Origin of the sequence: Fibrobacter sp. UWB1, assembly GCF_002210325.1 — a bacterium.
Lineage (GTDB): Bacteria > Fibrobacterota > Fibrobacteria > Fibrobacterales > Fibrobacteraceae > Fibrobacter.
In genome coordinates this window covers 1-115,343 of the sequence record NZ_MWQL01000006.1, presented here as the reverse complement: position 1 = coordinate 115,343, position 115,343 = coordinate 1, and the positions used below count along the sequence as shown (strand labels likewise).

General features: G+C 49.0%; 105 protein-coding genes, 1 tRNA gene and 1 pseudogene (1 of these 107 running past the window's edge). 43 read left to right on the top strand and 64 right to left on the bottom strand.

Going from position 1 to position 115,343, the window contains the following annotated elements; genetic code table 11:
- Both B7988_RS06705 and glf (B7988_RS06700) read right to left on the bottom strand, forming a co-directional pair.
- Nucleotides 1-740, bottom strand: the 5' portion of a protein-coding gene (locus tag B7988_RS06705) for a glycosyltransferase family 2 protein (RefSeq protein WP_170930559.1). Its footprint begins 241 nt before the window's first position; the window shows 740 of its 981 coding nt (coding positions 1-740); it begins with the start codon at nucleotides 738-740; its stop codon lies beyond the left edge, outside the window.
- Between the two features lies 1 nt (nucleotide 741).
- Nucleotides 742-1,854: a UDP-galactopyranose mutase gene (gene glf / locus B7988_RS06700; RefSeq protein WP_088657310.1), complete on the bottom strand. Its 1,113-nt coding sequence runs from the start codon at nucleotides 1,852-1,854 to the stop codon at nucleotides 742-744.
- Between the two features lie 43 nt (nucleotides 1,855-1,897).
- Here glf (B7988_RS06700) and B7988_RS06695 point away from each other — a divergent pair, with 43 nt between their 5' ends.
- Complete coding sequence (locus tag B7988_RS06695) at nucleotides 1,898-3,823, top strand: haloacid dehalogenase (protein ID WP_141225588.1); 1,926 nt, start codon at nucleotides 1,898-1,900, stop codon at nucleotides 3,821-3,823.
- 1 nt (nucleotide 3,824) lies between these two features.
- On the opposite strand, the gene B7988_RS06690 is transcribed toward B7988_RS06695, so the two are convergent.
- The 7 genes from B7988_RS06690 to B7988_RS06660 form a co-directional block, all read right to left on the bottom strand.
- Complete coding sequence (locus B7988_RS06690; RefSeq protein WP_088657308.1) at nucleotides 3,825-5,003, bottom strand: glycosyltransferase family 4 protein; 1,179 nt, start codon at nucleotides 5,001-5,003, stop codon at nucleotides 3,825-3,827.
- Nucleotides 5,004-5,016: 13 nt separating this feature from the next.
- Nucleotides 5,017-6,108: a glycoside hydrolase family 99-like domain-containing protein gene (locus tag B7988_RS06685; RefSeq protein WP_088657307.1), complete on the bottom strand. Its 1,092-nt coding sequence runs from the start codon at nucleotides 6,106-6,108 to the stop codon at nucleotides 5,017-5,019.
- Nucleotides 6,109-6,162: 54 nt separating this feature from the next.
- Entirely contained in the window at nucleotides 6,163-7,611 is a 1,449-nt protein-coding gene (locus B7988_RS06680) for a glycosyltransferase (RefSeq protein ID WP_170930558.1), read from the bottom strand.
- Entirely contained in the window at nucleotides 7,598-8,044 is a 447-nt protein-coding gene (locus B7988_RS15280) for an ATP-binding protein (RefSeq protein WP_249268884.1), read from the bottom strand. The genes B7988_RS06680 and B7988_RS15280 overlap by 14 nt, the downstream gene beginning before the upstream one ends.
- Nucleotides 7,992-8,351 carry a DUF4062 domain-containing protein gene (locus B7988_RS15275; RefSeq protein WP_249268883.1) on the bottom strand — a complete coding sequence of 120 codons (360 nt, stop codon included), beginning with the start codon at nucleotides 8,349-8,351 and terminating at the stop codon, nucleotides 7,992-7,994. Before B7988_RS15275 ends, B7988_RS15280 begins: the two co-directional genes overlap by 53 nt.
- A gap of 117 nt (nucleotides 8,352-8,468) precedes the next feature.
- Nucleotides 8,469-9,209: a hypothetical protein gene (locus B7988_RS06665; RefSeq protein WP_088657304.1), complete on the bottom strand. Its 741-nt coding sequence runs from the start codon at nucleotides 9,207-9,209 to the stop codon at nucleotides 8,469-8,471.
- Entirely contained in the window at nucleotides 9,209-10,480 is a 1,272-nt protein-coding gene (locus B7988_RS06660; RefSeq protein ID WP_212668295.1) for an ABC transporter ATP-binding protein, read from the bottom strand. Before B7988_RS06660 ends, B7988_RS06665 begins: the two co-directional genes overlap by 1 nt.
- Before the next feature lie 629 nt (nucleotides 10,481-11,109).
- On the opposite strand from B7988_RS06660, the gene B7988_RS06650 reads away from it, so the two are divergent.
- The gene (locus tag B7988_RS06650; RefSeq protein WP_073113580.1) at nucleotides 11,110-11,397 is read left to right on the top strand and encodes a hypothetical protein; all 288 of its coding nucleotides are present in this window, start codon (nucleotides 11,110-11,112) and stop codon (nucleotides 11,395-11,397) included.
- 142 nt (nucleotides 11,398-11,539) lie between these two features.
- Here the strand turns inward: B7988_RS06650 and B7988_RS06645 are convergent, their stop codons facing one another.
- The 4 genes from B7988_RS06645 to B7988_RS06630 form a co-directional block, all read right to left on the bottom strand.
- Nucleotides 11,540-12,391 (bottom strand): ABC transporter permease, encoded by an 852-nt coding sequence (locus B7988_RS06645; protein WP_088657302.1) that lies wholly within the window; start codon nucleotides 12,389-12,391, stop codon nucleotides 11,540-11,542.
- A gap of 8 nt (nucleotides 12,392-12,399) precedes the next feature.
- Nucleotides 12,400-13,320, bottom strand: a complete 921-nt coding sequence (locus B7988_RS06640; protein WP_088657301.1) for a glycosyltransferase family 2 protein — start codon at nucleotides 13,318-13,320, stop codon at nucleotides 12,400-12,402.
- The gene (locus tag B7988_RS06635; RefSeq protein WP_088657300.1) at nucleotides 13,321-14,460 is read right to left on the bottom strand and encodes a Gfo/Idh/MocA family oxidoreductase; all 1,140 of its coding nucleotides are present in this window, start codon (nucleotides 14,458-14,460) and stop codon (nucleotides 13,321-13,323) included.
- Nucleotides 14,461-14,570: 110 nt separating this feature from the next.
- Nucleotides 14,571-15,812 carry an ATP-grasp domain-containing protein gene (locus B7988_RS06630; protein ID WP_088657299.1) on the bottom strand — a complete coding sequence of 414 codons (1,242 nt, stop codon included), beginning with the start codon at nucleotides 15,810-15,812 and terminating at the stop codon, nucleotides 14,571-14,573.
- 52 nt (nucleotides 15,813-15,864) lie between these two features.
- On the opposite strand from B7988_RS06630, the gene rffA reads away from it, so the two are divergent.
- From rffA to B7988_RS14880, 6 genes and pseudogenes are all read left to right on the top strand, one after another.
- On the top strand, nucleotides 15,865-16,998 hold the full coding sequence (gene rffA / locus B7988_RS06625) for a dTDP-4-amino-4,6-dideoxygalactose transaminase (RefSeq protein WP_088657298.1): 1,134 nt from the start codon (nucleotides 15,865-15,867) through the stop codon (nucleotides 16,996-16,998).
- A gap of 502 nt (nucleotides 16,999-17,500) precedes the next feature.
- The gene (locus B7988_RS06615) at nucleotides 17,501-18,295 is read left to right on the top strand and encodes a type IV toxin-antitoxin system AbiEi family antitoxin (RefSeq protein ID WP_170930557.1); all 795 of its coding nucleotides are present in this window, start codon (nucleotides 17,501-17,503) and stop codon (nucleotides 18,293-18,295) included.
- A gap of 133 nt (nucleotides 18,296-18,428) precedes the next feature.
- Nucleotides 18,429-18,827 carry a nucleotidyl transferase AbiEii/AbiGii toxin family protein gene (locus tag B7988_RS06610; protein WP_249268882.1) on the top strand — a complete coding sequence of 133 codons (399 nt, stop codon included), beginning with the start codon at nucleotides 18,429-18,431 and terminating at the stop codon, nucleotides 18,825-18,827.
- 8 nt (nucleotides 18,828-18,835) lie between these two features.
- Nucleotides 18,836-18,937, top strand: a pseudogene (locus tag B7988_RS15445) (cell filamentation protein Fic); the annotation flags it as partial.
- A 597-nt stretch (nucleotides 18,938-19,534) separates the two neighbouring features.
- Nucleotides 19,535-20,806 carry an ATP-binding protein gene (locus B7988_RS06605; RefSeq protein WP_088657294.1) on the top strand — a complete coding sequence of 424 codons (1,272 nt, stop codon included), beginning with the start codon at nucleotides 19,535-19,537 and terminating at the stop codon, nucleotides 20,804-20,806.
- On the top strand, nucleotides 20,797-20,976 hold the full coding sequence (locus B7988_RS14880) for a glycosyltransferase (RefSeq protein ID WP_141225587.1): 180 nt from the start codon (nucleotides 20,797-20,799) through the stop codon (nucleotides 20,974-20,976). The genes B7988_RS06605 and B7988_RS14880 overlap by 10 nt, the downstream gene beginning before the upstream one ends.
- Nucleotides 20,977-21,041: 65 nt before the next feature.
- On the opposite strand, the gene B7988_RS06600 is transcribed toward B7988_RS14880, so the two are convergent.
- A complete protein-coding gene (locus tag B7988_RS06600; protein ID WP_073056928.1) occupies nucleotides 21,042-21,227 on the bottom strand; it encodes a hypothetical protein in 186 nt (61 codons plus the stop codon).
- Nucleotides 21,228-22,781, bottom strand: coding sequence for a hypothetical protein (locus B7988_RS06595; protein WP_088657293.1), 1,554 nt, complete (start codon nucleotides 22,779-22,781; stop codon nucleotides 21,228-21,230).
- 151 nt (nucleotides 22,782-22,932) lie between these two features.
- Between B7988_RS06595 and B7988_RS06590 the strand changes: the two genes are divergently transcribed.
- From B7988_RS06590 to B7988_RS06540, 11 genes are all read left to right on the top strand, one after another.
- On the top strand, nucleotides 22,933-23,256 hold the full coding sequence (locus tag B7988_RS06590; RefSeq protein WP_141225586.1) for a killer suppression protein HigA: 324 nt from the start codon (nucleotides 22,933-22,935) through the stop codon (nucleotides 23,254-23,256).
- A gap of 8 nt (nucleotides 23,257-23,264) precedes the next feature.
- A complete protein-coding gene (locus B7988_RS06585) occupies nucleotides 23,265-24,269 on the top strand; it encodes a HigA family addiction module antitoxin (protein WP_088657291.1) in 1,005 nt (334 codons plus the stop codon).
- A 142-nt stretch (nucleotides 24,270-24,411) separates the two neighbouring features.
- Nucleotides 24,412-25,212, top strand: coding sequence for a prepilin-type N-terminal cleavage/methylation domain-containing protein (locus B7988_RS06580; protein WP_088657290.1), 801 nt, complete (start codon nucleotides 24,412-24,414; stop codon nucleotides 25,210-25,212).
- 59 nt (nucleotides 25,213-25,271) lie between these two features.
- The gene (locus B7988_RS06575) at nucleotides 25,272-25,628 is read left to right on the top strand and encodes a histidine triad nucleotide-binding protein (protein WP_088657289.1); all 357 of its coding nucleotides are present in this window, start codon (nucleotides 25,272-25,274) and stop codon (nucleotides 25,626-25,628) included.
- Nucleotides 25,629-25,747: 119 nt separating this feature from the next.
- Nucleotides 25,748-26,635, top strand: coding sequence for a DNA repair protein RecO (gene recO, locus B7988_RS06570; RefSeq protein WP_088657288.1), 888 nt, complete (start codon nucleotides 25,748-25,750; stop codon nucleotides 26,633-26,635).
- Nucleotides 26,614-27,363, top strand: a complete 750-nt coding sequence (gene panB / locus B7988_RS06565) for a 3-methyl-2-oxobutanoate hydroxymethyltransferase (protein ID WP_088657287.1) — start codon at nucleotides 26,614-26,616, stop codon at nucleotides 27,361-27,363. Before recO ends, panB begins: the two co-directional genes overlap by 22 nt.
- Before the next feature lie 281 nt (nucleotides 27,364-27,644).
- Complete coding sequence (locus B7988_RS06560; RefSeq protein ID WP_088657286.1) at nucleotides 27,645-27,947, top strand: histone H1; 303 nt, start codon at nucleotides 27,645-27,647, stop codon at nucleotides 27,945-27,947.
- A gap of 90 nt (nucleotides 27,948-28,037) precedes the next feature.
- On the top strand, nucleotides 28,038-28,484 hold the full coding sequence (locus B7988_RS06555; RefSeq protein WP_212668294.1) for a hypothetical protein: 447 nt from the start codon (nucleotides 28,038-28,040) through the stop codon (nucleotides 28,482-28,484).
- The gene (locus B7988_RS06550; protein ID WP_083564595.1) at nucleotides 28,477-29,370 is read left to right on the top strand and encodes a phosphatase; all 894 of its coding nucleotides are present in this window, start codon (nucleotides 28,477-28,479) and stop codon (nucleotides 29,368-29,370) included. The genes B7988_RS06555 and B7988_RS06550 overlap by 8 nt, the downstream gene beginning before the upstream one ends.
- A gap of 88 nt (nucleotides 29,371-29,458) precedes the next feature.
- On the top strand, nucleotides 29,459-30,181 hold the full coding sequence (locus B7988_RS06545; RefSeq protein WP_073323160.1) for a pseudouridine synthase: 723 nt from the start codon (nucleotides 29,459-29,461) through the stop codon (nucleotides 30,179-30,181).
- A 104-nt stretch (nucleotides 30,182-30,285) separates the two neighbouring features.
- On the top strand, nucleotides 30,286-31,116 hold the full coding sequence (locus B7988_RS06540; RefSeq protein ID WP_088657285.1) for a metallophosphoesterase: 831 nt from the start codon (nucleotides 30,286-30,288) through the stop codon (nucleotides 31,114-31,116).
- A 98-nt stretch (nucleotides 31,117-31,214) separates the two neighbouring features.
- Here B7988_RS06540 and B7988_RS06535 read toward each other — a convergent pair whose 3' ends face one another.
- Nucleotides 31,215-31,823 carry a toxin-antitoxin system YwqK family antitoxin gene (locus tag B7988_RS06535; RefSeq protein WP_141225585.1) on the bottom strand — a complete coding sequence of 203 codons (609 nt, stop codon included), beginning with the start codon at nucleotides 31,821-31,823 and terminating at the stop codon, nucleotides 31,215-31,217.
- Nucleotides 31,824-31,940: 117 nt separating this feature from the next.
- Between B7988_RS06535 and B7988_RS06530 the strand changes: the two genes are divergently transcribed.
- Together B7988_RS06530 and B7988_RS06525 are read left to right on the top strand one after the other, a co-directional pair.
- Nucleotides 31,941-33,380, top strand: coding sequence for a radical SAM protein (locus B7988_RS06530; RefSeq protein ID WP_249268881.1), 1,440 nt, complete (start codon nucleotides 31,941-31,943; stop codon nucleotides 33,378-33,380).
- Between the two features lie 257 nt (nucleotides 33,381-33,637).
- Nucleotides 33,638-33,976, top strand: coding sequence for a GIY-YIG nuclease family protein (locus tag B7988_RS06525; protein WP_088657283.1), 339 nt, complete (start codon nucleotides 33,638-33,640; stop codon nucleotides 33,974-33,976).
- Between the two features lie 896 nt (nucleotides 33,977-34,872).
- Here B7988_RS06525 and B7988_RS06520 read toward each other — a convergent pair.
- Both B7988_RS06520 and argB read right to left on the bottom strand, forming a co-directional pair.
- Nucleotides 34,873-36,075 carry an acetylornithine/succinylornithine family transaminase gene (locus tag B7988_RS06520; protein ID WP_088657282.1) on the bottom strand — a complete coding sequence of 401 codons (1,203 nt, stop codon included), beginning with the start codon at nucleotides 36,073-36,075 and terminating at the stop codon, nucleotides 34,873-34,875.
- On the bottom strand, nucleotides 36,056-36,847 hold the full coding sequence (argB, locus tag B7988_RS06515; RefSeq protein ID WP_072812227.1) for an acetylglutamate kinase: 792 nt from the start codon (nucleotides 36,845-36,847) through the stop codon (nucleotides 36,056-36,058). The genes B7988_RS06520 and argB overlap by 20 nt, the downstream gene beginning before the upstream one ends.
- Before the next feature lie 378 nt (nucleotides 36,848-37,225).
- On the opposite strand from argB, the gene B7988_RS06510 reads away from it, so the two are divergent.
- Nucleotides 37,226-37,423: a ferredoxin gene (locus B7988_RS06510; RefSeq protein ID WP_072801269.1), complete on the top strand. Its 198-nt coding sequence runs from the start codon at nucleotides 37,226-37,228 to the stop codon at nucleotides 37,421-37,423.
- 214 nt (nucleotides 37,424-37,637) lie between these two features.
- Here B7988_RS06510 and B7988_RS06505 read toward each other — a convergent pair whose 3' ends face one another.
- Both B7988_RS06505 and B7988_RS06500 read right to left on the bottom strand, forming a co-directional pair.
- Nucleotides 37,638-39,059, bottom strand: coding sequence for a LamG domain-containing protein (locus B7988_RS06505; RefSeq protein ID WP_088657281.1), 1,422 nt, complete (start codon nucleotides 39,057-39,059; stop codon nucleotides 37,638-37,640).
- Nucleotides 39,059-39,901: a TIGR02147 family protein gene (locus tag B7988_RS06500; RefSeq protein ID WP_073055467.1), complete on the bottom strand. Its 843-nt coding sequence runs from the start codon at nucleotides 39,899-39,901 to the stop codon at nucleotides 39,059-39,061. Before B7988_RS06500 ends, B7988_RS06505 begins: the two co-directional genes overlap by 1 nt.
- Nucleotides 39,902-40,208: 307 nt before the next feature.
- Between B7988_RS06500 and B7988_RS06495 the strand changes: the two genes are divergently transcribed.
- Nucleotides 40,209-40,727: a GIY-YIG nuclease family protein gene (locus B7988_RS06495; protein ID WP_088657280.1), complete on the top strand. Its 519-nt coding sequence runs from the start codon at nucleotides 40,209-40,211 to the stop codon at nucleotides 40,725-40,727.
- A gap of 155 nt (nucleotides 40,728-40,882) precedes the next feature.
- Here the strand turns inward: B7988_RS06495 and B7988_RS06490 are convergent, their stop codons facing one another.
- A complete protein-coding gene (locus B7988_RS06490; RefSeq protein ID WP_088657279.1) occupies nucleotides 40,883-43,282 on the bottom strand; it encodes a Tex family protein in 2,400 nt (799 codons plus the stop codon).
- 180 nt (nucleotides 43,283-43,462) lie between these two features.
- Between B7988_RS06490 and queF the strand changes: the two genes are divergently transcribed.
- Both queF and B7988_RS06480 read left to right on the top strand, forming a co-directional pair.
- Nucleotides 43,463-43,939, top strand: coding sequence for a preQ(1) synthase (gene queF, locus B7988_RS06485; RefSeq protein WP_073323144.1), 477 nt, complete (start codon nucleotides 43,463-43,465; stop codon nucleotides 43,937-43,939).
- A gap of 51 nt (nucleotides 43,940-43,990) precedes the next feature.
- Complete coding sequence (locus B7988_RS06480; RefSeq protein ID WP_088657278.1) at nucleotides 43,991-44,707, top strand: queuosine precursor transporter; 717 nt, start codon at nucleotides 43,991-43,993, stop codon at nucleotides 44,705-44,707.
- Nucleotides 44,708-44,798: 91 nt separating this feature from the next.
- On the opposite strand, the gene sstT is transcribed toward B7988_RS06480, so the two are convergent.
- Entirely contained in the window at nucleotides 44,799-46,070 is a 1,272-nt protein-coding gene (gene sstT / locus B7988_RS06475) for a serine/threonine transporter SstT (RefSeq protein WP_088657277.1), read from the bottom strand.
- A 144-nt stretch (nucleotides 46,071-46,214) separates the two neighbouring features.
- On the opposite strand from sstT, the gene B7988_RS06470 reads away from it, so the two are divergent.
- From B7988_RS06470 to B7988_RS06460, 3 genes are read left to right on the top strand one after another with little or no spacing between them, the layout of a single operon-like run.
- A complete protein-coding gene (locus B7988_RS06470; protein ID WP_073323139.1) occupies nucleotides 46,215-47,348 on the top strand; it encodes a glycosyltransferase in 1,134 nt (377 codons plus the stop codon).
- A gap of 2 nt (nucleotides 47,349-47,350) precedes the next feature.
- Entirely contained in the window at nucleotides 47,351-49,879 is a 2,529-nt protein-coding gene (locus B7988_RS06465) for a DNA topoisomerase III (protein WP_088657276.1), read from the top strand.
- 29 nt (nucleotides 49,880-49,908) lie between these two features.
- Entirely contained in the window at nucleotides 49,909-51,159 is a 1,251-nt protein-coding gene (locus tag B7988_RS06460) for a glycoside hydrolase family 3 N-terminal domain-containing protein (protein ID WP_088657275.1), read from the top strand.
- Nucleotides 51,160-51,342: 183 nt separating this feature from the next.
- Here the strand turns inward: B7988_RS06460 and B7988_RS06455 are convergent, their stop codons facing one another.
- Together B7988_RS06455 and B7988_RS06450 are read right to left on the bottom strand one after the other, a co-directional pair.
- Nucleotides 51,343-51,903 (bottom strand): 3'-5' exonuclease, encoded by a 561-nt coding sequence (locus B7988_RS06455; protein ID WP_088657274.1) that lies wholly within the window; start codon nucleotides 51,901-51,903, stop codon nucleotides 51,343-51,345.
- Nucleotides 51,904-51,973: 70 nt separating this feature from the next.
- The gene (locus B7988_RS06450) at nucleotides 51,974-52,582 is read right to left on the bottom strand and encodes a hypothetical protein (RefSeq protein WP_139261156.1); all 609 of its coding nucleotides are present in this window, start codon (nucleotides 52,580-52,582) and stop codon (nucleotides 51,974-51,976) included.
- A gap of 114 nt (nucleotides 52,583-52,696) precedes the next feature.
- Between B7988_RS06450 and B7988_RS06445 the strand changes: the two genes are divergently transcribed.
- Nucleotides 52,697-54,457, top strand: coding sequence for a CotH kinase family protein (locus tag B7988_RS06445; RefSeq protein WP_088657273.1), 1,761 nt, complete (start codon nucleotides 52,697-52,699; stop codon nucleotides 54,455-54,457).
- Nucleotides 54,458-54,472: 15 nt separating this feature from the next.
- Nucleotides 54,473-55,801 carry a CotH kinase family protein gene (locus B7988_RS06440; protein ID WP_088657272.1) on the top strand — a complete coding sequence of 443 codons (1,329 nt, stop codon included), beginning with the start codon at nucleotides 54,473-54,475 and terminating at the stop codon, nucleotides 55,799-55,801.
- 55 nt (nucleotides 55,802-55,856) lie between these two features.
- On the opposite strand, the gene glf (B7988_RS06435) is transcribed toward B7988_RS06440, so the two are convergent.
- The 17 genes from glf (B7988_RS06435) to B7988_RS06355 all read right to left on the bottom strand — a co-directional run bounded on the left by glf (B7988_RS06435) (nucleotide 55,857) and on the right by B7988_RS06355 (nucleotide 74,752).
- Nucleotides 55,857-56,984, bottom strand: a complete 1,128-nt coding sequence (gene glf, locus B7988_RS06435; protein WP_088657354.1) for a UDP-galactopyranose mutase — start codon at nucleotides 56,982-56,984, stop codon at nucleotides 55,857-55,859.
- Between the two features lie 5 nt (nucleotides 56,985-56,989).
- On the bottom strand, nucleotides 56,990-58,099 hold the full coding sequence (locus B7988_RS06430) for a glycosyltransferase (protein ID WP_170930554.1): 1,110 nt from the start codon (nucleotides 58,097-58,099) through the stop codon (nucleotides 56,990-56,992).
- Nucleotides 58,096-58,761: a hypothetical protein gene (locus tag B7988_RS06425; protein ID WP_088657270.1), complete on the bottom strand. Its 666-nt coding sequence runs from the start codon at nucleotides 58,759-58,761 to the stop codon at nucleotides 58,096-58,098. Before B7988_RS06425 ends, B7988_RS06430 begins: the two co-directional genes overlap by 4 nt.
- On the bottom strand, nucleotides 58,758-59,909 hold the full coding sequence (locus tag B7988_RS06420) for a hypothetical protein (RefSeq protein WP_088657269.1): 1,152 nt from the start codon (nucleotides 59,907-59,909) through the stop codon (nucleotides 58,758-58,760). The genes B7988_RS06425 and B7988_RS06420 overlap by 4 nt, the downstream gene beginning before the upstream one ends.
- A gap of 3 nt (nucleotides 59,910-59,912) precedes the next feature.
- Nucleotides 59,913-60,932, bottom strand: coding sequence for a glycosyltransferase (locus B7988_RS06415; RefSeq protein ID WP_088657268.1), 1,020 nt, complete (start codon nucleotides 60,930-60,932; stop codon nucleotides 59,913-59,915).
- Nucleotides 60,933-60,944: 12 nt separating this feature from the next.
- Nucleotides 60,945-62,093 (bottom strand): EpsG family protein, encoded by a 1,149-nt coding sequence (locus B7988_RS06410; protein ID WP_088657267.1) that lies wholly within the window; start codon nucleotides 62,091-62,093, stop codon nucleotides 60,945-60,947.
- Nucleotides 62,094-62,174: 81 nt separating this feature from the next.
- Nucleotides 62,175-63,227: a glycosyltransferase gene (locus B7988_RS06405; protein WP_088657266.1), complete on the bottom strand. Its 1,053-nt coding sequence runs from the start codon at nucleotides 63,225-63,227 to the stop codon at nucleotides 62,175-62,177.
- Nucleotides 63,228-63,377: 150 nt separating this feature from the next.
- Nucleotides 63,378-64,160, bottom strand: coding sequence for a LicD family protein (locus B7988_RS06400; RefSeq protein ID WP_088657265.1), 783 nt, complete (start codon nucleotides 64,158-64,160; stop codon nucleotides 63,378-63,380).
- Nucleotides 64,161-64,174: 14 nt separating this feature from the next.
- Nucleotides 64,175-65,197: an NAD-dependent epimerase/dehydratase family protein gene (locus B7988_RS06395; protein WP_088657264.1), complete on the bottom strand. Its 1,023-nt coding sequence runs from the start codon at nucleotides 65,195-65,197 to the stop codon at nucleotides 64,175-64,177.
- Between the two features lie 8 nt (nucleotides 65,198-65,205).
- Nucleotides 65,206-65,934 carry an IspD/TarI family cytidylyltransferase gene (locus B7988_RS06390; protein ID WP_088657263.1) on the bottom strand — a complete coding sequence of 243 codons (729 nt, stop codon included), beginning with the start codon at nucleotides 65,932-65,934 and terminating at the stop codon, nucleotides 65,206-65,208.
- Nucleotides 65,935-65,979: 45 nt separating this feature from the next.
- Nucleotides 65,980-67,440, bottom strand: coding sequence for a hypothetical protein (locus B7988_RS06385; RefSeq protein ID WP_141225584.1), 1,461 nt, complete (start codon nucleotides 67,438-67,440; stop codon nucleotides 65,980-65,982).
- 79 nt (nucleotides 67,441-67,519) lie between these two features.
- Nucleotides 67,520-68,278, bottom strand: a complete 759-nt coding sequence (locus B7988_RS06380; protein WP_088657261.1) for a DUF4422 domain-containing protein — start codon at nucleotides 68,276-68,278, stop codon at nucleotides 67,520-67,522.
- A 5-nt stretch (nucleotides 68,279-68,283) separates the two neighbouring features.
- The gene (locus tag B7988_RS06375; protein ID WP_088657260.1) at nucleotides 68,284-69,249 is read right to left on the bottom strand and encodes an SDR family oxidoreductase; all 966 of its coding nucleotides are present in this window, start codon (nucleotides 69,247-69,249) and stop codon (nucleotides 68,284-68,286) included.
- Nucleotides 69,250-69,518: 269 nt separating this feature from the next.
- Nucleotides 69,519-71,018: an NADPH-dependent glutamate synthase gene (gene gltA, locus B7988_RS06370; RefSeq protein WP_073323109.1), complete on the bottom strand. Its 1,500-nt coding sequence runs from the start codon at nucleotides 71,016-71,018 to the stop codon at nucleotides 69,519-69,521.
- Nucleotides 71,018-71,905, bottom strand: coding sequence for a sulfide/dihydroorotate dehydrogenase-like FAD/NAD-binding protein (locus B7988_RS06365; protein WP_073113492.1), 888 nt, complete (start codon nucleotides 71,903-71,905; stop codon nucleotides 71,018-71,020). The genes gltA and B7988_RS06365 overlap by 1 nt, the downstream gene beginning before the upstream one ends.
- Before the next feature lie 103 nt (nucleotides 71,906-72,008).
- A complete protein-coding gene (locus B7988_RS06360) occupies nucleotides 72,009-73,511 on the bottom strand; it encodes a hypothetical protein (RefSeq protein WP_088657259.1) in 1,503 nt (500 codons plus the stop codon).
- A gap of 125 nt (nucleotides 73,512-73,636) precedes the next feature.
- Entirely contained in the window at nucleotides 73,637-74,752 is a 1,116-nt protein-coding gene (locus tag B7988_RS06355; protein WP_088657258.1) for an adenosylhomocysteinase, read from the bottom strand.
- Between the two features lie 110 nt (nucleotides 74,753-74,862).
- Here B7988_RS06355 and trxA point away from each other — a divergent pair, with 110 nt between their 5' ends.
- The 5 genes from trxA (at nucleotide 74,863) to B7988_RS06330 (ending at nucleotide 79,573) form a co-directional block, all read left to right on the top strand.
- A complete protein-coding gene (trxA, locus tag B7988_RS06350; protein ID WP_088657257.1) occupies nucleotides 74,863-75,174 on the top strand; it encodes a thioredoxin in 312 nt (103 codons plus the stop codon).
- Between the two features lie 74 nt (nucleotides 75,175-75,248).
- Complete coding sequence (locus B7988_RS06345; RefSeq protein WP_088657256.1) at nucleotides 75,249-75,920, top strand: Crp/Fnr family transcriptional regulator; 672 nt, start codon at nucleotides 75,249-75,251, stop codon at nucleotides 75,918-75,920.
- Between the two features lie 148 nt (nucleotides 75,921-76,068).
- Nucleotides 76,069-77,523 carry a cysteine--tRNA ligase gene (gene cysS / locus B7988_RS06340; RefSeq protein ID WP_088657255.1) on the top strand — a complete coding sequence of 485 codons (1,455 nt, stop codon included), beginning with the start codon at nucleotides 76,069-76,071 and terminating at the stop codon, nucleotides 77,521-77,523.
- 118 nt (nucleotides 77,524-77,641) lie between these two features.
- Nucleotides 77,642-78,298, top strand: a complete 657-nt coding sequence (locus B7988_RS06335; RefSeq protein ID WP_088657254.1) for an MBL fold metallo-hydrolase — start codon at nucleotides 77,642-77,644, stop codon at nucleotides 78,296-78,298.
- 78 nt (nucleotides 78,299-78,376) lie between these two features.
- Nucleotides 78,377-79,573, top strand: coding sequence for an acyltransferase (locus B7988_RS06330; RefSeq protein ID WP_088657353.1), 1,197 nt, complete (start codon nucleotides 78,377-78,379; stop codon nucleotides 79,571-79,573).
- Here the strand turns inward: B7988_RS06330 and B7988_RS06325 are convergent.
- The 8 genes from B7988_RS06325 to B7988_RS06290 all read right to left on the bottom strand — a co-directional run bounded on the left by B7988_RS06325 (nucleotide 79,570) and on the right by B7988_RS06290 (nucleotide 88,981).
- The gene (locus B7988_RS06325; RefSeq protein ID WP_141225583.1) at nucleotides 79,570-82,155 is read right to left on the bottom strand and encodes an FISUMP domain-containing protein; all 2,586 of its coding nucleotides are present in this window, start codon (nucleotides 82,153-82,155) and stop codon (nucleotides 79,570-79,572) included. The two genes, B7988_RS06330 and B7988_RS06325, sit on opposite strands and share 4 nt — an antisense overlap.
- A 49-nt stretch (nucleotides 82,156-82,204) precedes the next feature.
- A complete protein-coding gene (locus tag B7988_RS06320) occupies nucleotides 82,205-83,050 on the bottom strand; it encodes a patatin family protein (RefSeq protein ID WP_073323098.1) in 846 nt (281 codons plus the stop codon).
- Nucleotides 83,047-83,712 (bottom strand): lysophospholipid acyltransferase family protein, encoded by a 666-nt coding sequence (locus B7988_RS06315; RefSeq protein WP_088657352.1) that lies wholly within the window; start codon nucleotides 83,710-83,712, stop codon nucleotides 83,047-83,049. Before B7988_RS06315 ends, B7988_RS06320 begins: the two co-directional genes overlap by 4 nt.
- A gap of 132 nt (nucleotides 83,713-83,844) precedes the next feature.
- Nucleotides 83,845-84,291, bottom strand: a complete 447-nt coding sequence (gene fabZ / locus B7988_RS06310) for a 3-hydroxyacyl-ACP dehydratase FabZ (RefSeq protein WP_088657252.1) — start codon at nucleotides 84,289-84,291, stop codon at nucleotides 83,845-83,847.
- A complete protein-coding gene (locus B7988_RS06305; RefSeq protein ID WP_088626975.1) occupies nucleotides 84,288-85,019 on the bottom strand; it encodes a glucose 1-dehydrogenase in 732 nt (243 codons plus the stop codon). Before B7988_RS06305 ends, fabZ begins: the two co-directional genes overlap by 4 nt.
- Nucleotides 85,020-85,043: 24 nt before the next feature.
- Complete coding sequence (locus tag B7988_RS06300) at nucleotides 85,044-87,440, bottom strand: beta-ketoacyl-[acyl-carrier-protein] synthase family protein (RefSeq protein ID WP_088657251.1); 2,397 nt, start codon at nucleotides 87,438-87,440, stop codon at nucleotides 85,044-85,046.
- Nucleotides 87,441-87,531: 91 nt separating this feature from the next.
- Nucleotides 87,532-87,771: a phosphopantetheine-binding protein gene (locus B7988_RS06295; RefSeq protein ID WP_072801095.1), complete on the bottom strand. Its 240-nt coding sequence runs from the start codon at nucleotides 87,769-87,771 to the stop codon at nucleotides 87,532-87,534.
- A 136-nt stretch (nucleotides 87,772-87,907) separates the two neighbouring features.
- Entirely contained in the window at nucleotides 87,908-88,981 is a 1,074-nt protein-coding gene (locus B7988_RS06290) for a hypothetical protein (RefSeq protein ID WP_088657250.1), read from the bottom strand.
- Nucleotides 88,982-89,068: 87 nt separating this feature from the next.
- On the opposite strand from B7988_RS06290, the gene uvrB reads away from it, so the two are divergent.
- The 4 genes from uvrB to B7988_RS14875 all read left to right on the top strand — a co-directional run bounded on the left by uvrB (nucleotide 89,069) and on the right by B7988_RS14875 (nucleotide 95,529).
- Nucleotides 89,069-91,306, top strand: a complete 2,238-nt coding sequence (gene uvrB / locus B7988_RS06285; protein ID WP_088657249.1) for an excinuclease ABC subunit UvrB — start codon at nucleotides 89,069-89,071, stop codon at nucleotides 91,304-91,306.
- A gap of 143 nt (nucleotides 91,307-91,449) precedes the next feature.
- Nucleotides 91,450-92,514: a hypothetical protein gene (locus B7988_RS06280; protein ID WP_088657248.1), complete on the top strand. Its 1,065-nt coding sequence runs from the start codon at nucleotides 91,450-91,452 to the stop codon at nucleotides 92,512-92,514.
- 104 nt (nucleotides 92,515-92,618) lie between these two features.
- Nucleotides 92,619-94,253 (top strand): 2,3-bisphosphoglycerate-independent phosphoglycerate mutase, encoded by a 1,635-nt coding sequence (gene gpmI, locus B7988_RS06275; protein ID WP_088657247.1) that lies wholly within the window; start codon nucleotides 92,619-92,621, stop codon nucleotides 94,251-94,253.
- Between the two features lie 445 nt (nucleotides 94,254-94,698).
- Nucleotides 94,699-95,529 carry a hypothetical protein gene (locus B7988_RS14875; RefSeq protein WP_141225582.1) on the top strand — a complete coding sequence of 277 codons (831 nt, stop codon included), beginning with the start codon at nucleotides 94,699-94,701 and terminating at the stop codon, nucleotides 95,527-95,529.
- A 33-nt stretch (nucleotides 95,530-95,562) separates the two neighbouring features.
- Here the strand turns inward: B7988_RS14875 and B7988_RS06265 are convergent, their stop codons facing one another.
- Nucleotides 95,563-96,084: a hypothetical protein gene (locus B7988_RS06265; protein WP_141225581.1), complete on the bottom strand. Its 522-nt coding sequence runs from the start codon at nucleotides 96,082-96,084 to the stop codon at nucleotides 95,563-95,565.
- A 150-nt stretch (nucleotides 96,085-96,234) separates the two neighbouring features.
- Here B7988_RS06265 and B7988_RS06260 point away from each other — a divergent pair.
- Nucleotides 96,235-96,317, top strand: a tRNA-Leu gene (locus B7988_RS06260).
- Nucleotides 96,318-96,343: 26 nt separating this feature from the next.
- Nucleotides 96,344-96,772 (top strand): hypothetical protein, encoded by a 429-nt coding sequence (locus B7988_RS06255; RefSeq protein WP_073323078.1) that lies wholly within the window; start codon nucleotides 96,344-96,346, stop codon nucleotides 96,770-96,772.
- Nucleotides 96,773-96,798: 26 nt separating this feature from the next.
- Here B7988_RS06255 and B7988_RS06250 read toward each other — a convergent pair whose 3' ends face one another.
- The 5 genes from B7988_RS06250 to B7988_RS06230 are packed head-to-tail and all read right to left on the bottom strand — an operon-like array spanning nucleotide 96,799 to nucleotide 102,441.
- Entirely contained in the window at nucleotides 96,799-97,299 is a 501-nt protein-coding gene (locus B7988_RS06250) for a hypothetical protein (protein WP_088657244.1), read from the bottom strand.
- An 11-nt stretch (nucleotides 97,300-97,310) separates the two neighbouring features.
- On the bottom strand, nucleotides 97,311-99,107 hold the full coding sequence (recJ, locus tag B7988_RS06245) for a single-stranded-DNA-specific exonuclease RecJ (RefSeq protein WP_249268879.1): 1,797 nt from the start codon (nucleotides 99,105-99,107) through the stop codon (nucleotides 97,311-97,313).
- The gene (locus tag B7988_RS06240; protein ID WP_088657243.1) at nucleotides 99,108-100,232 is read right to left on the bottom strand and encodes an AAA family ATPase; all 1,125 of its coding nucleotides are present in this window, start codon (nucleotides 100,230-100,232) and stop codon (nucleotides 99,108-99,110) included.
- Nucleotides 100,229-101,602 (bottom strand): peptidoglycan DD-metalloendopeptidase family protein, encoded by a 1,374-nt coding sequence (locus B7988_RS06235; RefSeq protein WP_249268878.1) that lies wholly within the window; start codon nucleotides 101,600-101,602, stop codon nucleotides 100,229-100,231. Before B7988_RS06235 ends, B7988_RS06240 begins: the two co-directional genes overlap by 4 nt.
- The gene (locus tag B7988_RS06230; RefSeq protein WP_249268877.1) at nucleotides 101,599-102,441 is read right to left on the bottom strand and encodes a permease-like cell division protein FtsX; all 843 of its coding nucleotides are present in this window, start codon (nucleotides 102,439-102,441) and stop codon (nucleotides 101,599-101,601) included. The genes B7988_RS06235 and B7988_RS06230 overlap by 4 nt, the downstream gene beginning before the upstream one ends.
- A gap of 89 nt (nucleotides 102,442-102,530) precedes the next feature.
- Here B7988_RS06230 and B7988_RS06225 point away from each other — a divergent pair, with 89 nt between their 5' ends.
- Nucleotides 102,531-103,538 (top strand): hypothetical protein, encoded by a 1,008-nt coding sequence (locus tag B7988_RS06225; RefSeq protein ID WP_073323071.1) that lies wholly within the window; start codon nucleotides 102,531-102,533, stop codon nucleotides 103,536-103,538.
- Nucleotides 103,535-104,542, top strand: a complete 1,008-nt coding sequence (gene tsaD, locus B7988_RS06220) for a tRNA (adenosine(37)-N6)-threonylcarbamoyltransferase complex transferase subunit TsaD (protein ID WP_073323069.1) — start codon at nucleotides 103,535-103,537, stop codon at nucleotides 104,540-104,542. The genes B7988_RS06225 and tsaD overlap by 4 nt, the downstream gene beginning before the upstream one ends.
- A gap of 63 nt (nucleotides 104,543-104,605) precedes the next feature.
- On the opposite strand, the gene B7988_RS06215 is transcribed toward tsaD, so the two are convergent.
- The 9 genes from B7988_RS06215 to B7988_RS06175 form a co-directional block, all read right to left on the bottom strand.
- Entirely contained in the window at nucleotides 104,606-106,879 is a 2,274-nt protein-coding gene (locus tag B7988_RS06215) for a patatin-like phospholipase family protein (protein WP_170930553.1), read from the bottom strand.
- 30 nt (nucleotides 106,880-106,909) lie between these two features.
- Entirely contained in the window at nucleotides 106,910-107,908 is a 999-nt protein-coding gene (locus B7988_RS06210) for an ATPase, T2SS/T4P/T4SS family (protein ID WP_073323065.1), read from the bottom strand.
- 9 nt (nucleotides 107,909-107,917) lie between these two features.
- Nucleotides 107,918-109,555, bottom strand: coding sequence for an ATPase, T2SS/T4P/T4SS family (locus B7988_RS06205; protein ID WP_088657241.1), 1,638 nt, complete (start codon nucleotides 109,553-109,555; stop codon nucleotides 107,918-107,920).
- Nucleotides 109,552-110,355, bottom strand: a complete 804-nt coding sequence (locus B7988_RS06200; protein WP_073323187.1) for an ABC transporter permease — start codon at nucleotides 110,353-110,355, stop codon at nucleotides 109,552-109,554. The genes B7988_RS06205 and B7988_RS06200 overlap by 4 nt, the downstream gene beginning before the upstream one ends.
- Nucleotides 110,342-111,253 (bottom strand): ABC transporter ATP-binding protein, encoded by a 912-nt coding sequence (locus B7988_RS06195; protein WP_073323061.1) that lies wholly within the window; start codon nucleotides 111,251-111,253, stop codon nucleotides 110,342-110,344. Before B7988_RS06195 ends, B7988_RS06200 begins: the two co-directional genes overlap by 14 nt.
- An 11-nt stretch (nucleotides 111,254-111,264) precedes the next feature.
- A complete protein-coding gene (locus tag B7988_RS06190) occupies nucleotides 111,265-111,543 on the bottom strand; it encodes a hypothetical protein (RefSeq protein WP_073323059.1) in 279 nt (92 codons plus the stop codon).
- 154 nt (nucleotides 111,544-111,697) lie between these two features.
- The gene (locus tag B7988_RS06185) at nucleotides 111,698-112,453 is read right to left on the bottom strand and encodes a geranylgeranylglyceryl/heptaprenylglyceryl phosphate synthase (protein WP_073323057.1); all 756 of its coding nucleotides are present in this window, start codon (nucleotides 112,451-112,453) and stop codon (nucleotides 111,698-111,700) included.
- 137 nt (nucleotides 112,454-112,590) lie between these two features.
- Nucleotides 112,591-114,231 carry an FISUMP domain-containing protein gene (locus B7988_RS06180; RefSeq protein WP_088657240.1) on the bottom strand — a complete coding sequence of 547 codons (1,641 nt, stop codon included), beginning with the start codon at nucleotides 114,229-114,231 and terminating at the stop codon, nucleotides 112,591-112,593.
- Between the two features lie 14 nt (nucleotides 114,232-114,245).
- Nucleotides 114,246-115,076 carry a TIGR02147 family protein gene (locus tag B7988_RS06175; protein ID WP_088657239.1) on the bottom strand — a complete coding sequence of 277 codons (831 nt, stop codon included), beginning with the start codon at nucleotides 115,074-115,076 and terminating at the stop codon, nucleotides 114,246-114,248.
- Nucleotides 115,077-115,343: the final 267 nt, after the last annotated feature.

The following is a 115,343-nucleotide window of genomic DNA, read 5'->3' as shown; positions in this document are numbered from 1 at the left end:
GAGAAAACAGGGAAAGAATCAACCATGTTTTTGATGACTGTTGCCAAATCATTGTAATTTCTTGATATTTCCTTTGGGTCTATAGATTGACCGTCCCTAGTAAGATCGTAGTTGTATAAAACATCTTTCAAGAATATGATATAAGAGGTGCTGCTTGCGGGATAGATTAAATATTCAAAGTCGGTAAAACACACTCCTTCGGTCATTCTTAATTTAGATTTTTTTATCGTATCTAATTTGTAAATAACGGAGTGCATTATGAAATAGTTGGAATCCAGTTTCTTCCAAATTTTATCTTTGCGAATATCATATTCAACTTCATATTCTATTTTTTTCGCATAAAATGTTTTACTGTAAAAATTATAGTGCTTACGGTATGGAGTAACAATAGCGTCGGAGTTAATTTTTTCAATTTTTCTCAATATTGTTATCAATCCATCTGTATCAAACCAATCGTCGGCATCTAGAATACGGAAATACTTCCCCGTCGCAACTTTGAGAGCCGCATTCACGCAAGACCCATAGTGCCCGTTTGGCTTGTCAATGATGTTTACAATGTCGGGGCGCTTTTCTGCATATTCTTGCATGATGGCGAGAGAGCCGTCGGTGCTTCCGTCATTGACGACGATTAACTCCAAACTAGAGGGGACATCGTCGCGAGTAACGGAATCCAAGCACCTGCGCAAGTAAGCTTCCATATTGTAAGTGGGGATGACTACGGATAGAAGTTTTTCTGACATCTTAAATCCCCAATTCCCGTTTTGCGACGGCCATTGCTCGTTCAATGACATCGTCCATGTCGTAATATTTGTATTCGGCGAGTCTCCCGCCAAAAATGACCTTAGATTGCCGTTCCGCTAATGCTTTGTATTTTGCGTATAGGGCGGAATTCTTTTCGTCGTTGACTGTATAGTAACGCTCTTTGCCAAGACTCCAGGCCTGGGGATATTCGCGCGTGATAACGGTCTTTGTCTGTTGACCAAACTCAAAGTGTTTGTGCTCGATAATCCTAGTATAGGGAATATCTGCGTCAATATAGTTCACTACTGCGTTCCCTTGGAAATTGTCTTTGTCAAGAGCTTCCGTTTCAAAATGCAGGGAACGGTAGTCTAAAGTTCCAAATTGGCAATCAAAGAATTCGTCAATGGGCCCTGTGTAGATGATTTTTTCAGCAACACAGTCTAGTTCAGAGCGATGCTCAAAGAAATCCGTATTCAAGCGGACTTCGATTCCATTCAACATCTTTGCGACTAGTTGTGTGTAGCCACCACAGGGAATGCCTTGGTATAAATCGTTGAAGTAGTTGTTGTCAAATGTATAGCGAACAGGAAGGCGCTTGATGATGGACGCCGGGAGTTCGTTGCATTTGCGCCCCCACTGTTTCTCGGTGTACTCCTTGATTAACGTCTCAAAAATATCTCGACCCACAAGGCTTAGTGCCTGCTCTTCAAGGTTCTCTGGCTCGCGCCCTTTGAGTAGCTTGAGAATTTCCGCTTTTTGTTCTTCAATTTTTGCCTTTGCCGCTTCTGGTGTCGCCGTTTCCCACATTTGGTTGAATGTGTTCATATTGAAAGGCAAATTGTAATACCGCCCCTTTGACTTGGCTATAGGGGAATTTGTGTAGCGATTAAATTCAACGAAAGAATTGACAAATCTCCAGACATCCTTATTAGAGGTATGGAAAATGTGCGCTCCATACTTGTGAACATTGATATCCTCAATGGTTTCTGTGTAGCAGTTTCCTGCGATGTGCGGGCGTTTGTCAATGACGAGAACGCTTTTGCCTGCCTTCTTGGCTAAATTGGCAAAAGTTGCTCCGAAAAGGCCTGCGCCGATGATGAGGTAATCAAACATATCCTAAATATAATCTATTTTTCAAGGAGAACTAGAGGCCTTTATGAAACGAGATCATGTATCATTTGATGTTTTTGACACATGTTTAATTCGACGCTGTGGTTTGCCATATAAAATATGGGACTTAATGGCCGATAAATTATTCGACAAAGAAGATGACCGTGGTCGTTTGTCTTTTGTTGGAAATAGGTCGTTGGCGGAAAAGAAGGTTAACCAAAGGATTCTTCACCCCACATTAAGTGATATCTATGACGAATTAGATGTAACTCAATGGGGTTTTGAAAAAGAACAAGTGATGAACTTGGAAATGGAGATAGAAGAGCAAGAACTATTTCCGAATCCAGAAATGTTAAAAATAGTGAGTGAATATCGTGAGAAAGGTTTTGTCGTAGTTTTTATTTCGGATATGTATCTTCCAACGGAATTCATAAAGAAAATCCTTGTCAAGTTTAATTTTTGCAGAGACGATGAAAAAATTTTTGTTTCTGCCGATTGCAAAGCGACTAAATATAGCGGAAAATTATTTGATTTAGTTTTTGAAAAAACGGGAACTAAAGCCAAACAGTGGATTCATTATGGCGATAACGAATGTTCAGACTATCGTGTTCCGAGGTTAAAAGGGATTAAGGCTAATTTAATAAGTGATACTGATTTTACGGATGAAGAGAAATACTGGCTTGATAATGCCTGTTTTTATCCTCATAAGCATGAAATTGAATTGTGGGCGGGATTGTGCCGATTAACTCGTTTGCAAAATGAAAAAAGTTTTGCGGCAACAATGGCGGTTGATTTTATTGCAAGCGCATATGTTCCTTATGTAATATATGTTCTAAGAACTGCAAAAGCGAAGGGGATTAAGACTCTTTACTTTTTAGCACGGGATTCCCATATATTCATGAAAATTGCAAGCGCTTTAAAAAAAGAATCTGAGGGAATCAATTGTCAATATTTGAAACTTAACCGAAGAATTTTATATCCCTGCGTATTTTATGATGTAGACGACCACGAGTTTGATTTGGTTTTAAAGGACATCCATTATCATTCAGTCATAAACGCTCTAGAATATATAGGAATTGAATATGCAGAGCTGTCTGATTCAACAAAAAAAAATTATGCGCCTGATTTTTCGCTGAATGGAATAAACCGCAGAAAAAAATTTATTGATTCTTTAAAAGAAAATGATGTTGAATTAATAAAAAAAATTTCTAAGGAAAAAAGAAGACTTCTTCTACAATATCTTAGCCAAGAAGGCGTTATTCAACAAAAATCAGCATTGGTTGATTTAGGGTGGGTTGGCACTTGCAGATGTATTATCAATTATATTTTGCGGAAAGAAGGAATCGATTCTGTTCCAACATTTTATTTTGGGTATAACAGAAAATTGATTTACGGCGATCCAAATGATTTACTGTTTATATATAATAAGTGGTCTGATGTTTCAAAAAATTCTTGTGGCTATCTATTTTTTGAAGAATACGCATCGATAAATTTCAATGGTCCCGCAATAGGCCTTAAACAAGAATTTAGCAAGATTATTCCTGTAGAAGCAGACGCAAATAAATCCGCAAATTCGTTAGCACTGTTGAATGAATCAATGGTGCGGATTTTTGGAAACGAACTTGATGTAATGCCCTCTGTTTCGTCGGCTGCATTGGATGATATTTTTTGCCTTTGTGGTTTAAGTAATATGTCACGAATTCTTGCTAATCCGTCAAAAGCCTGCATAAATTTCTTCAAGAGAATCAATTTTGATAATTATGGCGTTGATGAAAAAATGGTTCGGCGATTGCCGTTAAAAGATATGCTAGCCTTATGCATATGGGGTATTCCCGCCTCCATGATATGGGTTGAAGCCGCAATTAAGATAACTTTTGGGCCGTTTGCAAGCATTTTTACCAAATTGTATAAATACACGTCACAAACAGCATTTGCGAATAGACTGCGGTTATGGTGGGAAAATAGAATGTAGATTAAACCTTGGGCTCGTCTGCAATATGTTTTACGTCTATATAGGTGTTGTAGATGCCGTCCGCATTTGTTTGGGCTTTAAATAAGCGTAGAGCTTTTTTTTTCGCTTCGGTGCTGTGTGATACTATAAGGTCTCGATTGAAATAGTAACATTGTATTTTTTCTGCTAGTGATTTGTAATTTCCAACTTCAAAATTAAGACCGCAAATATTGTCTTCAATAAGTTCAGGGCTTGCTCCTGTATTTGATGCGATAATTCCAAGTTTAGCGAACATGAATTCTGCTGTTACTAATCCGAAACCTTCACTTTTAGAGCACATTAATCCAATATGATAGTTTTTTAATAATTGCAAAACATCATTTCGAGCGCCCCAGAATCTAATGGGATTGATTAGTTCGGCCTCATTACTCAAGGATACAAGTCTCCTCCGTTCAGATTCCGTGATCCAACCGATGAAATCAAGAGAAATATGTTCTTTTATTTTTGGGGGGAGAGAGCCTATAGCTTTTATTGCAAGATATTGACCTTTGGTCGGCAAGACGCTTCCACTCATAACAATCTTAAATACTTCGTCATATTTTGATTCATCAGAAGATTCTGGAATGTTTTCGTATGCGATGCCGTCATATAACAACTTGCATTTAGATGAATCAATCCCCTTTGCAACCCAATGGTCCATTACAGCTTTTGAAACGCACAAGAACCTATTTGAAAATTTATTGTAGTATAGCTTCCAAAAGGGATTGAGTGGCTTGCAACCATAATCAATGTCCCCAAATTCTCTTATGTGTACTATATGAGGTTTATGGAAAATCTTTGACAAGAAAAATCCAACGTCAGATCGAGTTGAGTTTGTGTGAATGATATCTACGTCTTTAATGTTAATCTTCCGACGAATTATTATTATGGCAAGCATGTCTCGTATCAAATACGGCAGAAAACGTCGCGACCACCAAATTATTTTTCCGGTGCCATTACGAGTACAAGTTGTTATCATCTCATTGTGCCAAATGGGGAAATTGGTAATATCCATAGAACTCAATTCGTTGTTGAGTTCGGTTTTGTTCGCTGTACATACAATTGGTGTAACGCCTTTGTTTTTTAGAATGCTAACATAGGTTAGAAAGGCCTTAGTTGCGCCCCCGATGATTGCGGGATCTAAAATATAGAGGACTGTCATCCTAATAAAAACCTTATTGGAAAATGTTTTTTATAGCTTGTGCTAAAGCTTGAATATATCCCTTACCGTATTTTAAATCAGGTTCCATGTAGTTTCCTTCACCCCATTCGTTCCAGGACTTTAGAATGACAATTTTGTTTCTTTTTTTTAAGACCCCTTTTAGTGTGCGTTCGCAATGCTTTTCAAATTCATCTGGTGTAGACCCTACTAATATCGATGCAGCAGTCAAACTGCGGGGGGAATGATCCCAATTAGGAAATAATGTAGGAATTACATATTCTTTTGCGTCTATTTCCGGATTCCACATATACTTCATTCCCTCGGAATATGATATCAGCAAGGGTCGTTTAAAAAATAATCTATAGTAATGAGAGAACACCCGGTAAAAATAATTGTGCTTCATGTATGCCTTTTCGTAACGGCTAAAGGGCATTGTAATTACAGCGTCAAATCCGCAACACATTGTTTGATCAATTGTTGCATCTTCGCAAACCCCAACAAAATAAAATTTCTCGCCGATATTCTCTTTTTGTAGAAGTTCGTTCCATTTCCTTATGAAATGGGATATGTTGGGATGTTGATGTGGCTTGTAAATTAAAAAAACGGGTTTTCCTTCGTACCGGATGTATCGATAATCTTTAAAAGCCTTTAATAAAGAGTAAAAATGCATTTCGGTGTCTTCTGGATAAGTTTGTTCAATGAGTATTTTTCTTGAATTTACCCCATCAGAGTTCCAAATTTTGGCTTCCCAGCTTTCATTCGCCCACCCAAGGCAAAAGGGGAAATCTGGCTTACCAGAATCAACGACCTCTTTAAAAGGCCGCTCAAGAAGCTCTTTCCCGTTACCAAACCAATAGTGCCAGTAACAGAAACCGTCTACGCCAGCTTCACGTGCTAATTCTGCTTGTTGTTCTCGAACTTCCGGCACACGTAAATCATAGAAACCCAAATCTGCCGGAATTTTAGGCTGATAATGCCCTTTAAACAGGGGCTTTGCTTTAGCGACGTTGGTCCATTCTGTAAAGCCCTTGCCCCACCATTCATCATTTTCAGGAATGGGATGGTATTGAGGAAGGTAGTAGGCTATGATGAGTGGTTTATCCATTTGAACGAGCCTTTTTTGACAATCTCGGCAATAAATGGCGAAGAATGCCAAATGTCATGTTTTCAGAACTCTAGTATAAATAGAGTAAATTTTTTTGGTATACCCTTCGACAGAAAAGATCTCTTGTGCTGTTTCTTGTGCTTTTTTTGCGATAGAATGGTATGTTTCTGCTGAAAATGTAGCTGTTTTTTCCATGAAATGGAGTAACTCATTGGGCGTGTTGTATAAAAAACCTCCAGTTTGCGATAGAATTTCTTGAGTTCCGCCCGAGTTCTTTCCAATGACAATGCAACCATCGAAGCATGCTTCTGCGGTCATTCTTCCGAATCCTTCAAAATGTGATCCTACCAGCAGAGCGGTCGCTTTTTGCATATAATCAGATACGTTTGAAACAAACCCTTTAAAGATTATTGCGTCTGAGCAGTTGTGCTCGTTTGCTAATCTCTTTAAGGTCTCGATGTAGTTGTGGTTGCCATCCCCCAAGATAACAAGTTTATATTCTGGATGGTTCTTATGAAATTTTGAAAATGCTATGATTATGTCAGGGTGCCCTTTTTCTGGACTTATTCGGCTGGCACAAAGAAAATATTTTGCTTTTGGAAAAACATAGTGAATGTCGTCTTTTCCCCTGACACCGTTGTATATGACAAACGCGTTTGAATTTGTCTTTAACTTGTTGTATTCGAACAATTTTTTTGTTATTGAGATGACAAAGTCCTGATTCAGTAATTTGTGGAAATATTGTTTTGACGGAAAAATTTTTAAATCAAAATCTAAATCGCCATATTCGCGAATGTGCCATATATGGGGAATGCCATTTTTTTTTGCAGCATAGTGTCCTGTTGTTAATGGTCCTACGTTTGTGTGAATAATGTCTGGTTTAATATCTTTTATTACTTTATTGAGTCGTCGTATATTTTGAAATTCGCGGAATAACATGAAACAAGTAAGTAAGAATCTCTTTGCCCAATGTCCACACTTTTTTGAAGGATAACAATGGAAAATTAATGGAATGGTAAAAAAGGGAATGTTTTGGGACTTGAGAAAATTTACAAAATTAATGTTGTTGTTGGGGATTATAACGAATGGAGTGTCGCCTTTCTGTTTTACGAAGTCAACTAAGGTCAAAAAAGAAAGAATAGACCCGCTTATGTTGGTTTCGGAAATAAGGTATAAAATTTTCATTAGCTTCCCTCGTTTTCCAGAATTTGTATTTTGAGACCCAGCATTTGCAAAACTTGCATCACTTTGCCCAAGTGTAGGGATTGCTTGCCGTTTTCTAGCTCTGAGAAAAAGCGAAGCCCGACGCCGCAAAACGAGGCGCATTCGGCCTGCGTCAGCTTGAGGCTTTTGCGGCGTCCTTTTACGGTTTTGGATAAATCTGCGGGATTTTGAACATTCATACCATAAATATAATATTCCCGAACGGGAAAAATACAGGGCGGATTGGAGAAAATGACGAAAATATTCCCGAACGGGAATGGATTGGTTAGGAATTCTCAACCACTTCCCAGTGACCACTATAGCCGCGGCCCACAAATCTGATTTTATCGCGCATCTTGTTCATTTTGCGAGCAATAGTTTTCGAAGAAACTTGGACTTTTTGGGCGATTTCTTCACGAGACACTTTGGGGTTGGCTCTTATTGCGGCAATTATAGCATCTTCAAGGACATCTTGGGGGACAGGTCGCCAAATAATCACCTTGAAGTCGCCATCTTGCTCAAATAGGGGCTTTTTCAGGCCATGCTGTAGGCAAAGTTTTACGATTTCGCCGGTGCCTGTTCCAGCCTTTTCTATGAACCCCGAACGCAGCAGGGGTTCTGCAATCAATGGGTTGTTGGGGTGCGATTTGTGAGGTTTGTAAAGCTGTTGCGTGGTCAATTCATACGGCAACTGTCCTGGATTCCAAATCTCGAGACGGTTTTTGAACAGCATCACTTGTACGCTGGCGTTGCTTGTGTAGTTTGTGGGCGAGGTTGTATTCCTGTTCCGTTGGGGAAAGCCCAGCCTTGTTTTGGAAGCCGTATTTGTCACCAAAAATGCCAAGGTAGATACCGCTCTTTTCAACTTCTTTCAGATACACTGTTGAAGTCGAACGCCCTGTTGCAGGGTAATCTTCAAAAATGAACGGCACAAAGAATTTCGATAGTATGGGATCATCCATTAAATAGTCGAAAAGCCACTTGCGCTCTTCCGCAAACTCTTTCTGGACGCTGCTGATGAAAATTCTTTTCTTTGGCATAGCTATTCCTCACCGGAAATATACATTCTATGTGGCGGTTTAGGCAATAGGGGCGGGTTTACTTCGATTTGTGAGCGTCGGCATTCATTTTCTTGGCGATGTTGTCTTGATGCTTAATTATAAACTTGCCAAGAACTTCAAATCTTCCGAGCAAATCACTACGTAATCAGACAATCCATAATATTTATTAATGGCGTACTTAATGCCCCTGCTTTTCAGTTCTTTTTCCACTTCTGCAACGGTTTCCTGTTCGCCAATGCGGTTGCAATCGTCAATGATGATGCAGAACGTCTCAGCAAGATTGCCTTTTGCGAGTTGAGTTATTTGCGAACGAGAATAATGCTCGGAGCCAAAGGGGCCATCGACAAGGATGAAGTCAAATTTTTGGTTCTCAAATGCGGTCTTAACGCCTTGATAGGTTCTTGTTTTATAGCCGTTATAGTCGACCATTTCTAGCGGCAAAACCTTTACGTTTATCGGGTAAGCGTTGCGGGTGTCCTTGCGTGTAAATTCAATCCATTCGGTATCGTGTTCTACGGTGATTGCTGGTACATTGTGAAATGCCGCATATTGATGGACCATTCGGGATGTCTGCCCAAGTCCGAATTCTAGGAGATTCGTAAACTTGTGATGCTCAAAAATGCGGAACAATGTGAGCAAAAAGGTGTATTCGACGGCCCATCTTCCGGGGTAGAAACTTTTATATTTCAGCCATTCTGAATTTTGTACGGCGTTGGAAAAGGTTATTGCCGCAAGGGATTCCTGCGCCATTCTGTTTTGTAGGTTTTGACTTTCCAAAATTGCGCGAATTCCGCTTTTGTCGAGAAAAAAATCTCTAATTTTGTCTCTTAATCCCATTATACAACCTCAAAATTTAAGACAGTGCTTCCTTGTGAATCGGGAATGTTTACACCTGTTTTGAAAAAATCGTCAAAAACAACTTCAAAATGTCCGACATTCCGCAACCAGTCGGATACTCCAAAATTTGTAGCACAATGCAGGTTGACGTCATAGCTACCTTGGTTGAGCATCATTTGCGGAATCTTTATAACGAGTTCTTTTTTGTTGTAATCTAGAGCCTTTTGGAAAATCTTAGAACTGAGCCAAGCGACTCTATGGCTGTTTTCGTTGTTTATTCCGATATCTATATAAGATTCGGTGACGCCGTCGAGGGACTTGTTGATGTCAAATGCGATTTTGACGAAGACTTCTTGGCCGACTCGGAATGTGCTTGTGACATTTCCTGAAGAATCCGAATATTGTAATTTTTTGATTTTTAGAAGTCCATTGCCATATCGTTGGCTGCTTTGATTGAAGTCTGTTTGACCGATATTTTGGTTTTGTGTCAAATATTCATCAACAATTTCGTTAACATTCCCGGTATTGCGAATCATCCCGTTTTCAAGCAACACGCCGGTCTTACACAAATTCTTCACTGCGCCCATGTTATGGCTCACGAACAGCACGGTTCGGCCTTCGCCGCGGCTTACGTCCTGCATCTTGCCGATGGCCTTCTTCTGGAATTCGGCGTCGCCCACGGCCAGCACTTCGTCCACCACCAATATTTCGGGTTCCAGGTGTGCCGCTATGGCGAACCCGAGGCGCACCGTCATGCCACTGCTGTAGCGTTTCACGGGGGTGTCCAGGTAGCGTTCGCATCCGCTAAAGTCCACGATTTCGTCGAGCTTGCGGGTAATCTCGGCGCGGCTCATGCCCATGATGGCGCCGTTCATGTAGATGTTCTCGCGGCCGGTCATCTCTGGGTGGAATCCTGTGCCCACTTCGAGGAGGCTCGCGATGCGGCCCCGTGCGCGGATGGTGCCGGTGGTGGGGGCGGTCACGCGGCTCAGCAGCTTGAGGAGCGTGCTCTTGCCGGCGCCGTTACGCCCGATGATTCCCACGACGTCGCCCTGTTCCACCTTGAAGTTGATGTCCTTGAGGGCCCACACGTATTCGCTTGCGCCCTTGTGCGCGCGGTCGTTGACTTCCCCCACCTTGAGGTAGGGGTCCTCGCGGCGCAGCACCTTGGTCTGCCAGAACCTGTTCAGGTCGTGGCTGAGCGTCCCGGTGCTCACTAGCCCCAGGCGGTACTGCTTGCTGATGTTCTCGAACTCGATCGCGGTAGTCATTATGTAAGTAATATAGATTATCAGCGGGTCGCGGGGTGTGATGCAGGCCAAAAATGCGCGAAATTGCGGCATCCGAGGCCCGGTGAAAAAAGTCGGAAACCTATTGACAATGATGCCCTAAAAAATTATATTAGTGCTCAAGTGAGTAGTTTAGCTTGCGAAAACCGTTTGAAGACCCGCAATTTCAAGCCTGTTTGCGGGAAGGAGTGAAAGATGAAGGAAAGCGTGACCGTTGTGTCGGTCAAGAAGCCTAGAATTCCCCTTATAAGACCTGCTCAAGTCGCGGATGTAACATCATTCGCGGGGCAAAAACGATTGAATTATACTTGACGGGAATTTGTAAATTATGTATATTATAAGTATAGAGATGAAAGTGCGGTTTGATTCGGGGAAGGCTCTCGTGGTCAAGCAGAAGCATAGCATCGATATGGAATCAGTAAGGCAAGAAATCCTTGCGGGCCGATTTGTCACTAGGATGGTTAATAACCAAACAGAACATAAGGGTCAAAGAATGTTTCTTGTCCTTGTGGATGGGTATGTTCATTGCGTTCCGTTTATTGAGGAAAACGATGGAACATATTTCCTTAAGACAGCTTTCAAAAGCCGTTTGTATCAAAGGAGGTTTGAAAATGGCGAACTCGAAATTCATAGATGAGCCGATAGATGACGAAGAACGCGCTTTGATGGAAGCTGTGGAAAATGACGAAACAGTTCCGCTTTCGCACGAAGAGGAAGAACGGATTCGGGCTGACATTATGTCTGCTTCGGCGAAGAACATCACTATTCGTATGCAGCTCGATGATCTGAACGGCATCAAGAAAATGGCGAAGGCCGCGGGCATGCCTTACCAGACACTCATCAATTCCATCATCCACCGTTACGTGACGGGTGGTATCGTATTCAAGGTCGCGGTGTAGGCTAATCACCACATGCTGTCAATCAACGATGTCGGCATCCTTACTGGGGTGTCCAATAGCCCTAATGTGGTGCAAAAAGGTGCGGTCTTGTATTTGCCGATATACTTTGCGATGTTTCTTTAAAGTGGTCGAATTTGACAACTTACACCGTATCCATGAAGGTGCGCTGGATCTTGTTGAAAACGATTACGCCGAGTGCAAGGATGAAGACGGCGAAACCGGCTGTGTAGCCGAGGGCGGCCCAGCTGAATTCGCCTACGCCGAGCATGCCGAACTTGAAGGTTTCCATGATGCTGGTGAGCGGGTTTGCCTGCATCAGCATTTTGAGGCGCGGGTCTTCGATGGTGCTGAGCGGGTAAATTACCGGTGTTGCGTACATCCAAAGCTGCACAATGAATGTGAGCAAGAATGTCAGGTCGCGGTACTTGGTGGTGAGGCTGCTGAATAGCACGCCAAAGCCGAGTGCGAGCGCTGCGATGAGCACGATGAGTACGGGCGTGAGCAGCAGGTAAATGTTCGGGTGTACCGGGGCGTTAGTAAATATCAGGTAGTACGCAAACACAATCAGGAATAGTCCCATTTGGATGCTGAGTCGCACGAGGTTGCTGGTAACAGTTGCAAGTGGCACGACAAGTCGCGGAAAGTACACCTTGCCAAACATGTTCGCGTTTTCAATGAACGTTTTGCTGGTCTGGTTCAGGCATTCCGAAAAGTAGGTCCACAGGCAAATGCCCGCGAGGTAAAAGAGCGGTTGCGGGAGCCCGTCGGTGCTGATTTTGGCGATGCCGCCGAACACGACCATGAACATGATGGTGGTCATGATAGGCTGGATAAAGAACCACAGCGGTCCGAGAATGGTCTGCTTGTACCAAGTGACAATGTCGCGCTTTACGAACATACGGTACAAATCGCGGTACTGCCAAAGTTCGCCAAAGTCTACCGAGAGTAGGCTTGCTTTGGGCTTGATGACGGTGGTCCATTCGCTTGTCTGCATATAGCCGCCTAGAAAGTCCGTTCCCGCACCACGTATTGCGGCGACTGGTTGATGCTGATGTAGATGCGACCTACGTATTCGCCGATGAGCCCGAGCAGCAGCATAATCATGCCGCCAACGAACAGGAGCGTGGCGAGCATGCTGGTGTAGCCTACGGGAATTTCGGGATTGAGGAATTTCTGGTAAACAACGTAGAGGCCTGCAAGAAAACCTACGAGGGCGCAGATGACTCCGATAAAGGTCGCGGCGCGGAGTGGCTTGACGGAGAATGCGGTGAAGCCGTTGATCCAAAGCCCGATAAGACCTGCGAGTGTGTAGCCGGAGGTTCCATCGATGCGGTGACGGTGTTGTACTTCTACATTGCCGAGGTTCTTGGTGGCGCGGAAAACGAGGCCGCTAATGTAGGCGAATGGGTGGGGATAGCGCACAATTTCATCAACAATGAACTTGCGCATGATAAAGAAACTCGTGGTGCGGAGCGTCTTGGGCTGCCCAATGATGGCTTCGGCCATTTTCTTATTGACCCAGGTGCCAAAACGGCGGAACAAGTGCTGTCTTGAATGCTTGTAATAGCCGTAAACGACGTCATAGCCTTCTTCTAGTTTGTCTAAAAGTTTGAAACTCTCGCTTGCAGGGGTTTGCCCGTCGTCATCGAGGCTGATGATGTAGTCACCGGTTGCTTGACCGTAGCCTGCCATCAGGGCGCTATGCTGCCCGAAGTTCTTGGCGAGGCAGATTCCCTTGATGTGGTTGTCAGCTGTGGCGAGTTTTTTGATGACTTGCCATACGCCATCGGGGCTGCAGTCGTTCACTAGCACGATTTCGTAGTCAGTGCCGGGGCGCGTTGCCACGGTTTCGCGGATTTCTTGCACCACAGTTTCGATGGTGTTTTCGCTGCGGTAACAGGGGATTACAAAAGAGAGCTTCATTTAAAACCTTTGCTGAACGGATTCCCACTTGTTACTTTGTGCGGACTTCGCGGCGGCCTGCATCATGGCAAGGCCTTCGAGCGAGGTGTGTATGCCGCATACATATTGGCTTGTAAAGCTTCCTGTCGCGAAGTATTGACCGAGGCAGTCGGCGATGTCCTTGTAGTAGTTCGCGAATGCTTCGATGAACCCGGCGGGGTGACCTGCCTTAAAGCGGTTGTAGCGTTGCTGGTTCGCGATTTTCACATCACCGGTGCGGTCGCGCAGGCTCACATTGCCGCGCAGGTCGCAGGTCTTGAGCGTTTCGGGTTCCAGCTGGAACCATTCGGCGCTGCCTTCGCTGCCGTACACGCGAATGCGCAGACCGTTGCGGTTGCCGAGTGCGGTCTTGCTGAACCAGATTTGTGCGCGAACATTGTTGGTGTATTGCACGAGGGCGCCCACATTATCGACAATCTGCGGGAAAAGCCCGAAGGTGGTCTGGTCGGCCACGATGTGTTCGGGGCGTTCGCCGGTCAAGAAGTAAATCATGTTGTGCAGGTGGCTGCCGAGGTCCAGCGAAATTTTCGGGATTACGGTGTCCTTGAGTCGCCAGCTTTGCGGTTTGGGCGGTTCGTTGTTGGCGCCCAGGCGCATAAAGCCTTCTTGTGGCATTTCGACTTGCACCTGCTGGATTTTACCGAGCTTGCCGTCGGCGATGAACTGCTTGAGCTCGCGCACCATGGGGTAGCCGGTGTAGTTGTAGGTGGTGCAGAAGAAGCCTTTGGTGTTGGCGACGACCTTGGCGATGGCTTCGCCTTCGGCAACGCTGGTGGCGAGCGACTTTTCGCAAATTACGGGGAAGCCGGCATTCAGTGCGTCAATCACGATGTCTTTGTGGTAGTCGGTCGGCGCGAGCACTACGACGGCGTCGAGCTTGCCTTTTTCGGCTTTCAAGAGTTCGTGGTAGTCAGCATAGGTGCGTTCGTCTGCGACGCCCCAGGTACGGGCGGTCTTTTGGTTGGTTTCGGCGTGGGTGCTGAATGCGCCCGCTACAAGTTCAAAATGGCCGTCCATCTGGCTTGCTGCCTTGTGGACTTCGCCGATGGCCGAATTGATTCCGCCCCCGATAAACGCAATCTGGTAAGGTTCCTTCTTCATGAAAAGGAATATAGGATAATTTTAAACTTAACGTGCAATTTATGTTAAGAAAAATTTCTTTTTCTTCAAAAAGGGAGATCCCGGCTCTGAGGCCGGGAAGACATTTGGGCTTATTCTGCCACTATTTTCGCGAGTTTGGTCATGCGGGCGGTTTTGTCCTGCATTTCGGCGAGTGTGTCGAATTTAAAGAAGACGATGCCAGCCTTGTACAGGAGTTTGTCGTCGATTTTTTCGCCGGGTTTGTACCACAGGAATTTTTCGACGATGTTGCCCTGGATTTCGGGTGCGAAGGTGACGTCGCGGACAATGCCTTCGCAGATGTCGCCCGACACGGTCCGTTCGCCGGCTTGGCAATCGGCCATAATGCAGTGGCGCAGCCAGAAACCTTGTGTAGGTACATCGGCGATACTGGAGATGTCTTCGCCAGTTTCCGCTTGTACGATGAATTTCGGGTAATCGACGCCTGTCGCGTACTTCACGAACTTGATGTACAAATCGCCGGGAGGGCGGCGGCAGATTTCGATGATGATGGGCGTGCCGTCGGCCCTTTCGATGTACTGGATGTGCAAAATGCCGTCAACCAGGTGCAGTTCCTGCGCGATGCGCTCGCTGTATTCGCGGAGCATGGCGAGAGTCTTGTCGCTGGAGGTGCTCGGCGAATTTGCGCCCGAGACCATGTACTTGTTGATGTAGTACTGTTCGTTATCGGAGAAGGCGAATGCGACCTTGCCCTTTACTAGCATGGCGGAAAACCCGTGGTTTGAACCTTGCTCGAATTCTTCGACCACGATGTGGTCCTGGCGTGTGCGACTGCAGGCGTCTTTGTATGCTTCGCGGGCTTCATCGGCGGTTGCGGCGCGGTGAATTCCCTTGCCGCCGGTCAAGTCGACTGGTTTCACGATAATCGGGAAGGTGAGTTGCGCAATGGCGGTTTCGAAATCGGCGCAGTTTTCGGTGCGATTCGAGGTGCGGACTGTAATTGCGCGCGGTGTCGGGATGCCGAGTCGTGTAGCAAGTGCACGGTATTTGTCCTTGTGGTGGATCTTGAGGCTTGTAGCGTAGCTATCGTGGCCGGGGAGTCCCAACTTTTCGCAAACGTAAACGGTGCTGAGCAAGGCGAAATCATTACAACCTGAGCAAACTGCTTGCACGCCCTCTTTTTTCGCGAGTTCCAGCATGGCATCTTTATCGCTAAAGTCTGCAAAAACGTTCTTGTCGGCGTAAGGGTGGCCCAAACCTTCGCGGGCATTGCCCGTGGTAATCACGTACCAGCCGAGTTCGTGTGCGGCTTGGATTAGAGGAATTTCGGCGTGTCCGCCGCCGAGAAGCAACATTTTCTTATTTAAGCTCATAGTACAAACAATATATCTTTTTTATGCCTGAAAAATATATATTTTCTGCGTTATGAAGATTCCATTCAACAAGCCGCCGTTCGTGGGGCTCGAACTCGATTATGTAAAACAGGCCGTCGAAAGTGGCCGTATTTGTGGTGATGGCACTTACAACTTGATGTGCCACGATTGGCTTGAAAAGCATACCGGTGCGATAAAGGCGCTGATGACCACGAGCTGCACGCATGCGCTTGAAATGTCTGCCCGTCTTTGCGACATTCAGCCTGGCGACGAGGTGATTATGCCGTCGTTCACGTTCGTGAGTACGGCCGATGCGTTTGTGTCGCAGGGGGCCAAGTGCGTGTTTGTGGACATCCGTCCCGACACCATGAACCTGGACGAGAATTTAATCGAGGCAGCCATCACCGAGAAGACCAAGGCGATTGTGCCGGTGCACTATGCGGGCGTGGCTTGCGAGATGGACAAGATCAACGAGATTGCAAAGCGGCACAATCTGTTCGTGGTGGAAGACGCCGCGCAGGGCATGATGGCGACTTACAAGGGCAAAGCGCTCGGGACGCTCGGCGACTTTGGTTGCTACAGCTATCACGAAACCAAGAACTACAGCATGGGCGAGGGCGGTGCCTTGCTCATCAACGACAAGAAGTATTGCGACCGCGCAGAAATTATCCGCGAGAAGGGCACGAATCGCTGCCAGTTCCATCGCGGCGAAGTCGACAAGTACACTTGGGTGGAGCTCGGCTCCAGCTACTTGCCGAGTGAACTCAACGCCGCATACCTTTATGCGGAGCTGGAATGCGCCGACGAAATTAACGACAACCGCATGGCGAGCTGGAATGCTTACCGCGAACGCTTGCAGCCGCTGGCCGACAAGGGCCTGGTCGAGTTGCCGTTCATTCCTGAACATTGCAAGCACAATGCGCATATGTTTTACCTGAAGGTTGAAGACCTACAGACGCGTACGGCGCTCCTCAAGCATCTGGTATATAACGGCATTCTGGCGGTATTCCACTATGTGCCGCTGCATAGCTCGCCTGCGGGCCTGCGCTATGGCCGCTTTAGCGGCGAAGATAAATACACTACCAACGAAAGCAATCGCTTGCTGCGCCTGCCGATGTTCTTTGGCCTGAAAACCGAAGAAATAGACTTTGTCTGCGAAAAAGTGAACGAATTCTTCGGCGTGTAATTCTTGTCGGCAAAATGTCATGGTACATGGCAGCGCAAATGTCATGGCAAATGAGGGGGTAAGTGAGGGGGTGAACAAAGAACGTGCCGAGTTCCTTGAGCAGCACGCCCGTGCCTTTGAACATGTAGGCCAGGCTCACGTCCATCCGCTTGATGATCTGCTGCCACAGCACCGCGTAAATCCCCAGCACGCCCACCGTGCAGGCGAGGTACGCGATGTACCCCGGCGAGAGGAACTCCCGCTGCGACGCAAGCTTCGAGAACACCCCCGACGTGGTGTGTTTTTCCCATTTTAGGTATTGACAAATGCCTCCGGCGAATTTATATTTTATAGTGCTCAAATGAGCAAAAAGCCGTTTTGCCCCGCTTTTTTATGCCTGTAGGCGGGGAAGGAGTGAAAGATGAAGAATAGTCCTATTAATGCTTGCGCTACTCCCCAAAAGAATGTATATTTATTTAAAAAGTTGCTATACTTAACAAAAAATGTTGACTTTTGCAACAAAATGAATATATCGGAATGGATACATAGCAGGGAAATCCGTGGCAAGTCGACGTTTTCGGTTGCCGACGTAAAGGACGCTTTCGCGGAGCGCCCCTCCAAGAACATAAACACGGAACTGTCGCGTCAGGTGTCCCGAGGGCGTGTACAGTCGGTTTATCGTGGTTTCTATGTCATTGTACCGGTCCAGTATCAGTTGAAGGGGGTAATACCTCCTGCTTATTACGTTGATGGTCTTATGGAGTATGTCGGCAAGCCCTATTACTTGGGTTTGTTGTCGGCTGCGTCCATGCATGGTGCCACACACCAGCGGGCTATGAAGACGCAAGTAATGACCGTTGTGCCGCGAATTAAGGAGTCTGGCAAGAATTCCCTGCTAGATTGGAACTACCGGCAAGAAATCCCGGAAGCATTTGTGATGAAGAAGAATGCCGAGATTGGAACGCTTCGCTATTCGGGGCCGGAACTGACTGCGGTAGATCTTGTGCAGTTTGCGTCGCATGTAGGCGGTTATCAGCGTGTTGCCACGGTGTTGGCGGAACTCATGGATTCTGTGGATATGGAAAAGATGGGTGAACTTTTGCGGTTCACAACTGTCGCAACGATTCAGCGATTCGGCTATTTGCTCGAGTATGTGCTTTCTAGGCAAGATCAGGCCGACGCGCTTTTCCAGGTGTTGAAGACGCAGGGCTCCTGGAACAGTATCTTGTTGAGCAATGACCACGACCGGAGAGCGGGCGCTCCGGCAAACCGCTGGCACGTAAACGGCAACATCGACATCGAGGTGGATGACTTATGATAGATCGTGCTTCGATTATGGCTTGGGCAGAACAAGCCCCGTGGAACGATCCTGCGATGGTTGAACAAGACCGATAAAGCCTATTCTTTTTCGGCTTGAAATAAATTGCTTCGAGCATTTCAATGTTCTTGGCTTGCGCAAGAAACCGTTCAATGTGGAAAGTAATTGGTTTAGAGGCGACTGCGAAATTACGACTTATGCGTTTGAAGAATTACTTGGAACAAAACTCCGAGCTCTGTACCAGCGCAAGAAAGGCCGCGATTTGTTTGATTTACAGGTTGCACTCGATAAAGGATCTGTGGATGCGCAAAAAGTTATGGACTGCTACAATCGGTATATGGGTTTTTCTGTAGGAAAGCCGCCTAGCTACAAGCAATTCATGCAGAATATGGAATTGAAAATGCAGGATCCCGAATTTCTGGGCGATACCGAACTGCTGCTACGGCCGGATGCGGACAAGTTTGATCCGGAACGCGCCTTCCAGATGGTCCGGGAAACTTTTATTGATCGGCTTCCCGGTCGAAGACGGTGATATCTATCAAAAAAGTAGTTGTTTCCAAAATGGAAACAACTGCCGCCGATGGCTAAAACTATAATACCAATATTTACAATCTCGATGCCATTATCGCGGTAGGTTACCGAAATCGCCAAGGCGTTTGCCGAGGGCGACTTTGACAAGCTCATGGAAGCCATGGCAGAATATAAAGCGAAGAGCGTGTGGCCGCCAAACAAAACAGGATAAAATGCAACATACACCTTAAGTGGCATTGTTCAAAAGTGCTTTCGCCGCTTATTCATCCGAAACGTGTATTTCGCAATATTTAAAAAAAATAAAAAATGCGAAATAGGCCTAAACTTGTCGGTGTTATCAACAGAGGCGGCGGGCTAGAAAAAATCGAGAAAAAAGACTTGACAGAGGCAACTATAAAGAAATTCTTTATAGTTCATTTTTTCTTTAAGTATTGACAATGTCCGGTCGGCGGTGACAACCCAGTCGGTTGAACTGTAAACCGGATCAGTTGTACCGGGAAAATGGTGTAAACCAAAACAGTGAAACTGTCAACCCGGTCAGTAAAATCACCTAAAAAGTGTCAACCTTTTTCAGTGATGGTCAGAAAACCGAGATGCTATTTTATATTTTTGTCATTTACGTCAAAAATATTACGCAAATTATTGCATTCATAGGAATTTTTGTTTATATTAGTGTACATATTAGGCAATTAAGAAAAAATATTAAGCATGAAGATAAAAAGACCAAGGTACATAGAATCTCTAAAAAACCGCATGGGAAACGGGCTGGTGAAAGTTATCACGGGCATTCGTCGTTCTGGAAAGTCGTATCTACTTTTTGAACTTTTTTACGGTTACCTTTTAGAGACGGGCGTGGAGCGAGACTCCATTATTTCCATCGCGCTGGACGATGAGAAACTGTCTGAACTGCGAGACCCCTCTCGACTCCTGGAATTTATTCAACAGAAAACCCCTGACCCATCGCAAAAATACTATCTGTTTCTGGATGAGATTCAGTACGCCATCAGCGAAGATGAATTGAAACATCCGAACAAGCCGTTACGCATATACGGGGTGTTAAACGGGCTGTTACGGAACCTCAATATCGACATATATGTAACCGGTTCCAATTCCAGATTTTTGTCGACTGATGTGATGACCGAATTCAGGGGGCGCGGGGATGAAATCCACGTCCTTCCGTTTAGTTTTTCCGAATACATGCAGGCGTTTGATGGCGATATATACCATGGATGGGCCGAGTATGTTACATATGGCGGGCTGCCGCTTGTACCCTCATTGAAAACCGACGAACAAAAGTCAACTTATCTAAAGAGTCTTTTTAAAGAAACCTACATCAAGGATATTATCGATAGGAATAAAATCCGAAAGAGTGCTGAACTAGACGACCTGGTGAACATACTGGCCTCTAGCATCGGCTCGTTGACTAATCCTCATAAATTAAGCAGTTCCTTCAAAAGCATTTATCATTCGGATGTCAGCGAACAGACTATCGCCAATTACATTTCTTATTTAGAAGACGCATTTATCTTGTGCAGGGCCAACCGATACAATGTCAAAGGACGGAAATACATAGGAACCCCGAATAAGTTCTATTTCGAAGATGTCGGGTTGCGTAATGCGCGCCTGAACTTTAGACAAATGGAAGAAAACCACATTATGGAAAATGTCGTTTTTAACGAACTGCGTTATCGGGGTTTTAATGTCGATGTGGGTGTAGTTGAAAAACGTTCAGTAACTGAACGAACATACTACGAGATTGACTTTGTTGCAAACAAGGGTAGCCAACGCTACTACATCCAGTCTGCATTTGAAATGAGCGATGCAGAAAAACGGGAGCAGGAAACAAAGTCTCTCGAAAGCGTATCAGACGGATTCAAGAAGATAATCGTGGTAAAAGATGTCGTAAAGCCTTATTACGACGAAAAGGGTATTTTGACCATTGGTCTATTTGATTTTTTAATGGATTCGTCGTGGATGTAATTCCCTGCTACCGTTACGAGATTGTGCTGGTGAACGACAGCAGTCCCGACAACGTGTGGAGCGTCATCGAGAGATTAGCGCAAAAAGAGAAAAACATCTACATCAATGATTCCCCGCAGTATGTGATTAAAGAAATTAAGGGATCAATCACAAACAAGCCACAATTGTAAGCGGATTTTCCCGTGCAAAGTCGCTGTATTCGTTTAATTGTACCGGATTCGGTACAATTATTGTTTCAAAGTACAAGAATTGTTTTTATGGAAAGTTCAGTCCATTTGGCAAGCGTAGGCAAGTCAATTATTTTTGCATCTCTGCATTTTACTGCTAATTCATAACGATATTGTAATGACCCCTGGGCTTTGCCCAATGCGTGAGCCTCTTCATAGCTTAGTGTAGGGTCTATTTTTCTTTTTCGTTTCATTTATACTCTTTGTTGGCTAGCAAATTGTTGTTTCCATTTTTCATGTGCCGATTCAACTATGGTCGTATTCTGCAAGAGAATTTCCATGGCTAGAGTAAGTCCAAGACTGAAATTTTCAGAGGAATCGCCTCCGAACATATGACACATCTCATGGACATAGGTGGACAAACCGTCATAGAATTTATCCGATTCAAAAATTGTTCGCTTTAGATAGACGCATTCAATTTTATTCCTGACACAAAGGTGATGTGCATTACTCTGTTTTCGCTTGTTTTTCCTTAGGGTAGCCATTCCGTGATATGTAGCTTTGGGATTTGTTATAACCTTGTGCTGTGGCCAAGGATCCGCGATAAAAAAGCCATTAAACATTTGTTTGCAGACATCTTCAAGAATCGTGAAACAGTTACTTTCTATTCCAGGAGCAACATTTTTGTCTATGACAAGTCCTCCATTGCGCCTACACTCGTCTTCAAGAGACGGGTAGCCCAATACAGAAAAAGGTTCCCCGACTAGGGTGTATTTATCGCGGTAATTATTGTACCAACTTCTTGCTTCTTGCCGTAAATTCATTTGCAAACGATTTAGTTTAGGTTCAAGAAACAGGAGATTCGGATATTTCTGCTTGAATTCTGAGCAGCAATTGGATGAGTACAATATGTTAAGCAATAGCCGTTGTAATACGGGGCTCCAATTTTCAAAATCAAATCTTTTTGTTCTATTGGAGAGCCAAACGCGACGCATTTTTTCTAACATACGAATAGACGCAGCGGCTGTTAATTGGACGCTGATTCTTTTGAATATCGTGACAACCTCCATGTTCAACAAGTTGTCGCGTTCGCGGTCATTTTGTTCAAAATCATGCAAGCAGACGACTAAATCAAATGGGTTTGAACCCCTTAATTGATAGCCACAAAAAACAATCCCTTTTCGTCCGTAGTCGTAATTATAGGGAAGCTTTCGGTCGTATTCTACTTTACTGCGGGTATAGACAGCGCCTTCTGCGTCTTCCCAAATTTTTTCTCCTAGGAGTTCGTTTTCAGGATAGTAAAAGCTCTTTAGTACAGTCTTGAAAAGTGCAAAATCGTCCTCGGAGACCCCTTGTAAAACAAGCTCGCTTTTCTGATTAGACTCATTTGTTTCGGATATGTCGTATGCGAGCATTTTGACGCCTTGACCATCTATCGTTTGGTCTATGCAAATTACATTGAGGTTCCAGTTCCCAGAACTCATTTTAATTGCCCATTTTTTGTCGCGCAGAGCGCACAGGGATGCTATCTTAAAGCCTTCACCGAAATAGCCTGCATGTTTTTCTGTAGAGCTGGTTTTTGTTGATGCTCCGATATGCAAAAGCCATTCGTAACTGAAAGTTGTGTTCTCGATGCGCATCGCCAATGTCCCGTCGCAGAATTCGTACTGAAAGCGTTGCGACCATTGATCAACGGGAACCGAGTCGTAAAAATTCTGAACATAATCCCGTAAAATGTGGAATGAGTCCCAATGAACGGGATAGGAGTATACAATGTTTAATGGAATAATTTTGGATGTTTGGCTCATTTTGCCTCTGGTTGGCCTCCTTTTCCGGGGCCAATGATGATTAATTTCCTTTCTCCAAAATATATAAAATATTTTATAAAAATGATATACCTATTGATTTATTTAAAATTTTAATGTATATTATAAGTGTATTAAAATAATGAGGTGGTGGGTGCAAGTAGTATATGCAGATAAAGAATTGGCTCGCTGCGCAGGTGACAAGACCTATGCAGTGAGGAAAATGGGGCAACGTCGTGCGGACATCTATTTGGATAGGATAAACGACCTTCAGGGCGCCGCTGATCTGGACTCCTTAAAGAATGTTCCTGGACGATACCACGAGTTGGTAGGCAATCGCGCTGGACAATGGGCGTGCGATTTGGACCATCCGTATCGGCTTATCTTTAAGCCGGTTATGAATAGTGCTGGAAATATTGTTGGATTGATTGTCGAAACTACAATTTCTATTCTAGAAATTGTAGATTATCACAAGTAGGAGCGTTTATGCAGGTATATAGATGTGATGAATTGGCTTATGTGACTCCGCCAGGCAGAACTCTGTCGGAAAAGCTTGAAGAAATGGGCCTTGACGCCAACGATTTGGCTGCGCGTATGGGCTACACCCCCAAGGCAGTGAACGATATTTTGCAGGGCAATTGCCGTATAACGCCAGAAGTGGCGTTTTCGCTTGAGGTAATAACCGAAATTCCTGCGAGCTTCTGGTTGCGCCGTCAAATTGCGTACGATGAGTACCTTGCCCGCGAATATGTCAAAGCCTCCCTTGACAACCAGCCTCTCTGGAGAAAGTCTTTCCCCGAAGAACTAGACGTGCGCGGTTGGGTGCGGCGCGGTAAAATCGAGGGTGACGACAAATCGGGACTTTCGCTCCTCAAGTTCTTCGCCGTAGCATCTCCCCAAGCATGGGATGGCTACTACAAAAAAGCTCAGCTGAAGGTGGCGTTCCGCATTTCTTTGGCGGAGGTCAAGGACCCGTACGCTACATCTGCCTGGATTCGTCGGGGCGAGATTCTTTCGGACCGTGACCCGATGGAAAAACAGGAACAGATTCCCGTTCGCAAGCGCCTGAAGGCGGCTCTCCCTGAAATCATCGCATTTGCCGCGGCGAACAAGACTTTACCGAAGCACGAAAAGAGAATCACCTACTGGACGCCCGAAGCGGATGTCGTTGACGACTGCATGACAGGCCTACAGAAATTGTGCCGTAAAATCGGGATTCGCGTATTGTTCGTACAAAACTTCAAGAGCGCCCCTATCCATGGTATGTACCGTTGGTACAAGGACGTGCCCCTTATCCAACTTCACGATCGTTTCAAGGATCGTGCGACCATGTGGTTCACATTTTTTCACGAATTGGCACATGTGCTGTACCACGGGAAAAAGGGAATCTGCCTACAAAACATCGAAATCACACACAACCACCCCGAAAAGGAAGACGAAGCAAACTGTTTCGCGCAAAAATGCATGGTGGATGCAGGTTTTGAGATGTAGCAACTGAAAAAAAAATCCGCTTTATTAATGTTTTTACTCCAATTTGGAATAAGAAAAAAATCATATTTTTGTTACAGGTCACAGCCCCGTGTAAATTTTTGTTTTATATTTACAAGGTTGAACCTGAAGAAGGGGTAATCTTATGCTGACTAAGGTTTTAAACAAAACAACCCGAAATAGCCGAAAGGCCGGTTTTACCATCGTAGAACTGATGGTCGTGATTATCGTCATCAACTTGCTTTCGGGAGTCGCCCTCCCACAGCTCACAGACTATATCGAAAAAACAAGACAAAAAATTGACCTGATGAAGCTTTATCACCTGCGCGACGCCCTTAACAGGGCTTTATACGAAGGCGACGTACACGATATAGACGAATCGGCAACTTGCAGTAACAGAAAAACCAACAAAGATAGCTTAAGCAAATGGTTAGCCACCGATAACGGTGTAACGTTGTTCATTATGGAAATGCACGACATACTCCCGACCAATTATCAAGCAGACAACAAAAACAGAATCAAAGATGATACTCAAAACATGTGCGGTCTTCTTACAGGCGGCGGTTTTTGGGCAAGCGCTCTTAAGGACGCCGGTTTCGGAGCCATCGCCGACATTTTATACGCCAGAGATCACAACAGCAACAACATCAAATCTACCAGTACTTTCACCGCCTACAAAGTAAAGATCAACAACCAAGACTGGTGGAGAACATTCCCAACACAGCCTCTTTTTATCAGCAGGGCAATAAACGGAGACCCAGACGCAGCCAAAACCGGAGACGGCGGACAAAATAGATACAACTTTAAAGTCAGGTGGACAGGTGGAAAAGAGAACAGCCATTCTATTGAAGTCTTCATACAGAGCGTACGAGGCACTAATAAAGGAAAGCCGTTCACGACACGACTGGGAACCTGTTTTTCGACTGAAACCGCTCTCTGCTATTAATATTATGGTCGCCCCTCCAAAAGACGGGCGGCCCTTCTTTTTACTACTTTATAGTCACTATGAGTGAAAACTGTCTTTTCTGCAAAATCATCAAGGGTGAAATCCCTTCCAAGAAAATCTACGAAGACGACGACGTGTTCGCCTTCTACGACATTGCCCCGCAGGCCCCGGTACACTTTTTGGTAGTGCCGAAGCGCCATATTTCAACCATCATGGACATGCAGCCGACCGACTGCGAACTGGTGGGCAAGATGCTTTACCGCGCACAGCTTATCGCCAAGGACCTCGGCATCGAAGAATCGGGCGCACGCTTCGTATTCAACTGCAAGGCCGACGCGGGCCAGACGGTGTTCCACATTCACCTGCACGTGCTTGGTGGCCAGGTCATGGGTTGGCCTCCGTTCCCCAAGGCATAACATTCCCCACTGTCATCCCGGCGTAAGCCGGGATCTCCTCTTCTAGCTAAGAAAAATTCTTTTTTAGAAGGCATCAAAGGAGGTCCCGGGTCAAGCCCGGGAAGACATTTCTGCAACAAATGGTCAAAACTCAGGCGATAGTTCTGCACCGGTTTGCGTACAGCGACTCGAGCTTTATCGTGAAAGCGCTCACGGAAGAGTGCGGCGTGGTGAGTTTTATCATAAAGGGAGCAAAGCGCAAGGAGTCGCCCTTCAAGGGGGCGCTCGACCCACTCGCACTTTCGGAGGTGGTGTTCCGGCAGAACCCGAATACGGAGCTCCAGTTCATCAAAGAGGCGTCGATTGTCGACTGGCATGCAAGCTTGCGCCAGTCGCTCTTGTACCTGGCGGAGGCGCAAGTAATGGCGGAGATCGTGCTGCGGTATGCGCCGCAGGGCGTGCCGCTGCCGGACGAGTTCCAGCTGCTGGAAGGCTCGCTCAAGGCGTTCGACGCGGTTGCCGCTGCGACAAGCGCGGATATCGCTACGGAAAAGGCTGCCGACGCGGGCACCGCTGCAGGCGCAGAGGGCGCGCCGGATGGCAGCCAAGCTCCCGACGGCAGTTTCGAAAAAGGCCCCGGCGGAAATTCCAGCGGCATTTTTGCGCGGTGGCTGCTGGACATCTGCGACCTGTGGGGCTACCACCTGGAACTTTCGCAGTGCAGCCGCTGCGAAAGGCCCTTCACCGAAGCTCCGGCCGACTTTTTCCCGGAATCGGGCACGCTCATTTGCAAGCAATGCCTAGGCGTGCAGAGTGCCCGTGCAAAGCCAGCGACTCTCGCCGGGCTCTGGGAGCTCTACCTCGCCGAAAAAAACGGCCTCGAGGCCCCACAATATCTAAAAGGCGCCTTCTTCGTGGAGAACGCTTTGCTATCTTATCTGCGCAATCACATCGGATTCCTGAAAGAAATCCATTCCCTTTCATGGCTACAGGAGGTTCGTAAGTTATGCTCAGCCCAATCGACATAAAGAACAAGAAAGCTAAGGGCGAAAAAGTTTCGATGATTACCGCCTACGACTACGCTTTTGCCCAGATGGCAGAGGCGGCAGGCGTAGACCAGATTTTGGTAGGCGACAGTCTTGCTAACACCATGCTCGGCTACAAGAGTACCCGCGAAATCGGCATGAACGAGATGCTGATTTTTGTGGCGGCAGTTTGCCGCGGCGCCCCCAACACCCACGTGGTGGCCGACATGCCCTACCTAAGCGACAAGGACCCGCAAACGGCCTACGACAACGCACGCCGCTTTATGGACGTGGGGGCCGCTTGCGTAAAAATCGAGGGTACCCCCGCTGGCGTGCACGAATACCTGCTGAGTCACGACATTCCTATTTGCGCGCACCTCGGGCTCTTGCCGCAGACGGCCGAAAACTTCAAGCAGAAGGGCCGTACCGAAGAAGAAGCGGCCGCAATTATCGAGGCGGCCAAGTATGTAGACAGCCTAGGGTGCTTTGAGATGGTGCTGGAACACATTCCCGAAGAACTCGGCACCAAGATTACCGGCATGGTGAACGCGGTGACGATCGGCATTGGTGGCGGAAAGTTTACAGACGGCCAAGTGCTGGTGATGCACGACGCCCTAGGCATGCACCAACGCAAGCTGCCACCGTTCGCAACGAAGTTCGTCGACATGTACAGCCTGGGTGTCGAAGGATTCAAGAAGTACATCGAGAGCGTACAAGCCGCCGGGAAATAGTTGCGCAAAAAAAATCAAGCGTGACTTTGGTAACGCAATGTTCGTATCTGCTTGATATTCTTTGAGTTAGATTTTTTCTAACTCATTTTTTTGTTTGGATTTTCCGAAATTACATACAAATTAAAAATTTTATAGCAAGGTGAGAAATATCACCTTCATAATCTTTTTTTTGTAAAAAAACAACTTTTTTTTAATTTTTTTTGAAAAAGGTGTTGATTATTTGTGAAAATAAGTTATTTTATACACAGCTAATTCACAACATAACCATAAGGAAGAAAAAAATGGCTACTACAAAGACTGCAAAGAAGCCGGCTGCTAAGAAGCCCGCTGCTAAGAAACCCGCTGCCGCTAAGAAGCCGGCCGCTGCTAAGAAGCCCGCTGCTGCAAAGAAGCCGGCTGCTAAGAAGCCCGCCGCCAAGAAGCCGGCCGCTGCTAAGAAGCCTGCTGCTGCAAAGAAGCCGGCTGCTAAGAAGCCCGCCGCCAAGAAGCCCGCTGCTGCAAAGAAGCCGGCCGCTAAGAAGCCCGCTGCTAAGAAGCCGGCCGCCAAGAAGCCCGCTGCTAAGAAGCCGGCTGCTAAGAAGTAATCTTCCAGATTCTCCTTTGTTAATGAACCCTGGACCCGTTCCAGGGTTCATTTTTATATATGCATAGGCACCGTTTTCTATTTTTGGGCTATGATTTCTGAAAAAGACCTTGCTGAACTCGAAAACATTCCCTTTGAACAGCGCATCGAGCGCGTCGAAAAACTTTTAGAAGGCAAAAGCGAGCCCCGCGCCTTTGAACTCGGGCTTTTGCTCGCCTTAAAAATGGGCCAAGAGATTCGCGAGGGCAAGGAACTGGGCAGCACTTCGGGCGACCTGGTTGCCAGCTGGAGCGGAAAGCATCCGGATTCCGTAGTGGAAGAAGCCATTGCGTTTGCCAAGGAATTCTTGACGAATCCGGCAAAACTCGCGGAGAAGATTAAGTCCGGCGTTCTCTCCTCGGACAACGAGAGGAGATCCCGGGTCGAGCCCGGGATGACAGAAGGCTCGGAGGCCGGGATGACAGAAGGCTCGGAGGCCGGGATGACAGAGGGCGGTGATGCCGCGGCGAACGCAGGCAACGAGGCGCAGAATGGATAACAAGCTGATAGCGACGGTCGACATCGGAAGTCACAGCTGCATTCTCTTGATTGCGGCGTTTGAGGAGGGGGTGCTGGTGCCCAAGCTCCAGAAGGTGGAAGTCTGCCGACTGGGCGAAGACATTTACGAACACGGCGCGATTACCGAGAAGCGAATCAAGGAACTCGAAGCGATTATGACGAAGTTCCGCATGGACTTGCACGCGCTGGGCGCAAACCTCAAGGCCGCCGTGATGACCGAAGCCATGCGCAATGCCGAAAACCCGGACGAAGTGATTGCCGCCGTCGAAAAAGCCCTCTGGGTCAAACCCAGAATCATCAGCGGTGAAGAAGAAGGCAAGCTCACCTACCGCTCGGTCAAGGAATGGCACGGCGAAGGTATCGTGACGATTGACATCGGAGGCGGTTCCACGGAACTCAGCAACGGCGACAACACGTTCTCGATTCCGGTGGGCGCCCTCAAGATGTTCAAGGCCATGGGCCCGATCCCTGGCCCCGAATACAAGAAGTTCGTGAAGGAGACCTTCAAGGAAGTCAGCTTCAAGGGAATGACCAAGAAGCCGGTGTACTTGATTGGCGGCACGGGTACGGCGCTTGCCATGGTTTACCTGAACAAGCAGCAGTTCGACTACAAGGCGATCGAAGGCCTGGAACTTTCCATTAGCGACCTGGATGCCGTCACGACGCGAATCTCCAACTTGTCCAAGGAACTCCGCGCCATGCTTCCGGGCCTTGAAAACGGCCGTCACGAAGTGATTATTTGCGGGCTGTTCTGGCTGAAGTCGCTCCTGGAAAAACTCCGCGTCGAAACATTTAAGATAAGTACCGCGGGACTCCGGTTCGGACTACTTTATGAGGATAAAAAAGCTGATGCCGGAAAAAGCTGATTCCGGGTCAAGCCCAGAATGACAATCAGCCTGGATGACCTAATCACTAACCACTGCCTACTGTCTACTTCCTACTGCCAACTTTCCTATGCGTATCAACAAATACATTTCTCTTTGCGGTATCGCGAGCCGTCGCGCGGCCGACGCCTTGATTGAAGAAGGCCGCGTGCAAGTGAACGGCGACGTGATTAAGGACTTGGGCCACCAGGTCGACGAGAACGCCGACAACGTTGTTGTCGACGGCAAGCCCGCCCGACTCCCGCGCAAGACGACGACCATCATGTTCCACAAGCCGGCCGGCTGCGTTTGCACCAAGACCGACCCGCAAGGCCGCCGCACGGTGTACGACTACTTGCCGCCCGCCTACCAGAGCCTTAAGTATGTGGGCCGCCTGGACTTGCAGAGCCGCGGGCTGTTGCTGTTCACCGACGATGGCGAACTCTTGCACCGCCTCACGCACCCGAGCTACGAAATCCCGCGCAGCTACTACGTGTGGACAGACCGCCCGCTGAGCGAGCACGCCGCGCAGAAGCTGGTAGACGGCGTTGACATTCGCGAAGAAGGCGCCGAACAAGAAGAAATCGCATTCGCCACCGACATTTATTTAGAGAAAGGCTTTGCCGAACTCGTGCTGATCGAAGGCAAAAACCGCGAAATCCGCCGCATGATGCGCGCCGTAGGCTACGAGATTCGCGACCTCAAACGCGTGAGTTACTGCAAGCTGACTTTGGGCGACTTGCCCGCCGGCGAATTCCGCGAACTCACCGCCGACGAAATGAACAAGCTAAGGCAAGCGGTTCACGTAAAATAATGTGAGATGTATGATGAGGAATGTGAAATGAAAAATAGATCATATCTAATCTCACATTACACATTTCACATCACTCATTTATTAACCAGTAACGAATAACTCTTATGTCAAGGACTCTCTACATCGGTGATGTGCATGGTTGCGCGGATGAACTCGAGCGCATTGTAGACGCATTCGGTTTTGTACGCGGTAAAGACACACTATACCAGACGGGCGATATCATCAACAAGGGTCCCGACATGTTGCGGGCACTGCAGTTCGTGAAGGACAACGGAATCCTCACGGTGCGCGGCAATCACGAAGAGCACTTGATTCGTGCGCTGGAACTGCCCGAAAGCGGCTGGACCGAAAAGCAGCGCGCCCGCTTCGCCAAGCTCCCGATGGAAACCTGGCACGCCATTGCCGCCGAGGTAAGCACCTGGCCCCTGTGGCGCGACACTCCACACGCGCTGCTGGTTCACGCCGGATTGGAGCCCGGCAAGGTCAGACTAGAGGACATGGACCGGGAAGTTATTTTGTCCGTAAGATACTGGAATGATCGCCCGTGGTTTGAACAAATTAAATGGAACAAGACAGTGGTATTCGGACATTGGGCTAAAATGGGATTCGTGAACCGCCCCGGATTCATCGGGCTTGACGCGGGTTGCGTTTACGGCAAAAAACTGATGGCCTGGTGCCCCGAAGAAGACAAATTCTACGAAGTGCCCGCCGCCCGCGAATATTCGCCGGTCAAAGACAAGGCGAAAACCGCCATAGACGCCCCTTGCATTGTACCAGGCGACCACTTGCCCGAAGCCAAGCAGCCCAAGTCATTCGAAGATATTAAGGCGAAAATTGCAAGCGGCGATATCGCACTCGCCGACGACAGCGAACACGCCAAAGAAATCCGCAAAGCCTCGCCCAGCGTTGCCGCCGAGTGGGCAGGATACCCGTAGCCATCTGTCTTCCCGCACGTAGATGCGGGATCTCCTCTTGTTGTTTTGGAAAGCCGTAAAAGGAGGTGCCGGGTCAAGCCCGGCATGACATTCTTTAATTAAAAGTCGCAGTTCTTAATGCAACGGTTTTGAACAAATTCCGCTTCAAGCACTTTGACGCCCTTGTTGTAACGGCGGTACGGCCCGTGCCTTAGGCCATGTTCCAAAGTCATCTCTTCTTTGAGACCACCCAGATCATCGAAAATTTTTGCAACCCCGTGCAACTGTCCGCGCATGTACGGCAGCTTGCGGCGCAGGCGCCCCTTGTCGTCCCACTCTTCGGTCATTCCGTCGAGCAGCCCATCACGGTAAACTTCCTTGCTTTTCTTTTTCCCGTTTTCAAAGTACGTTGTCGAGATTCCCTCTTCGATACCGGCCTTGTAGCCGATAGTCTGCCACACCTTGCCGTTTTCGAAATAACTCCTGAACACCCCGTCGAGCTTGCCGTTTTTGTACGGAGCCTCGATAGCGACCTTACCGTTCGGGTGATAACTGTAGGCTATACCTTCACGAATGGAAGTCCCTTTTTGGACCGCGTAAAGGCGTGAAAGCGTACCTTCGGCGTAAAATTCTTTTATCGTATCAAGCGCCACCGCCGGCGAATTTTGCGCCAGCGCAATCGAGCACAGCCCACATAGAGAAATACACAACGAAATCAACACTTTCATCGAAACCAAATGTAGCTTTATCTCCGATAATTATGTATTTTGCCATTGCTTATGCGCATTACTTTTTTAAATCCCCCGTTTCATCCGATGTTCAGTCGCGAGTCGCGCAGTCCGTGCGTGACCAAGTCCTCTACCCTTTACTGGCCCATGTTTTTGAGCTACGCCGCCGGCACAGTCGAAGCCGACGGTAATGAGATTCAGCTCATCGATAGCCCGGCCATGGAACTCGACCTCGCGCAGACTCTGGATGGTATCAAGAAGTTTGACCCCGAGCTCGTGGTTTGCAGCACGAGTACGCCGAGTATTCTGAACGACCTGAAGGTGGTGCACGCCATTAAGGAAGCACTCCCGAAAACCAAGATTGCGATCATGGGTACGCACGCTACCGCCGAACCGCTCGAATCTATGGAAATGGAACCGAGCCTCGACTTCGTGATTATCGGCGAGGCGGACTACACCGCCAGGAATCTCGCCCGCTACCTGCGCGGCGACATCAAGGATATTTCAAGCATCGCGGGCCTTGCCTTCCGCAAGGCCGACGGCACGGTAGATTTTCAGCCCGAAGGTCCGAAGATTGAAAACCTCGACGAACTGCCCTGGGTGTCCAAAGTTTACCGCAAGTACCTGTACAGTTGCTACAAGAAGTATTTCTACGGTGCGAACCTGAACCCGCTGATTGTGATTTTGAGCGGACGCGGTTGTCCGAACCGCTGCAGCTACTGCGTGATTCCGCAGACGCTGAACGGCCACAAGTTCCGTCGCCGCTCTCCGAAAGATGTGGTGGACGAACTGCAGTATATCAAGGAAAACTTTGACGACTTGGGCGAAGTATTCTTCGAAGACGACACGTTTACCGCAAGCCACGAACACGTACGCGAAATCTGCAACCTGATTCTGGAACGCGGCCTCAAGATTACTTGGAGCTGCAACGCTCGCGCCGATGTGCCGCTCGACTTGCTCAAGCTCATGAAAAAGGCCGGCGGCCGCGAAATGTGCGTGGGTTTCGAAAGCGCTTCGCCTGTGGTTCTCGAAAACATCCACAAGGGTGTCAAGAACACCGACAAGGCAATCGAATTCACCAAGAACGCCCGCAAGGCAGGCCTCTTGGTACACGGCTGCTTTATGGTCGGCAACCCGGGCGACACGCCGGAAACGCTCCGCATGACGCTCGACTACGCCAAGAAGTTGAACCCGAATACGGCTCAGTTCTACCCCATTATGGCATACCCCGGCACCGAGGCTTACAAGGAAGCCTTGGAAAGCGGCGCGCTACAGACAAAGGATTACAACCAGTGGCTGGACAAGGACGGTTTCCACCGCACCACCATCCAGCGCGGCGAACTCACCAGCCAGGCTTTGGTCGACTTCTGCGACAAGGCCCGCCGCGAGTTCTACCTGCGTCCGAGCTATATTCTGCGCCAGGGCATCATGGCGATCAAGAACCCGCGTGAACGCTACCGCGTGATGCGTGGATTCGGCACGCTCGTGAAGCACCTGTTCCGCAAACACGGACAGCTCGCCCCTGTCGCGCGCCAAGCCCCGACTAACAAGTCGTAAAGGGAAACCCGAGGTTTCCCTCTAGACTCCTTTCCTTAGAGCATATTAAAAAGCCGCAGTTCATCACTGCGGCTTTTTCGTCATCTGTCTTCCCGCACGGCCTCGCCATCTGTCTTCCCGGCGAAGGCCGGGATCTCCTCTTGTCGCCTGCAAAAAAGAATCCACATGCCCACGAATAAAATTTTACAAGAAAAACCATATCAACTGCACTAAAAAAAGCGTGTATAGTAAGAGACACTTTAAACAGAGAGGGCAATGTGAATTACAACTTTTACGTCTACATTCTCACAAACAAATACCACACCACCTTTTACACCGGCGTCACGAACGATTTGTTCCGACGTATTATTGAACACAAAATAAAAGTCAACGAAGGATTCACAAACGATTACAACGTCAACAGATTGGTTTACTTCGAGCACTTTTTCTACATCAAAGATGCAATAGCAAGAGAAAAACAGCTAAAACGATGGAAACGTCGATGGAAAATCTTTCTTATTGAAAAGACCAACGCCGAATGGAACGACCTTGCAGAATCTATCGGTGTAACGGAAAAAATTCTTGAATCCGCAAAAGCAAGCGTTCCTTCAAACTAATACAAAGGCCCCCCCCCCGCACGGCTTTCGTCAACAGAAATGCCTCTGCCATCTGTCTTTCCGCACGTAGATGCGGAATCTCCTCTTGCTGACAGAAAAGAAACAAGCGCTCCTTCAGGCTAATACAAAGGAGATCCCGGGACGTTGCCCGGGAAGACAATCTGGAGGTTCATTCCCCAATATTCTAAAGACAAGGACGGGTAGGCGGACATCATAAAAAAGCGGCTTTTTCGTCATCTGTCTTTCCGCACGAAGATGACAATAGCCACTTGCAGCTTTGCTGCTTAGAGTACCTTGGCATAATACTAACCGAACAAAGTTCGGAGTATTATGAAGCCAAGTTACATCGGTGGCTGTGTTGTCATAATAAATTGGTAGCGGCACTAAAGTGCCGAGCCACACAGAGGATATGGTCCTCGGAACGGGGACGGAATCTCCTCTTGCTGACAGAAAAGAAACAAGCGCTCCTTCAGGCTAATACAAAGGAGATCTCCCCGTTCCGAGGATTGTGGGCACATAAGCAATAAATTGCAAGTGCCCACTAACCCGCTCAAGGCCGGGAAGACAATCCGGAGGTTCATTCCCCAATACGCCAAAGGCAGGGGCGGGTGGGCGGGTAACGCAAAAAACGGCTTTTCGCCTTCTTGTCTTTCCGCACGGCCTCGTCTTCTGTCTTCCCGGCGAAGGCCGGGATCCCCTCTTGCAGACTGAAAAAAGAATCTGCAGAAACAAGCATTTCTGCAGACTAATACAAAGGAGATCCCACCTTGGTGGCCATGCGCACTAAGCACTTCCCCAAAGAGGATAACTCTACTATGGCAACAAGTTGCCAAGTATCGTATAAAAGTGCTAAGTGCTGTCCGCCCGGGACGTTGCCCGGGAAGACATCTCAATGATTACTTCGCAGCGGCGACGAATGCCTTGCCGAGTTTCGCGAGCGCCTCTTCGCATTCCGCGGCGCTCACGTTCAGCGGCGGGAGCATACGCAGCACGTTGCCCTTGGCGCTAAGCACCATGAGTTTTTCGTTGCGGGCGGCAGCGATGATGTTACCCACCGGCATCGATTCGTCGAGAGCCACACCGAGAATCAGGCCTTCACCGCGGATTTCCTTGGCGAAGCTGTACTTTTCCACAAGGGCAGCCAAACCGGCCTTCAGCTGGGCGGAACGTTCTTCCACATTCTTCAACAGGCCCGGAATCTGCTTCACGACAGCGAGACCTGCAGCGCATGCAATCGGGTTACCGCCGAATGTGGTACCGTGGTCGCCGGCCTTGAGCTGGTCGGCAATCTTCTGGCGCAGGAGCACCGCACCCAGCGGGAGACCGCCACCGATTCCCTTGGCCAAAGAAACGAGGTCAGGGTTCAGGCCGTACTTTTCGAAACCGCAGAAGGTTCCGAGACGGCCCACACCCGCCTGCACTTCATCGACGATGACAAGGCAGCCGAATTCCTTCTGCAAGCTATTGATAGTCTGCACCATTTCGGCAGAGAGCGTCATCACGCCGCCTTCGGCCGCGAGGCTTTCGAGCATGATAGCGCAAGTGTCCTTGTTGACTTCGGCCTTAAGGGCAGCGCAGTCATTCCAAGTCACATGAACGAAGTCACCCGGCATGGAGCCGAAGCCTTCACGGATGGCCGGCTGGCCCGTCGCAGAAAGTGCGGCATACGTCCTTCCGTGGAAACTGTTCACGAACGTGATAATCTTCTGCCGGTTCTTTTCGCCCTTCCTGTCGAAATACTTACGAGCAAACTTGATAGCGCCTTCGTTGGCCTCGGTACCCGAGTTGCAGAAGAAGGCCTTGTCGAACTTGGTGATTTCCAACAGAGCCTTGCCGAGATTAATCTGCGGGTAGTTCGGGTAAAGGTTGCTGATGTGGTTGAAGTGGTTCATCTGATCCACCACCGCATCCTTGATAGCCTGGTTCTGGTGACCGAGCGCGTTCACGGCGATACCTGCCACGAAGTCCAGGTACTTGTTGCCCTGGTCATCATAGAGGTAAGAGCCCTCGCCCTTCACGAAGTTGATGTCTGCCTTGCCGTAAAGCGGCGCGATAATTTGTTTGTCCTGTTCGAGCAGGTTAGCGCAAGATTGTGCCATAGTTTAAATCTCCATTAATTTGTTTGCCAAAGTGTTCCGCGTCCTTCCAACCCACGATGTGGATGCTCTTGAGTCCTCGTCGGATCGACTTGAAACTCTCGCGGACTTTGGGAATCATACCGCCGGAGATGACGCCAGCCTCGATCAGCTTTTCGGCGTCCGCTTCGCTCAGTTCGGGAATTACATTCTTGTTTTCGTCCATCACGCCCGGCACGTCGCTCACCAGCACGAACTGGTCGGCCTCAAGCGCCACAGCCAGTTCAGATGCAGCGGTGTCTGCGTTCACGTTCCAGCTCACGCCGTTACCGTTAGCATCTGGACCGATAGAAATCGGGCTTACCACGGGAACAAACCCCGCACCCCAGAGCGCGGTCACAATGCCCGGGTTCACCTTCTTGATTTCGCCTACCAGGCCAAGGTCTACCTTGCCCTGCTTCTTGACCACCTGGAACAAGTTCGCGTCTACGCCCGAAATACCGACGGCACCACAGCCGTTGTTCAGGAGCATGCGCACAAGCTTCTTGTTCACGTGGCCAGAGAGGGTCATCTCGACCATCTTCATGATGCCGGGGGTCGTGACTCGGAGGCCGTCGATGAATGTCGGTTGTTCCTTGAGCAAGGCGATGTTTTCGTTGATGTCCTTGCCACCGCCGTGAACCACGGCCACCTGACAGCCGCTACCGGGGAGGGTAGAGACTGCCGACACAAAATCAGCCAGCTTGGCTTCGTCGATTGCCAGGCTGCCACCAATTTTTACAACCACTTTTTTCATGTTTCGATGAATTCCTGTCGGAAGGTGAAAAATGAATTTTTGCGGTAAATTTAGAAAAATACAACTCCGCTCAAATGCATGTATTCAATTTAAAAGATTAATAAACATGCGGGAGGGGCCCCAGCTCGGAGTGGACGCTATGCGTCCGTGGCTACGTTCAGTCATACAGGCAAGTAAACTTGCCTGTGCGACACTCACTTGCACACTTTTGCGAAGGCCGCACGGCCCCCTCCCTGCCCCCTCCCCTCCGTTGGCCGACGCTTTATTCTTCCTCTTCTGTTCAGTTTTTTCATTTATTTCTTATTTTCCCGTCTGTTCAGAACAAGATTTTGTTATATTGCATATATAAATTCAACCTAAGACACAAAGAGGTATATTATGGCAATCACGAAAGTTTGGCTGGACGAATCCAGTGACGAATGCGTATCTTGCGGCGCTTGCGAAGCTACTTGCGACGCAGTGTTCGAAGTTCCTGAAAAGATGAAGGTCAAGGAAGGCGTCGACTATTCCGCTTACGAAAGCGAAATCAAGGACGCTGCTGACAGCTGCCCGGCCGGCGTGATTAAGTACGAGTAATGCGTAAGGCGAGCGTCGCAGAAAAATGCAAGCATTTTTCTATGACCGAGCCGAAGCATAGACGCCGTAGTGAAACGAGGCGTCCGTAGTGCCGAGGTGAGTATCGCCTAAGTTACTTAAAAACTTTTAAAGCCTTGTCTTCGGACAAGGCTCTTTTGTTATTAGATCCTTCGACTTCGCGCCACAGCGCTCCGCTCAGGATGACACTTTCAGATTACTTCGCTAGGGCTTCGTATTCGGCTTTGACCCATTCAGCGGAGCGGGCGACCGATTCAATCTTGACTTCGTCGATGGCGCCATTCCAAGTGTCGTTCGGCACTTCGGAACCACCAATACGGAACGGCAGCGGGGCTGCAACTTCCTTGGGTGCAAACGGAACACCGGCCTTGTTGCTCACGAGCACCCCGTTGATATAGAAGTACAGTTTGCCACCTTCGTTAACGAGCACCAGCAGCGACCATTCATTCATAGGCAGCGTGCCACCACGTTCGACATTGCCCTTGGCAAGCCATGCATAGCCATAGCCCGACAAGTCCATGCCATCGCCCACGGCAACAAAGGAACTCGTCATAAATTCATACTGCAGCTGGAACCTGGACAATCCGGTCATCCAGTCTTCACGTTCTGCAAAGAGGAGCTGGTAAATGCCATCGCCACGGTAACCGCTCCACTTGGTCCATGCGCTCATGGTAAAGTCACCTGCACAGGGGTCAATATCACCCACTTCGACGAACTGACCGACCTTGAGCAGAATGCCCTTGCCCGACACACCTTCCACGTAGTTCACGGAATCGGCGACCGAGCCGTCATTGTTATAGACCTTAGCTACGCTATCGGAGCCATCCATGTGGAGGTTCAAGGATATCGCAAGTTCTTCCGTAGTATCGACAGCGGTAGTATCTTTTGCAGTGGTGTCAGGCACCACCGGTTCCGGCGTAGCGGTATCCTGCGGAACAGAAATACCATCGGGCACATTCACCATAATGCCACCGTAAGCGGCGCCACTATAGTAGTGGTAATCCGAAATCGTGAGCCAGCCCTCGTTCTTGTTTTCGAGAGACGGAATCTTGAGCGTGTCGCCCGCGACAGCCGTCATGAAGTTTAAACGGGCCTGCGACTGATCGCTTTCCACATACACCAGCGAGATTTCGCCCACGGGCATCGCATCGAATGCAAACGAACCATCGGACTTGACGGTTGCGACATCGCTACGGCCCACAATGCGCATGTAGCCGGACTTGGCCTCGGCAACACGACTTTCAAGTCTGCGCGGGTGACCCACCATCACAAGGGCGTCGCCACCTTTCTGAATGCGGGAAAGGCCGGATTCAGAACCGTTTTCGGCATAAATCACCACAGAGCGCGTGCTGTCAAACTTCAAGCTGAAAATGCCGTTGTTGTCGGCTTCCACCACCACGGAATCTTCGATAGAGGTCTTATCCCAGTTGTCGTAATAAGCCACCACGCGGGCGCGGGCCACAGGCTGGTTCGCCTCGGTCACCACAATGCCCTGTGCAACGGAGTTACCGATATCGGTCACGCCACCAGCGGTTTCGTCGCTCTTGGAACAAGAAGTCAAACCAGCCGCAAAAAGAGCTAAAGCCATACCAGAGGCATATTTGAACAAAGTATCCATTATTTTGCCTCCTTTTCAATCTTCTTACTCATCGGGAACGCCACAAGCATCATCTCGTAAACACGCTCCACATTAGGGTCGTTTGCCGCCTTCGCAATTATCTTCTTGCGGGCGTCTTCAAGAACTTCTACAGCGTAATTATAAGAACTTTCACTCATGGCCAAGGTGGTGAACGCAGCAAAACGTTCGTTCTTGGGCATGGATTCTACAGCACCGATAGCGTGCTGAATGTATTCGCGGCGAATCTGGCGCAAAGAAATCGGCGGAATTTCGGCGGCATCGAGCATTTGCGAAGTCTCTTCGTAATGGTCGCCCACCTTCTTGATCAAATTCCATTCCAGAAGTTTCTTGACAGCGTCGCGGGCCTCTTCGGTCGTGATTTGCGGCGTAAGCATGCGGGCCAACACCATGTAGTCGTCGTGCCAGTCGGCATTCACCGCCATTTCGCGAACCACCGGATAGTACCACTTGCTAAAGTAGGCCTGTTCACGAGTAGTCACGTGTGTAAATTCGATTTGTTTGCGGATTTGGACAATCTGTTCCCAGGCGTTTTCGCGCTCGTTCACCTGTTGCGCCTGGTTGTACTGCACCAGGGCCTCGAAATACGCCTTCTGCAACGGCTCGAAATCCATCGCCTTCGCAATTTTATCGATAGACTTTGGCGTGAGGTTAAAGCGCCCGCGGATGACGTTCAGGCAGTAAGACGAACTGCTGAAACCCGCCTTCGCCGCGAAGAATCGGTGCGAAAAGACGGCCCGCATTTTTTTCTGTTCCTCAAAGTAGTCTTGCAGGAACTTGCGGAAGTCGTCGTAATCAAACAGATGTTCTAGCGCAATACACATAACCCTAAAATAAATAATTTTTACACACCAGGCAATAGCCCGAGAAAATTTTTACACACCCGAAAAGCCCCTTTAGGGGCTTGTTTTGATGTTCGTCACACAACCGAGACGAATCGTGCCGCAAAGAAAATCATAAGAAAAGTTTACACAATAAAATTGGCCATGCCCATCTTCTTTGCACAGCAAACCTTTTTTTACCTAGAAAACGCTCTCAACTTAATAAAAAAAAGCGTGTATATAAAAGGTGATTCTTCTCCCGATGTCTTCCCGCACGTGGTGCGGGATCTCCTTTTCTAACCGAGGAAAAATGAATTACAACTTCTATGTTTACATTCTCACCAACAAACACCGAACTGTATTTTATACAGGTGTAACAAACAATTTATTTCGCAGAATCATAGAGCACAAAATAAAGATAAACGAAGGTTTTACAAACGATTATAACGTCAACAGACTAGTTCATTACGAACTATTCTTCAACATAAAAGATGCCATTGCTAGAGAGAAACAGCTAAAGAAATGGCGACGTTTATGGAAAATGAATTTAATCGAAAAAAATAATGCCAACTGGGATGATCTTACAGAATCTCTTGGTGTTACGGCCAAAATCCTAGATTCAGCAAAGACTTTCTTCAAAAAAACGCCTGCAATAAGAATTGCAAGCGTTTTGGAAAGCCGTAAGAGGAGATGGCGGCTTCCCCGTTCCGAGGATTGTGGGCACATAAGCAATAAATTGCAAGTGCCCACTAACCCGCCGAGGCCGGGAAGACAAGGAAAAAGGCAAGCGCCCACCAACCCGTCAGACAATAGAAAACGCCTGCAATAAGAATTGCAAGCGTTTTGGAAAGCCGTAAGAGGAGATGCCGCATCTATGTGCGGCATGACAGTTAGAGCATTACATTCCTTTGCACTGCGATGCAGTGCAAAGATTACGGCTCGGTCATGGCAGCTCATGCAAGCATGGCTGCCGCGACTCTCGCCTTACATTCCTTTCTTAAAGTTCTTAAGAAGGGCGCTCATCTTGCCGGGCATGGCAGCGGCTTTTTTCGGAGCTGCACCCGGGCGGTCCTTGCCGGCGATTTTTGCCTTAAGGTCTGCGAGGGTTGCATGGCCCTGGATGCCGCCCTGCGGGCGGGCATTGCCGCGACCATCGCGGCCGTGGCCACCGAATCCGCCGCGGTTACCGCCTGCGCGCTGGCCACGCGGGCCATTAGCGCCGGCACCTGCAACGCCGTCGGTAGATTCCTGCTTCATCGAAAGGCTAATGCGCTTCTGGCCCACATCGACTGCGACCACGCGCACCTTCACGATATCGCCCACGGTCAAAACCGTCTTGGCATCTTCCACGAACTTGTCGCTGATTTCAGAAACGTGCACGAGGCCGTCCTGGTGAACGCCAATGTCCACGAAGGCTCCGAAGTTTGCCACGTTCGTCACGACACCTTCCATCCAGCTGCCCGTAATCAGGTCCTGAATCGTGCGAATCTTGTCGTCGAATTTGGCATAGCGGAATTCCTTACGCGGGTCACGGCTCGGTTTCTGAAGTTCCTTCATGATGTCGTCCAAAGTAGCCTTACCCACTTCGTCGGAGAGGAATTCTTCGAGGTTGATCGCCTTCACGGCTTCGGCGTTACCCACCATGTCCTTCACAGAAACGCCAGCCTTTTCGGCCATCTTTTCGACAAGGGCGTAGTTTTCAGGGTGAACCGCAGAATCGTCCAGCGGGTTTTCTGCACCCGGAATGCGCATGAAGCCTGCAGCCTGTTCAAAGGCCTTCGGACCAAAGCCCTTCACATTCTTAAGGGCTTCGCGGCTAGCGTAAGCACCGTTTTCTTCGCGGTACTTCACAATCGCTTCGGACAAAGTATTGCTGAGGCCCGCCACATGAGAAAGCAGCGGAGCAGAGGCGCTGTTCACGTCGACACCGACCATGTTCACGCAGCTTTCCACCACTTCGTCCAGGCGCTTCTTGAGTTCGCGCTGGTTCACGTCGTGCTGGTACTGGCCCACGCCAATAGACTGCGGGTCCACCTTCACGAGTTCGGCCAGCGGGTCCTGCAAGCGGCGGCCAATCGAAATGGCGCCACGAGTGGTCACGTCTTCCTTCGGGAATTCCTGGATAGCAATCATGCTTGCGCTGTACACAGATGCACCTGCTTCAGAAACGATCACGCGCGGCGGAACTTTGCCCTTGAACTTCGCGGACATTTCGGCGCAGAAGGCATCGGTCTCGCGGCTTGCGGTACCGTTACCGATTGCAATCAAGTCAATCTTGTACTTGTCGATAAGGCCCATCAGGTACACGGCGGCACCGGCCTTGTCGTTCCACGGTTCATGCGGCTTAATGATGCCATGGTCCATGAACTTGCCGTTTTCGTCGAGCACGGCCACCTTGCAACCCGTACGGAAACCCGGGTCGAGAGCGAGCACAGCCTTGTGGCCGGCAGGTGCGGCGAGCAAGACGTCTTGCAGGTTCTTGCTGAACACCTTGAAGGCTTCTTCTTCGGCGGCGTCCTTGAGCATCAGGCGTACTTCACTTTCCATGCTCGGCTGGAGCAGGCGTTCCCAAGCATCCTGGCACATGGCTTCCAAGTAAGGAGTCCAAGTGGTGTTGCCCTTGATCACCTGCTGCTTGAGGTAGCCGACCATTTCTTCGTTCGGCACTTCGATCGAAAGGCGGAGCACCTTTTCCTTTTCGCCGCGACGCAGCGCCAGCATACGGTGGCTCGGAATCTTGGACACCTGTTCGCTGTAGTCGTAGTAATCCTTGAACTTGGTTTCCTGGCCTTCGAAATCCTTCTTGACCTTGGAAATCATGACACCAGTCTTTTCCATCTTGTTACGCAGGTACTGACGGAATTCGGTGTTGTCGGCGACTTCTTCGGCCAAAATGTCGGCGGCACCCTTGAGGGCGGCCTTCGGGTCGGCAAGGCCCTTTTCTTCGGACAAATAAATTAACGCAATCTGTTCTGCCGTGTTGCCGGTTTCTTCTTGCGCCCACATGAGGCGGGCCAAGGGTTCCAGACCCAGTTCCTTGGCGGCCGTGGCGCGGGTGCGCTTCTTGGGCTTGTACGGGGCATAAATATCTTCGAGGAGGGTTTTGTCCTTACAGGCTTCGATCTGTGCCTTGAGTTCGGGCGTGAGCTTGCCCTGTTCTTCGATGCTCTTGAGAATCGTTTCTTTGCGGTCTACCAGTTCTTGCAGGTAGTCGCGACGGTGACTGATGTCGCGCAGCTCGATTTCGTTCAGCGTGCCCGTTTGGTCTTTACGGTAACGGGCGATAAAGGGGATGGTACCACCCTGGTCCATCAGTTCGAGCGCCTTGGCGACGCGCCATACTTCAAGGTTAAGCTCTTCGGCAATAATTGCAGAAAAATCCATAATATTTAGTTTCCGTTTTATATTTCGGTTTGAGGGTCTTAAAGCCCTAAGTTCAACCCAGCACCGCAGTGCGAGGTACCCCGGCAATTTTCCCGAGGTAAAGGGAATATAGATAATTTTCTATCTTTGGGTCGGTCAGTTCGAAACCCATCCTGACCTTAAACAAAACTAGGAGACTTTATGCGTTCAGAAGCTGAACTCGAAGGCGTCACGTTGCTTGGCAACAACAAGACCCAGTACAAGACCACCTACAGTCCCGAAGTCCTTGAAAAGTTCCCGAACAAGCATCCGGGCAACGACTACATGGTCACCTTCAACTGCCCGGAATTCACGAGCCTGTGCCCGAAAACCGGCCAGCCGGATTTTGCCGAAATCAAGATCAACTACATTCCGGACCAGTACCTGGTGGAATCCAAGTCCCTCAAGCTTTACATGTTCAGTTTCCGTAACCACGGCGACTTTCACGAAGACTGCGTGAACATCATCATGAAGGACTTGGTCAAGCTCCTGGACCCGAAGTACATCGAAGTCGAAGGCCTCTTTATGCCCCGCGGCGGCATTTCGCTCTACCCGTTTGCCAACTACGGTAAGCCGGGCACCGAATTCGAAACGCTTGCCAAGACCCGCCTGTTTGCAGCAATTGATCGCCGCCGCTAACCCCCAAAACCTCACAACCTCAAAGGGGCTTTAGCCCCGACCTCACACCCCATGCCTCTACAAAACGAAATCATCCTTATCGCTTCCATCTTCGTGTTCTTCGGCGGGCTCGTCGGCTTTTTCCGCTTTTTCGGTAAGCAGGGCATTTTCGCCTGGACGGTGATTTGCACCATCGCCGCAAACATCGAAGTTCTGATTCTGGTGCACGCCTTCGGGCTCGACACCACGCTCGGCAACGTGATTTTCGCCTCGACATTCCTCGCCACCGATATCATGAGTGAAATTTACGGCAAGAAAGAAGCAAGCCGCTGCGTTAAAATCGGCATTCTTGCTAACGTGACCTTCATTCTGATTTCGCAGAGCTGGTTCCTGTATATTCCGGCCGAGGGCGACACCATGGCAGAACCGATTCGTACCGTGTTCGCCAACACCCCGCGCGTGATGCTTGCAAGCCTGTTTGCCTACGCTATTTGCGAAATGTTCGACGTATGGGCCTACCATGCCTGGTGGAAATGGACCGAAAGCAAGTTCGGCAGTAAGAAAAGCTTCTTGTGGTTGCGCAATAACGGCTCTACGCTGGTAAGCCAGTTGATCAACGTGGTCGTGTTCAACCTGCTTGCCTTCGCCGGAGTTTTCCCATGGAATACGATTGGCGAAATCCTGGTCTTCGGCTACGGAATCTTTATCGTGACATCGCTGATGGATACCCCGTTCGTGTACCTCGCACGACGAATCTCCGAAAAGCACCCGGAACTGCTGAAGGACTAATTCGGAGTTCAGATTTCAGAATTCGGATTTCGGAATTCAGATTTCGGAGATTAGAGTTTAGAATAAAATGAGGATGAAAATTCCTCATTTTTTATGCTTCATGTTCTTCGGTTCCGTGTTCGCGGAATAATTCCTCGGGCAAGGGTTTTCCCTGTTTTTGCCAGGCACGGTATTCGGCGGTCGCCGTAAAGATGGCGTCGGTCGAAGAATTCAAGGCCGTTTCCATACTGTCCTGAATCACTCCGATGATAAAGCCCACGGCCACCACCTGCATGGCAATGTCGGTAGAAATGCCGAAGGGGGCGCATGCCAGAGGAATCAAGAGAAGCGAACCGCCCGCAACACCGCTGGTACCGCAGGCGCCAATCGTTGCAAGCACGCACACGATTAATGCCGAAGTAAGCGTCACCGGAATACCAAGCGTATGCACCGTCGCAAGAGTCATGACCGTAATGGTAATGGCGGCCCCACTCATATTGATAGTCGCGCCCAGCGGAATAGACACAGAATAAAATTCGCGGTCGAGCCCGAGCCTTTTACAAAGTGCCATGTTTACCGGAATGTTCGCCGCGGAGCTGCGGGTAAAGAAGGCCGTAACGGCACTACTCTTGAGGCACTTGAGCACCAGCGGATACGGGTCATGCCGCAACACAAGTCCTACAAGAGCCGGCACCACAACAAGCATCACGAAAAGCATGGTTCCCACAAGAACCAGAATGAGCGAACCGTAAGTCTTGAAAATTCCGATTCCGTTCGTAGAAACCGAGGTATACATAATACCCATGATACCGAGCGGGGCCAAATTGATAATCCAGCGAACCACCATCGAAACCGCATTCGACACATCCTGCAGCACGGTAAACGTCACCGGACTTGCAATCTTCTTGATAGCAAAGCCCATAAAGGCTGCCCAAACCAGAATACCGATATAGTTCGCATCGGAAATAGACGCAAACGGATTCGACACCGCATTCACCAACAAATTATGCAGGATTTCGTAAATATCGGTCGGCACGGTCGAAACGTCTGCCGACACATTCAACTCTAGATTCTGCGGGAACATGATGCTCGACCCCACGGCGGCAAAGGACGCTAGCAGCGTACCCACCAGGTATAGGGCAACCACGCGGACAAAACGACGGTCCAAGCGGGACTTGCCATTGGCAAGGGAACAGACAATCAAAATGAACACCAGTACCGGCGCCACGGCCTTAAGCGCGCCTACAAAGAGCACGCCGAATTCGGAAATCCATTTTTGCGACGGCAGAAACACGCCCAAGAGCGCACCCACCACAATCGAAATTGCGATACGGAGCACCAAGTTTGCACTATTATATTTATTGATTACTGCGCTTACTTTCATAGCGTGCCTCCACTTTTCAGTGTGTAATATAAATATAATTTTGCCGATTTTGGGACAAAAACGAAAGGTGCGCAAAAAATCAAGGCCATTTTGGCGGGCGTCTTTTTCCAAAGTCGCCCCGATGAACTAAATTTTGCGCGGAAAATGTTTTTTACGGTGCTCACATACCTGGTCATCGGCCTTTTGGCTGTGTTCGGACTATTCTATATAGTCTTGGAGGTGCGGTTCTTCCGTGCGCTCGGTAAAGTGCGCGTGGGGAACTCCGACGTGGAGCCCGCCCCCAAGGTGAGTATCTTGATTGCCGCGCGCAATGAGGCGGCCGGCATACGCGAGACTTTGGACTCCGTGCTTGCCCAGGACTACCGCGGACAGTGGGACGTGTGGGTGGCCGATGACCGAAGTGACGACGATACGCCGGAAATTTTGGCAGAATACGCAGCCAAGAACCCGAGGTTGCATGTTTTGACGATCAAGGAGATTCCGGAAGGGGTAAGCCCCAAAAAGCATGCGCTTTCGCTGTTGATTGAGGCGTGCGAGGGCGAAATTTTGTGCCTGACCGACGCCGACTGCCTGGTAAAGCCCACCTGGGTCACGGGCATTGTGGCCGAATTCGAGCCGGGCATTGAGCTGGTGGCTGGGCATTCCTACATTCCCACAATCCCCGGTAAGTCGAGTGTGCTCATTTGCATGCAGGCCATCGAGACGCTAATCTACCGCGTCGCGGGTACCGCTGGACTCGCCATGAGACTCCCCCTCACGAGCACCGGCAACAACCTCGCCTACCGCAAGAGCTTCTTCAAGAGCGTGCACGGGTTCGACAACGTCATCAAGATCCAGAGCGGCGACGACGACCTCTTGATGCAAAAACTCGCTGCCGACCGCCCCTGGGCCATGCGCTACTGCATTGCCGAAAGCACCTTCGTGACCACCAACGGCAAAGAAACCTTGAAGGAGCTCTGGGAGCAACGTAAGCGCTGGGCGTCGAAGACTATCTATTATACACCGAAAATCGTATTTGTACTCAGCATGGTATTCCTGTTCCTGACCATGCAGTGTATAGCGGCGGTACTTTCGCCGTTCAGTTTCGAGATTTTTATCGCGACACTTATCGCGTTTGTCGCCAAATGCATTGGTGATTTGGTTTTAATACTTCGCGGGCTCAGGATATTCAGGCAGGAGCACCTGATCAAGTGGTGCATTCCTGTAGAATTTATCCACGCCCCCTTTACCGTGCTGGCCGTGCTTTTTGGCCTGTTCGGACGATTTAAATGGAAGTAGTGATGGCAACAACAAAGAAAACTGCAACAAAGACCGCAGCGACAAAGACTACCGCTGCAAAGAAAACTGCAACGAAGGCGGCAAAGGCCCCGATCGAGGGAAAGACCCTGATTATCGCCGAAAAACCGAGTGTGGCCCTGGACCTGGTCCGCGTACTCGGCCAAAAGAACTTCAAGAACGAAAAGACCCACTACGAAAGCGACACCACCATCGTGAGCCATGCCATCGGCCACCTGGTTGAAATCGCCGACCCGAAAGAAATCGACGAAAAGTACAAGAAGTGGGAAATGAGCACGCTCCCCATGCTCCCCAAGGAATTCCCGCTGGTCGCAACGCCTGCGACCAAGGGGCAGCTTTCGGCACTCTCTAAGCTCATCAAGCGTAAGGACGTGACGACCATCGTGAACGCATGCGATGCGGGCCGCGAAGGTGAACTGATTTTCTTCTATATATTACAGTATGTGCTCAAGGGCAAATTCACGGGCAAGACCATCAAGCGCCTGTGGATGCAGAGCATGACCCCGGCCGCCATCAAGGAAGCTTTCGAAAACATGCGCGACGGCTCCGAAATGGAAAACCTGAAGGCCGCCGCCCTTTGCCGTAGCGAAGCCGACTGGCTCATTGGCATGAACGGAAGCCGCGGCCTTACCGCCTACAACAGCAGCATGGGCGGATTCCAGGTGACCCCGTGCGGACGCGTACAGACGCCGACGCTTGCCATTATCGTGAACCGCGAAGAAGAACGCATGCAGTTCGTGCCACAAAAGTTCTGGACCGTGGAAGCCGAATTCGACAACGACGGCAACCACTACCAAGGCAAGTGGTTCACCGCCAACAAGGAAGACGGCAAGGACAAAATCAAGCAGATTTTTGACGAAAACCGCGTAAAAGAAATTCTCGCCAAATGCAAGGGCAAGGCCGGCACCGTCGAAGAAACGTCCGCGCCCTCGCTCCAGAAGTGCGGCCCGCTGTACGACTTGACGACACTGCAGCGCGAAGCGAACAACCGTTTTGGCTTTAGCGCGAAGACCACCCTCTCGATTGCGCAGGCTCTGTACGAACGCCACAAGGCAACCACCTACCCGCGTACCGACAGCCGCTGCCTGCCCGAGGACTACGTGGCTCCGGTGAAGGCGACCCTCGGCAAAATCGAAGGCCCGCTCGCCAAGTTTGCAGAAACCGCCCTCAAGAACAACTGGGTCGTGAAAACCCCCAAGGTGTTCGACAACTCCAAGATTTCGGACCACTTCGCCATCATCCCCACCGGCGTGATGCCCTCGGGACTCACCGAAGCCGAACAGAAGATTTTCACGATGATTTGCCAGCGATTCATCGCTGTGTTCTTCCCGCCCGCCAAGTACGAAAACACCACCCGCGTAACAACCGTGGAAGGCGAAACCTTTATTACCGAAGGCAAGGTGCTGATTGATCCGGGCTTCAAGGCCGTGTACGGCAAGGACAGCGACGAAGAATCGAACATCCCGGCACTCAAGGGCAAGTCCGCCAAAACGGTCGCCCTCGAAGAAAAGGAAGACTTTACCAAGCCGCCTGCACACTACACCGAAAGCACGCTCCTTTCGATGATGGAAAGCGCCGGTAAGTTGGTGGAAGACGAAGAACTCCGCGACGCCATGAAGGAACGCGGCCTTGGAACGCCGGCAACGCGTGCCGCCATTATCGAAAAGCTCGTCAGCGACAAGTACGTGGTCCGCGACGGCAAGGACATGATCCCGACCGCGAAGGCATTCGACCTGATCAAGGTGCTGAAGGCCATGGATATCGAAGCGCTCACCAGCCCGGAACTTACCGGCAACTGGGAATATAAAATGGAGCAGATCGAGAAGGGCAAGGAAACCCGCGAAAAGTTCATGGAAGGCATCGTTGAGATGACGAAGACCATGGTGAAAAACATCAAGAGTTTCAAGGAAGAAAGCACCACCGGCGAAGCCCCGTTTAGCCCCGTGAACGGCAAGAAGGTTTTTGAAACCGTGAGCCGCTACACCACCGAAGACGGCATCGTCATCCGCAAGATGATTGGCGGCAAGAGGCTCACACCGGAAGAAATCACCGAGCTCTTGACCAACAGAAAGATTGGTCCGCTCACCGGCTTCCGCAGCAAGCGCGGTGCCGAATTCTCGGCCGTGGTGATTATCAACGACGAAAACAAGATTGAATTTGTATTCGACGAAAAGCCCGAAGAAGTCGAAGTCGGAGCCGAGGTCGGCAAGTCTCCGGTCGATGGCGCCGCCGTGTACGAAACCATGACCGGTTACGTGAGCGATTCCTACCTGAAAAAGGAACCCAGCGGCATCACGCTCCCGAAGATTCTCTTGGGCAAAGAAATCCCGCTCGAAGAAATCAAGAAGATGCTCGCCGGCGAAAAGACGACGCTCCTGAAAGGCTTCCGCAGCAACAAGACCCACCGCACCTTTGACGCTTACTTGTATCTAGATAAAGGCGGCAAGCTCAAGTTCGACTTCCCGCCGCGAGAATTCAAACCGAGACGCTTTGGAAAGAAGAAAGCTGAGTAAATTCGGGAATTCGGATTTCGGAATTCAGAATGAAATTTAATATAGTACCAGTAATCGTTTTTCTGGCAATGTCTATTCTTGTGCAGGCGGAGGATTCTCTGCCTGACGTGAAATTTGTTCCGCTGAATTCGCTTACAGAAGCTGCGGGGAATCAAGCCGCGGAACCTGCGAGCAATTCAGCAACAAGCGCGTCGTATACAGCCGAAGCCTTACCGCAAGAAGATTCCATAAAAACGCCTTATGGCCTCCCCCGCGAACTCATGCCACTGTGGGATTCGCTGACCATTAAGCAGAAAGCAGCGCAGATGGTCATGGTTTACATGACGCCCGCATCGTTCATGCTCGAGCACGAATTCGGCGGATACCTGGTGATGAAAAATCACCTGAAGAATCTGGACAAGTTCACCGAGAACATCCGCACCGTGAACGATTCCATGCGAATCAAGCCGCTCGTGGCTGCTGACCAAGAAGGCGGCCTCGTAAACCGAATCTCGGTCGTGGCCCCGCGTTGGGAGCATACCCCCAGCGCCAAGCAAATGCGCAACATGAGCGAAGATTCCATCCGCACTCTGGCAAAAGAAATCGGCGCTGTACTCGACAGCGTAGGAATCAACCTGAATTTGGCGCCCGTGCTCGACCCCGCCAAAGACAGCCGCGGCAAGCATTCCTTTATGGAAGAATCCAAGCGTTCTTGGGGCGAAGACACCACGAATGCGACCAAGGTCCGCGCTTTCGTGCAAGGCATGCGCGAAAGCAACGTTGCCTGCGTTTCAAAACATTTCCCGGGATACGATTCTTGGACCAACAGCGACCACCAAATTGCCGTGAGTTCAACACCCAAGGCTAAAGTGGCGAAGAACGTGGAATTTTTCAAGACACTCTCCAGCGACATTCCCGTAACCATGATGAGCAGCGTGAGCTTTGTGCGCATATCAAGCCGCCCTGCCGTATTCGAACCGAAAATCGTGAAAATGGCCCGCGACATGTCCCCCGAAACAGTCATATTGACCGACGACCTGTGGGGCGTCAGCCTGCGCGCCTGGGTGAGCGGCAACGAACGCGTGCGCAGCAAGAACTATCCCGCCAAGGATTTTAGGAAACTCGTGCGTACCGCCTTGATGGCCGGCAACGACATGTTCATGATTACATATCCGCAAAAAGCGGTTGAAATGGTAAATTACCTCGCCGCACTTTCTAAACAAAGTAAATATTACAGGCAGCGCATCGAAGAATCCGCCGCAAGAATTCTGAAGATGAAATACAAAGCGGGATTGTTATAAAGCCCTCTGTCTTCCCGGCCTTGAGCCGGGAACTCCATTTACGGCTTTCCAAAGAACTTGCAATTATTATTGCAAGCGTTTTTCAAACTAATACAAAGGAGATCCCGTCCCCGTTCCGAGGATCATATCCACTAAGCAGCAAAGCTGCAAGTGGCTATTGTCATCTACGTGCGGGAAGACAAGTCAAACTACCTTCGCTTTTTTCGGCGTAGACAAATTCTTCACTTCTTTCAAAAGGCGTTCCGGCCCGACCTTGTTGTAGGCCAGCTTCAAAATCTCAGCCGCAGCCAAAGCGTCGTCCAAAGCGCGGTGATGATTGAATTCAGGCAGTTCCAGCGCCTGCGTCAACTTATGCAAGCTGTAGCTCGGAAGCCCCGGGAAAAACCGGCGCGCTATCTTGACGGTACAAAGCCTCGGCGGATCGATCTTGATGCAACAGCGCTTGAGTTCCGTACGTATGAACTTGCTGTCGAACTGCACATTGTGCGCCACAAAAATGCGGTCTTGCAAAAGTTCGGCCACCTCTTCGGCAATAGACGCGAACTGCGGCTTGCCGCGAACCATTTCGTCCGTAATGCCCGTCAGGTTCTGCACAAACGGCTGAATCGGCATGCCCGGGTCTACCAGCGCCGAATAAGTCTTGACCACTTCACAATCATCTAAAAGAACAATACCGATCTCGGTAATGCGGCCAACCTCAGCCGTTCCCCCCGTCGTTTCTAGATCTACAACTGCAAACTTCATCGTACTGAATCAAACTGGATCGCTTCGCGTTGCTCGCAATGACGTGAGAACGCACGCAATGGCATATAAATCACTTTATCGGGATATCAAACTCCAGAGTCTGACGAGCAGATTCGCTCACCACCTTCGCCTTGAGCACCTTGGACTTGGGCTTTGCATAAAGCGGCACGACCATCAAATTCGAGACCTTGCTGCTTTCGACTGTGGGTTTAGCCTCGCTATCGCGAGCCGTCTGCGAAAAAATCGGCTTCTTGCCCTTGTCGTAAATGTAATACGTCAGTTCACGAGTGTAGCCCGGCTTAATCTGCTTGGTGGGCACCTGAAAATACACCATGCCGCCCTTCGGCACCTTGCGCAAACTGTCACGGATTTCTTCTTCGGTGGCAAACTCGCCATCCATCATCATGCGAATATCTTTCTTGATTTTGTTTGCACTTTCATACTGGACCGTTATCTGGAACTTGGCGTCTTCGGGAATGGCACTCGGACGCACATCGCGAATTTTTGAATTGTTCTGGTGGTATTCCCAACGGCCGTTGTCATGCAGAATCACCGTTGAACCGTTCGAAGCCGTGGCAATCATGTCTTCAGCAAAGACCCCTGTCGCCGAAAGCAACAGAATCATCGCTACAACCCATAAAAATCCAACCGACCCACATACCCAAACGTTCAACTTCATGGGATCCTCTTACACTAAAACTCCATAGCGTAATATAAATGAATCTTAACAAAAAAGGCGGAAAATCACCAAAAAAAAGCATATTATTTTAATACTTTGCTATTTTTACACTATATGCCTCGCATAGTCGCCTTATACCTATTCTGCATGCTCGCAGAACTCATTTTGGGGGCCTGTAGCAACAGCGACTATGCCAACAATACAAGGCATAATTATGCAGAATGTCCGGTCGCCAGACAAGTCTTTAGCGACTTTCCGGAATCCGGCTTTTTCAATGATGCGTTTGCAGTCAAGTTTTCCGAAAATGATTCGCTGAGTTGCGAAACCGACGGTAAAATTCCAAACGTCCAAAGCCCGCGCGCATCAACTTTTGAAATCGATAGCACGACAACCATTCGCTGCATCGATTTTTCCGACTCCACAAAAGCCGAAATCATTCGCACCTACATCTTCGAAGAAAAGCCGACCATTGCGGCCGTATTCCTCACCGCAAATCCGAATTCACTCTTTGACCCTGACAGCGGAATCTACATGCCCGGCCCCGACGCCCAAGAAGAAATCCCGCACGAAGGCGCCAACTTCTGGCTCGACAAGGAAATTCCCGTATACGTAGAACTCGTCGAAAGCGACGAGAACGCCCCCGCCTTCGCAAAGCATGCCGGCCTAAAAATTTTCGGAAAATTCAGCCGCACGAATCCCAAAAAATCCGTCTCCATCAACTTCGACAAAAAATACGGAGACCGAAGACTCCTTTACCCGCTATTTCCGGAATACCCCGAGCTCACCGTATTCAAGAGCTTTGTCCTGCGCAACAATGGCAACAATTTTGCTAAGGACTACATTCGCGACCGCCTCGCCAGTTCACTCAGCGAGGGGCTCGGCGTCGATTACCAACGCGGGCGATTTGTAATCGTATACTACAACGGGGAATATTTCGGCATACACGACTTACGCGAACGAGCCAACGAATCATACATCGAGACACATTACGGAATCGGCAAGAACAACATCAACCTGATAAAAATGGGATTCAACCCCACAGCAGGCTCTGCCGCCAGTTACAACGCCATCTTCCAATGGCTCAAAAGCCATAGCCTAGACATTGACAGCAATTACGCCCACATCGATTCGCTCATCGACATCGATAATCTTTTGAACTACTTGCACACAGAAATATTTGCATACAACATGGATTGGCCCGCCAACAACCTCAAAAGATGGAATATTATAAACCCGCAAAGCAAATGGAAGTGGATTCTGTACGACCTGGACGCGGGCTTTGGCACGATCCCCTACGACGACACCAACATCTTTGAATACATCACCTCGCAAGTGACATTCGCTTACAATAAGAACCCGCCTATCGCCACCTTCTTAATCCGGTGCTTGCTCAAGAACAAAGACTTCGAAGCCGCATTCATCAACCGCCTGGCCGTACTCCTGCAGACAAATTTTGAACAAAGTAAAATCCTTGCGCGCATAGACAAAATGATGTCCGAAATCGAGCAAGAAATTCCGCGCGATCAAGAACGCTGGTCGCATGACAAAGCCCTCATGGACGAACACCTGGAAATCATCAAAACGTTTGCCAAGACACGAGCAGACACAGTCACCATGCAACTCCGCGACTTCTTTGATCTCGGAAACACCATACCCATTACGCTCGTCACTAGCGGCCCCGGCACCATTTTGGTGCACGGGCTCCCCCTGAACGAAAGCGAAATCACAGTTGACTTTTTCAAGAATTACCCCGTCACACTCACCGCAAAGCCGCAAAAAGGCCACAAATGGGGCGGCTGGAGCGACGGCGACACCAACAGCACGCGTACAATATTTCCCAAGAACGCCCTGACGCTAACAGCAATTTACAAATAATCTATATTTGTAAACATGCGTTATCGTGCGGTAAGACCACTCCCCCTGCTCCTAGGCATCGTTATCTGCTGCTTGGGGCTTGGATGCAGTAATAGCGAAAGAATAGATAACGAAGTCGTCGCCTTCTGGGATATAGAAGAAGACGCCACCCCTCTCTCCACAGAACTAAACTACCTCCCCATTGACGACTCGGAATACCCCTATGCGGGCATCCCGAGAATTGTGATAGAAACGGAGAACCATCGAGAAATCAAGGACCGCGAAACAGAGATCCCCGCCAAGCTGCAAGTATGGGGCGCGGACGCCCCCGAAAGCGAAGTGATGGAGCTGACTATAAGAGGAAGAGGGAATACCTCGTGGACTGACATGCCTAAAAATTCATATAAAATAGAATTTGTAAACAAACAAAACATTCTTGGAATGCCCAAAGACAGAGACTGGGCCCTTATCGCAAATTACGCTGATAAGACATTAATGAAGAATTATTTAATGTATCATCTTTCAGCAGAACTAGGCGCTTACTACGCACCACGATGTGAATTTATTGAATTATATCTTAATAAAGAATATTTGGGAGTTTATTTATTGACAGAAACAATTAAAATCTCAAAACATCGAATAAATATACCTGAAACCGACAATTCTTACATTGTGGAAGTTGATAAAAAATACAAATATTCAGAAACCATTTTTTATTCCTATGTAATTAACGATTCCACAGGGCTAAGTTTCCGCGTACATAAGCCCCAAAAAGTTTCTACAAAGGCATTAAATACAATTGAAAAGCATATTACGGATTTTGAAACATATCTAACAAACATTCATGAACAACGCGATAACAATATCGCTCAATGGCTAGACGTTGAAGAATACATAAAATATTATTGGGTAGAGGAATTCGCCAAAAATCCCGACGCGAACTTTTTTACAAGCGTATTCTTTTCTTGGGAAAAAAATAATCCTATTAAAATGGGACCTGTATGGGATTTTGATTTAGCATTCGGAGAATTCGACTATGCAAGTTTTAACACTCCAAGCGATTGGCACATCAAAACAAGTCACTGGAATAAATTTGTATTTCAAGATACTTTAATGGTTAACAAAAGAGAATCTTTTTGGATTGAAAATAAAAGTACTTTTTTTAAAACAATCAACACAATAGATTCAATCTACAAAAAAATAGAAAAAGCTGCCGCAAATAATTTTAGGAAATGGCCCATTCTGTCAAGCACAGAGAATCATTGGCATTTTTACGCATACTCATCCTATGAAGAAGCAATCATTCATTTGAAAGATTGGATAAATCAAAGATATATATGGATCAACACACACTTAGTAAACTAATATTTTTTAATTTGTAAACTTATAAAAAAGGCTGCGAAAAAGTCTCATTCATCTTTTATGTTACAGTCAGATTCAAAACCTGCTCAATAATCGGCGCCATGTCATAATACTTGTACTGTGCCAGTCGACCTCCAAAAATGACATCCGTTTCCGCTGCAGCCAACCTACGATATTCTTCAGCCAATGCATTATTGCGGTCGTCATTTACTGGATAATAGGGTTCCATTCCCTCCTTGTATTCTGTTGAATATTCTTCCGAAACGACCGTCTTTGGGCAATCGTAAACAGTCTGTCCAAACATTTCGAAATGCTTGTGTTCAATAATACGGGTGTAAGGCTGATCATGCGACGTATAATTCACGACAGCATTACCCTGATAATTCGGGGTGTTTTCGATGCGAGTCTTGAAACTCACCGTGCGCCAGTCAAGTTTTCCTAACCTGTAACCGAAATACTCATCGATAGCACCGGTGTAAACAAGTTTGTCTGCAATTTCACGCCAATCGTCCTTGTATTCGGCAAAGAAATCTACACCTGTACGGGTTTCAACACCTTCTAGTAATCCATCTATTAGCTTGTTGTACCCTCCGATAGGGATTCCTTGGTAGCGGTCATTGAAATAATTATTGTCAAAGACCATGCGCACCGGGAGCCGCTTGATAATGAACGCTGGCAATTCCTTGCAATTTCGGCCCCATTGTTTTTCGCTGTATTCCTTGATGAGCTTTTCAAAAATGTCCTTACCGACAAGCGTCAGTGCCTGTTCCTCAAGATTGGCGGGTTCGCGACCATTCAACGCAGCGACAGCTTCAGCCTTTTGTTCCTCAATTTTTTTCTGGGCATCTGCCGGTGTAGTTACGCCCCACATTTGGTAGAACGTATTCATATTGAATGGCAAGTTATAAAGCTTACCCTTATAATTTGCAACAGGACTATTCGTATATCGGTTGAATTCCACAATGGAATTCACAAAGTCCCATACCTGCTTATTGTTGGTATGAAAAATATGGGCGCCGTACTTATGGACATTAATGCCCTCGACATTTTCGCAATAAACGTTTCCACCCAATTGGGGACGCTTATCTATTACAAGACATTTTTTTCCTTCTTTAGCAGCGCAATATGCAAAAGTCGCCCCAAACAAGCCAGAACCTACGATAAGATAGTCATATTTCTTTTTCATCATTTTCAACCCTCGTATATTTTTACCAACGATTGAGTTGTATGCCTTATATCAAATCCCCTATTGAACAGCTCTTCATACGCAGCATTTCGATCAGTCTTTAAGCTCTTTATTATCATATCAACCCAATTTTGAATGGAATCTTTATTTATAGGCAAGTAATATACATTTGAAGAGAGTTTCGCAGATTTTGTGATACAGTCAGAGAAAATCACAGGCAAACCAGTTGCCTGGGCTTCAACGCCTACTATAGGCAAACCTTCAAAGTGAGACGGCAAAACAAAAACATCCATAGCCATCATCAAAGATGGAATATCGTTGCTAACACCATATAGCACAACACTGTCGGAAAGTCCCTTTTGAGAAACTTTCCTTTCAACAGTTTCTTTCAACTCACCTTCTCCAATAAGCAACAAGCGCGCTTGCGGCACACTCATTTTCAATCGTGCAAAAACATCAACTAAGTAATCATGATTCTTTTGATATGCAAAACGTCCCACATGGCCCACAACAAAAGCTTTTTCCAAGCCCATTTTTTTTCGCACATTATCTCTAATTTGATGATTAAACCGAAATCGGTCTAGATCAATCCCGTTATTAACCATTCTTATTTTTGATTTTTTCACATTAGGAAACATCCATTCAGCCGCAAGATCAGAACAAGCCAAACACTCATCCGCCAAAAATTTTAGGAAATATCGACATGACTTATGGTATATACGTTTAAGAAAGCGATTCCGGCCATCCACACCCGCTGCATGGGAATGCAAAATAATTTTTCTTATTCCAGCAATTCTACTTGCCAAAGCAGACACAAATAACTTATTTGCAACATCAGCATGTATATGCACACACGAGTATTTTTCCTTTTTTATAAGGCAAATCAACCTAAAAAACACAATAAATTGTTTCATCAATTTGCTTTTTGCAAAACCAATATAATGAACATGGCATCCTAATTTTTCTAGTGCCTTTAGGTTTTCTTCTTTTTCAAATAATTCTATTGCTGCAATGTCAATTTGCATATCAGAAGGCCTATGCGCAATCACATTCCTTACTAAAGAAAAAACCCCTCCCATACCAATATCATCTACATTTATCTCTAAAACTTTCATATTATTTTTCCCCATAACTTACGAAAAAAATGACGCTTAAGAACAAATCTCGGTTTTACACCGGCCTTTAATGCACCTAAAAAATCAGCTTTAAAAGAATCACCATAATGAATGTGCCTTCCATTAAAACAAATTATTCTCTTTTGCACTTCAGAAAACAGTTTGCCACTTCTTTTGTCACAACCCAATTCATTTGATATAAAGATCCCTTTCATTCCATCAACACCACAATTTGCAAGTATTTGTTCTATAAAAGACCCGGGGAGGTACATATCTGATATAAGAACAATCTCTTTTCCAAATTCTTTTATACCATTATACAAGGCAACAATTTCCTCACGAGGTCGACATACTTCTAATTCGGCCCTCAATTCAGCCTGCTTCAATTTTTCGCGAATATCTGCAGAATACTCAACTAAGGAATTATAAATATCATCCAAATTCACTTCTCCAGTCTGCGATTTCTTACGTGCAATATTTTCTGCCAAAATTCTCGCTGACTGGAATTTCGCTGATTCTACAGACGAATCTAACACTTGCTGTCCAGCCAAAAAGAAAACCCCCTTGGGCGTTGGAACCGTACGGAAAACCAGGGTGTCAAATATATCAAACGACACCAAATCAAAATGTTCAATTTTTTTCAATTCTCTAGAAATATTCATTTTCTTAACACATTATATATCCAAAAATACGGGAAAGGTAGCTTAAACGCAGCCTTCATAAAACCCGTTTTCCAACAACTATTACTAAACGCTACTAAAAATTCTTTCAGACGATACTGGAATATACTTTTTTGCGGAAGGAAATAAAGTTTTTCTCCGTCAACATTGTAAAAGAAAGAAAACAATTTTAACCGTTTGGATGTCGGATTCATACCAAATGCAACTAAAGGCTTCCATGATGTCTTTTTATCAGGAGGATTCTTCAAATAACGCAGTGCCCCATTTTGCAATGATTTAATATATCCTTGTATCTGCAAATCATCTTGATATTCATAACCTTTTAACACCGGCACTACGATTCCCTGCTTATTTACGTAATCATCCGTTGATCCTTCCAAACTCTGAAACAGCTTTTCAAGAAGACCTAACGCACACAACACTTTTTTCCTTTTTTCCAGATTTTCTTTACTAAAGAGAAATCCGTAAGTATTTCCCTTTATTGAATAAATAACGTTAATACCAATATAATAACCAGTAATACAAGCATCTATTCCAGATTTTTCCAGCAGCAACTCCAAATAATACTGCATAGCACCATGCCACCCAATATCAACAATAGCGACATTTCCTTGCATGCCAATCTGTTTTAAATACAAGACGATATCATGATACTGTCTTTTAGATTCTGCATTAATTTTAGCCTTATAAGCGCTATAAAATCGTTTCACTTTTTCGTTTTGCGGTAAAGCAGACTGTAAAAAATTATGTGTCCACAAAATATCAAACGATTTTTCTATAATATCTTTTTCATTTTCCTGTATTCCATAATAAGACGCTAATTCAGAAAAAGAAATAAAACGCTGATTTGACAAATACTTCAGCGATTCTTCATAGGTTCCGCAATCCCAAAGAAGCGCCCTCCTTAAGCTATTTCTAGAAAAATAAACATATTCATGCTTAATTTCTCTTTCAAGAAAACCTTGATGCAAGCAGCAAGCTTTTTGCATCATGAATCCATCTCTTGAAAAAAAGAAAACCTTCTCTGCATTTTGTTCAATAATTTTTGCGCACAACCATTCAGTAAAGGTCTTCAGAAATGGACCGAAAATTTCATACCCAAAATTTTCATATTCGTCTTTAAAAATCATACATTATCCCTTTATTAGAATCAACACACATACGGCAAAGCTAAGTCTCTTTTTCATCAAAAAAGCGAACACTCGCCATGCTTTGGGCAACCGAGAGATTGGATATGATTCCAGGCGGCTCTGTAAAACCGATTCTTTCAGCATTTTGTTTACTGACTTATATTTTTCAAAGCATGATATATTATTACGGTGCAATTCTATGGTTGATGCCATTCTGAAATAAGCCATAGCAGTTCTAGCAACACGGAGTTCAAAAGCCCTCGGATTAGAAAATCTTGATTTATACCGTTCTAATGCAGTCATCATTTTGCAAAGTTTTTCCCATCGATCGGCTCGATAGGTATGAGTCAAGCTCCCTCCATTTAGGCAATAATGATACAATTGAAATGGGACTAATTTTACACGTTTTGAAGCATCTAAAAGTTCTAAATTAAACAAAACATCTTCTGATATATATTCTCGTTCTGACAAGAATTTTATACTATTACTTCTTATCATATCCAAAGAATACAAACCTTTACATGCAGAAGGTTCATATTTCACACTTGAAGTATACTCCGGTTCAGCACCAATAAAATCTAATTTTAACGATTCAATTTCTTCATTTTGATATAATCGCTCTATATGCGGAATAACACGATAACCGGGATATTCATCCGTATTAAATTCCGAATAAACGGCATCCAAATTATTCAATTTACATTCATTATATAGAATTTCCATCATATTTAATTCTACATAATCGTCAGAATCAACAAAGGCAACATATTCACCTTCTGCAACCTCCATACCGCTATTTCGAGCAAGCCCCAAACCTCCATTTTTTTTGTGAACAGTCTTTACATTGGGATGCTTTAAAGACAATTCATCGCACAATTTAGGACAATTATCCGGAGATTCATCATCAACTAAAATAATTTCGACACCATCTAAAGTTTGGTTCAATAATGATTCAACGCACCTAGACAAGTACTTTTCAACATTATAAACCGGGACAACAATGGATACCTTATACTTTGACATATAACACCTTTTTTACATATCCCACAAGAACAAAGTCATCTGTCCACGTTCTACTAAATATTTAAACCCCATTTCGTAAGGGAAATACAGCAGGCCTAAAAACATAAATTTTTCCTGCGTTGTGTATTTGAGCTTACTAGCATTTTCCAAAACGAATGCAATCGAGAAACACCAAAAAGCCAACATTGGATCAAATACTCGTCTAAGTAATTCATAATTCCAAAAACACATATCTATTATGGATCCAATAACATAAATATTATACAAAGCCACAATTGATTTTGGAGAAGGAATTTTTTTTATTGTCTTACACCCCAAATAAAACAAACTGCAATGACCAAAGCACTCAAGAATTTTTCCACCAACGCTTCTCGTATAATCATTTTGAAACGCATCAGACGAAAAGAAACTATTGGCCCGAGTTGTGTAAATATAAAATTTCTCGCTAAAGTTCCCAAGATAAGAGAGGCTATTTTGAAAGAGCGACCAATCTATAGAATTAGATAAGACAAATGAACTCACTAAAAAAGAGGGTATTGATATAAACCATGGTATACATTTCCCCCTTAACACAATAAATATAGCTGTAATAAATACAACATTTAATGCGTTAACAGAGTGTATAGACACCGCGGCAAGTGCGCAAACAATCAATAAAAGAAAGTTACGAATTTTAGCACGTAGTTTACATTCTTCTTCATCCATATTAAAAAGGACAACCATATATATAAATATAAAGGAAAACCCCAACGCCTGACGAATGCAATATTCATCAAAGAAAATAAAAGCAAGTAAAAAAGCGGGATATAAAAACTTAGACAAAGAAACATAGCGTTTACAAAAATAAAGCCCACATAAAATAAACGGAAGTGAATAAGCACACAAAAAGGTATATTTAGTCACTCCCACCCATCTAAGAAAACGGTTAATAAACGTAAAGAGGACTTCAGTTTTGTCCTGATCGTACATAAAAGTCATCTGGAAACGCAAATAATCGTTCCCTCGCATATATCTACAACCAAGTACAATTGTAAAAACAATAGAGCACAACCAAATATATTGCCACGGATGCTTTGACTTGTCAATATTTCTACCGGCATAAACAAAAAACAAAAACATCAGCATGTTTATCAAAATGTAGTCTATGTCAAATGTATACATTTACGCTCCAATGCAATATGTTCTGTTTTATAACTATTAAATCTCTCTAGGGAACTCAAAATTCTTTTATTAGAAGCATCATCAGCATTTCAAGTTCATTAGCGCCAAATGAAATTTTTCTATAGAAAACGACAAACTTCGCTTCTGAGCAGATGTCTTCATATTCATCAAAAGTTGCCTGTTTGATGACAAAAGATTTATCGCTTTAGAGAACGATTCTACAGAAGAATTTTCACAAAATATAGCATTTTCTTCATCGCAATAATCTCTAATAGATCCAACATCACTACAAACCATTGCTAAACCCATCGCAAGAGAAGTTACAATCACATTGCTTCCAATGGTGTCTTGCATAACATTTAGCGAAATGTCCGAATGTTCCATATACAGCCTAAGTTCTGGCTCAGGAACAAAGGGGATCAGAGTCACATTGTCAAAGCCCTTAAAAATAGATTCCATATTTTCAACTCCCTGGCAAATTGTAAAGTGCACATTAGGATTAGCCCGCACAATTTCACAAAGGAGGTTCTGATTTCGCATTTGATTTCCCATAGCAATTACCTCTACCAAGGCATTATTGCGAGCACCAGTTTTGTTTAAATAATAGTCATCAACATAATGAAAAGATGTCACAACCTTGTTTTGTGGAAGGCCCCTTGAACACAGATAATCAGACAGAGAACGACCAAAGGTAAACACACGTGTGATATTTTCCATCCAACGACTAATCTCGCTGTCTTTAGAAAAACTTTTTTCCAATTTTGCAGGCACCAAATGAACAATCGCCCAAAAAATAGTATCTGGTTTAAACAATCTTATTTTGTCAACAATGTATTTCATTGGAGACAATCTTTCAAGATATTCTGTAAGAAAGACAACGTCATCTGTTTTTAGCGTAGTCAGCAATTCTTTTACAATTTTATCACTGTATCTTTTTGCTTGATATCGTGCATACCACAATTGAACTTTTCTCACGATTCTATTTTTTGATAAAATTTCATCACAGGCAAAACAAGGAACAGAATAAGCTCGATAATATTTCGGGTACATCTCTTGAAGTTTGTTGCAGAGATATTTCATACCCGCATGATTATTACTCGTATTCGACCAATCTTGAGAAATTAAATAAATCATACAATCACCATTCCTTAAGATAAAGCAAAGTTACCAAAGCCATTCAACAATTCATCTGATTTTGATTGTTAAAAAAAATCATCAAAGCAGGAGGTAAAACAAAACCGTTTAACCATAGATAAATAATGCATATAAATTTTCAATCTAGAGTTATTTCCACCAAGCCTTATAATCATGATTTGAAACTTGTTTTTCCTTCGGAGGCAACTTCATATAATCGCCATAATGTTTTTTCAAATACGCATCATAATCAGCAATCGCTTTATAGTTTTTTCCCTCAAAAGAGACTTCAACATACGTTTTAAAAACTTCTGCTGGCATATGTTCTTTTTCAGCATAGCGTCCTGTAATTGCGCCAGCATACACCGATTTTTCAAAAGGATATTGAGTGAGGAACTTTTCAAATTTTTCAACAACAACCTTTCTTGGAGGGTCTATAACCCTTTTACAAATCTCTTTCAAGCCAATCCATAAATTATGGTTAAGCCTAAAAGTACTTGTAGATCGAAAGAGCCTTGTCAGTTGATATTGATACTCTTCGATAAAAGGAATCAAAGATGTTTCCTCTGGCAAACCATCTATCGGGAAGACATCAATATACACTCCACATTCCTGAAATTTTTCTTTTAAAATCGTTCTGTCGTCATAAACCTTAGCAAATGGCTTCAAGCAGTGTTTGCAATTCTTATAATGCTGCGTTTTTATATATCCAACATCATCAAAAAGATTTAGAAATTTTTCATAATCAGGCCTAGGCATCATAATGTCAACGTCATCATCCCAAGGAATATACCCCTTATGACGAATCGCGCCAAGAAGAGTCCCTCCACCTAAAGAATACCGTATTTCATTTTGCCTACAAAACTCATCTACTTTATTCAAAATATCCAATTGAATTGTGCGCATTTCATTCAATGTGACATATTTTTTCATAACACGTCTCCAAATTAGGAATTAAAATAAAAATGTAATCTCCCGAATATTTCCTTTAACCCATATTTTGCACACCATCCAAGGCCCTGTAATTTTACCGAAGACAGTTTCAATTTTGAAACCGGAGCATATCCCATATTATCATTTAGGTCTATCAAGACATCTATTGAATTGTTTATGTTATCACGTACATACACCGCCATATCACGGGCTGATATATAAGTTTCTTCATTGGCTACATTGTATGCTTCTCCGGTCTTTCCCCGCAGCAACACAAACAGAATTCCCGACACGCTGTCCATTGTATAGCAGTATGGTCTAGCGGATTCACCTGTCGTATGTAAAACAATATCTCGTCCCATTGCTGCTAACCGAGCAAATTGTGCAATTACTCGATTGTCGTCTTTTGCAATACCTGCCCCTGTGGTTTGCGTCAACCGCGTGATTTTAACGGGGACAGCATATTGCGAGGCATATAAGCAACAAAGATTTTCTGCAGCTCGTTTCGCCATTGGATAGCTGCTACGTACCGAAAGCGGATCCAAGTATCCTTGCACATCCTCAGTCACTAAACGAGAATCGTCATTTATCTCTCCGTACACTTCAAGAGACGATAAATAAACAAACCCCTTTACTTGTTTACGGTTCGCAAAATCCAGAAGAACCTTTGTCACATCATAAATTGAAGAGAACGTTTCAACAGGGTGTTCGACAAAGAATTTGCTTGAAGTCGGTGCGGCACAATGAATAATGTAATCCACAGTTTCAAGCGAATCATAATCAAATTTTACCAAATCACATTCAACCAAGCTAATGTATTCCAATTCCCACGGATCAAATTTCTGCTTGGCTTTTTCAATATTACGGACCGGAGCAATAATCCGAACTCCAACCCGCAAAGCTAAAAGACAATGAATTAACGATGAACCTATAAGACCTGTCGCACCCGTTATCAGGAAAAACGCATTGCGGCAATCTTCCACCAAAGGAAAGTCTTTGGCGAATTCGGCAACGTCCTCTTGCAAGACTTTATTCATCGCAACCTCTAAAATCCAAAAATCTGCTGATTTTCATGGACTTGGACCATTGCCCTAAAAATAAAGAAATCTGTCGGCGTGGTAATCTTTATATTTTCCATAGGGCCGATAATAGTATTCATTACATGCCCATAGTGAGACATCATCGTACAGGAATCAATAAAATCGTGACGATTTTCAGAAATGGCTGTTCTATGAGCTTCAAGAATATCAGCCAATCTAAACGTTTGCGGAGCCCTTGCTATTAGCGAATCCTTTCTTTCTGGAATCTTAAGGGAACCATCAGGTTCATGAACGACAAATGTTTCTGTCGCAGGAATGCAAGTAATACAATTTCCTTTTTCTGAGCAAGCAACAATGTTATCCGTGATTGTTTTTTCAGTAATTAACGGACGAACACCATCATGAATCAAAACATTTGCATCTCTATTATTCTGTTTCGTCCACCGTTCAGCCGCACACAAGCCGTTATAAATGCTATCTTGTCCGGTTTCACCACCAGGGACAATCTCAACGACCTTATTGATCTCAAACTTTCTTAGCTGTTTCTCCAAGAACGGAATCCACGACTTAATGCAAACAACGCAAATCGCATCTATTTGTGGATGATTGTCAAACAGTTCCAGTGTATATATGATAACGGGTTTTCCGTTCAATTCCAGGAATTGTTTTGGTCGGGAAACAGTATTCATTCGGCTTCCTGAGCCACCAGCGAAGATCAATGCAATATTTTTCATTTTATTTCTCAGCAATCTAACAAGTAATCGTTATTAATATAAAAATCATCCCAAAAATTTACTTTTAACAAAATGTGTTATTTTTTGGCGTTCTTCTCTTTTCAAACCACCCCAATATACAACCACAGCATAAACTAGAATAAACGATATAGTATCAACCAGCAAGCGTTGAACCTCTCCTTTCAGATAAGTATTCAGAAAAAGAAGGAATGAAATACACACCATTGAAATCATAGATATTGGGAGCAACGTGTCTCTCAAATATTTTTTTATTTCAAATCCAACCATTTTTTTCACAAAAGCCAACCTTACAACCAGCAATACTATATCAACAATGCATTTTATCAAAACGACACTATATGCAGGGAACCCAAATTTTAAAGAAACATACGAAAGTATGATAACTGAAAAGATAATCGGATCTGTAACAAGATGATATTTTTTTATGCGACCAGTAGCATTTACCGCGGTCCACATAGGAGCCATTAAACTCTCTATCAACTGCCAAACTAAGAGATAAACACAGAAAACAGCGGCACCTTCAGGCACATTTTTCAACCAAATCTTCAGCAAAAAATCAATATTGAACACAATCGGACAAACGACAGCAAAAAGCAATAAATATGAATATTTTGAAGTATTTAAAATCAATTTTCTCAACGCGTCTAAATTCTCAGCAGCATAATATTTCACCAACTGAGGCCTGTAAGCCATCTGAAAATTGTTCGAAAATTGATTAACTGCAACACTCACCTGCGTTGCCACGCCCATTGCAGCATTTACAAAAACACCAAAAAATGAATTCAACAAAATATTCAGCCCCTGATTTGCGGAAATCGTCACTATAGATCCAAACAAACTCCATCCAGAAAAACCCAGTAATTTTTTAAACACAGAAATATCCCAAACACGCTTTATCCAAGTTATGTTTACAGCCACAAACTTTTTTCGGCAATATACAGCAACAATTACAAAAACAACCAAAGAAATAACCAATTGGTTTACTGCATATATTTTCAATTTGTCACAAGCAATAAACTGCAAAGAAAAAGCGTTGCCCAACTTAAGCATTACATCCGCAATACTTGCATATGCATAGAACGACATTTTTTCATGAGCAACAACTAAGGCGTCAAAAGGTGCTTTCAACAAACCAAAGACTAAAGATAATAACGAAAAATGAAACGCCCATTCTGCGGAATTTATTCGAGCAGCAGGCAGTTCCATTTTATTCTGCAAATACCACAATCCAACAATTTCTACAACTGCAACAAGAACAACCGCAAAAACGAAGTAAATATAAAAGCTCATATTAAAAACGGCTTTTAAACGATTTTGTTCGCCTTTACCAAGTTCAAAACTTAAAAAGCGTTGCGTCGCTGCATCCAATGGACCGCTAAAAAAAGTAAAGGCTACTATAAAAGAACAAACAACATTGAAAATACCGTAATCTTCTACACCAAGAGCATTAAGAACCACGCGAGACGTATACAACTGAACAAGCATGATAATCCCCATACGAAAAAACATGTATAGGGTATTCTTAGCAATGCGCTTGTTGTTTACCGAGATTGACGAGCCCATCTTATTTTTTTACGTTTTCAAATTTTCTCTTCAAAAAGTTAAAGCCCTTAACAATCCAATTTTGCTTTTCCATAAACATGCATGGAAGTTCTTTATACTTCACCTTATTTGTTTCAATCCACACATCAAGCAAGCGTTCGCTTACAAAGCCAAAAACACGGGCGTCATAAGCATTATAAGAAGAAATGTCTAATTTAGATTCCAGTTCGAACAAAATGGAAAACATCCAGTCACAATAGGACTTAAACAGGTCTCGCTTCATTATGAACATGTTAAATCGATGTCCAATTGTTCTTTTCATATATGCATCATAAGCAGGGATATAGTCCGGATATTTCTCAGCAATAATCTCACGAGTAATATCCAAATCTGCCGCATGGTGCGCATGAGCATACTGAGAATAGTTCGTCTCTATAAAATAATTTCTTGGTTTCGGCAAAACAACGTCATATTCAGAACAAAGATTTTCCAATTGATTTGACGTCAGAATTGAGTTCCACTTATCACGCTGTTTCTTTATGGCAAAATGACGACGATAATGAACCAATCCCAGATAATCAGCATCCAAATGTTTCCACGCCCAATACAATCCCGTTAATTCACAATAATGTTTATTTTTTAAACTGATATTATCGCCTTCATTATCACGAAGGTATCCTAAAGCCTCTTTTCCTTCCGCACCAACCTGGATAGGCACATAGATAGAATCAGAAGGCATTTGATAAGCCTTATGAGTTGCAACTATTATTTTTGCATCCATAATATTTACACCAATTCCTTTTCTTCGCAATCCTTATACCAATCCTTAAACGCATCTTCTAGTGTATAAGAAAGCGGATAATTCTTTGCAAGTTTCTGACCATCGATATTCGTGCTAACCATCAACTTTTTCACACGGGCCGGGCAAATACCAAGGCCAAGTCCGCCAAGTCCGCCACAAATAGTGGCTGCAGCCATCATCGGTTTATGAGGAATAAAAGGTATCCAGCGTTTCATTCTGGTCGCCTTGAGCATTGTATTAGCAATCTGTTCAATGGTAAACGAGGGATAATAGCAGCAGTTATGCAACTGAATACGATCGGCATTATCGTTTTCGGCCATAGCTAGCATCACTCGGGCAAGATCCTTGACATAGATACAAGCCTTTATGGTGTCTTTACGGCCTGCATAGGCAAACTTGTGACTTTTAAGACCTTTGTACAGGCGGGTCATATTTCCATTTTCACCTGTACCAAAAACAATTCCTGGACGAACGATAGAAAGCCTACGGGTCTTTTCTTCGGCAGCCCATTCGCGATGAATTTTCTCAGCCACAAGTTTACTAATGCCATACGGTGTATTCGGAGTCGGCAGAGTTTCTTCCGTTTTCAACTCTTCCGCAGCACCGTAAGGGGCAATGCTGCTGGTAAACACAATGTTTTCGACACCATGTTTGCGAGCAAAATCGCAGACATTTTCGGCACCGCGTATATTCGTTTCAAAATAGGCATGATCCGGATGCCCGGGAGTACGGTGAATTGCTGCAAAATTAAAAATGAGGGTATCCTTGCCAAACTCGCCCTGCATTTCAATGGGATTACGAACATCGACTCTTTGAGAATATTCAGACCCATCAGCAAGAAGATCAACAATATAAATCTTTGCATCAGGATATTTTTCGCGGAGCAAATGCGCCGTGTGAGTCCCTATAAAACCGCAACCGCCAAAGATAATGAACGATTTAAAATGCATAATTACCCAATTTAAATTCTATTCAACAATTTACATATATATGGGCTAAACAAACAAGGTTGTACACAGAAAAGTGTTGAAAATCTGTCCATTTGGAGTTTTAAACTTGGGAGCGCGGTTTAAGACAAAAAAACACCCCGGCTCTTGCGAGTCGGGGTTGTTTTAGATCCTTCTCCCCGCAAGGGGGATCATGCTCACATAAGCGCTGAAGCGCTAAGTGATCAAAGAGGCTTCGGCGTTTCACGCCTCCGCTCAGGATGACAGTTGAATTACTTCTTCAAGAACTCGTTGATACCGGCTGCAGCGCGACGACCTTCGCCCATGGCGAGGATCACGGTTGCGGCGCCGAGCACGATGTCACCACCGGCGTAGACCTTCTCCATAAAGGTCTTGTTGGCGGTTGCATCTTCGAGAAGGATGTGGCCCTTCTTGTCGACGGAGAGTTCCGGCGTGGTGTTGCTGATAAGCGGGTTGGAACCGTTACCGATAGCAACGAGCACGGTGTCGCATTCGATTTCGAAGCTTGCGCCTTCGACCTTGACCGGACGCGGACGGCCCTTTTCATCGGGTTCGCCCAGCTCGTACTTGTCGACGAGCATGCCGCGCACGTGGCCGGCTTCGTCGCCAAGAATCTTGGCCGGGTTCTGCAAGACGCAGAATTCGACACCCTCTTCCTGGGCATGGAGAACTTCTTCCTTACGGGCCGGAAGTTCGTTCATGCTGCGGCGGTAAACGATGCGAACCTTTTCGGCACCGAGACGGAGAGCCATACGGGCAGCGTCCATAGCGACGTTACCACCACCGAGAACGACCACGTTCTTGCCGGGCCACATCGGAGTATCGGCATGTTCCTTGTCGTAGGCGCGCATGAGGTTCGCGCGGGTGAGGTATTCGTTAGCGGCGAACACACCCACCAGGTTTTCACCTTCGATGTTCATGAAGAGCGGGAGGCCTGCACCGGTACCGACGAACACGGCGTCGAAGCCGTCCTTTTCAATCAGGTCCTTGAGCTTACGGGTACGACCGATGACAAAATTTGTCTCGAACTTCACGCCCATGGCAGCGAGAGATTCGATTTCGTTGTCCACAATCTTCTTGGGCAGACGGAATTCAGGAATACCGTAGCGGACCACGCCACCCAGCTTGTGGAAGGCTTCGAAGATGGTCACGTCGTGGCCTTCACGGCGCACGTCGGCGGCAACCACCAGGCCGGCAGGACCGGAACCGATCACAGCCACCTTCTTGCCGGTAGCGGGCTTCACGGCCGGCACAGAGGCGCCACCGTTGTTGCGTTCGTAGTCGGCAGCAAAGCGTTCCAGGCGGCCGATAGCCACAGCCTGGTTCACGTCCTTGTGCATCTTGCCCATGGTGCAGTTCATCTGGCACTGGCGTTCCTGCGGGCAAACACGGCCGCAGATTGCCGGGAGCAAGCTGGTTTCTTTAATCTTGGCGATAGCGGCCTTGAAGTCACCTTCGGCAATCTTTGCGATGAAGGCCGGAATGTCGATGTGCACCGGGCAGCTTTCGACGCAAGGCTGGTTCTTACAAGCGAGGCAGCGGTTAGCTTCCACGATAGCCTGAGCTTCGGTGTAACCCTGGGCCACTTCTTCCATCACGCGGGCACGGTAGCTGGGTTCCAGCTGCGGCATGGGCTGAGCCGGAATAGCAGTCTTGTCCTTCGGCTTGAGCGGCTTCGGGAGGGCGTTAATCTTTTCAAGTTCCACCTTGGCGGCGGCGTCCAACTGTTCACGAGTCAAATGTTCAGACATTACTTGCTCTCCTTGGCCTTTGCGTCAGCCATCTTATCAATGTTGCACTTGTGGCCGTCGTTGGCACCGAAGCGGTGCAAGGCTTCCTGTTCCTGGGGCTTGAAGGCGCCCATACGCTGGAGCATGTTGTTCCAGTCGACTTCGTGGCCGTCGAATTCCGGGCCATCGACGCAGACGAACTTCGTCTTGCCGCCGATAGTCACGCGGCAGCCACCGCACATGCCGGTCCCGTCCACCATGATGCTGTTGAGGCTCACGACGGTCTTCACGCCGTAGGGCTTGGTGGTGAGGGCGCAAAACTTCATCATGATCGGAGGACCGATGGCGAGCACCATGTCGGGCTTGCCCTTCGTGTCTTCGCAGAGTTCCTTCAGAGGTTCGGTCACGAGACCCTTGCGGCCGTAGGAGCCGTCGTCGGTCATGAAAATGATTTCGTCGGCGAGGGCGGTCATTTCTTCCTTCATGAGGAAGAGGCTCTCGTTACGGGCACCCATGATGATAGTGACCTTGTTGCCGGCCTTCTTCATGGCCTGGACAATCGGGTGCATCGGGGCAATGCCCACGCCACCGCACACGCAGACCACGTGGCCAAAATTCTCGATGTGGGTCGGGGAACCCAGCGGGCCCACGAGCACCGGGATATCGTCACCGACTTCGAACTTGGAAAGTTCGGTGGTGGTCTTACCGACGGTCTGGAAAATCAGGGTGATGGAGCCTTCAGTCGTGTCGGCATCGGCGATGGTGAGGGGCACGCGTTCGCCGTTGTCCTTGTTCGTCTGGAGGATGATGAACTGGCCGGCCTTACGCTCTTGGGCGATCAGCGGGGCCTCGACGCGGAATTGGAATACCGCAGGAGATAACTGTTTTTTAAAGAGAATTTTTGCCATAGTGGGCTGAAAAATAGAAAAAAGGCACCCCAAACGAGGTTACCTTTTTCATAAAAACATACTCCATTTGGACCGGTTAGGCCCGAAAAAGGACTGCTTGTCACTAGAAGTAGATAAAGCCACCGAAGCTTACGAACACGCCTTCACCGTTAAAAATAGACTTGGTATCGGTGAAGATTTTGTCACCAAAGGCAAATTCGCAAGCGGCCCAATCCTTGTACTGGTAACGGAAACCAACAGTCGCCTGGACTTTGTCGGCCACGCTTTCGAGCACCTTGTAGTCACCGGCTTCGATGTTTTCGCCCTTGGTGTAGGACACGGCCTCCCACTGGTAGGCAGCTTCACCGAAGAGCATGACCGATTCACCCAGAAGGACTTCGCCAATCACGTTCGGCGTAAGCGAAAGGCCTACGTGGGTCATGTTCTTCTTGGCGGATGCCCCGCTGGTGGTGTCGCGGACAATGTATTCATCCTGAATAACGGTAGGAACCGCCGTGTTCAAGCCGAGCATGAGTCTTGCATGTTCCGACTGGAGTGCGGGAGTACCGTAGTTGAAGAACGGAACGACACTGATATAGGAGTCGGGATTTTCGTTCTTGAGGGAACCGGCCACTTCCATCTCGTTGACGTGACGGGTAAAGTTCACACCGGCAGACCAGAAATGCTTACGGGCAGACGGGCCATCGGTAAGCACGAGGGTCGCGGTAAGGTCGCGGTAGCGTTCTTCAGTGGTCGGCGCGCGCTTTGCCTTAGGATCCGTATCGGTTTCTTGGGCAACGGTAATCCAGTCTCCGCCCAAGGTGACTACATAGCCACCGAGCATTTTAGACAAAGTAAGACCAAAGTCATTTCCGTTGTACGAAACCTTCTGTTCGACGTTGTCGTTTTCAAAACGACGCTTGCCGACACCGGCACGGATTTCGGCACCGAAGCTTCCGTTGGTGTAACCGAGGAGAGCTCGACCGACATCGCCCGAGATATCCATGGCGCCAAAGAAGTTACCGAGCGAAACGACACCGCGTTCGCCGGCGGGTTCAATGTAGAAGAACTTCTGGCCGTAAAGCTTGGTCAAGCGTCGGTCCAAGAGAAGGTCGACGTTGTCGCCTGCAGCTTCGTTCTTGACAGTATTGTAAGCGCTTCCGTGAACGACAGTAAAGGGCGTTTTAGGCGGCCCCATGCGCACGCCTTCGGGAGCACCCCGCGGACCCTGAGGGTCGGCAGAGGGGGCAGCAACCTGTTTAGGTTCTGCAGGCTTTGCAGTTTCTGCAGGGGCGGCCTCTTGAGCGGGTTGAACAACTTCAGCAGGAGCCTGGGCTGCTGCAGGTGCTTCTGCAGCCGGGGCTTCAGGATTTTCTGCAGGGGCAGCTGCAGGAGCGGCCTCTTGGGCAACAGGCTGTGCGACTTCGGCTGGAGCCTGGGCCGCTGCGGCAGGCTGAGCTTCTGCGGCAGGGGTTTTAGCGGCAGGTGTTTCTGCAGCCGGTGCATCTGCGGCAGGGGCAGGTTGTGCAGCTTCAGCAGGAGCAGCCTTTTGAGCAGGGGCAGCTTCTTGTGCCATGGCGAAAGCAGCCGACACGAGAGCCATTGCAAAAGTTTTCTTCAGATTCATACAACCTCGTTTGTTTACTTTCTTTTGCAATTATACTTTAAAAAAACCAAAAAAGCAAGAATTTATTTACAAAGGTTGAACTTTTTACATAGAATGCAAGCATACAACCCGCTTCTGCACTTCAATTAGCGCATCATGTCGCAGATTTCAGGGCCAATCGCCCCGTTCTGGATAGTCGTTACCAACAAACGTTGTTCGATTTCGCTAGGCGGATCCTGCACGCCCTTGAAGGGGCAAGCCTCTTCGGCGCATTCTTGCAGCAGGCGTTCTCCCAAGGCCGCATGCAGCGCGAGACTCGTATCGATATACTTGAGGTGCGTGGGTTCATCCAGCACAAAATTCAGGGGAGACTTTCTGTTCAGAACTCTTGTATCGGGAACAAGTTCACCGAATTCGTCTTCGACACCCATATTCGCGACCACCGCCTTGACGTTTGAAAGAATCGCCGACACGGCAGACAAGGTCAACGCATTTTTGCGTCCCGTCGCTGTCACCACAAAATCAGCGTGGGCAATCACATCAGCCACCCTATCGTCGTCCAGGTAATCCTCGATTTGCACTTCATTGTTCAACAGGACTTTGCTGAAATTCGAGTTAGAATCTTCATTACGGGTGTTGGTGATGGTGCAGACATTCATGCCGCGACGCACACCGTGCAAGGCAATGCCGCAGCCGACCTTGCCACTACCGAACACCACCAGCGATTTACCTTCAAAGTCACCAAAACCCAGCGATTCCAGCGCGCGGAAGTAACCGTCACCTGTACCGAGCACAGTTTCGATCCGCTTTACGATTCCGCTGTCAGCCACATACACCGGGTGTTCCGACTTTTCAAAAAATTGCACGCCGCTACGGGTGAGTTCTACAAAGCCCTTACGCGGGTGGCAAAAGGCAAACTGCCCGGCGCAATCCAGAATCAGGTCAAAGTCATCGGCGACTTTTCCGCTCTTGATGTCGGCATCCGTAACGACCGGGACATCTTCTTCCTGGAGCATTTCAACGATCTTTTTGTCGCAGGGCATGGTCGCCCCAGAATTACCGACAGCATACCCCACATAAAGGCTTGCCCCACCCGCCAAAAGGGCGCGGTATTCCACCAGCGTGTTCCGGAAAATGGGCGTTGCCACCAGGACCTTACAGCCCCAGAACGGTCGTATTTGCGCCCACTGGTCCGAAAGCAGGGCCAGGGCCGGATATTCACGCGGTTCGTAGTTTTCGTTGATGATTTCGGAGAAAATCATGGCGCCGAATTTAGAAAAAATTTTCGGATAATGTGACCTAGTCACAGATAAGCGGGCGCACATTAGGTAAAATATAGGTGTAAACAAGAATAAAAATAAGAGAGGTAAAAATGACCGAAATGAACATCACCAAGGAAAACTTTGAAGCTGAAGTCATGAACTCCGACAGGCCCGTTCTGATTGACTTTTGGGCACCCTGGTGCGGGCCCTGCCGCATGCTTTCGCCCACCATCTCCGAAATCGCCGAAGAGTACGGAGACAAGGTAAAGGTCTGCAAGGTAAACGTCGACGAACAAGGCGAACTGGCATCCACCTTCGGCGTCATGAGCATTCCCACGCTCGTCGTCATCAAGGAAGGAAAAGTCGTGAATTCCGTGACCGGAGTTCGTCCGAAAGACCAGGTCGTAAGCATGTTCAGCTAAACGCACATTCCACTTAACTATACTCCTTGAGGCGATGCACCTTTTTTGTATATTACAGGGAAGGTGCATCTTTTATGAGCTTAGGTCCATTCAGTCACTTCCTTCCGAATCTGCCGTTTTGGCAGAAACTTTCGCCCGAAGAAAAGGCGATGGTTTCGGACCGTTGCGTTACAAAGCGCTTCGGCAAGAACCAGATGATTCACAACAGCAAGACCTCTTGCCTCGGGATTATCTTCATTCTGAGCGGAGGGATTCGCGTGGGACTCATCTCTGACGAAGGTCGCGAAATCACCCTGTACCGCGCACACGCAAACGAGTTTTGCGTTTCGACGGCCTCTTGCGTGATTCACCAGCTAACCTTCGAGACCCAAGTCACCGCCGAGGAAGACACGACCGCATTGGTGATTCCGGCGGCTCTGTGCGCCAAGCTGATGGATACGAATATTCATGTGCGGGCTTTCATTTTTGAAAAAGAGACCGAGCGTTATTCGCAGACCATTTGGGCGATTCAGCTCATGCTGTTTAAACGGTTCGACCAGCGTCTGGCTTCTTACCTGATTTCGACTTTTGAAAGCACCGGCAAAGACGAAGTCAAGAAAACGCAGGAAGAAATCGCCCGCGACGTGAATTCTGCCCGCGAAGTGGTGGCCCGCATGCTCCAGGAATTCGCCGCCAAGGGCCTAGTCGAAATCAAGAGGGGCAGAATCCGGCTCCGCGACATCGACGGTCTGAAGAAAATCCTGTAAAATAATTCTATAATGGCACTCCTTCGGAGTGCAAGATAGGCGCCTCAGCCATGTCAAAACAAAAATTGTTTTGCCGCGGCATTCAGCTTTTACTATCTTTGGCCGCGTTGACGCAAGTTGCGCCGCATTCACTAACCGGAGGCTTAAAATGGCACTTCAATTCTACAACACTGCATCGCGTAAGAAAGAGATTTTCACACTTCCTGAAGGCGTTCCCGCCGTGCGCATGTACTGTTGTGGCCCGACGGTGTACCATTTCGCCCACATCGGCAACCTCCGCACCTACATTTTTGAAGACTTTTTGGTCCGCACGCTCAAGTACTACGGCTACAAGGTGAATCACATCGTGAACATCACCGACGTGGGCCATTTGACCAGCGACGCCGACTCCGGCGACGACAAGATGGAAAAGGGCGCCGCCCGCGAAGGCAAGTCCGTGTGGGATATCGCGAAGTTCTACACCGACGCGTTCATGGCCGACTGGCACCGCTTAAACATCCAGGAACCGACCCGCTGGACGCCGGCGACACAGCACATCCAGGAACAGATTGAACTGGTGAAAACCTTGGAAGAAAAGGGCTACACCTACCGCACGAGCGACGGCATCTACTTCGACAGCCTCAAGTTCCCGCGCTATGCCGACTTCGCGCGCCTTGACGTGGAAAACCTGCGCAAGGGTAGCCGCATCGACATGGGCGAAAAGCATAACGCCACCGACTTCGCGCTGTGGAAGTTCAGCCCGAAGGACAAAAAGCGCGCCATGGAATGGGACAGCCCGTGGGGTGTGGGATTCCCCGGCTGGCACATCGAATGCTCCGCCATGGCCATGAAGTACAACGGCCCGACGCTCGACATCCACTGCGGTGGTACGGACCACATCCGCGTGCACCACACCAACGAAATCGCCCAGAGCGAATGCGCCAACGGCGTGCCGTTTGCACGTTTCTGGATGCACGGCGAATTCCTCCGCACCGCTAGCGAAGAAAAGTTGGAAGACGGCACCACCGAGACTAAGTTCGGCAAGATGAGCAAGTCCAGCGGCGAGTTCCTGACAGTTTCCCTGTTGATGGACCGCGGCTTCAACCCGCTGGATTACCGCTTCTTCGCGATTGGCAGCCACTACCGCAACTACCTGAACTTCACGTGGGAAGCCCTGGAAGGCGCGAAGGAAGGCCTCAAGAGCTTGCACAAGAAGACGGACCCGCTGATTGGCAAGGCTACCGCGATTGAAAGCGATGCCGCCAAGGCTTTCCAGCAGGAATTCAAGGACGCTATCGGCGACGACCTGAACATGCCGCGCGCCCTCGGTATCATGAACACGATGCTCAAGAGCGATATCGATGACGGCGAGAAGGCTGCGCTCGTGGCCGACTTCGACCAGATTTTCGGTTTGAAGCTCGACCAGCCTCGTGAAGAATACGCCAAGAAGGGCGCGAACGACGGCGTGGATGTCGCAAAGATTGAAGCACTGCTTGCCGCCCGTAAGGAAGCGCGCGCCGCCAAGAACTGGGCCGAAAGTGACCGCATCCGCGACGAACTTGCCGCCATGAACGTGGTCATCAAGGACAGCAAGGAAGGCACGACCTGGGAATTGAAAGGTTAGAAATGTGTAGTGTGTAGTGTGAGATGAGACATTCCACATCACACATTGTATAGTTCATGTTCAAAGGCGAAGGTCCCGAGCGAAAAGTGTCGGGCCTTCTTTTTTATATTAAAGAGAAATGATACTAAAGGCTTTTACATTCAACCCCTTCGGCGTGAACGGTTTCGTTTTAAGCAACGAGGCCGGCGATGCGATTCTCATCGACCCGAGCGTCAGCAACGAGCGCGAAGAAGCGGCGTTGGCGAACTATATTGCCACAAATAACCTGACCGTGCGACACCTGCTGAACACGCACCTGCACCTGGACCATGTGCTGGGCAACGCGTTTGTAGCCCGCAAGTACGGCGTGCAGCCCGAAGCCCACGAAGAAGACGCTTTCATGCTGGACTTGCAAGAAGAACAGAGCAAGATGTTCGGACTCCCGCTGCGCGAACCATCGCCCGGACTCGGCAACTACCTTGCCGAGGGCGATGCCGTCGAGGTGCCCGGCATTCGCTTGCAGGTGATTCACGTGGCCGGGCACTCTCCCGGCGGCATCGCGTTTTACTGCGAAAACCCGGGCGAAGTGAACGGCCAGAAAAACGTGCCGCCGCTGCTATTCCCCGGCGATATCATGTTTGCAGGCAGCCGCGGGCGCAGCGACCTCTTCGGCGGGGATGACGATGCACTTGTAAGCGGAATCAAAAGCAAACTCCTCACGCTCCCCAAAGAAACCGTCGTGTTCCCCGGACACGGGCCCATGACGACCATTGCAGACGAGAGAAGGTGGTACTGATTCCTCGATGGGCTCTATCGACACGTCGTGTCTCCAGAGTGACAATCGAACAAGAGCAGCAGAATGAGCAGCAAGGCGATGGCAAGAATTGGGTGGATTGACGAGTTCAAGGGATTCGTGTTGTTGCTTGTGTGCCTTTATCACGTGGAGCAGGCCTTTCCGCAGGCGCAAATGGGGATGTTGCACCTGAACGCGCTCCGTATGTCGGCCTTCTTCTTCATTTCGGGAATGCTATTCAGCACGCGACGCTTCCCCGATTTCAAAAGTTACCTTGTTCACAAAACCCGCGTCTTGCTCATTCCCTACATTCTGCTTTCGCTGCTGTTCTTGGCCCTAGATCCGGTGCTGTACAATTTTGATTTATTCCCGAAAGCACCCCGCATGACGGTCATGAACATCAAGCCCGAAATTGCAGGCGTATGGGATTATATCTACTGGAACCTCGCAAAAATTTTCGTAGTAGGGAAATCTTCCATCGGGTCGGGGCCGCTGTGGTTCGTGTTTACGCTGTATTCAGTGAGCCTCATGTTTTATAGTGTGCAATGGGTTGCAATTCACTTTTTTTCGCAAACGAGAACGGAGATGCCGCATCAAGTGCGGTATGACAATAAGAAGGCCGAGAAGACAGAGAGCGTAAGCAAATTGTTTATCGCAGTCTTCGCAATCATAAGCCTCGCAGGTGGTTGGCTCCTGTACAAGAATCACGTTCGCCTGCCGTTAGGAATCGAACGCGATCTGACAGTACTATTCTTCTTTGCTTGCGGCTGGCTGAGCAAGGAACCTATTCGCAACACTCTATGCGGGAAAGGGAAAAAAGGCTTTCCTTGGAGTCTTGTGGTCGCCACTTCCATCACAACATTCATTCTCTATGCCGCATTCGAAATTCCAAATCCTGATTTCAGCATCATGAACAACACCCTCGGAAAATCACTCCCGATATTCATCGCCAGTTCCTTCTTCGGCATCGCGGGCCTTGTAGCCGCCTTCATTCTCGCCGACAAACTCCCGGATATCGCCCCCATCCGCATCATCAAGGGAATCCTGCGTAACATTTCACGCAACGCACTCGTGATTCTCGCGGTTCACTGGTACATTCTGCTTGTGATGCGGCTTTTATTCCGCGCCGAAATCAACCAGCCCGGAATCGCCTACTTATCCATCGCCATCGTAACGGCAGGAGTCATCGCCGCCATTCCGCTTTTCCGTTGCAAACTCTACAAGTTGCTCGGCAAGCAGCCTGCAAGCGTACGGGAAAGCTTGGACATCCGCAACTAATCCACTACGCAACGGACTTGGTAGGCATCCTTTTTCAAGCCATCGGTTTTGTACTGCACCTTAAACAGGGAATCTATTAACACATAGCTTGCCGTGCTATCAGAAGTACTTTCAGGAAGCCAGAAATACGAATTCTGAAGCAATTTATGTGTACCATGGCCATACGAAATATCAGTAAGAGTGTCAACATCTACATAACCGGAACGATTAAGTCTCACTCCGTATAAATTATAGCCACTATGGGGAGGATCGTTAGAGCGTTCAAGCAAGGCACGGACGCCATAGCCTGGAGTCAAATTCTCAGCAAAGTCAAACAGAGCTTGCCATTCCGCTTTAGTAGCCACATGCGAACCTGCGGGGCAAATCGTCGTCAGGTTTTCAAAGACTTCATTCCAGTTATAATAAAATTCAGTATTTTGAACTCCACCGCTATAGCTTTTTATCCGAAATCCATTGCAATTGACTGCTTGCTCCGACGCATAATGCAGCTCTCGATTTAACCATTTTTGGTTACCCAAGGTGACAATTGCGTATCGGCTATAATAATCATTGACTCGTTCATCAATCAGGCTATCCAAAAGAATCGCATCCCAGTAACAATTGTCGGCAGAAGCACACATACACCAGCTTGAATCCACGCCATTGAACGCACGCTTATACGTTACGTATTTGTCGCACTTTCCCATATAATCGAGCATGTTGCCGACTTGCCAGCTTTTTTCATTGCTGGAATTCTTTCGGCACATATAAACGGTCTTATCGTAGATTACTCCCGTGTTTAAAAGGGATGTTTTGCAGTATCCTCCCAAGGCAGAATCAAGAGCCGTCATGGCATACCAGGCTCCATTACTCTTCAGGGCCGTCGTATCGCAAACGAACTCCCTGCCATTAAAAATCTTTTTTTCGCCTTTAGCGGAATTACAAGACCCAAGGACATCACTCTGTGCCGCCTCTTTCCAAGAGCCAGAACATTTATAGAATTTTCCGGAATTTTCTACAACAACCGTGGTATCTCTGCGGCAGTATCCCAGTGTTTTTTCCAATTCCGTCGCCTTTTGCCAACCATAGCCGCGGTCAGCTTCGCAATAGTAAATCGTATCGAGGTACACCCCTTTTGCGCCCACATTTTGCGTGGTGCAGAAACCGATTTCCCTACTCATTTTGTCATGTTGTTTCCACGTATTGTTGACACACTCATACTCGTTCGTTCCAATGAGGATTTTCAAGCCTTCCTTTTCACTAGTACAATTTCCAAGGACCAGGCTGTTATCCGCCTTATGCCAATTTTCATAATAGCATTCATAATAATAATGGTCCTTGGTCTCACGTAGCGAATCCTGCAACTTCGGTGTACAAGCGCCGAATTCGTCTTCAATCGCGGTCGTTCTTCTCCACGATTTATTGTAACAGATGTAACCTAAGTTCTTGTAAGATATAATTTGGTTTGTCTTAGCCGAATCGCACTTTCCGTAATAGTCTTCCAGCTCCGCCTTTCTCCACAAAAAGTCTTCGCAAACGTAAGCGTTTGCCGAATCTATTTCGGCAAGTTTGCCTGCGACCTTCGGGCTACAAAAGCCAAGCTCTGTCGCCGGATACGTCAGTTTAACCATGCCGTTGTCGCCACAGGCGTAGCGTACATCGTTTACCACGTATTCCTCGTAGCGGTTGTCATCGTTACACCTGATATCCACATCGTCAATGGTCGTGAATTGCCAGCTACCATTCTTGCAAATGTACACGTAGCCCTTGATTAAGTACTTGTCCCCCGTCTCCTGTTCCCTGCAGGCTCTCTTGATGCTAGAAGAATACCACTTGCCACTGCTACAGTAATAATTCGAATCACGATCAACCACATAAATGTTGGCATAGTTGTTGTCACCGTCCTCTTCGCAGTCGGGCAAGTCCGCCATGCGTTCTACAATGCTCCTGTAGCGAATGCAGCGTAGCGAATAGAATTCATTGTCGCGAGCCATCTGACGTTCAAATAAGCCGGAACGGTCCATCAACACGGCATAGCCATCGCTGGCAAGGTAACGCACGGAATCACCGATACCTGTACATTCCAAGGTATCGCGTTTGGTACAAATGCCCGCGTAGTCCGTCTTCGTCAGTTCCGCCTGCAGCAAGTTTTTCCAGTCTGAAACAGTCGGCAAGGTGTAACCCGTGGGGCAAACCTTTTCGGCATTGTTCGAGAGGTACAGTCTTCCGTACGGGTTGCAATTGGAATCATCGTAGGCGTAACAGGTGTTTCTCGCCACAGAAGATTTCACATTGATGTTCTGCTCGGTCCAAGTGTAAATACCAACGCTGTGCGTCGCAAAAGTGGTTCCCGTCGCAGAGTCAACTTCGGAATCATGACTGTGTTCCGTGTTACGGACATCCTTGGCGTCAGCATCGACGACCGTCGTCGCACTCGACATCGCCCACGAACTGGAAGAGCGGTCCCTAGCCAGAGAGCCAGATTCGCTAGATTCCGTTTCGTCATCAACAGCCTTCGTAGAGCCACTGGAATCACCACCGCACGCTGTCAAACAAAAGCTAGACAGTGCACAACAAAAAATAAACTTGACAGCAGAGTTCACAGTCTCCTCCTATGAAGAATATCTACCCCGTAAATTCTACTATGTAAATTTAAATTTCTAAAAACGCCTTGAGATCGTCCATGCGGCGTTTTGCCATCTCTACGCCGTGTTCATAGGACTCATTCATCTTTTCCATATTGGTATCGAACTGGTCGCACAAATCAATAACAGGACGAATCAAAAAGAGTTTCCCCTCTTTTTCCAGTTTTTCCATGCGTACGAACATTTTTTCGTAGCGCTTCAGGCGAACCATGAGCGCACGGAACAGGTCCGGGTACTTGCGCTTGTACATGGGGTTCAGAATCGCACGGTACTTGCGGAAGTCCGTCACCGCTTCGCCTGGATAATGGGTCGAAATGGCTACCACCTTGTCGCAGCCCTTTTCAAACGCACGCTCGAACGGTATTGCGGCGGTAATGCATCCATCGGCATAATGCTTGCCGTCGAGTTCTGCCATCGGGAAAATCATAGGCAGGGCGCAGCTGGCACTGATCAAGTCCAGCAAGCGTTTCTTGTCGTTCTTTTCGCTCTTGAATTCGGCGCGGCCCGTTTCGCAACAAGTAAGTCCGATTTCGCATTCAATCTTTGAACTGCGGTAAGCTTCAAAGTCAAGCGGCATCTCGCCATCGGCAGCCAGGTAGTTCAAAGCATGGAATTCTTTCTGGATTCCGATGAACTTGCTGGCCCATTTTTTGCCTTTTTGCAAACGCGTCGGGAGCACAATGAAACGCAGGCGCCCTTGCTGACGCGTAATGAAGTTCACCGCAGCATGGGCTCCGGCAGACACTCCTGCCACGTAGTTAAAATCAATCCCTTCGTCAAGCCAGGTGTCAATCACGCCTGCGCTGAACATGGTCTGACGAGAACCGCCTTCTAACACAAGTCCAGTCTTCATGCCTGAACCTCTTCAGGAGTTTCAGATGCGACCGGGAGCGGAGCCACTTCAGACTTACCCAGCGCCTGCTGCTTGAGCCCCCAGACTTTCTGTCGGAAGTATTCGCTGCGTTCAGCCAAGTGCTTCGAAGAAGGGATTCCCTTCACGCGTTCAATCTTTTCGGGCTCGCTCACGACAATCTGTGTGCGGTGACCACGTTTATAAATACCGTCGATTCCCACAGCAAGCACTGGAGCACCGGTACTGCGGGCAAGGAACGCAAAACCCGTCTTGAATTCGTTCAACAAGCCGTCATAGCGGCACTTGCCTTCGGGGAAAATAATGACGTTATTTCCCTTTTCCAGTTCACGTTTGGCAAGCAAGGCCCATTCAGTGTCCATGTTAAAGCGGTCGCAAGGAATCACGCACTTCACGCGGGTCAGCGCCCAACTAAAATGCGGGTCTTCAATCTGGTCTTTAGCCACCACGATGCTTTTGTGATGGAAAAAGATAGCGAGCATCATGAGGGGGTCCCACATACTCGTATGGTTCGCAATAATCACCGACGGTGTCTTCAGGCGCGGAGACTTTACCGTGTTACCGACAAAAGTCACCTTCGGGCGGTACCAAACAAGCAAATAGACTCGCACGGTGTAGATGACAATCACCATGACGAGTTGCATGAAAATTTCGAACAAAAAATTTTTTTTCTTTTTATCGTTCACGATATATAAAATTCAGAGGCAGAGGAGATGTGAAATGTGGAATGTGAGATGTGAAATTATCATTAGTCATCACACATTACACACTAGCCATTACTTTCCTAAACTTTCCTTCGGGATGCTGGTGAAGGTCAGAGCGCCCTTGGCATGAACGTTGCCGTTCACTTTCACGATGCAGTCAAAACCGACCAACACGCCACCTTCTTTTGTCTTCTTCACGGAAATTTCAAGCTGGTCGCCCGGAATCACCGGTTTCACGAACTTGAATCCGTCAATCTTCAAAAGCACATAAAGATTCTTTTCCAAATCTTCGGCAGGCTTTTCGATCACGAGCGAGCAGAGCTGAGCGCAGCTTTCCACAATGAGCACGCCCGGCATAATCGGAGTTCCAGGAAAATGTCCCGTAAAGTAAGGCTCATTCACGCTCACGTTCTTGATGCCCACGGCAGATTCGTTCGGCGTAAGTTCCGTGACCTTCTCGATCATCTGGAACGGCGGGCGCTGAGCAATCTTTTCGCTGATTTCGTAAATGTTCATCATAGAGAAAGACCTCCGTCAAGCACAAACACCTGGCCGGTCACGTAGGCGAACTGATCAGAAGCGAGCGCAGATACAATATTTGCGACTTCATCGGCAGAGCCAAAGCGCTTCAGAGGAATCTTTTCGAGATAGCCCTTACGGGTTTCTTCGGGAATCGCTTCGATCATTTCGGTAGCGATAAAGCCCGGAGCCACGGCATTCACGCGAATACCGAAACCGCCCAGTTCCTTGGCAAGCGTCTGGGTCAAGGAATTCACGGCACCCTTCGTGGCGCTGTAAACAGCCTGACCTGCAAGAGCGAACTTCGAAGAAACGGAGCTCATGTTAATGATCACGCCGGACTTCTGCTTGTACATTTTCACGGCCACCTGCTGTGCGCAGTAGAAATAACCCTTCACGTTCAGGTCGAAGCACTTGTCCAAGGTTTCGGGATTCATCATCATCAAGTATTCGTCGCGCACGATGCCTGCGTTGTTCACGAGCACGTCAATGCGACCGTAAGCCTTGAAGACTTCGCGAATCATGACTTTCACCTGAGAAAGGTCGGCGACATTCGCCTTGTAAATCATGCCGTCGCCACCTTCGGCCTTAATCTGGTCCAAAGTCTGCTGGGCAGCCTCGTCGGAACTGGAGTAGTTCACCACGACAGTATAGCCATCGCGAGCAAGGCGCAAGGCACAAGCCTTGCCAATTCCCTTAGAAGCACCTGTTACCAAAGCTACTTTCATATTCAAGCTCCTTCTACCTAAACACTATTTTCCGAACACGACGGCGCTGTAAGAACCGCCCGTCGCATAAGAGATAACCAAAATTTTCTTGAGATTTGCCGATTCAGCCGTCTTTGCCGAGACAGAACCGTCTGCCGCCACAAAGTAGGCGTTGTCGTTTGCAAGTTCACCGCTCAAAAGGAGAGCGGCTTCAGCTGCGGCAAGGGCTGCAGACCCCGCACGGCCTTCGCCAGTGCGTTCCTTGACTTCGAAGAGCGGCATCGCGGCAAGCTTTTCGCCAAACACGCGCTTGAGAGCGCCCTTTTCGATGTCGTCAATTTTCTTGCAGCCGTTGGCAAAACCGCAGACCGCATCCACGTCGGCTGCCGTAATGCCGGCATCGGCCAAGGCATCGGCAATGGCCTTGTCCAAAGCTTCGTCAGAACCCGAGAGCTTACCGAACTTCACATTCTTGCGGCCATGGCCGAATCCGAGAGCGTAGCAGTAAACCTTGGCACCGCGGGCCTTGGCATATTCTTCCTCTTCGAGCAGAATCGACACGGAACCGTCACCCACCACAAAGCCTTCGGCATTTGCGTAAGGAGCGACCACGTCGTTTGCGGCCACGCCAAGTTTCTGGACAAATTCCGTAATAATCGGCAGGTTTTCGTCGGTACCGGTAGCCATCATGGCCTGTTCCTGACCGTCGTGAATCACGTTCATAGAGTAGCCGATGCTATCGAGGCCCGAAAGCGGACCGGTGGTAATGGTTACCCCGTAACCCTTGATGCCCGAACAAATAGAGAGATAACCGCCAGCCGCATTGTAAACGGTGTGCGGGAACTTGAAGGCGGAACCGCCGGCATTGCCGAGTTCTGCAATCAGTTCTTCAAAATCGTAAGTCGCGCCGAGACCGCCTTCGCTGGTACCCACGATAATGCCGATATCCATAGCATTTTCGTCAGACACTTTGAAGTTCGCATCTTGCAGCGCACGCATGCCCGAAACAGTCTGGAGCTGGCCCAAATTGTCGAGCTTGCGGTAGAAGGCCATCTTGATGCCGAGTTCCTTGTAGTCATCCAAGGCAATCGTAGAACGCACCGAGGCGGACTCGGGCTTCTTGCCAGCCTTTACGGCTTCAACGTAAGCGGTCTTGCTGTTGCCGAGAGGCGACACAATTCCCACACCCGTCACAGCAATCTTACAGTCCTTAGCGGACTGGGCAGACACGTTACCCGCTTCCTTCGAGAAGACGATTGCGGCATTCGTACCGCCGAAGGCAACGTTATTGCTCAGCACGCACTTCAAGTCCTTATGGCGGGCCTTGTTCTGCACAAAGTCCATGTCACCCACTTTTTCCTTGAGGGCGGCTGACTGTTCTTCGCTATACGGGAAGGTGGGAAGCACTGTATCGGTGGTCAGGGCCTTGATGCTGAACACGGCTTCGATCGCACCGGCAGCACCCAGGCAGTGGCCTGTAAGCACCTTGGTAGAACTAACACTCACCGTCGGGTTTTCTTCGCCAAAGTAGGCCTTGAAGGCCGTCATTTCGGCGTTATCGTTCTTGCCCGTACCCGTACCGTGGGCATTGATATAGCCGATGTCGGTCTTTGCAATGCCGGAATTCTTGACGGAGCGGTTGATGGCTTCCTTAAGGCAAAGGCCGTCTTCACGCGGGGCGGTAATATGGTTCGCATCGCTTGTAACGCCAGAGCCGAGCACTTCGCAGTACTGCTTGGCGGCACGCTTTTGGGCATGTTCGTAAGATTCGACAATGACGATACCGGCGCCTTCGCCAAGCGTAATTCCATTGCAACGATTAAACGGAGAGCATCCGTTTTCGTCAAGGGCATGCAAAGAAAGGAATCCGGAATAAGGCACCGAGGCAAAAGAATCAGCACCGCCTGCGATTACGACATCGGCCTTGCCGGCGCGAATCAAGTCGCAAGCCACCGCAATCGAAATCGTGCCCGCGGCACAAGCATTCGCCACATTCGTGACAATGCCCCCAGCACCACAAGTTTCAGCCACCTGAGACGCAATAGATGCAATCGGCATCTTGGCGATTTCAGAAGCATTGCGACCATGTTGATGATACTGTTCAATCGAAAGAACGCCACCCACGCAACTTCCGATAACCACGCTCACACGTTGGTCGTCGTTAAAGTTCTTGAGGCCTGCATCGGCCAAAGCTTCGTTTGCAGCCTTGATGCAAAGTTTCGAGACGCGGTCCTTTTCTTCGGGAGCGTCAATTTCATCGAGGGTATCGCACTTGACTTCGGCAGCCAAGTCCGCATAGCAGTTCACTGTATCAACAGAAGTGGTCTTATGAATGCCGGAAACCGATTCCAGGGCACTCTTCCAAGTTTCTTCGACATTGTTACCGACGGCACAAATGACGCCTAAACCTGTAACTACACAACGCTTGTCATTAGGGGTCATAATTATTCCAAAGATAGATGCATCCTATTGCCAAGCTCCAGGATGCAAGATAAACAAAAAAAAGCCGAGAACGGATCCCCGGCTAAATTCTTTAGGCCTTGTGAGCTTCGATGTAAGCGGCGATTGTATCGATGCTCTGGAAGTTTTCCTTGGCAACGCCCGTCATGGAAACACCAAAGTTGGAGTCCACAAAGGAAATAATTTCAAGGGAATCCACAGAATCAAGGCCAATTTCTTCGCCAAAAAGCGGAGTATCGAACTGGAGCACGTCGCCATCGACGCCGAGATCAGACATAAAGAAGGCCTTGAGTTTTTCTTTCATTTCGTTCATATTATACCTCGTAACTTTTTTGAGACAAAGATAGAAAAAAATAACAAATGGGTTGTCAAAATTATTACAAAAGCGACATATAGCCCTAAATTAGGGACGAAATGCACACATTTAGGCGTTTTCTGGCTTTTTCGCGCTAAAATGCTTGACGGACGTAGAAGGACAGGCCTAAATGGTCAAAATCGACCCAAGAAAAATCGGCTCGCGCAAACAAGTTCTGCTTTAAATTCAAGCCGAGGAGTGCACCTGCGCCAACGGAACGGTGCCAATCATTACGGACTAGCTCACTGAAATAGCGACCCGATTTTCCGCCTTCGAAAAACACATGACTCCCCAGGCGCCACCAAATAAACTGACGAACTTCGGCCTGCATGATTACCGCCTGGTTGTCACCAAAATACAGGCTTTCTACACCGCGGAATCGGCAAATGCCATCGGGGCCGGCCAGCATGTCGAAAGGCACATCGCCGTCTGCGCGCTGCCACAACATGCCAAACGCCATCGTCGTTGTTTTTGATACGCTGGAATACCCGCGCAAATCAAGCGATTCCACGTCAAACGTGTAGTCGCCCAGGCGGTCGCTATAGAACATCTGCTGCCACTGGGCCAAAAAGCCGTGACGCGTCCAGTTGATGTTGTCGCGGGTGTCAATCCCCAACAAATAGCCCGCGCCATTACGCCAGCCGGAATGGGTGTCGGGCAGATCCTTGATTTTACCGACTTCAAAATCGATTTCGGTGTATTCCGCATGGACTTCGACCCCGTACTTGAACGCCTTCGGAAGTCCGATTCTCGATTCGATTCGCGTGCCGTACTGGAATTTTTTGCGGTTAAAATTAGTGAAAATATCGATATCCGGATCGTTACCGCGACCATAGTAACCCGCCACCCAATCTTGGTACTTGAGCAACCCCCAAATACTGATTTGATCGTGGAACAGGTAGTAGTACGGTTCCAGTTGCAACTGCAACTGACCGCGCGTCGAACCATACGCTGTAAGGCCGATTTCGGGGACATTGCCCTTCGGTTCGTCGGGGCGCAAAAACAGCAGCGCCATCACGCCAATCTGGAATTCCGTCTCTTCGGTATAGCCCAAAATCGGGACCACGGAATAGCGTTGAAAATCGTCTTCGGACGCATCTTCCATTGCCGCGGCGACAAGCGTCACGAAAACAGACAAGAGCAATCCTATTTTTTTCAACAATTCCATTACAAACCAAATATAAAATTAAAATGAAACCTTTTATTTATTGTTAATTTTTCACTGTTCATTATTCATCAATTATTCTTATATCACATGGCTCGCGCACGCAAGACAATTACACCCGACCCGTATGCGAAACCGATAGCGAAACCGCTACCGCCCGAAAAGAGTTTGCCGGGTCACCTCAAGCAGTTCCAGTCGCCGACGCGCGCAAACTTTGAACTGGTGAGCCCTTACGGGGCAGCGGGCGACCAGCCGAAGGCCATCGAAGAATTAACGGAAGGATTCAAGCACGGCGAACAGTTCCAGACATTGCTTGGCGTCACGGGTTCCGGCAAGACATTCACGATGGCGAACGTCATCAAGAACGTGGGCAAGCCAACGCTGATTTTGACCCACAACAAGACGCTTGCGGCCCAGCTTTATCAGGAATTCAAGGCTTTCTTCCCGCACAACGCGGTAGAATATTTCGTGAGCTATTACGACTACTTCCAGCCCGAAGCCTATATTCCGCACACGGATACCTTTATTGAAAAAGACGCCAGCATCAACGACGAAATCGACAAGCTCCGCCTGCGCGCCACCGCGAACCTTTTGACCCGCCGCGACGTGATTATCGTCGCTTCCGTCAGCTGCATCTACGGTTTGGGCAGCCCGAGCGAATATTTTGACTTGATGGTGCGCATCAGACGAGGCGACGTGTACGACCGCGACAAGATTCTGCACGATTTGGTGCGCATTCAATACACGAGAAACGATTTCAGCCTAGAACGCGGCTCTTTCCGCGTGCATGGCGACGTGATTGAAATTCACCCGAGTTACGACGAAGAAGGCCTGCGTATCGAACTTTTCGGCGACGAAGTCGACCGACTTGTGCGTTTCAACATGGTCACCGGCGAAGTGACGCAAGAACTAGACGAGATGACGATTGCACCGGCGAAGCACTTTGTGACAAAGGAAGAAGGCCGCGCAGGCATCTTGCAGCGCATGCAGATGGAATTGACCGAGCGCCTCGCGGAACTCGACAAGGAAGGCAAGGTGCTGGAATCGGCCCGCCTCAGCAGCCGCACACGCTACGACATGGAAATGATACGCGAAACCGGCATGTGCAGCGGCATCGAAAACTACTCCCGCATTATCGAAAACCGCGCCCCGGGTACGCGCCCGTTTACGCTCATCGACTACTTCGGCGATGACTGGCTTTTGATGATTGACGAATCCCACGTGAGTATTCCGCAGGTGGGCGGCATGGCCGAGGGCGATAAGAGCCGCAAGACAACGCTGGTACAGTACGGGTTCCGCCTCCCCTGTGCCTTGGACAACCGCCCGATGAACTTTGCCGAATTCGAGTACATGTACCCGAAGCAGGTGCTCTTCGTGAGTGCCACCCCCGGCGATTACGAACTTACCAAGACGGGCGGCGTGGTTACCGAACAAATTAACAGGCCCACCGGGCTTCTGGACCCGAAAATCGAGATGTTCCCCATCAAGGGCCAGATGGACGTGCTCCTGTACCGCATCGAGGAAGTCGTCAAGAACGGCGACCGCGTGCTCGTCACGACCCTCACCAAGAAGATGGCGCAGGACCTCACCGACTTTTTCGTGGAAGCGGGTATCCGCGCGCGCTACCTGCACAGCGATATCAAGACGCTGGAACGCCACGAACTCATTCGCGGACTCCGCACCGGTGAATTCGACGTACTCGTGGGTATCAACCTGCTGCGCGAAGGTCTGGACCTGCCCGAAGTGAGCATGGTCGCGATCCTCGACGCCGACAAGGAAGGATTTCTGCGCAACTACCGCAGCTTAATCCAGACGATGGGCCGCGCGAGCCGTAACGTGAACGGCACGGTGCTTTTGTTCGCGGACAACATGACCGACAGCCTCGACAAGGCCATCACCGAAACCGCCCGCCGTCGCAGCGTTCAGGAAGAATTCAACAAGGAACATGGAATCACCCCGAAGTCCGTGACCCGCAAGCTGGAAGACGACCTGAGAATCAACGACCCGCTCGGCGATATCGGCGACGATTCCGTCGACGAGGACTGGGAAGACAATGGCAACGGCATCCGCCCCATGGAACCGCTACAGCCCTCCAGTAAGACCAAACGGAAGAAAAACTCCGGTAAGGGAACGGAGATGCCGTCCCCGTTCCGAGGATCATATCCACTAAGCAGCAAAGCTGCAAGTGGCTATTGTCATCAAGTGCGGCATGACAAGTCCGGGACAAGTTCGCTAGAAGACCTGGAACGTCAAATGAAAGAGGCCGCCGCACGCCTCGATTTCGAGGAAGCGGCGCGGCTTCGCGACATTATCCGCGGTATGGAATAGATTTTTATCACGAAAATCCGCTTTTTTGCGCAAAAAAGCGTGTTTTTCGCTTCATTTTAGCTTAAATTTACACTTTTTTGATTGCATTTTAGCCCATTTTTGTTTATTTTCAAGGGCAGAAAAACAATTAATGAGGAAAAATCATGATTTTTGCAAAGAAACTTATCCTGAGTTCCGTTTTCGCCATTGGCGCATTCGGTCTCATTGCTTGCGGAAGCGATAGCAAGTCTTCTACCGAAGCCGGACCGGACCAGCAGGGCGATAAAATTGTCGTTCCGGACAAGAAAGACCCCAACATCACCGTTACGGAATTTTCTTCTCGAGTCGCCGGTGACGAAATCAGATTCAAAGGCCAGTTCGGTCTGGATTTTGTCGGCGACCCTGACGCCCAGGACAACGTTTACAACACCGTCTTCACCGGCATCGACTATAAGGTCGGCAAGGGCACTGACGCAAGCAACATGGTCAATGTTGGCGTGACGGTCAACTCCAACCAGATTCTTTTCCCGACGCAGAACGCCATCGACCTGAATACCTTGACTTCCGCCTACGTGTCCGTCAACCTGACTGATCCGGCATTCACCGAATGCGGCACGTACAGCCTGATTGTTACCGTGACAGCTAACGACGGTGAAAAGGATTACCAGAGAACCGAACTCATTCCGTTCGAACGCGATGCAGCCGAATACTGCCGCACCGAAGACACGACTTCCCAGCAGCCCGTGAAGGTCGAAATTCCCATGACCTCTTGCCAGGTGGAACTTTCTACGAACGTGAATCCGGGTCTGAGCCTCTCCACCTGCACTGCAGTTCCGGCCGGCTCTCCTGCTGATATCACCTTCTCTAAGGCTGGCACCAGAAACGAACCTGAACTTGCTGCGACCACGGGCGCAGGCGTCTTTGTCACCCCGATTACCAACGGTGACCTTCCGCCGTACACCGACGACTACGAAGTGGATATGTGGCCCGAAGACATGAACGCAGACCGCTCTCCGGCAACCGCCTACGTGAGCGACTTCAAGTTCAAGGCTATCGAAGGCACTCAGCTGACCGGCATGATCCAGAGCGCCAACCAGATCTACGTCGCAAAGACCGCAGCCTACAATGCTGAAACGGGCGCAGGCTTCTTCGCGTTCGCTATTACCGAACCGACCGAAGGCAACAACGGCGACTACACCTTCAAGGTAAAGGTCTACAGAGTCCAGTAATCTGGTCTAAAACCAAGTTTAAGCCCTCCCCCCGTGGGAGGGCTTTTTTATTTACTCGGTAGATTTTCTAAATTTACGCCCGTAAATTCAAACACGGAGTAAATATGCTCAAGAAACTTTCCAACTTCCCCGGCATCAAGGGACCGGTCGTAACCATCGTGATGGATGGTTTTGGTATCACCGATAAAGTCGAAGGCAACGCCATCAAGGCAGCCCGCACCCCGACTCTCGACAACCTCTTCAAGATGTACCCGAACGTGCTCCTGAAGGCTCATGGCCGCGCTGTGGGTATGCCGACCAACGAAGACATGGGTAACTCCGAAGTGGGCCACAACGCTATCGGTGCCGGCCAGGTGTACAATCAGGGTGCAGCCCTCGTGCAGGACGCCATCGTCTCCGGCGACATCTTCGGCCGCGACGCTTGGAAGGAAATCGCCGGCAACGCCCGCGAAAAGAACACCGTCCTCCACTTCATCGGTCTCTTCAGCGACGGTAACGTTCACTCCAACATTTCTCACCTGAAGGCCATGGTTGCCCAGGCCAAGAAGGAAGGCCTCAAGAAGGTCCGCGTGCACATCCTCCTCGACGGTCGTGACGTGCCGGAAACTTCCGCTCTCGATTACGTTGGCCCGTTCGAAAAGTTCCTCGACGAACTCCGCTCTCCGGAATTCGACGTTTGCATTGCTAGCGGCGGTGGCCGTATGCAAATCACCATGGACCGTTACAACGCTAACTGGAAGATGGTGGAACTCGGCTGGAAGACTCACGTGCTCGGCGAAGGCCGCTACTTCGACAACGCTACGCAGGCTATCGAAACTCTCCGTGGCGAAACCAAGGCTATTGACCAGGACCTCCCGCCGTTCGTGATTGCTAAGGACGGCCAGCCGGTCGGTACCATCAACGATGGCGACTCCGTGGTGTTCTTCAACTTCCGTGGCGACCGCGCCATCGAAATCACCCGCGCCTTCGAAGAAGAATCCTTCAGCGAATTTGACCGCGTGCGCTTCCCGCATGTGTGCTACGCCGGCATGCTCCAGTACGACGGCGACCTCAAGCTCCCGAACCGCTTCCTCGTTCCGCCTCCGGCCATCAAGGAAACCAGCGGCGAATGGCTTTCCGAAACCGGCGTGAAGCAGTTTGCCTGCTCCGAAACGCAGAAATACGGCCACGTGACCTACTTCTGGAACGGTAACCGTTCCAGCAAGTTCGACGGCGAAACCTACCTGGAAATCGAATCTGACGTTGTTCCGTTCGAACAGCGCCCGTGGATGAAGGCTGCCGAAATCACCGACGCCATGATCGAAGCCTTGAAGAGCGGCAAGTACCAGACGCTCCGCTGCAACTTCCCCAACGGCGACATGGTGGGCCATACCGGCAGCTTCCGCGCTGCAACGATGGCTATCGAAGCCGTGGACATCGGCCTTGCACGCCTGCTCCCGGTGATTGACGCCCTCGGCGGTGTCGCCATCATCACGGCCGACCACGGTAACGCCGACGAAATGTACGAAATCGACAAGAAGACCGGCATGCCGAAGGTGAACAAGGACGGGACCTTCAAGGCAAAGACCAGCCACACCCTCAACAAGGTTCCGTGCATCCTTTACGATAACGTAACGGGTGGCAAGCTCGGTCTCAAGGAAGGCGACTGGGGTCTCTCCAACATCGCTGCAACGACCGCGAACCTCCTCGGTCTCGAAAAGCACGAGGCGTGGGACGATAGTATGTTAATCATCAAATAATTGATGATTAACATAAAACAAAATTAAAAATGGGCCCCATAAGGGGTCCATTTTTGCCACGCCTCCAAATCCTTGTTAAGAGCTGCGGCAGCCATAGGCTGGCGCATCTCTAAAAACAACGATTTCGTTCGACGAACGGAGGGCATAAAGCCCTCCTCCCGCACCATAGGTGCGGAGTCTCACGAGAAGCTTGGGACGAATCTATGTTAATCGTTAAATAAACGATTAACATAATTACGATTTCGGAATTCGGAGTTCAGAATTGTTTAATTTGGCGGCTACGCCGCGATTATTCAAATTCTGAAATCCGAAATCAAAATTCCGAATTAAAAAGGAACCCGCGAGGGTCCTTTTTTTTACAATTTGTCCATAATAGCTTCATAGTTAAATAGTCTGGCTTTCTTTTTATATATATATTCATAGTAAACAAACAAGGAGAACAATCATGTCTATTCGAAAATGCAAACGCAAACTAGCCCTGTGCATAGCATCCCTTTTTTGGGCGGCATGCGACAACGACTCTAGCAGCTCCGTAGCCCCTGTTCCCGATCCGGAAACGAACGCTTCTAACGAAGTTTCAAGTAGTTCAGAATCGCAGACAGAGACTCCTTCTAGCAGTTTCGAGGAACAACCGGCTAACCCAGACATTCAGGAACCGGCTTCGTCTAGCAGCGAAATACCCAGCAGTTCTTCTTATTTCAACCCCGATTACCCGTACACGTTAGGGTTGCACCCATCAGTTCATTGCAAGGACTCGACATTCTATGTTCCATCACCTTGTCAATCTTACCGACCAAGCTTAAAGACCGTCGTGTCTGAACTCGCTGATAACGAGGCTCTCTATGGAGTTCCTCCCCAAACGTGCGCCATCCCCGCCCGAGAAGATTCCATATTCAAATGCGATAACGGAATGGTTTATTTCAAAAAGATGGCGGCAGCCACAACAAAATCTTTCGATTTAGTCGGAGATACCATCGAACAGTGCGCCGGAAGTGATGCCAACAATCCGTGTCCTCCCGCAAAAGAATACTACACCAAGCAGGCAGAAGAAGCCGAAGCAAGCACGGAATATCCCCATAAATACAAGTTGGCTGATAATACAATCCTCAACTGTAAAGATGCTTACAAAACCAAGCTCGACACAGTGAAAGCCTACGGAGCGATGTACGACCATTGGATCAACGAATTCAAACTAAAATGTGATGACGGGAACGAGTATACAACCGATGAGTTGATGGACTTAGTTTCCAAACAGAATTCCGCTAAACCGGACTAGATTTCCAAAGGAACCCTTGCGGGTTCCTTTTTTTTATTTGCCCATCGTTCCGCGGGCGTACTCGTTAATGCAGGTGACGGCCTTACGCTTGCAGGGGGTGCTTTCGTCGTAAAAGACGACGCGGTCGTTGCGGAAGACCTCTCCGAAAATTTCCTTGCCGGCGGCGTTGCTCGCCTTGTTGTACTTGACATCGTAGAAGATGTCGGTGTCGCGGGTAACGACGCGGATTTCTACATCGATTTTGTAGGCGCCGTGTGAGCCCTTGAGCTTGAAGCCGTAAGGAACTTCTTCCATCTTGAGGAACTTGAACGTAGGCGCTTCGAAATCCAGCTGCATCCAGGAGCGGGCGCCACCCTTGTCGCGCAAGTTGAACCAACCTTCCAACGTACCTTCGGTGCTTTCGTTGGCAGATTCCATGGCCATGTTCAAGCATGCGATATAACCGTCACGGGCAAGCGAAAGGTCTTCCTTGAATTCATGATAAGTGTCCATGTCGCCATCATAGGCAAAAAGAGGGACAATACAAATAGCAACCAGAATTACAAAAAATCTCATACCATTAATGTAGAAAACAACAACAAAATACATTCATATTTGGATTGCTTCGTCGCCTTACAGACTCCTCGCAATGACGTTTTTTTAGCTAAATCCTAGCCACTGCCTACTATCGACTGCCGACTTTTTATATATTTGTGGCACGCCCGAGCCCGGGTGGTGGAATGGTAGACACTGGGGACTTAAAATCCCTTGAGGGCAACCTCGTGCGGGTTCAAGTCCCGCCCCGGGCATTAAAGGCTAAATCAGGGAGCTCCTTATGATCGAATTCTACCCGAACAGCATCTATTACCCGCGCGAAGCCGTCGAAGAAAAGCTCGCCAAGGGTGAACTCCAGAGAACCGAAAAGCACCTGATGGGCTGGACGGAACGCCACCGCGGCGAAATTTGGGATTGCGCCCGCGACGATTCCGACAATCCGTCCGACGAAATTTTGCTTGACAACCTGCGCGCCCTCTTGCTCTGCAAGGGGTCCTTGCAGCCTGCCGCCGAAATGGGCGACATGATTCGCGAAATCAAGAAAGAAGAATGGTACAGAAACGAATCGCACCACGAAGACCCCGAAGAGGTGGCCGAAGAATGGAAGGCCAAGTACTTGGTGAAGTGGCGCGAAGCTCGCATGTTCGAAGCCTTCATCTTGATCGAGAAGCGCACCGCCGAACTGCTCGCAATACTTAAGAGCAAATAAATTGAGTCTGCGCTCGGAATTCTAAATCAATATTCGGTTTCCCAAGCGATTGGGAACCAAACGACAAAGCGTCCGCTTTCACTACGCGGATAACGCCAATAGGTCTGGATTTGCGAAAGCACCAGGCCTTTAAAGTTGTTGTCGTGTACATTGGTAAAAAGGATTTCAGGCGAAGAAGCACCCAAGGAATCAAGGGTCAACTTGATCCCCATAATCGCATGGGGCGAATCCTTTTTCAAGTTCTTCTGGTTTGCCTTAAAGTAGGCGGCCGAGGCATAATGGAGGCCTGCGGCGCGGCCCTTCAGGAACCTTGCAAACTGCACGAGATCTCGGCCAGCCGTATTCTCCAGCACATAGATATCGTCTAGCGAAGGCATGATTACGCGCCCCGTAAAGCCTTCCTGTTCCACAGGAGCGGGCTCCGGTTCTGCCGGAAGAACCACCGGCGTGTAGATATGCACCTTCGAGAGCGCGAACAGCATTCCCGCAAAAACCAGAACCATGAAATAAATCGGCAAGTTGCGCATTTAAAGTTATCCTAGTCGTTTACGGTGTCGGGTTCAATGTAAGGCTCGATTGCCTTGACGCAAAGTTGCAAAGACTTGCGGTCGTTAAAGTAATTCCAAGTGGGCTCGAAAATCACCGACACGGGCTTGCTGAGCAAGCTCTTGAACTTGCGAAGCCCAAAGCCGATGGCTGGATACACGCGGCTACCCGCCTGCGAAATATCCATCTGCAAGTGTCCGCCCTTGAGTTCACGAAGTCTATGGATTTTCACGTTGTCGGCACGGAAAGTCGGGTACGGGAAATTCCCGCTGAAGGGTTCAAGCAGGTCGATAAAATCAAGGATCGAAATCAGTTGGCCATTGTTCGCCCCATTGCCGGAGCCGTAATCGCTCGGCGTCATGTACTGCGAAGCCTCGACAATCAATTCATTGAGCGAGATGCAAATATCATACGAACAAGGAGCCGTCTCGCCTTCGCATTCCTCGGTGCCGGTATAATTCTGGTTTGCCGCAGAAACTTCCAGGCGTTTGCGGAGTTCGTCGATTTTGTCGGCCGGAAGCGAGAAGCCAGCCGCATTGGCATGTCCTCCCCAGCGATCAAACAATTCACGCGATTCGAACAAGGCCTTATGCCAGTTGAAGCCCGGCACCGCGCGCGCACTCGCATGCGCCATGCCGTCTTGAATCGAAAGCACTGCTGTCGGGCGGTGGTATTCTTGCGCGAGCTTGGCGGCCACAATTCCGATGACGCCCACATGCCAGTCGTTGCCGGCAACTACAATCACCGTCGGGAGCTTGCCGCCATACATGGCCGCCATCTGGGCCTGCGCCATCTCAGTAATTTCGGCTTCTTTCTGTTTGCGTTTGCTGTTCCATTCGCGAAGTTCCGCCATCAGGGCATTCGCGGTCGCCATATTCGGGCTGAGCAAAAGTTTGAGTGCCGGATCCGGACGTTCCATACGGCCAGGCGCATTCAGGAGAGGCGCAAACTTGTACATGACATCGATGCCGCCCACGCTGCCGTGGCCCTTCATCAGGTTGCTGTACATTTCTTGCAAGCCAGGCCAATGGCTGCGTTCAATAGACCTGAGACCAGTCTTGGTAAAGGCGCGGTTCTCGGGCGTCATAGACACCAAGTCGGCAAGCGTTCCGAGCGCCACCAAGTCCAGGAACTTGGTCGGTTCGGGCATCGAAAGTCTGGAATACAGGGCGCATACGAATTTGTACGAAACGCCCACGCCGCAAAGTTCCGGATTCGGGTAAGTATCGCCTTCCTGGTGCGGGTCCAAAAGCACATCGCATTCCGGGAGTCCATCGCCCGAAGGCTGGTGGTGGTCAATAACCAGCACCGACATGCCATAGCTCTTGGCAAGTGCAATCTCGGCGTTCGCGGTAATGCCGGTGTCTACCGTAATCACGTAGCGGGCGCCCGCCTCGCGCATTTCTTCGACCGCCGAAGACGAAAGCCCGTAGCCATCGCCAAAGCGGTTCGGCAGTCTCCAATCCGATTCCAGGCCCAGTTCGGCCAGGGCACGCGTCATGAGCGTCACGGCCGACATGCCGTCCAAATCGTAGTCGCCAAAAACAAAAACCTTTTCGTGCTTTTCGCGAATGTCCAGCAGCCAGGCAACAGCCTCTTCCATTCCCTTCATCAAGAACGGGTCAAGCACGTCGCCCGCGTTACCACACAGCATGCGGTGCGCCTCGGACACAGAACAGACGCCACGAGACACTAAGAAGCGCGCCACCACATGGGGAATGCGCAAGTTCTTCGACATTGCCGAAGCCAAGCGTTCGTTCAGTTCAACGTCTGTCGTTTCTAGAGCCATTTACTTGTAGCCCTCGAACAGTTTAAGCGACAAGCTCTGCAAGCTCATGGTCGCCGTCACACGGCGTGACTCAATTCTAGACATCGTTTCTTGCACAGCGACAAGCGCAAGTTCAAGTGCCGTCGCATCGACCCGCGGAAATTTCGAGAGGCCGACAGAGGTCGTGGTTTCGGGCATACGCAAGTGCGCTCCCGCCTGCTCGCGCAACAAGTCGGCCAGCAAGAACGAAAGCACTTCCATGAATCGGTTCGCTTCGTAGGCATCGCTCAGCGAAGACTCGCTCAATTCCATAAACAAGTCGGTGTAGTTTCCCCGCAGGGAATGCACCACAAAATCAGCGGCCAGTTTGCACCAGACCTTCGCATGTTCGGCATAGTACAGCGCCTTGCCCGGCGAACCCACCGCAAGTCCAATGACGTCGTCCGTCAAAGAGGTTTCATCAAAATCTTCGCCCGCGACCCGCAAGACTTCCGACCGAACCTCGTCGTCGGAGAGCGGCAACAAGTGGAGCGCCAGGCAGCGGGAACGAATCGTCTGGAGCATCTTTTCGCGGGAATTCGTGGTCAAAATAAAATACGTGTTCGGCGGGACTTCTTCAAGCGTTTTGAGGAAGGCGTTCGCCGCCGATTCGTTCATGCGGTCCGCTTCGGCAATAATCACCGTGCGCACGCGGTCGCCCTTCATGGCGAAGCTCGATGTCATCATGCGCATCAAGTCCACCGAAATAAAGGCGCCAGTCGAAAACACGTCGACGCGATAGGGGTTCTTCTGGATTTCTTCGATGTAGGCTTTCTTGAAGTCTTCCACCGTCTTCGCCTTGCTGCCGGCAGACACGTCGTCGGAACTGCGGGCGTGGGCCTCGGCCGATTCCATGGGCACGACCCAGCCATCGGTGGCACCGCTGTCGTCGGCCATACGGCAGCCAAAGCAATGTCCGCAGGGGCGCATGTTCGGATCGGTACACTGGAGCGCCTTTGCGATTTCCATCGCGAGCCTTTTCTTGCCGATTCCGGCAGGGCCATCAATCAAAATCGCCTGCGGAAAGCGGTTCTCGCGGAGCGCCGACATCAAGCGGATGCGGGCGCGTTCTTGAGAGGCGGGACCATTTAACGTATATTCGATCATTTCTGCTTTAACCACTGCAAGGGGTCCACGGTCTGTGTACCCTCGCTCACTTGGAAGTACAATTTAATTCCATTTAGCGATGCAACATCGCCCACTTCGCCAATTTCTTCGCAATTTCGCACTTCTTTGCCCTCTTGCACGCGAATTGACTTGAGGTGGCCATAAACGGAGTAAGTTCCGCCATCGTGTTCGATAATCACCGAGGGACCGCGACCGTCGATTTCGCCCACCATGACGACAGAACCTGCCGCCGCGGCACGGACTGCATCGCCCCGTTTTCCGCGGATTTCGACACCCAGGTTACGAGTCATAATGTGAAGCACCGGGTGTTCTTGCAAACCGTATTGGCTGATGATGTTTCCCTTGAGCGGAGTGCACTTGGGACCCTTTACCGATTCGGCCACCGTGACCTTCGGTTTTTGCACCTTCTTTGCCGGCGCCTTCGTGTCTTTCTTTTTGCCCTTGTCGGCCTTTTCCTTTGCCTTGCGGGCGGCCTCGTCCTTCTTCGCCTGCTCGATTTCTTTCTTGCGTTTTTCTTCGAGCTTCTTGATAAGCGCAAGCATGGTCTTCTGGTTCTGTTCGAATTCCTTGAGGGCACGGCGCTGCATGTTCTGGTCATGCTTCAAGGTTTGCAGCATTTTTTCTTGTCCGCTCATCTGCGAGACAAGTCCCTTTTCTTCGGCAGCCTTCTTGGAACGCATCTGCTTAAGGTCAGAAAGGTGGTCGCTTTCCATTTGCTTTTTCTCGTCACGTTCTTGCACCAGCTGTTGCAAGGTTTCGACTTCTTGCTGGTCCTGGTTCAGAATGTGGTGCACCCAATACACCTGGCGGTCAGGGTTGCCTTGTTGAGTAAGCAGGCTATAAAGTACACGGGCTTCACTGTTGCGGCCGCTAACGTAAAGCGTGCGGATACGCTTTTTCATGGCCTCGCGCCTAGTCTCGATTTTACGGTCCAAGGAATCGATATCCGCCGTCAGTTGCACAAGCGCCCGTTCCAGCATGACCTCGCTCTTGGTAAGTTCCGAGAGGTAAGTGCGGGTCTGGTTCAAGTTCTGGTCGAGAATCGAAATCGTATTGAGCACGCCTTTTTCTTCGGTTTCGAGGAGGGCCAGTTCCTGGCGTTTTTTTGCAAGGTCCGATTCCAACTTCTTGAGGGCGTTTTTCTGTTCGCTAATCTGGGCATCCGTCTTCTTGGTCGCCGACTTGGAGGCGTTCTTCGACGAAGCCTTTACAGAAGCCTTCGTCGTTTTTTTGTTCGCCGTTTTAGCAGGCGCGCTCTTCGCGTTTTTTGCGGCAGGCTTTGCATAGGCGTTTTCAGCACCAAGCCCAAGCAGCAAGCAAAACAGCAAGACGACAAGACGCATCATCATTCCTGTTCATTGCGCTTAATCGAAAGGAATTCGCGCACCGTGCGGAAACTAAAATATCCCGAAAGGGCAGTGACTAAGACAACCACCAGGAACAACCCCGTTCCAAGTCCAGCCAAATTTGCAGCTACAATCGGGAAAGCATCTGCCACCGAGTTCAACACGATGGCCAAAAGAATCACGGCAATGCCACTGCCGACCAACCCCTGGAAGGCTCCCTGCAACACAAACGGGAACTCGATAAAGAAGTGGCTGCCGCCAGCGTACTTCATGTTTTCGACAAGAAGCCTGCGAGACAAAAGCGAAAGTCTGACGGAGTTGCATATAATAAGCGACAACGTAAACAGAAGCAAGACGCTAATGCAAATAGGCCAGAAGATCATACGAAACTTCCAGGCAGCAATCTTTTCGACCCATTCGACCGGAGCCTGGATTTCTTCGAAGATTTCTTCGCGGGCAAGGGCGTTCTTGACCTCGACAAGGGTGGAGGGGTTCTTGTTCTCTTCGTCAAGAGTCACCCTGAAAAACGGCGGGATGGGGTTCCCTTCGACCAGGTCGAGCATTTCGCCCGAAAAATGCCTGCGAAAATCGGCCAAGGCAGAATCGGCGCTCACAAAGGTCACGGAATCCACGAACTTGGTGTGTTCCAGGCGGTTCTGAATCACCTTCAGGGAATCTTCGCTGACCGATTCCGGCAAAAAGGCTTCAATGGCATACAGGTTCTTTTCCATCGAAAGAACGCGCATGACCGCCCCGAAAGCGGTAAACGAAGCAGCCAAAAGCAGCGAACACAGGAATATGGTGGCAAACGACGGTAAAATCACCGTGCGGTGCTGCCGCATTCCGCGAAAAGATTCCGATATTAAATAGCCAAGTTGTCCGAGCACGGAGTGAATTATAACTAAATTTTAGGCAGTCATTCGAGAGTTCTATGGGAAACATCGTTCTAAAAATAACCGCACTGATATTTGGCATAGCCCTCTGGTTCCTGGTGATCTCGCAAAAGGATTTCCAGCTTTCGGTGAACGTGCCTTTGAACTTTGTGAAACTCCCCGAAACCATGGCAATTGCCTCGAAACCGCCGCATAGTTTGCATATTACGGTCGAAGGCAAGTCGTGGGATTTGATCCGTTTGAACAACCTGGTAAGCGACCCCAAGCAGAATTCCATCGCCATGGTCGTAGACCTGCAGCAAGCCGAACTGGGCGCAAAGCGCATTCACCTGGACAGCAAGAACTTTGTAGCCGCCGGCTTTCCCGACATCCGCTTTGTAGAACCCGAAAACCAGCTTCTGTTTGTCGACCTTGATATCGATACCCGCATCACTAGAAACGTCCCTATCAAGTCTATCGCGACATTCACGGCGGCGCAGGGCTACCTGATTGCAGACGAGCCCACGATCACACCCGAAGAACTGCTGGTATCTGGTGCCCGCAACGCGCTCACCCGCATTATCGATATTCCGACCGATTCGTCTTTCCACGACACGCTGCGCGCAAGCCAGGAATTCACGATTCCACTGGATTTCAGCATGCTCCCGGCATTCGTTTCGCCCAGCGATTCCTCGGTCAAGATTACGGTGAACATCCAGAAGATGGCCACCCGTACATACGACAGCATACCCGTAAGCCTGATCGGATTTTTCGACAGGAGCATTTACTCTCTGGAACCCAAGACCCTTTCGGTCGAAATTACTGGCGGCGAAACCGTTCTTGATTCGATTACCTCGCACAACATTGAACTGGCGATGGAATTCAACCGATTCGCCATCGAAGACGCCGACAGCCTTTCGCCGACCGTCAAGCTTTCGCTCCCGGCCCAAATCAACCGCGAAATGTCTATCAAGGCAATCCAGTTGAAACCCGAAAAGGTAACGCTCCGCAAAAAAGAAACAAAGCCTGCCGCTCCCGCAGACTCGCTTGAAGAGGTTGCTCCATGATCTGGCTTGGAATTGAGTCCAGCTGTGACGAAACCGCCTGTGCCGTACTGCAAGACGATCCTGTAAAAGTCCTTTCGAATCCGCTCTACAGTCAAATTGACGAACACGCCCTCTATGGCGGTGTCGTTCCCGAAATTGCCGCACGCGCACACCTACAAAAGATTTCCCCGATAGCAGAAGCCGCCGTCAAGGAAGCCGGCATCGAACTCAAGGATATTGACGCTATCGCCTACACCACGGGCCCGGGCCTTATGGGACCGCTCCTGGTAGGCGCAAGCTTTGCCAAGGGTCTCGCCCGCGACTTGCAGATTCCGGCTTATGGCATGAACCACCTGGAAGGCCACCTGGCCGCTGCCTGGCTCACGCACCCCGAAATCGAGCCGCCGTTCTTGACGCTTACCGTTTCGGGCGGTCACACGGAACTTGTGCTCGAAGAGCCTGGCTTTAAGTACACAAGCATCGGCCGCACCCGCGACGATGCCGCCGGCGAAGCCTTCGACAAGTGCGGAAAACTGCTCGGCCTCAAGTACCCCGCAGGCGCAACCATCAGCCGCCTCGGCAAAGATGGCAACCGCAAGTTTGTAGATTTTCCGCGCGCGCTCCATGTGCACGACAACTGCGAATTCTCTTTTAGCGGCTTAAAGACGGCCGTACTCCGCTACACCGAAACGCACGATCCGGAATTCATCCAGAAGAACATCGGCGACATCTGTGCCTCCTTGGAAGACGCCATTGTCGATAGCCTCGTCACAAAGACGATCACCGCCCTCAAAAAGACCAAGATGAAAACACTCGTGGTCGGTGGCGGCGTAAGCGCCAACGCTTGGCTCCGCACACGCTTGCAAGATTACTGCGACAAGCACGGAATCCTATTCTGCATTCCGGAACGCAGTCTGAGTACCGATAACGGCGCCATGATTGCGGCAGCCGCTATCCGCCGCAAACTGCAAGGCAAGCTGACCTCGGTCAACGAAGTCAAGCCCTGGATGCCGCTCGCTATTTAATTCGGAGTTCGGAGTTCGGAATTCAGAGTTTAGAATTCGGAGTTTGGATTTTAAACTCCGAGATTAGAAACTGTAGTCACCAACACGGACAAAGTAATTGTATCCGCTCAGGTGAGTCAAATCACCAAATGTCCCGTAACCCACCACGCGGCTTAAGCCCGCATACAGGGTAACCGACTTGTACGCAAAGCGCAGCGCCGGCTCAAGCACGAACTTGTCCGCATCCAGATCCGCATATGGGCTATCTTCAAAGTCGTGGTAGTAAGCGCCAAAAATCCATGCACCCAGATAATCGCCATGGAACCCGCCATTCAAGCGCACCATGGCATATTCATGCGAAGAAAGTTCCGGATTGTACCATTCGGTGGACCAAGGTGTCGCCGCCGCATGCTGGCGGTACGCTACATCCAGCGGGGGTTTGTCAAAGGATTTCGGCGAGACATAGCCATGACCTTCGTCATGGTAACGTTCGATGGCACCCGCTGCCGCAGCCGTCAAAGTCACAAAGCGCACTGGCGAAATCGTGTAGCGCGCATCGGCCAAAAGCTTCCAGTAAATGGGCACCACATCGATAATGCCGTCGTCATAGCCAATCGATTCAAAGCCGCCCCAGACATTCAAGGCATAGCCGTTATTCGCAAACCAGTTGTCGTCTTCGCCATTCAAGTAGCGGTAATGCAACATCGGCGAAACCGGATACGCCTTCATTTCGCGGTTACCATAGTAGGCAGAATCCAAATCATAATACCTGGAACCGAACCTGAATTCCGCCGAAACACGCTGGCGGCTATCAACCGTATACAAAAGGTCCATCATCAAGTCGCTACGTTCTTCCGACAAAATGCGTAGCCAGCGATGAGTGTTGCCGTTAAAGCCCTTCAGCGGCACAAGCTTCAAGTAATCGTAACCGAACTGCAAATCCCAATGGCGGTTCCACAATTTCGAAATATTCAAACGCGGGCGGAACCCGTAAGAATGTTCACCCCAGAACCCGGCCATCACCAATTCAATTTCGACATGATCCACATAATGAACAGACGCCTCTCCGTACAGATTCGGACCAAACGCATTCGAACCGAATCCGCCCACGGCAAAATCGACAACCGGCTTCACCGAAGATTCCACCGTAACATGCCCGCTCGGGCGCATGTTCAAATCCAAGGAATCGTACGCCGGATTCTGCAACAGGTTCAGCGCAAAATTTTCGGGCGCCACCATTCCCGTATCCGACTCGAGCCAGTACGACTTTACCGCATTCTGCACTTCAGACGAAAGGCTGTCATACGAGGGTTCAAATTTGAACCAAGGCATCGCTCCTTTTTGGTCCGCAGAATAGGCGTGACGACGTCCATTAAGCACCTTGAAGCTGCCAAGCTGTTTCTCGAACGAAGTGAATCCGGACTGGATCCACGCCGCGCGAGCGGTATCGAGAATCGTATGTGCGCGCACAATGATTCCCGGCTGGCTTGCCAAAATCTCAGAGGCGTGCCGCTTAATCAAGCGGGTTCGTTCATCGCCCACAATCGGGGCGCGCAGCGGGTCTGCGACAACAATAATCGAAAGTTCCTGCGCATTGTCTTCAATCGGCATCGCGTAATACGGGCAAAGTTCACCCGATACATTCTCCGAGGAATCTTTCGGACTTTTCCACAGCGGAAGCGAGGCAATTACCTCTTGCGTCGAATTTCCGACAACGACAGCCTTGCCCGATTCGCAAGACTGTACTGCAAACGGAATCTGAATCCTGGAACGCTGGCGGTAAAGACTTTCTTGAAAGCGGAGCTTTGCAAGAGAGCGCACCACCTGCATGGAATCTGGCGTGAGCGATTTAGAATCGCTATGCACCGAGAACGCCGAATCCATGGTCAGCGCAAAACGCTTGCGCATCGAAGGAATTCCCGAAACCGAAATCGGAAGCTCGTAAGAATCCACCTCGCGATACCCCGCCTTGTTTGCGGGGGCCGCAAGGTCATGGCCCACGAAAGGAGCAATTGCCGAGTCCAGCATAATCTTCTGGATATCATCGAGCGGAACGCCGCGAGTCCAGAGAGCCGCCATCCAGGCGCCCCAAGAAGTCGCGACCACGGAATCTACCGGAATGCCGTATTCTTCAATCGCATAGAAAACGCCCAGCTGGAACCATGGCGACCGTTCGCCACCGCCCAGATACAGGACCGTTTTGAGCGAAGAATCCGGCTTTGCCGCAACCGCTCTTGCAACCGTATCTGCCGCCGCAATCGAATCTACCGAGGCTTTCAGCAAATCAAGCGACGGTACATTCCCAGCAGAGCCTTTCTCGGCAGAGAAAGCCCCTGTTACGCATAGCGCAATTATCACTATAAATTTGCCTAACCCATTCCGCACAAATTACCCTAAGCGAGCCGGATTTGAAACAACGCGAACGGCGTCGTCCGGAGAAACATAGCCAGCCTTTACAAGTTCTGCAAGGCAATCGTCCATAAGCATCATGCCTTCGGATGCCGAGGCCGCAATAATCGAGGGCAGCGCATAGTATTCGCCGCTACGAATCTTGGATGCCACGTTCTGCGTGCCGTAAAGGATTTCCCAAGCAGGCACAACGCCCTGGGCACCCGGCAGCAAGCGCTGCACCACCACCGCCTTCAAAACAGAGGCAAGCATGTTGCAGGCCATGTCACGGTTCTCGAGCGATTCCGACGAAAGCAGCGCATCCAGCGCGCCCACGGCGTTACCCGCCGTCACGGTAAGCACCACGAGGGCGCCCGCTTCGGCAGCGCGCAAAACTGGAATCAAGGACAGGCCTTCGAAATTGCCAAGCCAAATCAGGTCGATTCCGCTGCGAAGCGCCTGTTCCAGCTTTTCAGGAATCGTACCCGTCGAATTTTCAAGAACCAGGCTGTCGCCTTGTTTCACAGGCATTTCGGCTTCTTGGTCCAACAGGCTCACGCGCAAAATACCCGACTGGCAAAGTGCAGACACGTAAGCCGTACCCGTCGTCGTTTTTCCGCTGCAAGCAGGGCCACTGAACACGACCAATCCCGAACGCATGCCGAGCAAGTTCATCATGGATTCCGGCACGCCAAGCGCCGTAAAGTCCGGGCATTCATCGAGCACCGGGCGGAAAATTGCGGAGCTACCCAAAGCAGTACGGTTGTAGCGCACCCGCCACTTGGAACCACACCAAGGGCCACCCATGACCGTACCCGATTCGCCTTCCATGGAATTCAAGAAGTTACGAAGCGAGCCCGTTTCGACAGCAGGAGCATCGGGAATGGCACAAACCTTCCCCGCCAAGCGCACTGCAGAGGCTGCACCCTCGGTAATCACCAGTTCGGAGGCGCCCACATTCAGCGTATATTCCAGCAAAGATTCAATTTCTGTAGCCATAATATCCTCTTAGTTCTGAACCCTGTAAGCGGCGAAACGGCGACTATCGCAGGCGCGTTTCCACGCCTCGGCACCTTCAATGTAGCCCGATTCCACGCACTTCTGCAAGGAATCGTCAAGCGAAATGCCCTGATCTTTCTGGCTGCTGATCGAAGCGGACAGCTGCGAGATTTCTCCGCGGCGAAGCATGTTCGCCATCGTTGAATTCATCTTGGCGGCTTCGACAGCAAGCACCTGGCCCTGATTCTGCACAATCGGAATCAAGTGCTGCACAATGATTCCCTTGAGCTGTTCGGCCAAGGAATTCGCAAAGGCCGTGCGTTTTTCGGCAGACACCGACGAAAGCAAGCGAGAAAGCAGAGCGTGAATGTTGTTGCCCGTCGTCACCGCGAACACCAAGGCGCCCGCGTTCGAAGCACGCAACAGCATCGAAAGTTCATCCAGAGTTTCGAGATAGTCGAACAGAATCACGTCGGCACCGCTCTGCATCGCAAATTCCACGCCTTCGATACCCGAGCGCACATGCAAACCGACTTCGCGCTGGGCAATCGCGCCGCGCGGATTCTGGAGCACACGTTCTATCGGTTTTTCAATCGTCTGAATGTAAACGTCGCGGTTAGCGGCAATGGTTTCGGCGAAAGTCGAAATCGTCGTGGAGCGACCGCTTGCGGCAGGGCCTGCCACAAGCACAAGGCCACTATTGAGTTCCACAAACTGATTGCAGAACGCAGGCAAATACAGGTTTTCGAGCGTAGTCGATTCTTGGGGAATCACGCGAATCGACACACTTGGATTCGTGTCGTTCCACGTGACCGTCATACGGGCGCGGCCAACACCGGCAAGACCGATTGTCTTGCTAAAGTTCTTGCCGACTACAATCTTGTAGCCGTCCGAAAAACCCTTGGAAGCTTCGTCTAGGCGTTCGTTAATGCGCGACAAATCCAAGGCGTCGTCCGAGGCCACAAAGAGTGCGCCCGACTGGCGCATGACAACCGGGCGGTCTGCGTACAGGTAGATATCCGTCGCACCGAACTTGCGGGCAAAAGCGATAATCTGCGACAGGTTCGTCATCGGGCGAATCTTTTCGGGAGCTTCTACCGGAGCGCCCTCACCTGTCAAAATCGCAAAGCGGCTCGGCAATTTTTCGGAATCTTCGCCCGAAGTTTCTTCTTCGGCCTCGGCCTGCACTTGCACCGTGCTGATGCTAGTCGATTCCAAGCCCGCGACCGCTTCGACTTCCACATTGGAGGTCGAGACTTCGCCATACAGGCTACTGTTGCCTTCGATCTGCAAGCCTTCGGACTGCGCTGGCTGCGGTGCAGCAGGCGCAACAGACGGTGACGATGCCGGAGGCGCTTCAAAGCGCGCGGTCGACTGTTTTTGCGGAGCAGCAGGCGCGGCATTAGCGGGCGCCGTACTTGCAGGTGCTGCAGCCGGAGCAGTACCGCCTTCGGCGGCGACCTTGGCCTCTAAATTCTTGACAAAGGCGAGCACCTTGATGTACATCGGAGGCGGGAGGATTCCTGCATCCACCAGCACCTGGCCAATATCTTTCTTGTCGGTAATTTCACCCCAGTGGGCTTTAACCTGAGCTTCAGTAACGACCTTGTTATGCACAAGGACTTTTGCCATGTACTGGTTTCTCATAGGAAGTCCCTCCGGCTAAACCACCAGCTTGCAATCGCAAGGAATACGCCGATGTAGCCTAGCGCATAAATGCTATTCCAGAATACGTACATATCGGGGAGAGCCACGCCGTGCACCACGTAAGTCGTCACGTTGTAGCGGTAAAGCCCCGGGAAGATTGCGTGAATGACTTCGGCGGCCTTCTGGAACAGCATGCTCGATGTTCCGTTCAGTTCGCCCATACGGGTCGCAAAGCGCACCTGTTCCAAAAGTTGGTCGCTCAAGTGGCCCGCAAAGTAAACACCCAGCGTAAACAGCGCACTGAGCACCGTGCTGCTAAAGCTGCTGAACAAAAGCGCCACCGCAATCACCACCGCCATCTCGCAGAAAATCAGGTAGATAGCCGTAAGCAGGCTAAGTGTGGGAGCAGAACCCGTGAGGAACAGCATCACGTAGTAGATGGCCGTCAAAAGCATCAGGTGAACCGCCACCACCGCAAGCAAGCCAAAGTACTTGCCCACAATAAACGAGGCGCGGCTAATGGGCTTCGAGAGTAGCGTAAGCACCGTACGGCGCTGGATTTCCTTTTGCACCAGGCTAATGCCCACGAAAATCGAAATCAACAGGCCCGAAAGGCTCATCACCGAAAGCGTCGTCGACTTGATCACGTAAGCGCGGTCGAACACCGACCATTCGCCAAGCACAATGCTAAACAAGGTAAGCGCAATCGCCAAAAAGCCGATGTTATAGAGAATCTTGTCGCGAATGGATTCGCGGAACGTATTGAGGGCAATGATGCCGATATGCTTAAGCGTCTGCACGGGCAATCTCCTCTGTTAAAATATCTTCGAGACTCGGGCGCTTGTGGTCCATGCGCTCGACAGCAATTCCTTTTTCCAGGCAGTAACGCAACAGGCGGTCGCGGGCGGCATCGTCGGCGCACACGCATTCCTGCGGATGGCCAGCGGGACTAACACCTTCGGGCAGTTCAGCCTGCGGAATCGCTTCGCGGGTACGCACGTGGTATTCCACGCCGCAGGATTCCGTAATCTCGTCGACGGTTCCTTCGCGCACGATCTTGCCATCGACAATCATCGCGACCTTATGGCTAATGCTTTCCACGTCGCTCAGCAAGTGGCTCGAATAGAAAATCGTCACTCCCGTGCGGTTGAGTTCCATAATGGCTTCGCGCACGTCGCGGCGGCCCATCGGGTCAAGACCACTCATGGGTTCGTCCAAAATCAAAAGTTTCGGCTTGCCAAGAATCGCCTGGGCAATGCCCACGCGCTGCATCATGCCCTTGGAATATGAACGCAGGCGACGGTCAATCCAGTCCTTGTTCGCATGCAGCAGGTCCAGCGACCAGTCGATGCGCTTGTCCAGTTCGGCACCAGAAAGCCCCACAAGCTTGCCGTAAAACTGCAACAGTTCGCGGCCTGTCAAATAATCGTAGAAGTACGGCTGTTCCGGCGAATAACCGATAAACTGGCGGCTCTTCACATTGCGCGGAGAAATTCCGTTCACCAGCACCTTGCCCGAATCAAAATTCAAAAGGCCCGTCAGCACCTTGATAGTCGTAGACTTGCCCGCGCCGTTCGGCCCGATAAAGCCATACACCTGTCCCGGTTCTACGCTAAAACTCACATCCTTAAGCGCAAGCTTCGGTTTCATCAAGAAACCGCTGCGGTACGTCTTATGCAAATGTTCAATCTTAATCATAAACAACCCAATCACTTGTCCGAATCGTCGGACTTTTTACCAAAGGCACGTTCCGAGGCTTCCTCAATTTCCCTTTTGCGGCGTTCTTCCCTTTCTTGCTTCTTGATAAAGAAATGGATAATCGCACCCACGGCGTAGCATGCCACGCCGGTATAGAACAGCGGATTGATCGATTGGCCCTCGAGACCGGGGAAGATATTCAGGACAATGCTGTGTCCGAAAAGCATCAAAAGCACTAACACAAAACCCAGCGCACGGAGCACATAAGTCACAATCACGAGTTTTTTCATAGATACCTCAAAACAGCACCTTTCGGTGCCTCTTTCTTTATAAAGAAAAATACACAAATATTTGAGTAAAGGAAAAGCCGCGCCCCAAAAAAGCCTATAAAATAGGAGATGCCGGCTCGGGGGCCGGCATGACATTTAAAAAGAGCGAAGTTTTTTAGCCCTTCACGTGGATTGCGGCGGCGAATTCTGCCAGCAACTTCGGGTCTTCGACCTTTTCCCAAAGCGTGCCGGTCACGATGATGTTCGCGCCGGCAGCCACGCGAACTGCTGCAGTCTGCGGGTCCTTGATTCCACCGCCGGTAATGATGGTCATCTCGGTCGCCTTGCGGGTATAGGCGATGTGTTCCACGGGTACGGGCTCTTCGGCGCCGCTGCCCGCTTCCAGGTACACGTAACGCATGCCCATGAGTTCTGCCGCGATGGAGTTCACCATGCTGAGCTTGGGCTTGTTCGCGGGTACGGGCATGGTACCGCTGATGTATTCCACCGTCGTGCGCTTGCCGCTGTTAATCAGCTGGTATGCCGTCGGGATGGCTTCCATGTTGAGCGCACGCACGAGCGCGCCACCGCGCACCTGCTCGTCAATGAGGTAGTTCGGGTTGCGGCCGCTCACGAGGGTCATGAAGAGCATCGCGTCGAAACCGGGAACCACCTGCGAAGCGCCACCCGGGAAAAGAACCACGGGCAGGTCCACGTTGGCCTTGAGGGCCGCCACCTGCTTAGGGAGCGTGAAGTTACCCAGATAAGAACCGCCCACCAGAAGCAGGTCGGCGCCGTTCTCGGCGGCCATCGCACCCGCCTTCACGAACGCGGCCTCGTCGGATGTATCGGGGTCGAGCAGCACGGCAAAAAGCGCACCGCGTTTCTCGATTTCAGCGTTCAGGCGAAGTTCAGTCTTCCCAGGTTTCATACAATTCCTTTTCTTGCGTCTACTCCGCAAGATACCATAAAGATACATTATTTGTTTCCTCCATGCCACAAAAAAAGTAAAGAAGGCGGGCCGAAGCCCACCTTCTCGTTCTCTCGTTGTTCTCTACCCCAAATTCGCTATTCGTCCTTGATGCAGCGCACATTCAACTGGATAATTCGGTCAGACCACAGCGCACGTTGCTGTACGAGCCATTTTCCATAGCTTTCGAACATGATCATCGATGCCCGAGGGTTCGAATACGCGCTATCGGGCTTTACCGCATAATAGGTCCAAACTTCCTTGCCGCCATCTTTCGAGGTCACGTTTCCAAATCCAGCGGCAAACAAGTAGTCCGCAAGTGCATAAGCTTCAAGATCCAGCGATTCCTTGACAAAGCCAAACATTTTCTCCCAATCGTTGCCATTCGGAAGACGCCAGCCATCAGGGCAAACACCCTGATAAGTTCCAGTGGCCTTTTCAACAGAATCGATTGCGGCCATCATTCTATCGTAGTTGATGTTATTGCCCATGGCATGCAACGTATCGCAAAGTGACGGCACCTCGCTTTCTGCCAGACATTCATCAAGCGACACCATCACAATCGAGGTATCCAGCGCAAGCACTTCGGACAACGAGTAATAACCATTGGGGCTGTTGAACATCAGGTTTTCACCAAACCATGTCTGCGTTCCGTTTTCCAAGGTGTACGTCACCGTCTTGTATGTCTTTCCGTCGCGTTCGTCAGTCATAGAGCCCGCAACATAGGGAGCCTGCCTGACCGAAGTTGTCCACTTTTTCGACGTACAGACAAAGTTGAACAAGACACCCGAATTTTCAATAACGGCACCTTCTTTTTCCGCAGTACATTCTTCCAGGCCCTGCATAAGAATCGCAAAGTTCGTATTGATTTCTTTGGACAGCTCGGACATTTTCAAAACGCCTTGGGCGTCTTCTTTCACAATAGTATTCAGTTTGCTAAACGACCATGCGGTAAAAAGTTTTTTCGTCTCTTCGTCAATATTGTCAAACGTTCCGTCTTCGCCAAACTTTTGCGCCAACGATTCAACGCTGGATTTGCTCAAAGATGGGCCCAAGTACAAACCCACAAAGTTCAGGACATCGACAACATCAGAATCTGCAGCATGTTCATTCTTTTCGAAATTGAATGGAACACCCTCGATTCCAAACGCCGCGAGAACTTCCCTGTCAGCCTGCGCTTTTGCTTCGGCAAAGGTTTTACCCGAATTCACCAGATAGCGCAAACGGTAAGCTTCCAAGTAGGTCATTACATTGACATTCACATTCCTAGTCTCGCGCAAATCCACTATGGCCAGATACGGGACATAATCCTTGTACCAGATGCCGTCGTACCAATCATCACTATTTCGATTGGGGTGAATTTCGAATTGCGCATACGGACTGTTAAAAGTAACGCTGTCGATTTCGAATTTTCCGGATCCATTTATAAAGGCGCCTTCATAAACAACTCCCGTCGTATCCAAAGTCGACGAATCCAATTCGAACACCTTCATCAGCGATACATTAAGCTGAATTGATGTGTTCTCATCGTATTCATTACCGTTCGGAGTGACAAGCGAAGGCATATTCGCCATTTTGCCACCCACCGAAATATCGGCAAGCACCGGAGTCAAGCCGGTCTCTTCGGCAGAGCCGCCCATCACGGTGTCGGGTTTACTGTCATCCGTGGAACATGCCGCAAGAGTCAAGGCGAATAGCACCGCCGCTTTGCAGACCATTTGTCTTTTTAAGTTGTTCATGAGTCCTCCTCGTTTTATTTTTTTAAACCCTTGATGTTTGTCATCGGGAAAAACTGCATGTTCAAGCGGTACACTTCATCGACAGCAGAATCCCTAGTCGCAATAGCAATGATGCGCTTGCGGCATTCAGCAATTTCTTGCACAATTTCGTCATAAGCTTCGTGCGTAACGCCCAGCGTAACACCCGAAAAATGCCGTTCCGCTTGCGGAACTCCCTCGATTGCGTCAAGGGCGAACTCGCCCATTTGGCGGTGCATCCCGCGAACGGCGACAGGCGTTACTTCCATAGGGCCAGTCGTCACCGACTTTTCGGTTTGCGTATAGTTGCCGGCATCGTCTTTTTGGAGCAGGCCCGCCTTGACCAAGAAATTCAAGGTTTCGCTCACCTCGGCCGCCGTTATCTTTTCACGGCAGGCATGGGCAAGGGCCAAGGGTTTTGCCCCCGGCATGGCAGGAGCGAGTTCGCGGATGACCGGATTTTTCCAGTCACTGAAAAAACGGAACGAATCCCCTTCCAGGACCTTCGCCTTGTGCGCCTCGGCAATCGAAATCATCTTGCCGTAAGCGGCCTTCTTTTCGGCATCCGTTTTTGCATGGTCGAACTTGACCAGCTCCACGAAGAAGTCGCACTCGTAATCAGCAAGCTTCATAGCCGTAGCCACACGCACGGCCGTTGCTTCGCCCAGATTATAGCGTCCCTCACTTACATATTTAAGGAAAATCGACGAGGAAAACCCCGCCAAGGTTGCGAACTCCTGCCAGCTAAACGCGGATTTCGCCTTTCGTTCGGCGTAGTAATCCGCAATATACTGACGGTAGCTCGTATATTCAAGTATATCTTTCATTTGTCCTCCTCTTAACCCCCGAAACACCGGTCCAAGCTAAGTTCATTCTAAATATAAACAAAGATTTTTAAAAAATCAATAGTTTTATGACATAAATTTTATGTTTTCAGCAAAATTTCAAACATTTTTCTATTTTTATCAAAAATTAGCAATTTTTACGACATAAAACATTTCTTATGCAGAATGCCGAGCGGAGGCAACAGACCGATAGTCTATTGTCGGAGCGAAGGACGAACAACGACTCGCTTTTCCTTTTGGAGTTCTCAT

What these genes read in the sequence shown, in the direction of transcription:
- B7988_RS06425 (WP_088657270.1), bottom strand. Translation starts at nt 58,761, where the DNA reads ATGAATATTTCTAGAGAATTGAAAAAAATTGAACATTTTGATTTGGTG.
- B7988_RS15275 (WP_249268883.1), bottom strand. Translation starts at nt 8,351, where the DNA reads ATGCCAAAGAAAAGAATTTTCATCAGCAGCGTCCAGAAAGAGTTTGCG.
- B7988_RS06180 (WP_088657240.1), bottom strand. Translation starts at nt 114,231, where the DNA reads ATGAACAACTTAAAAAGACAAATGGTCTGCAAAGCGGCGGTGCTATTC.
- panB (WP_088657287.1), top strand. Translation starts at nt 26,614, where the DNA reads ATGCTCAGCCCAATCGACATAAAGAACAAGAAAGCTAAGGGCGAAAAA.
- B7988_RS06235 (WP_249268878.1), bottom strand. Translation starts at nt 101,602, where the DNA reads ATGATGATGCGTCTTGTCGTCTTGCTGTTTTGCTTGCTGCTTGGGCTT.
- B7988_RS06280 (WP_088657248.1), top strand. Translation starts at nt 91,450, where the DNA reads ATGATTTTTGCAAAGAAACTTATCCTGAGTTCCGTTTTCGCCATTGGC.
- B7988_RS06195 (WP_073323061.1), bottom strand. Translation starts at nt 111,253, where the DNA reads ATGATTAAGATTGAACATTTGCATAAGACGTACCGCAGCGGTTTCTTG.
- uvrB (WP_088657249.1), top strand. Translation starts at nt 89,069, where the DNA reads ATGGCTCGCGCACGCAAGACAATTACACCCGACCCGTATGCGAAACCG.
- trxA (WP_088657257.1), top strand. Translation starts at nt 74,863, where the DNA reads ATGACCGAAATGAACATCACCAAGGAAAACTTTGAAGCTGAAGTCATG.
- B7988_RS06665 (WP_088657304.1), bottom strand. Translation starts at nt 9,209, where the DNA reads ATGGGATTAAGAGACAAAATTAGAGATTTTTTTCTCGACAAAAGCGGA.
- B7988_RS15280 (WP_249268884.1), bottom strand. Translation starts at nt 8,044, where the DNA reads ATGCTGTTCAAAAACCGTCTCGAGATTTGGAATCCAGGACAGTTGCCG.
- glf (WP_088657310.1), bottom strand. Translation starts at nt 1,854, where the DNA reads ATGTTTGATTACCTCATCATCGGCGCAGGCCTTTTCGGAGCAACTTTT.
- B7988_RS06375 (WP_088657260.1), bottom strand. Translation starts at nt 69,249, where the DNA reads ATGCATTTTAAATCGTTCATTATCTTTGGCGGTTGCGGTTTTATAGGG.
- tsaD (WP_073323069.1), top strand. Translation starts at nt 103,535, where the DNA reads ATGATCTGGCTTGGAATTGAGTCCAGCTGTGACGAAACCGCCTGTGCC.
- B7988_RS06685 (WP_088657307.1), bottom strand. Translation starts at nt 6,108, where the DNA reads ATGGATAAACCACTCATCATAGCCTACTACCTTCCTCAATACCATCCC.
- gltA (WP_073323109.1), bottom strand. Translation starts at nt 71,018, where the DNA reads ATGTCTGAACATTTGACTCGTGAACAGTTGGACGCCGCCGCCAAGGTG.
- B7988_RS06635 (WP_088657300.1), bottom strand. Translation starts at nt 14,460, where the DNA reads ATGAAGAAGGAACCTTACCAGATTGCGTTTATCGGGGGCGGAATCAAT.
- B7988_RS06205 (WP_088657241.1), bottom strand. Translation starts at nt 109,555, where the DNA reads ATGAGAAACCAGTACATGGCAAAAGTCCTTGTGCATAACAAGGTCGTT.
- sstT (WP_088657277.1), bottom strand. Translation starts at nt 46,070, where the DNA reads ATGAAAGTAAGCGCAGTAATCAATAAATATAATAGTGCAAACTTGGTG.
- B7988_RS06315 (WP_088657352.1), bottom strand. Translation starts at nt 83,712, where the DNA reads ATGCAACTCGTCATGGTGATTGTCATCTACACCGTGCGAGTCTATTTG.
- B7988_RS06470 (WP_073323139.1), top strand. Translation starts at nt 46,215, where the DNA reads ATGTTTTTTACGGTGCTCACATACCTGGTCATCGGCCTTTTGGCTGTG.
- B7988_RS06540 (WP_088657285.1), top strand. Translation starts at nt 30,286, where the DNA reads ATGTCAAGGACTCTCTACATCGGTGATGTGCATGGTTGCGCGGATGAA.
- B7988_RS06495 (WP_088657280.1), top strand. Translation starts at nt 40,209, where the DNA reads ATGAATTACAACTTCTATGTTTACATTCTCACCAACAAACACCGAACT.
- B7988_RS06390 (WP_088657263.1), bottom strand. Translation starts at nt 65,934, where the DNA reads ATGAAAAATATTGCATTGATCTTCGCTGGTGGCTCAGGAAGCCGAATG.
- B7988_RS06290 (WP_088657250.1), bottom strand. Translation starts at nt 88,981, where the DNA reads ATGGAATTGTTGAAAAAAATAGGATTGCTCTTGTCTGTTTTCGTGACG.
- B7988_RS06405 (WP_088657266.1), bottom strand. Translation starts at nt 63,227, where the DNA reads ATGATTTATTTAATTTCTCAAGATTGGTCGAATACGAGTAATAATCAT.
- B7988_RS06490 (WP_088657279.1), bottom strand. Translation starts at nt 43,282, where the DNA reads ATGGATTTTTCTGCAATTATTGCCGAAGAGCTTAACCTTGAAGTATGG.
- B7988_RS06320 (WP_073323098.1), bottom strand. Translation starts at nt 83,050, where the DNA reads ATGAAGACTGGACTTGTGTTAGAAGGCGGTTCTCGTCAGACCATGTTC.
- B7988_RS06615 (WP_170930557.1), top strand. Translation starts at nt 17,501, where the DNA reads ATGAATATATCGGAATGGATACATAGCAGGGAAATCCGTGGCAAGTCG.
- B7988_RS06465 (WP_088657276.1), top strand. Translation starts at nt 47,351, where the DNA reads ATGGCAACAACAAAGAAAACTGCAACAAAGACCGCAGCGACAAAGACT.
- B7988_RS06355 (WP_088657258.1), bottom strand. Translation starts at nt 74,752, where the DNA reads ATGATTTTCTCCGAAATCATCAACGAAAACTACGAACCGCGTGAATAT.
- B7988_RS06415 (WP_088657268.1), bottom strand. Translation starts at nt 60,932, where the DNA reads ATGTCAAAGTATAAGGTATCCATTGTTGTCCCGGTTTATAATGTTGAA.
- recO (WP_088657288.1), top strand. Translation starts at nt 25,748, where the DNA reads ATGGTCAAAACTCAGGCGATAGTTCTGCACCGGTTTGCGTACAGCGAC.
- B7988_RS06305 (WP_088626975.1), bottom strand. Translation starts at nt 85,019, where the DNA reads ATGAAAGTAGCTTTGGTAACAGGTGCTTCTAAGGGAATTGGCAAGGCT.
- B7988_RS06225 (WP_073323071.1), top strand. Translation starts at nt 102,531, where the DNA reads ATGGGAAACATCGTTCTAAAAATAACCGCACTGATATTTGGCATAGCC.
- B7988_RS06175 (WP_088657239.1), bottom strand. Translation starts at nt 115,076, where the DNA reads ATGAAAGATATACTTGAATATACGAGCTACCGTCAGTATATTGCGGAT.
- queF (WP_073323144.1), top strand. Translation starts at nt 43,463, where the DNA reads ATGCGTTCAGAAGCTGAACTCGAAGGCGTCACGTTGCTTGGCAACAAC.
- B7988_RS06400 (WP_088657265.1), bottom strand. Translation starts at nt 64,160, where the DNA reads ATGAAAAAATATGTCACATTGAATGAAATGCGCACAATTCAATTGGAT.
- B7988_RS06420 (WP_088657269.1), bottom strand. Translation starts at nt 59,909, where the DNA reads ATGATTTTTAAAGACGAATATGAAAATTTTGGGTATGAAATTTTCGGT.
- B7988_RS06210 (WP_073323065.1), bottom strand. Translation starts at nt 107,908, where the DNA reads ATGGCTACAGAAATTGAATCTTTGCTGGAATATACGCTGAATGTGGGC.
- B7988_RS06360 (WP_088657259.1), bottom strand. Translation starts at nt 73,511, where the DNA reads ATGAATCTGAAGAAAACTTTTGCAATGGCTCTCGTGTCGGCTGCTTTC.
- B7988_RS06690 (WP_088657308.1), bottom strand. Translation starts at nt 5,003, where the DNA reads ATGACAGTCCTCTATATTTTAGATCCCGCAATCATCGGGGGCGCAACT.
- B7988_RS06190 (WP_073323059.1), bottom strand. Translation starts at nt 111,543, where the DNA reads ATGAAAAAACTCGTGATTGTGACTTATGTGCTCCGTGCGCTGGGTTTT.
- B7988_RS06640 (WP_088657301.1), bottom strand. Translation starts at nt 13,320, where the DNA reads ATGAAGCTCTCTTTTGTAATCCCCTGTTACCGCAGCGAAAACACCATC.
- fabZ (WP_088657252.1), bottom strand. Translation starts at nt 84,291, where the DNA reads ATGATGAACATTTACGAAATCAGCGAAAAGATTGCTCAGCGCCCGCCG.
- B7988_RS06450 (WP_139261156.1), bottom strand. Translation starts at nt 52,582, where the DNA reads ATGAAGTTGAACGTTTGGGTATGTGGGTCGGTTGGATTTTTATGGGTT.
- argB (WP_072812227.1), bottom strand. Translation starts at nt 36,847, where the DNA reads ATGAAAAAAGTGGTTGTAAAAATTGGTGGCAGCCTGGCAATCGACGAA.
- B7988_RS06480 (WP_088657278.1), top strand. Translation starts at nt 43,991, where the DNA reads ATGCCTCTACAAAACGAAATCATCCTTATCGCTTCCATCTTCGTGTTC.
- B7988_RS06330 (WP_088657353.1), top strand. Translation starts at nt 78,377, where the DNA reads ATGGCAAGAATTGGGTGGATTGACGAGTTCAAGGGATTCGTGTTGTTG.
- B7988_RS06230 (WP_249268877.1), bottom strand. Translation starts at nt 102,441, where the DNA reads ATGCGGCAGCACCGCACGGTGATTTTACCGTCGTTTGCCACCATATTC.
- B7988_RS06395 (WP_088657264.1), bottom strand. Translation starts at nt 65,197, where the DNA reads ATGAATAAAGTCTTGCAAGAGGACGTTGCCGAATTCGCCAAAGACTTT.
- B7988_RS06605 (WP_088657294.1), top strand. Translation starts at nt 19,535, where the DNA reads ATGAAGATAAAAAGACCAAGGTACATAGAATCTCTAAAAAACCGCATG.
- B7988_RS06555 (WP_212668294.1), top strand. Translation starts at nt 28,038, where the DNA reads ATGATTTCTGAAAAAGACCTTGCTGAACTCGAAAACATTCCCTTTGAA.
- B7988_RS06575 (WP_088657289.1), top strand. Translation starts at nt 25,272, where the DNA reads ATGAGTGAAAACTGTCTTTTCTGCAAAATCATCAAGGGTGAAATCCCT.
- B7988_RS06550 (WP_083564595.1), top strand. Translation starts at nt 28,477, where the DNA reads ATGGATAACAAGCTGATAGCGACGGTCGACATCGGAAGTCACAGCTGC.
- B7988_RS06500 (WP_073055467.1), bottom strand. Translation starts at nt 39,901, where the DNA reads ATGTGTATTGCGCTAGAACATCTGTTTGATTACGACGACTTCCGCAAG.
- B7988_RS06695 (WP_141225588.1), top strand. Translation starts at nt 1,898, where the DNA reads ATGAAACGAGATCATGTATCATTTGATGTTTTTGACACATGTTTAATT.
- B7988_RS06505 (WP_088657281.1), bottom strand. Translation starts at nt 39,059, where the DNA reads ATGGATACTTTGTTCAAATATGCCTCTGGTATGGCTTTAGCTCTTTTT.
- B7988_RS06535 (WP_141225585.1), bottom strand. Translation starts at nt 31,823, where the DNA reads ATGAAAGTGTTGATTTCGTTGTGTATTTCTCTATGTGGGCTGTGCTCG.
- B7988_RS06250 (WP_088657244.1), bottom strand. Translation starts at nt 97,299, where the DNA reads ATGCGCAACTTGCCGATTTATTTCATGGTTCTGGTTTTTGCGGGAATG.
- B7988_RS06430 (WP_170930554.1), bottom strand. Translation starts at nt 58,099, where the DNA reads ATGAAAGTTTTAGAGATAAATGTAGATGATATTGGTATGGGAGGGGTT.
- B7988_RS06240 (WP_088657243.1), bottom strand. Translation starts at nt 100,232, where the DNA reads ATGATCGAATATACGTTAAATGGTCCCGCCTCTCAAGAACGCGCCCGC.
- B7988_RS06650 (WP_073113580.1), top strand. Translation starts at nt 11,110, where the DNA reads ATGGCGAACTCGAAATTCATAGATGAGCCGATAGATGACGAAGAACGC.
- B7988_RS06365 (WP_073113492.1), bottom strand. Translation starts at nt 71,905, where the DNA reads ATGGCAAAAATTCTCTTTAAAAAACAGTTATCTCCTGCGGTATTCCAA.
- B7988_RS06440 (WP_088657272.1), top strand. Translation starts at nt 54,473, where the DNA reads ATGCGTTATCGTGCGGTAAGACCACTCCCCCTGCTCCTAGGCATCGTT.
- B7988_RS06265 (WP_141225581.1), bottom strand. Translation starts at nt 96,084, where the DNA reads ATGAGATTTTTTGTAATTCTGGTTGCTATTTGTATTGTCCCTCTTTTT.
- B7988_RS06460 (WP_088657275.1), top strand. Translation starts at nt 49,909, where the DNA reads ATGAAATTTAATATAGTACCAGTAATCGTTTTTCTGGCAATGTCTATT.
- B7988_RS14875 (WP_141225582.1), top strand. Translation starts at nt 94,699, where the DNA reads ATGTCTATTCGAAAATGCAAACGCAAACTAGCCCTGTGCATAGCATCC.
- gpmI (WP_088657247.1), top strand. Translation starts at nt 92,619, where the DNA reads ATGCTCAAGAAACTTTCCAACTTCCCCGGCATCAAGGGACCGGTCGTA.
- B7988_RS06595 (WP_088657293.1), bottom strand. Translation starts at nt 22,781, where the DNA reads ATGAGCCAAACATCCAAAATTATTCCATTAAACATTGTATACTCCTAT.
- glf (WP_088657354.1), bottom strand. Translation starts at nt 56,984, where the DNA reads ATGAAAAAGAAATATGACTATCTTATCGTAGGTTCTGGCTTGTTTGGG.
- B7988_RS06345 (WP_088657256.1), top strand. Translation starts at nt 75,249, where the DNA reads ATGAGCTTAGGTCCATTCAGTCACTTCCTTCCGAATCTGCCGTTTTGG.
- B7988_RS06455 (WP_088657274.1), bottom strand. Translation starts at nt 51,903, where the DNA reads ATGAAGTTTGCAGTTGTAGATCTAGAAACGACGGGGGGAACGGCTGAG.
- B7988_RS06520 (WP_088657282.1), bottom strand. Translation starts at nt 36,075, where the DNA reads ATGGCACAATCTTGCGCTAACCTGCTCGAACAGGACAAACAAATTATC.
- B7988_RS06385 (WP_141225584.1), bottom strand. Translation starts at nt 67,440, where the DNA reads ATGCTTGTTCAGTTGTATACGTCTCGCGTGGTTCTTAATGCTCTTGGT.
- B7988_RS06300 (WP_088657251.1), bottom strand. Translation starts at nt 87,440, where the DNA reads ATGACCCCTAATGACAAGCGTTGTGTAGTTACAGGTTTAGGCGTCATT.
- B7988_RS06645 (WP_088657302.1), bottom strand. Translation starts at nt 12,391, where the DNA reads ATGCAGACAAGCGAATGGACCACCGTCATCAAGCCCAAAGCAAGCCTA.
- B7988_RS06445 (WP_088657273.1), top strand. Translation starts at nt 52,697, where the DNA reads ATGCCTCGCATAGTCGCCTTATACCTATTCTGCATGCTCGCAGAACTC.
- rffA (WP_088657298.1), top strand. Translation starts at nt 15,865, where the DNA reads ATGAAGATTCCATTCAACAAGCCGCCGTTCGTGGGGCTCGAACTCGAT.
- B7988_RS06580 (WP_088657290.1), top strand. Translation starts at nt 24,412, where the DNA reads ATGCTGACTAAGGTTTTAAACAAAACAACCCGAAATAGCCGAAAGGCC.
- B7988_RS06380 (WP_088657261.1), bottom strand. Translation starts at nt 68,278, where the DNA reads ATGGATGCAAAAATAATAGTTGCAACTCATAAGGCTTATCAAATGCCT.
- B7988_RS06255 (WP_073323078.1), top strand. Translation starts at nt 96,344, where the DNA reads ATGATCGAATTCTACCCGAACAGCATCTATTACCCGCGCGAAGCCGTC.
- B7988_RS06335 (WP_088657254.1), top strand. Translation starts at nt 77,642, where the DNA reads ATGATACTAAAGGCTTTTACATTCAACCCCTTCGGCGTGAACGGTTTC.
- B7988_RS06560 (WP_088657286.1), top strand. Translation starts at nt 27,645, where the DNA reads ATGGCTACTACAAAGACTGCAAAGAAGCCGGCTGCTAAGAAGCCCGCT.
- B7988_RS06585 (WP_088657291.1), top strand. Translation starts at nt 23,265, where the DNA reads ATGCAGGTATATAGATGTGATGAATTGGCTTATGTGACTCCGCCAGGC.
- B7988_RS06510 (WP_072801269.1), top strand. Translation starts at nt 37,226, where the DNA reads ATGGCAATCACGAAAGTTTGGCTGGACGAATCCAGTGACGAATGCGTA.
- B7988_RS06660 (WP_212668295.1), bottom strand. Translation starts at nt 10,480, where the DNA reads ATGACTACCGCGATCGAGTTCGAGAACATCAGCAAGCAGTACCGCCTG.
- B7988_RS06185 (WP_073323057.1), bottom strand. Translation starts at nt 112,453, where the DNA reads ATGAAACCTGGGAAGACTGAACTTCGCCTGAACGCTGAAATCGAGAAA.
- B7988_RS06630 (WP_088657299.1), bottom strand. Translation starts at nt 15,812, where the DNA reads ATGAGCTTAAATAAGAAAATGTTGCTTCTCGGCGGCGGACACGCCGAA.
- cysS (WP_088657255.1), top strand. Translation starts at nt 76,069, where the DNA reads ATGGCACTTCAATTCTACAACACTGCATCGCGTAAGAAAGAGATTTTC.
- B7988_RS06410 (WP_088657267.1), bottom strand. Translation starts at nt 62,093, where the DNA reads ATGTATACATTTGACATAGACTACATTTTGATAAACATGCTGATGTTT.
- B7988_RS06545 (WP_073323160.1), top strand. Translation starts at nt 29,459, where the DNA reads ATGCGTATCAACAAATACATTTCTCTTTGCGGTATCGCGAGCCGTCGC.
- recJ (WP_249268879.1), bottom strand. Translation starts at nt 99,107, where the DNA reads ATGGCTCTAGAAACGACAGACGTTGAACTGAACGAACGCTTGGCTTCG.
- B7988_RS06295 (WP_072801095.1), bottom strand. Translation starts at nt 87,771, where the DNA reads ATGAACGAAATGAAAGAAAAACTCAAGGCCTTCTTTATGTCTGATCTC.
- B7988_RS06600 (WP_073056928.1), bottom strand. Translation starts at nt 21,227, where the DNA reads ATGAAACGAAAAAGAAAAATAGACCCTACACTAAGCTATGAAGAGGCT.